General features: G+C 68.5%; 80 protein-coding genes, 1 other RNA gene and 8 pseudogenes (1 of these 89 running past the window's edge). 39 read left to right on the top strand and 50 right to left on the bottom strand.

Going from position 1 to position 115,343, the window contains the following annotated elements:
* A protein-coding gene (locus tag K7472_RS33505) for a hypothetical protein (protein WP_222980035.1) crosses the window boundary here: on the bottom strand, positions 1–596 show its 5' portion. The gene continues 1,153 nt to the left of window position 1, outside the view; 596 of the gene's 1,749 nt are visible here — the first part of the coding sequence; its start codon is at positions 594–596; its stop codon lies beyond the left edge, outside the window.
* 202 nt (positions 597–798) lie between these two features.
* On the opposite strand from K7472_RS33505, the gene K7472_RS20990 reads away from it, so the two are divergent.
* From K7472_RS20990 to K7472_RS20980, 3 genes are read left to right on the top strand one after another with little or no spacing between them, the layout of a single operon-like run.
* Positions 799–1,695 (top strand): Nif3-like dinuclear metal center hexameric protein, encoded by an 897-nt coding sequence (locus K7472_RS20990; protein ID WP_222980034.1) that lies wholly within the window; start codon positions 799–801, stop codon positions 1,693–1,695.
* Positions 1,692–2,435: a zinc ribbon domain-containing protein gene (locus K7472_RS20985; RefSeq protein ID WP_222980108.1), complete on the top strand. Its 744-nt coding sequence runs from the start codon at positions 1,692–1,694 to the stop codon at positions 2,433–2,435. The genes K7472_RS20990 and K7472_RS20985 overlap by 4 nt, the downstream gene beginning before the upstream one ends.
* Entirely contained in the window at positions 2,432–3,691 is a 1,260-nt protein-coding gene (locus K7472_RS20980) for a bifunctional RNase H/acid phosphatase (protein ID WP_222980033.1), read from the top strand. The genes K7472_RS20985 and K7472_RS20980 overlap by 4 nt, the downstream gene beginning before the upstream one ends.
* On the opposite strand, the gene eda is transcribed toward K7472_RS20980, so the two are convergent.
* Entirely contained in the window at positions 3,663–4,385 is a 723-nt protein-coding gene (eda, locus tag K7472_RS20975) for a bifunctional 4-hydroxy-2-oxoglutarate aldolase/2-dehydro-3-deoxy-phosphogluconate aldolase (RefSeq protein WP_222980032.1), read from the bottom strand. The two genes, K7472_RS20980 and eda, sit on opposite strands and share 29 nt — an antisense overlap.
* A gap of 258 nt (positions 4,386–4,643) precedes the next feature.
* Here eda and K7472_RS20970 point away from each other — a divergent pair, with 258 nt between their 5' ends.
* On the top strand, positions 4,644–5,981 hold the full coding sequence (locus K7472_RS20970) for an FAD-dependent oxidoreductase (protein ID WP_222980031.1): 1,338 nt from the start codon (positions 4,644–4,646) through the stop codon (positions 5,979–5,981).
* 217 nt (positions 5,982–6,198) lie between these two features.
* Positions 6,199–6,798 carry a PadR family transcriptional regulator gene (locus K7472_RS20965; RefSeq protein ID WP_252395971.1) on the top strand — a complete coding sequence of 200 codons (600 nt, stop codon included), beginning with the start codon at positions 6,199–6,201 and terminating at the stop codon, positions 6,796–6,798.
* Between the two features lie 19 nt (positions 6,799–6,817).
* On the opposite strand, the gene yaaA is transcribed toward K7472_RS20965, so the two are convergent.
* Entirely contained in the window at positions 6,818–7,603 is a 786-nt protein-coding gene (gene yaaA, locus K7472_RS20960; protein WP_222980030.1) for a peroxide stress protein YaaA, read from the bottom strand.
* A gap of 83 nt (positions 7,604–7,686) precedes the next feature.
* Between yaaA and rnpB the strand changes: the two genes are divergently transcribed.
* An RNA gene (rnpB, locus tag K7472_RS20955) (RNase P RNA component class A) lies at positions 7,687–8,085 on the top strand.
* Positions 8,086–8,207: 122 nt separating this feature from the next.
* Here rnpB and K7472_RS20950 read toward each other — a convergent pair.
* From K7472_RS20950 to K7472_RS20920, 7 genes are all read right to left on the bottom strand, one after another.
* Entirely contained in the window at positions 8,208–9,536 is a 1,329-nt protein-coding gene (locus K7472_RS20950) for a tyrosine-type recombinase/integrase (protein WP_222980029.1), read from the bottom strand.
* Positions 9,537–11,034: 1,498 nt separating this feature from the next.
* Positions 11,035–12,069 (bottom strand): PIN domain-containing protein, encoded by a 1,035-nt coding sequence (locus K7472_RS20945; RefSeq protein WP_222980028.1) that lies wholly within the window; start codon positions 12,067–12,069, stop codon positions 11,035–11,037.
* A 145-nt stretch (positions 12,070–12,214) separates the two neighbouring features.
* Entirely contained in the window at positions 12,215–13,255 is a 1,041-nt protein-coding gene (locus K7472_RS20940) for a DNA polymerase Y family protein (protein WP_308014009.1), read from the bottom strand.
* 150 nt (positions 13,256–13,405) lie between these two features.
* Positions 13,406–13,876, bottom strand: a complete 471-nt coding sequence (locus tag K7472_RS20935) for a helix-turn-helix domain-containing protein (RefSeq protein ID WP_222980027.1) — start codon at positions 13,874–13,876, stop codon at positions 13,406–13,408.
* A 571-nt stretch (positions 13,877–14,447) separates the two neighbouring features.
* Positions 14,448–14,735, bottom strand: a complete 288-nt coding sequence (locus K7472_RS20930; protein WP_222980026.1) for a hypothetical protein — start codon at positions 14,733–14,735, stop codon at positions 14,448–14,450.
* Between the two features lie 102 nt (positions 14,736–14,837).
* Complete coding sequence (locus K7472_RS20925; protein ID WP_222980025.1) at positions 14,838–15,665, bottom strand: endonuclease/exonuclease/phosphatase family protein; 828 nt, start codon at positions 15,663–15,665, stop codon at positions 14,838–14,840.
* Positions 15,662–16,762 (bottom strand): aldo/keto reductase, encoded by a 1,101-nt coding sequence (locus K7472_RS20920; protein WP_308014008.1) that lies wholly within the window; start codon positions 16,760–16,762, stop codon positions 15,662–15,664. Before K7472_RS20920 ends, K7472_RS20925 begins: the two co-directional genes overlap by 4 nt.
* A 107-nt stretch (positions 16,763–16,869) precedes the next feature.
* On the opposite strand from K7472_RS20920, the gene K7472_RS20915 reads away from it, so the two are divergent.
* Positions 16,870–17,457 (top strand): hypothetical protein, encoded by a 588-nt coding sequence (locus K7472_RS20915; RefSeq protein ID WP_252395969.1) that lies wholly within the window; start codon positions 16,870–16,872, stop codon positions 17,455–17,457.
* A gap of 61 nt (positions 17,458–17,518) precedes the next feature.
* Here the strand turns inward: K7472_RS20915 and K7472_RS20910 are convergent, their stop codons facing one another.
* The 10 genes from K7472_RS20910 to K7472_RS20865 form a co-directional block, all read right to left on the bottom strand.
* Positions 17,519–19,369 (bottom strand): B12-binding domain-containing radical SAM protein, encoded by a 1,851-nt coding sequence (locus tag K7472_RS20910; protein WP_308014007.1) that lies wholly within the window; start codon positions 19,367–19,369, stop codon positions 17,519–17,521.
* A gap of 779 nt (positions 19,370–20,148) precedes the next feature.
* Complete coding sequence (locus K7472_RS20905) at positions 20,149–21,411, bottom strand: tetratricopeptide repeat protein (protein ID WP_222980023.1); 1,263 nt, start codon at positions 21,409–21,411, stop codon at positions 20,149–20,151.
* A gap of 348 nt (positions 21,412–21,759) precedes the next feature.
* Positions 21,760–22,959 (bottom strand): acyl-CoA dehydrogenase family protein, encoded by a 1,200-nt coding sequence (locus K7472_RS20900; RefSeq protein WP_222980022.1) that lies wholly within the window; start codon positions 22,957–22,959, stop codon positions 21,760–21,762.
* Positions 22,960–23,017: 58 nt separating this feature from the next.
* Positions 23,018–23,656, bottom strand: coding sequence for a GAF domain-containing protein (locus K7472_RS20895; RefSeq protein WP_222980021.1), 639 nt, complete (start codon positions 23,654–23,656; stop codon positions 23,018–23,020).
* Positions 23,653–24,249: a GTP-binding protein gene (locus K7472_RS20890; RefSeq protein ID WP_222980020.1), complete on the bottom strand. Its 597-nt coding sequence runs from the start codon at positions 24,247–24,249 to the stop codon at positions 23,653–23,655. The genes K7472_RS20895 and K7472_RS20890 overlap by 4 nt, the downstream gene beginning before the upstream one ends.
* Entirely contained in the window at positions 24,230–24,595 is a 366-nt protein-coding gene (locus K7472_RS20885) for a DUF742 domain-containing protein (protein WP_222980019.1), read from the bottom strand. Before K7472_RS20885 ends, K7472_RS20890 begins: the two co-directional genes overlap by 20 nt.
* Positions 24,592–25,038, bottom strand: a complete 447-nt coding sequence (locus K7472_RS20880; protein ID WP_222980018.1) for a roadblock/LC7 domain-containing protein — start codon at positions 25,036–25,038, stop codon at positions 24,592–24,594. Before K7472_RS20880 ends, K7472_RS20885 begins: the two co-directional genes overlap by 4 nt.
* 2 nt (positions 25,039–25,040) lie before the next feature.
* Positions 25,041–26,540: a sensor histidine kinase gene (locus tag K7472_RS20875; protein ID WP_222980017.1), complete on the bottom strand. Its 1,500-nt coding sequence runs from the start codon at positions 26,538–26,540 to the stop codon at positions 25,041–25,043.
* Between the two features lie 88 nt (positions 26,541–26,628).
* Entirely contained in the window at positions 26,629–27,108 is a 480-nt protein-coding gene (locus K7472_RS20870; protein ID WP_222980016.1) for a hypothetical protein, read from the bottom strand.
* A gap of 23 nt (positions 27,109–27,131) precedes the next feature.
* The gene (locus tag K7472_RS20865) at positions 27,132–27,575 is read right to left on the bottom strand and encodes an ATP-binding protein (protein ID WP_222980015.1); all 444 of its coding nucleotides are present in this window, start codon (positions 27,573–27,575) and stop codon (positions 27,132–27,134) included.
* Between the two features lie 436 nt (positions 27,576–28,011).
* On the opposite strand from K7472_RS20865, the gene K7472_RS20860 reads away from it, so the two are divergent.
* Together K7472_RS20860 and K7472_RS20855 are read left to right on the top strand one after the other, a co-directional pair.
* A complete protein-coding gene (locus K7472_RS20860) occupies positions 28,012–28,878 on the top strand; it encodes a helix-turn-helix domain-containing protein (RefSeq protein ID WP_308014006.1) in 867 nt (288 codons plus the stop codon).
* A gap of 21 nt (positions 28,879–28,899) precedes the next feature.
* Complete coding sequence (locus K7472_RS20855) at positions 28,900–29,118, top strand: DUF397 domain-containing protein (protein WP_222980103.1); 219 nt, start codon at positions 28,900–28,902, stop codon at positions 29,116–29,118.
* A gap of 106 nt (positions 29,119–29,224) precedes the next feature.
* Here the strand turns inward: K7472_RS20855 and K7472_RS33770 are convergent, their stop codons facing one another.
* Entirely contained in the window at positions 29,225–30,442 is a 1,218-nt protein-coding gene (locus tag K7472_RS33770; RefSeq protein WP_372458004.1) for an MAB_1171c family putative transporter, read from the bottom strand.
* Between the two features lie 519 nt (positions 30,443–30,961).
* Entirely contained in the window at positions 30,962–31,306 is a 345-nt protein-coding gene (locus K7472_RS20845) for a helix-turn-helix domain-containing protein (RefSeq protein ID WP_308014016.1), read from the bottom strand.
* Between the two features lie 1,100 nt (positions 31,307–32,406).
* Between K7472_RS20845 and K7472_RS20835 the strand changes: the two are divergent.
* A pseudogene (locus K7472_RS20835) lies at positions 32,407–32,583 on the top strand (Tn3 family transposase); the annotation flags it as partial.
* 87 nt (positions 32,584–32,670) lie between these two features.
* Positions 32,671–33,258, top strand: a complete 588-nt coding sequence (locus K7472_RS20830; RefSeq protein ID WP_222980012.1) for a hypothetical protein — start codon at positions 32,671–32,673, stop codon at positions 33,256–33,258.
* Here the strand turns inward: K7472_RS20830 and K7472_RS32865 are convergent.
* A pseudogene (locus tag K7472_RS32865) lies at positions 33,259–33,669 on the bottom strand (site-specific integrase); the annotation flags it as partial. It abuts the gene before it with no gap.
* Between the two features lie 608 nt (positions 33,670–34,277).
* On the opposite strand from K7472_RS32865, the gene K7472_RS33760 reads away from it, so the two are divergent.
* Positions 34,278–35,402 carry a GNAT family N-acetyltransferase gene (locus K7472_RS33760; RefSeq protein WP_222980011.1) on the top strand — a complete coding sequence of 375 codons (1,125 nt, stop codon included), beginning with the start codon at positions 34,278–34,280 and terminating at the stop codon, positions 35,400–35,402.
* Positions 35,403–35,773: 371 nt separating this feature from the next.
* Here K7472_RS33760 and K7472_RS20820 read toward each other — a convergent pair whose 3' ends face one another.
* Together K7472_RS20820 and K7472_RS32860 are read right to left on the bottom strand one after the other, a co-directional pair.
* Positions 35,774–36,556 carry a hypothetical protein gene (locus tag K7472_RS20820; protein WP_222980010.1) on the bottom strand — a complete coding sequence of 261 codons (783 nt, stop codon included), beginning with the start codon at positions 36,554–36,556 and terminating at the stop codon, positions 35,774–35,776.
* A gap of 25 nt (positions 36,557–36,581) precedes the next feature.
* The gene (locus tag K7472_RS32860; RefSeq protein WP_308014005.1) at positions 36,582–37,694 is read right to left on the bottom strand and encodes a hypothetical protein; all 1,113 of its coding nucleotides are present in this window, start codon (positions 37,692–37,694) and stop codon (positions 36,582–36,584) included.
* 265 nt (positions 37,695–37,959) lie between these two features.
* On the opposite strand from K7472_RS32860, the gene K7472_RS32855 reads away from it, so the two are divergent.
* The 10 genes from K7472_RS32855 to K7472_RS20760 all read left to right on the top strand — a co-directional run bounded on the left by K7472_RS32855 (position 37,960) and on the right by K7472_RS20760 (position 66,944).
* Positions 37,960–38,283 carry a DUF8827 family protein gene (locus K7472_RS32855; protein WP_252395968.1) on the top strand — a complete coding sequence of 108 codons (324 nt, stop codon included), beginning with the start codon at positions 37,960–37,962 and terminating at the stop codon, positions 38,281–38,283.
* Position 38,284: 1 nt separating this feature from the next.
* Positions 38,285–39,100 (top strand): DUF8175 domain-containg protein, encoded by an 816-nt coding sequence (locus tag K7472_RS20805; RefSeq protein ID WP_252395967.1) that lies wholly within the window; start codon positions 38,285–38,287, stop codon positions 39,098–39,100.
* Positions 39,090–40,637 carry a hypothetical protein gene (locus K7472_RS20800; protein WP_252395966.1) on the top strand — a complete coding sequence of 516 codons (1,548 nt, stop codon included), beginning with the start codon at positions 39,090–39,092 and terminating at the stop codon, positions 40,635–40,637. Before K7472_RS20805 ends, K7472_RS20800 begins: the two co-directional genes overlap by 11 nt.
* A 30-nt stretch (positions 40,638–40,667) precedes the next feature.
* Positions 40,668–42,167, top strand: a complete 1,500-nt coding sequence (locus tag K7472_RS20795) for an SCO6880 family protein (RefSeq protein ID WP_252395965.1) — start codon at positions 40,668–40,670, stop codon at positions 42,165–42,167.
* A 14-nt stretch (positions 42,168–42,181) separates the two neighbouring features.
* Positions 42,182–43,540 (top strand): putative type IV secretion/conjugal transfer ATPase, encoded by a 1,359-nt coding sequence (locus tag K7472_RS20790; RefSeq protein ID WP_252395982.1) that lies wholly within the window; start codon positions 42,182–42,184, stop codon positions 43,538–43,540.
* Positions 43,537–45,357, top strand: coding sequence for a type IV secretory system conjugative DNA transfer family protein (locus tag K7472_RS20785; protein ID WP_222980009.1), 1,821 nt, complete (start codon positions 43,537–43,539; stop codon positions 45,355–45,357). Before K7472_RS20790 ends, K7472_RS20785 begins: the two co-directional genes overlap by 4 nt.
* The gene (locus tag K7472_RS20780) at positions 45,350–46,003 is read left to right on the top strand and encodes a hypothetical protein (protein ID WP_222980008.1); all 654 of its coding nucleotides are present in this window, start codon (positions 45,350–45,352) and stop codon (positions 46,001–46,003) included. Before K7472_RS20785 ends, K7472_RS20780 begins: the two co-directional genes overlap by 8 nt.
* A gap of 16 nt (positions 46,004–46,019) precedes the next feature.
* Entirely contained in the window at positions 46,020–46,547 is a 528-nt protein-coding gene (locus K7472_RS20775) for a hypothetical protein (protein WP_252395964.1), read from the top strand.
* Between the two features lie 55 nt (positions 46,548–46,602).
* A complete protein-coding gene (locus K7472_RS32850) occupies positions 46,603–66,354 on the top strand; it encodes a helicase-like domain-containing protein (protein ID WP_252395963.1) in 19,752 nt (6,583 codons plus the stop codon).
* Between the two features lie 221 nt (positions 66,355–66,575).
* Positions 66,576–66,944 carry a transposase gene (locus K7472_RS20760; RefSeq protein WP_308014004.1) on the top strand — a complete coding sequence of 123 codons (369 nt, stop codon included), beginning with the start codon at positions 66,576–66,578 and terminating at the stop codon, positions 66,942–66,944.
* On the opposite strand, the gene istB is transcribed toward K7472_RS20760, so the two are convergent.
* The 3 genes and pseudogenes from istB to K7472_RS20745 form a co-directional block, all read right to left on the bottom strand.
* Positions 66,937–67,707 carry an IS21-like element helper ATPase IstB gene (istB, locus tag K7472_RS20755; protein WP_222980006.1) on the bottom strand — a complete coding sequence of 257 codons (771 nt, stop codon included), beginning with the start codon at positions 67,705–67,707 and terminating at the stop codon, positions 66,937–66,939. The two genes, K7472_RS20760 and istB, sit on opposite strands and share 8 nt — an antisense overlap.
* A gap of 106 nt (positions 67,708–67,813) precedes the next feature.
* Positions 67,814–69,315 (bottom strand): annotated as a pseudogene (istA, locus tag K7472_RS33755) (IS21 family transposase); the annotation flags it as partial.
* Positions 69,316–69,840: 525 nt separating this feature from the next.
* A complete protein-coding gene (locus tag K7472_RS20745; protein WP_222980005.1) occupies positions 69,841–70,701 on the bottom strand; it encodes a SigB/SigF/SigG family RNA polymerase sigma factor in 861 nt (286 codons plus the stop codon).
* Between the two features lie 320 nt (positions 70,702–71,021).
* Between K7472_RS20745 and K7472_RS20740 the strand changes: the two genes are divergently transcribed.
* From K7472_RS20740 to K7472_RS20730, 3 genes are all read left to right on the top strand, one after another.
* Positions 71,022–71,321 (top strand): STAS domain-containing protein, encoded by a 300-nt coding sequence (locus tag K7472_RS20740; protein WP_222980004.1) that lies wholly within the window; start codon positions 71,022–71,024, stop codon positions 71,319–71,321.
* A gap of 326 nt (positions 71,322–71,647) precedes the next feature.
* Positions 71,648–71,974: a plasmid stabilization protein gene (locus K7472_RS20735; protein WP_222980003.1), complete on the top strand. Its 327-nt coding sequence runs from the start codon at positions 71,648–71,650 to the stop codon at positions 71,972–71,974.
* A gap of 205 nt (positions 71,975–72,179) precedes the next feature.
* Positions 72,180–72,737: a diguanylate cyclase gene (locus tag K7472_RS20730; RefSeq protein WP_252395980.1), complete on the top strand. Its 558-nt coding sequence runs from the start codon at positions 72,180–72,182 to the stop codon at positions 72,735–72,737.
* A 57-nt stretch (positions 72,738–72,794) separates the two neighbouring features.
* On the opposite strand, the pseudogene K7472_RS20725 reads toward K7472_RS20730, so the two are convergent.
* A pseudogene (locus tag K7472_RS20725) lies at positions 72,795–73,641 on the bottom strand (IS5 family transposase).
* A 118-nt stretch (positions 73,642–73,759) separates the two neighbouring features.
* Here K7472_RS20725 and K7472_RS32835 point away from each other — a divergent pair.
* Positions 73,760–74,035 (top strand): annotated as a pseudogene (locus tag K7472_RS32835) (transposase family protein); the annotation flags it as partial.
* Between the two features lie 366 nt (positions 74,036–74,401).
* On the opposite strand, the gene K7472_RS20715 reads toward K7472_RS32835, so the two are convergent.
* Positions 74,402–74,932, bottom strand: coding sequence for a DUF6328 family protein (locus K7472_RS20715; protein ID WP_222980002.1), 531 nt, complete (start codon positions 74,930–74,932; stop codon positions 74,402–74,404).
* Between the two features lie 211 nt (positions 74,933–75,143).
* Here K7472_RS20715 and K7472_RS20710 point away from each other — a divergent pair, with 211 nt between their 5' ends.
* On the top strand, positions 75,144–75,290 hold the full coding sequence (locus tag K7472_RS20710) for a hypothetical protein (RefSeq protein WP_222980001.1): 147 nt from the start codon (positions 75,144–75,146) through the stop codon (positions 75,288–75,290).
* Positions 75,291–75,563: 273 nt separating this feature from the next.
* On the opposite strand, the gene K7472_RS20705 is transcribed toward K7472_RS20710, so the two are convergent.
* On the bottom strand, positions 75,564–75,911 hold the full coding sequence (locus K7472_RS20705) for an STAS domain-containing protein (RefSeq protein WP_308014003.1): 348 nt from the start codon (positions 75,909–75,911) through the stop codon (positions 75,564–75,566).
* Positions 75,912–76,230: 319 nt separating this feature from the next.
* Between K7472_RS20705 and K7472_RS20700 the strand changes: the two genes are divergently transcribed.
* From K7472_RS20700 to K7472_RS20660, 10 genes and pseudogenes are all read left to right on the top strand, one after another.
* The gene (locus K7472_RS20700; RefSeq protein WP_222980000.1) at positions 76,231–78,015 is read left to right on the top strand and encodes a glycoside hydrolase family 15 protein; all 1,785 of its coding nucleotides are present in this window, start codon (positions 76,231–76,233) and stop codon (positions 78,013–78,015) included.
* A 33-nt stretch (positions 78,016–78,048) separates the two neighbouring features.
* Positions 78,049–79,068 (top strand): SDR family oxidoreductase, encoded by a 1,020-nt coding sequence (locus K7472_RS20695; RefSeq protein WP_222979999.1) that lies wholly within the window; start codon positions 78,049–78,051, stop codon positions 79,066–79,068.
* 752 nt (positions 79,069–79,820) lie between these two features.
* On the top strand, positions 79,821–82,907 hold the full coding sequence (locus K7472_RS20690) for an FAD-binding and (Fe-S)-binding domain-containing protein (protein ID WP_222979998.1): 3,087 nt from the start codon (positions 79,821–79,823) through the stop codon (positions 82,905–82,907).
* Between the two features lie 57 nt (positions 82,908–82,964).
* A complete protein-coding gene (locus tag K7472_RS20685) occupies positions 82,965–84,776 on the top strand; it encodes a thiamine pyrophosphate-requiring protein (protein ID WP_222980093.1) in 1,812 nt (603 codons plus the stop codon).
* Positions 84,777–84,782: 6 nt separating this feature from the next.
* The gene (locus tag K7472_RS20680) at positions 84,783–85,907 is read left to right on the top strand and encodes an enolase C-terminal domain-like protein (protein WP_222979997.1); all 1,125 of its coding nucleotides are present in this window, start codon (positions 84,783–84,785) and stop codon (positions 85,905–85,907) included.
* 590 nt (positions 85,908–86,497) lie between these two features.
* Complete coding sequence (locus K7472_RS20675) at positions 86,498–87,058, top strand: hemerythrin domain-containing protein (RefSeq protein WP_222980092.1); 561 nt, start codon at positions 86,498–86,500, stop codon at positions 87,056–87,058.
* A gap of 178 nt (positions 87,059–87,236) precedes the next feature.
* Positions 87,237–87,676 (top strand): annotated as a pseudogene (locus tag K7472_RS32830) (nitrate reductase); the annotation flags it as partial.
* Positions 87,677–88,110: 434 nt separating this feature from the next.
* A complete protein-coding gene (locus K7472_RS20670) occupies positions 88,111–88,938 on the top strand; it encodes an RNA polymerase sigma factor SigF (protein ID WP_222980091.1) in 828 nt (275 codons plus the stop codon).
* A gap of 108 nt (positions 88,939–89,046) precedes the next feature.
* Positions 89,047–89,535: a hypothetical protein gene (locus K7472_RS20665; RefSeq protein WP_308014002.1), complete on the top strand. Its 489-nt coding sequence runs from the start codon at positions 89,047–89,049 to the stop codon at positions 89,533–89,535.
* Positions 89,536–89,606: 71 nt separating this feature from the next.
* Entirely contained in the window at positions 89,607–90,584 is a 978-nt protein-coding gene (locus K7472_RS20660) for an L-threonylcarbamoyladenylate synthase (protein ID WP_222979995.1), read from the top strand.
* A gap of 52 nt (positions 90,585–90,636) precedes the next feature.
* On the opposite strand, the pseudogene K7472_RS20655 reads toward K7472_RS20660, so the two are convergent.
* The 3 genes and pseudogenes from K7472_RS20655 to mobF form a co-directional block, all read right to left on the bottom strand.
* Positions 90,637–90,906 (bottom strand): annotated as a pseudogene (locus K7472_RS20655) (carbonic anhydrase); the annotation flags it as partial.
* A 665-nt stretch (positions 90,907–91,571) separates the two neighbouring features.
* Entirely contained in the window at positions 91,572–91,868 is a 297-nt protein-coding gene (locus tag K7472_RS20650; RefSeq protein ID WP_222979994.1) for a hypothetical protein, read from the bottom strand.
* Between the two features lie 18 nt (positions 91,869–91,886).
* The gene (gene mobF / locus K7472_RS20645; RefSeq protein ID WP_222979993.1) at positions 91,887–96,659 is read right to left on the bottom strand and encodes a MobF family relaxase; all 4,773 of its coding nucleotides are present in this window, start codon (positions 96,657–96,659) and stop codon (positions 91,887–91,889) included.
* 332 nt (positions 96,660–96,991) lie between these two features.
* Here mobF and K7472_RS20640 point away from each other — a divergent pair, with 332 nt between their 5' ends.
* Positions 96,992–97,435 (top strand): hypothetical protein, encoded by a 444-nt coding sequence (locus tag K7472_RS20640; protein WP_252395961.1) that lies wholly within the window; start codon positions 96,992–96,994, stop codon positions 97,433–97,435.
* Positions 97,436–97,506: 71 nt separating this feature from the next.
* Here the strand turns inward: K7472_RS20640 and K7472_RS20635 are convergent, their stop codons facing one another.
* The 15 genes and pseudogenes from K7472_RS20635 to K7472_RS33745 all read right to left on the bottom strand — a co-directional run.
* Positions 97,507–97,845, bottom strand: coding sequence for a hypothetical protein (locus K7472_RS20635; protein WP_252395960.1), 339 nt, complete (start codon positions 97,843–97,845; stop codon positions 97,507–97,509).
* 197 nt (positions 97,846–98,042) lie between these two features.
* The gene (locus tag K7472_RS20630; RefSeq protein WP_222979991.1) at positions 98,043–99,002 is read right to left on the bottom strand and encodes a hypothetical protein; all 960 of its coding nucleotides are present in this window, start codon (positions 99,000–99,002) and stop codon (positions 98,043–98,045) included.
* 142 nt (positions 99,003–99,144) lie between these two features.
* The gene (locus K7472_RS20625) at positions 99,145–99,459 is read right to left on the bottom strand and encodes a hypothetical protein (RefSeq protein WP_222979990.1); all 315 of its coding nucleotides are present in this window, start codon (positions 99,457–99,459) and stop codon (positions 99,145–99,147) included.
* Positions 99,460–99,743: 284 nt separating this feature from the next.
* Positions 99,744–100,544 carry a hypothetical protein gene (locus tag K7472_RS20620; RefSeq protein WP_222979989.1) on the bottom strand — a complete coding sequence of 267 codons (801 nt, stop codon included), beginning with the start codon at positions 100,542–100,544 and terminating at the stop codon, positions 99,744–99,746.
* Positions 100,545–101,121: 577 nt separating this feature from the next.
* Positions 101,122–102,000, bottom strand: a complete 879-nt coding sequence (locus K7472_RS20615; RefSeq protein WP_222979988.1) for a hypothetical protein — start codon at positions 101,998–102,000, stop codon at positions 101,122–101,124.
* Between the two features lie 257 nt (positions 102,001–102,257).
* Positions 102,258–103,127: a hypothetical protein gene (locus K7472_RS20610; RefSeq protein WP_222979987.1), complete on the bottom strand. Its 870-nt coding sequence runs from the start codon at positions 103,125–103,127 to the stop codon at positions 102,258–102,260.
* Between the two features lie 94 nt (positions 103,128–103,221).
* The gene (locus K7472_RS20605) at positions 103,222–103,656 is read right to left on the bottom strand and encodes a hypothetical protein (protein WP_222979986.1); all 435 of its coding nucleotides are present in this window, start codon (positions 103,654–103,656) and stop codon (positions 103,222–103,224) included.
* Between the two features lie 66 nt (positions 103,657–103,722).
* Entirely contained in the window at positions 103,723–105,120 is a 1,398-nt protein-coding gene (locus tag K7472_RS20600) for a DNA cytosine methyltransferase (RefSeq protein ID WP_222979985.1), read from the bottom strand.
* 101 nt (positions 105,121–105,221) lie between these two features.
* Positions 105,222–106,094 (bottom strand): hypothetical protein, encoded by an 873-nt coding sequence (locus K7472_RS20595; protein ID WP_222979984.1) that lies wholly within the window; start codon positions 106,092–106,094, stop codon positions 105,222–105,224.
* 546 nt (positions 106,095–106,640) lie between these two features.
* Entirely contained in the window at positions 106,641–108,350 is a 1,710-nt protein-coding gene (locus K7472_RS20590) for a UvrD-helicase domain-containing protein (protein ID WP_222979983.1), read from the bottom strand.
* A 767-nt stretch (positions 108,351–109,117) separates the two neighbouring features.
* Positions 109,118–109,420, bottom strand: a complete 303-nt coding sequence (locus tag K7472_RS20580) for a hypothetical protein (RefSeq protein WP_222979982.1) — start codon at positions 109,418–109,420, stop codon at positions 109,118–109,120.
* 105 nt (positions 109,421–109,525) lie between these two features.
* Positions 109,526–110,140, bottom strand: a complete 615-nt coding sequence (locus tag K7472_RS20575; protein WP_222979981.1) for a hypothetical protein — start codon at positions 110,138–110,140, stop codon at positions 109,526–109,528.
* Positions 110,137–110,844, bottom strand: coding sequence for a ParA family protein (locus K7472_RS20570; RefSeq protein ID WP_222979980.1), 708 nt, complete (start codon positions 110,842–110,844; stop codon positions 110,137–110,139). Before K7472_RS20570 ends, K7472_RS20575 begins: the two co-directional genes overlap by 4 nt.
* 127 nt (positions 110,845–110,971) lie before the next feature.
* Positions 110,972–111,544 carry a helix-turn-helix domain-containing protein gene (locus K7472_RS20565; RefSeq protein WP_222979979.1) on the bottom strand — a complete coding sequence of 191 codons (573 nt, stop codon included), beginning with the start codon at positions 111,542–111,544 and terminating at the stop codon, positions 110,972–110,974.
* 2,029 nt (positions 111,545–113,573) lie between these two features.
* Positions 113,574–113,819: pseudogene (locus tag K7472_RS33745) on the bottom strand (hypothetical protein); the annotation flags it as partial.
* A gap of 99 nt (positions 113,820–113,918) precedes the next feature.
* Here K7472_RS33745 and K7472_RS20555 point away from each other — a divergent pair.
* Positions 113,919–114,503: a TetR/AcrR family transcriptional regulator gene (locus K7472_RS20555; RefSeq protein ID WP_308014001.1), complete on the top strand. Its 585-nt coding sequence runs from the start codon at positions 113,919–113,921 to the stop codon at positions 114,501–114,503.
* Positions 114,504–114,554: 51 nt separating this feature from the next.
* On the opposite strand, the gene K7472_RS20550 is transcribed toward K7472_RS20555, so the two are convergent.
* Positions 114,555–115,343, bottom strand: a 789-nt coding sequence (locus K7472_RS20550) for an amidohydrolase family protein (RefSeq protein WP_222979978.1), incomplete at its 5' end; no start/stop codon positions are given.

Below are 115,343 nucleotides of genomic sequence, written 5' to 3'. Positions count from 1 at the left end.
TCGCCCTCGCCGGGGCGGCGGATGAGGACGCGGCCGTCCGGCAGCGGCAGCACCTGGGCGTCCGACGACTCCGGCCGCGCGCCGGGCAGTCGTACGGTGTACGGCTCGGGCCCGCCCAGCGTCCAGCGCTCCGGGTACCAGCCCCCGTCCCCGTGATCGGCGAGGCAGGCCCCGTACGACCCGTCCCGGGTGACGGCGAACCCGGTGCGGCGCGGGGCGGTGAGCGGGACGGCGGCGCGGGGGCGGGGCGAGGCGGACGCCTGCGGTGCGGCGCCCTGCGGGGGAGGGGGAGCGGTGCGGGGTGCGGCGGCCCGCGGGGCTCCCGGGTCCGCGTCCGGGCTGCGGGACGGCTCGGCCTTCGCCGGTTCGGCCGGTACGGCCGGTTCCGCCGGTTCGGACGACGCCTCCGCGGGCCCGGAAGACGCCTCGGCAGACCCCGGTACGGGTGCGTCCGCCTCCGCCGCGTCCCGAATCCCCACGGACGGCGCCCCCGTCCCCGAAGGCGCCCCCGGCATCGCGACGCGCAGCGTCCTCGTGCCGGTCGGGCCGAAACCGGTCGCGGCGGAATTCGCGGTGTGCGTGGCCAAGACGGTCATCTTCCTGCGTCACCTCCGATCGCAGACGCTAGTTTTCGTACGCCCAGCCGATCGCCACGAGTTGGCGCGCTTCACACATAAGGGTGGCCGCGTTCCGGAACGGCGTGAAACGGGCGCTCGGATGTGCTGCGCGCCCCCGCCGGGAACCCTCCTGTACCCGGCGGGAGGCCCCGGGGCCGCCATGAGAGGTAACCTTCCACCCGTGCCCAAACTGTCCGACGTGATCGCCGCCCTCGACGGCCTGTGGCCCGCCGACCGGGCCGAGCAGTGGGACGCCGTGGGACTGGTCTGCGGCGACCCCGACGCCGAGGTCGGCCGGGTGCTGTTCGCGGTGGACCCGGTGCGGGAGGTCGCCGAGGAGGCGATACGGATCGGCGCGGACCTGCTGGTCACGCATCATCCGCTCTACCTGCGCGGCACGACGACGGTCGCGGCGACCCACTTCAAGGGCCGCGTCGTCCACGAGCTGATCAAGCACGACATCGCGCTGCACGTCGCCCACACCAACGCGGACCGGGCCGATCCCGGCGTCTCCGACGCCCTCGCCGCCGCCGTGGGCCTGCGCGTCACCGGTCCCCTCGTGCCCGACCCCGACGACCCGGCGGGCCGTCGCGGCCTCGGCAGGGTGGGGGAGCTGACGGTCCCGCTGACGCTGGCCGACTTCGCCGCGCGGGCCGCCCGTGGCCTGCCGCGTACCGCCACCGGACTGCGCGTCGCGGGCGATCCGGAGCGCGAGATCCGTACCGTCGCCGTCTGCGGCGGCTCCGGCGACAGCCTCTTCGACCAGGTGCGCGCCGCCGGGGTGGACGCCTACCTCACCGCCGACCTGCGCCACCACCCCGCGTCCGAGGCCACCCAGCACGGCGGCCCCGCGCTCATCGACGCCGCGCACTGGGCCACCGAGTGGCCGTGGTGCGAGCAGGCCGCGGCGGAGCTGGACCAGATCTCCGACCGGCACGGCTGGAGCCTGCGCGTCCACGTCTCCCGCCAGGTCACCGACCCGTGGACGCTGCACGCGTCCGTCCCCCCGGCCCCGGAAGTCCCTCCGGTCCCGGAACCGGATTCCGCCCCCTCCAGCAGCTCAGGAGCCCCGAACTGAACGCCGCGCCCGCCGACCAGATCCGCCTTCTCGACCTCCAGGCCCTCGACGTGCGTCTGGGGCAGCTGGAGCACAAGCGCACCCACCTGCCCGAGCACGCCGAGGTCGAGCGGCTGTCCGCCGACGCGGGCCAGCTGCGCGACCTGCTCGTGGCCGCGCAGACGCAGGAGAGCGACACCGCGCGCGAGCAGACCAAGGCCGAGCAGGACGTGGACCAGGTGCGCCAGCGCGCCACCCGCGACCAGAAGCGGCTGGACTCCGGCGTGGTCACCTCGCCGAAGGACCTGGAGAACCTCCAGCGCGAGATCGCCTCGCTCGCCAAGCGCCAGGGCGACCTGGAGGACGTCGTGCTGGAGGTCATGGAGCGCCGTGAGGCCGCCCAGGAGCGCGTCGCCGAGCTGACCCAGCGCCTGGAGTCGGTGCAGGCCAAGGTCGCCGAGGCGGAGGCGCGCCGGGCCGAGGTGCTGAAGCAGATCGACGAGGAGGGCTTCACGGCCGGCAAGGAGCGCGAGATCGTCGCCGCCTCCGTCCCCGCCGACCTGATCGCGCTCTACGACAAGCTGCGGGCCCAGTTGGGCGGCGTCGGCGCGGCCAAGCTCTACCAGAAGCGCTGCGAGGGCTGCCGCCTGGAGCTGAACATCACCGAGCTGAACGAGGTCAGGGCCGCCGCTCCCGACGAGATCGTGCGCTGCGAGAACTGCCGCCGCATCCTGGTGCGCACCCCGGACTCCGGCCTGTGAGCAACGCGTTCGTCGTCGAGGCGGACGGAGGGTCCCGGGGCAACCCGGGGCCCGCGGGCTACGGCGCCGTCGTCGCCGACGCGGCGAGCGGCGAGACCCTCGTGGAGGCGGCCGAATACATCGGCACCGCCACCAACAACGTCGCCGAGTACCGCGGCCTGATCGCGGGCCTGCGCGCGGCGCATCAACTCGACCCGGACGCCACGATCCAGGTGCGGATGGACTCCAAGCTCGTCGTCGAGCAGATGTCCGGCCGCTGGAAGATCAAGCACCCCGGCATGCAGCCGCTGGCCGCCGAGGCCCGTGGGATCTTCCCGCCCGACCGCGTGTCGTACGAGTGGATCCCGCGCTCGCGCAACAAGCACGCCGACCGCCTCGCCAACGAGGCGATGGACGCGGGCAAGCGCGGCGAGCAGTGGGATCCCGCCTCTTCCACGGCCGCGCTCAAGTCGGCCCGTGGACAAGGGACTTCAGAAGCTGACGTGACGTCAGTTCGCGGTGCGGACGACGTCGTTGAGTCAGGCGTGGCGCCGAGTGCGGGACCGGCCGCCGGGCCTGACGTCGAACCCGTCGCAGAGCCGCTCGCCGAGCCCACCGCCGTTCCGGTCGGCTGGGGCGCAGCCGACCTCGGTGCGCCGACCACGTTCGTACTGCTGCGGCACGGCGAGACCGCGCTGACCCCGCTCAAGCGCTTCTCCGGCTCGGGCGGCGACGACCCGGAGCTGTCCGAGAAGGGCCGGTGGCAGGCCGCCCGCGCCGCCGACGCGCTGGCCGCCCGGGGCACCGTCCAGGCCGTCGTCACCTCACCGCTGGCCCGCTGCCGCCAGACCGCGCAGGCCGTGGCCGACCGGCTCGGCCTGGAGGTGAGCGTCGAGGAGGGCCTGCGCGAGACCGACTTCGGGGCGTGGGAAGGGCTGACGTTCGCCGAGGTGGGGGAGCGGTACCCGGACGCCCTCCAGGCGTGGCTGGCCTCGGCGAAGGCCCGGCCGACCGGCGACGGCGAGAGCTTCGCGACGGTGGCTCGCCGGGTGGCGGCCGCCCGCGACCGGCTGATCGCCCGCCACGCGGGGCAGACCGTGCTGCTGGTCACCCACGTCACCCCGGTCAAGACGCTGGTCCGGCTCGCGCTGGGCGCGCCGCCGGAGTCGCTGTTCCGCATGGAGCTGTCCGCCGCCTCGCTGTCGGCGGTCGCGTACTACGCGGACGGCAACGCGTCGCTGCGCCTGCTCAACGACACGGCGCACCTGCGGAGTTGACGGTTCTGGGCTCCGGGGCCACCGTCGGCGCGCCGCCCACGGCGGCCGCCGCCCGGGCCAGCCGCTCGACGCGCCCCCAGTCACCGGCCCGTACGGCATCGTCCGGGACCATCCAACTCCCGCCCACGCACGGCACGTTGGGCAACGCGAGGTAGTCCGCCGCGCGGCTCGCGTCGATCCCTCCGGTGGCGCAGAAGCGTGCCGAGGGCAACGGCGCGGCCAGTGACCGCAGATACCGGACGCCGCCCGCCGCCTCGGCCGGGAAGAACTTCATGTCCTCCACCCCGCGTTCCAGCAGCGCCATCGCCTCCGACGCGGTGGCCACCCCGGGCAGCACCGGCGCCCCGGAATCCAGCATCGCCGTCAGCAACCCGCCGGTGCACCCCGGGCTGACGAGGAAGCGCGCGCCCGCGTCCAGCGCGCCGTTCACCTGACGCTCCGTCAACACCGTTCCCGCGCCGACGATCGCGCCCGGTACGTCCCGCGCGACCGCGCACACGGCGTCGAGCCCGGCGGGCGTCCGCAGTGTGATCTCGACAGCGGGCAGGCCGCCCGCCACCAGTGCCCGGGCCAGCGGCACCGCGTCACCGGCGTCGTGCAGCGTGACGACGGGGATGACGGGTGCGAGGTCGAGAACAGAGGGGACGGACGGAGCGGAGGGTCCGGAGGCGGGCGCGTCGGGCATGGCCGTCATCGTGCCGCCCGGGTTCGGCCTCCGCAACAACTGTTGCGGGTGCCGCAACGCGATACCCGTACCCGTTGATCGCGATATACGGCCGGGGTTCCCGGTTGGCCCCCTCGCCTGCCCGGCCCCCTTGCTATTCCTGGGGTCTCCCCATGCTTCCGGCTTCCGGCGCCGCCTTGACATGTATCGCGATAGTCATAATATGAATATCGCGAGTCGTCGTCCCGGACCGGGACGCGGCATCCCATCCACCCCACGGAGACCCTCATGTCCCGCACATCCCCGCACGTCATCGTCATCGGCGCAGGCTTCGGCGGCATGGCCCTCGCGCACGGCCTCCAGCGGGCCGGCATCGCGGTGGACGTCTACGAACGCGACCGCACCCGCTCCGACGGCCTGCACGGCTACCGCGTCGGTATCGACCCCGACGGCTCCCGGGCGCTGGAACGCAGCCTGCCGCCCGAGCTGTACCGCACCTTCCTGGCCACCTGCGCCCGCTCGCCCCGGCACTTCGTGATGCTCTCCGAAGGGCTGCGCACCACCTTGGACGTCCCCCTCGCCGAGGAGGGCGCCGGCCACTCCGTCAGTCGCATGACGCTGCGTCAGGTACTGCTGACCGGCCTTGAGGACGTCGTGCACTTCGACAAGACGTTCACGCGCTACGAGCAGCTGCCGGACGGCCGGGTCACCGCGCACTTCGCCGACGGCAGCAGCGTCACCGGGGACGTGCTGGTCGCGGCGGACGGCGCCAACTCCCGCGTACGGCAGCAGTATCTGCCGCACGCGACTGTGCTGGACTCCGGCATCGTCGCGCTGGCCGCCAAGGTCCCGCTCACCGACGCCACCCGCGCGTTGCTGCCCGAGAACGTCTCGCAGGGCATCGGCATGGTGATGGCACCGCGCGGCTTCGGCGGCATCCTGCACACCATGGAGTTCAAGTGGGACCGCTCCGGCGCCCTGAAGAACGGCATCGGTGGCAACGACGCCGAACTCCTCGCCGAATGGCCCGGGTTGCTCTTCGACAACACCCGCGACTACATCAACTGGTCGGTGTGGGCCGCCGCCGACAAGTTCCCGCCCGGTGCCGCCCGGCTGCGCGGCACGGACGTGGCCGACCTCGCGCTGCGCCTCACCCCGCACTGGCACCCGAACCTGCGCCGCCTGATGGAACTGTCCGACGCCTCCTCGGCGTTCGCCCTCGCCATCCGCACCTCGGTCCCCGTCGACCCGTGGCGGCCGACCCCGGTCACCCTCATCGGCGACGCCATCCACACCATGACCCCCGGCATGGGCGTCGGCGCCAACACCGCGCTCATCGACGCGGTCGAGCTGTGCCGGGCGCTGACCGCGTACCGCGACGGCGGGCGCACCCTGACCGAGGCGGTCGGCGGCTACGAGGAGCGGATGCGCGACTACGGCTTCAAGGCGGTCATCGCCTCCCGCGAGCGGATGAGCTCCGACAGCGTGATCCACAAGCCGTACGTGGGCCGCCTGATGCTGGGCGCCCAACGCGCGTTCCTGCGCACGGTGAACCACGCGCCGCCGGTCAAGCGGAAGTTCACGGAGGCGATGATGGCGAAGCGCACGGAGGGGCGGGAGAGGTGAGGGACCGCTGCTCGGGGCGGTCGCGGGCGGTCGGCGCGGGACGGTGGCCGCGGGGCGTCGGCGCGGGGCGGCCGCGTACGGTGATCCGCGTACGGACACACCTCGTGCGCGGCGCCGTTCCCGACCGCGGCCCGCCGCAGCGTTCCGCGGCCCGCGCGCAAGCAGAACCCGCGCGCAAACGGAACCCGCGCGCAAGCAGAAGGAGACCCACAGTCCCATGGCCACCGCCGACGCCCCGAGCCCGCGCCGCTCCACGCTGGCCATGACCGTCCTGCTGCTGCTCGGCATCGAGCCCCTGCACCCGTACGCCCTGCGGCAGCGGATCTACGCGTGGGACAAAGACCGCGTGGTCAACGTCGGCCAGCGCACCTCCGTCTACCAGACGGTCGACCGGCTGGCCCGCTCCGGGCTGATCGAGGCGGTCGACCCGGGCGGCCCGCGCGACCGCACCGTCTACCGCACGACCGAGCGCGGCGTGGAGACCGGCAGGCGCTGGCTGCTGGACCTGCTGGCCGAGCCGCTGGACGAGTACCCGGCCTTCCCCGCCGCGCTGGCCTTCCTCGGCGCGCTGCCCCGGCCGACGGTGCTGGAGGCGCTGCGCGAACGGGCCGCGTCGGTCGCCGAACGCCTGGAACGCGAGGACGCGGAGGTCGCCGAGGGCCTCGCCACGATCCCGGGCGGCGTCGAACGGATCAACCTCGTCGAGTACGACTACCTGCGCACGATGCGGGCGGCCGAACTGGCGTGGCTGCGCGGGCTGATCGAGGAGCTGGAGCAGTCGGGACCCGAGGACGGGGAAGAGCCGGGGCCGCGATGAGCAGCCCGCGGACCTCGGCTCAGTGCACGTCCGAGACCAGCACGTCGAGCTGACCCGGCTTGGCCTGCTGCTCCACGGTGAAGCCCAAGTCCCGCCAGACGTCGGCGAGTTCGGCGCAGGTCGCGGGGCGCGCGTCGGCTTCGAGGAGGGCGCGGACCAGGCGACCCTTGGTGGCCTTGTTGAAGTGGCTGACCACGCTGCGCCGCTCCACGCCGTCCACCATCCGCACCTGGAGCACCCGCACGGAGGCCGTCCTGCGGGCGAGGTCGCCCTTGGGCTTCCAGGCGGCGGCGTACGCGGACGAGCGCAGGTCCAGCACCAGCCCGTCCCCGGCCGCCTCCGGCATGACCTGGGCCATCGGCCCGCGCCAGAACGCGGCCAGCGCGCCGAGGGCGGGGAGCTTCACGCCCATCGGGCAGCGGTAGGACGGGATGCGGTCGCCGATCCGCACGGCGCCCCACAGCCCGGAGAAGACGAGCAGCGACTCGCGAGCGAGCCCCAGCGCGCGCGGGCCGAGATCGCCCAGCCCCAGGGCGTCGTACAGCACCCCGGTGTAGACCTCGCCCGCCGGCAGGGCCGGGGCGGTCTCCAGGGCCGCGTTCTTGGCCACCTCGCCCCGCAGCCGCTCCCCGAGCCCGAGCACGTCGAGGGCCTTCTCCTCGTCGCCCCGGCACAGCTCCACCAGCTCGCCCAGCACCGTGCGCCGCGCCTCGGTCAGCCCGGGCAGCGCGAGGGCGTCCAGATCGAGGGCGGGTCCCTCGCCCCCTGAGGCCTTGCCCTCGGACGGCGGAAGCAGGACGAGCACGGTGTTCTCCCTCGTACGGCCGGTGACGGATCCCGTGCAGCCTACGACGCCCCGGCGGTCGACTAGGATGGCGGGACGGCAGACGAGTCGTGCGGGCGGTCGCGTCAGGACATCCGGTCCTGCCGAGGAACGTCCGGGCTCCACAGGGCAGGGTGGTGGGTAACGCCCACCCGGGGTGACCCGCGGGAAAGTGCCACAGAAAGCAGACCGCCGGGGACCTCGGTCCCCGGTAAGGGTGAAACGGTGGTGTAAGAGACCACCAGTGCCCAGGGTGACCTGGGCAGCTAGGTAAACCCCACCCGGAGCAAGGTCAAGAGGGACGCCCCAGGGCGTCCTGCGCGGATGTTCGAGGGCTGCCCGCCCGAGTCCGCGGGTAGACCGCACGAGGCCGGCGGCAACGTCGGCCCTAGATGGATGACCGCCTCCCGGCGGACCGCGAGGTCCCCCGGAGACAGAACCCGGCGTACAGCACGGGTCGTCTGCCCCACCCCTTCCGGCCCAGGTCGGAAGGGGTGTCCCTTCCAACGTGTGCCCCCGGGGTCGAATCGGGGTCGAATCAGGTGAGCAGCCGTTCCAAGGGCCGCTCACCCTCGCGCTGCGGTGGTTAGCCTCGCGTGGGTAGAGAGTGTGGCACATCGGGGGCGGTTGAGGTCAAGCGCCGGGCGTGATTGGCTTGCCGCTCGTCGAAGCCCGTCTCAGCGGTGAACAACTCGCTGAACGCCTCCACCTTGACGCCCTGAACGGCCAGTGGTGGATGGGCGTAGGTGTCCCACGTTTCCGAGAACTCGGCGTGCCGCGAGAGCGCCTGCACCGTCTTGGGGTCGAACTTGCCGCTGGCCCCCAGTCGAGTGGTGTACCAGTGCTTCAAGTCGTGGAACCATGTCTCCGGCGGCAGATCGGCGAGCACGACAGCCATCCGGAACTTCTCGTTGAAGTCCGACCGCTGCACAGGCCGTCCATCACGGTTGGTGACGATCAACCCCTCGTCAGTCGGCGGGATCCACCCGCGCCGTTGGCGCTTCAGCTCCGCGTTCCGGGACACCGGCCTCATCCGCGGGATGCGCCGGACGTGCTCAACGATCCTCTCGATGAGGAAGTGGTCGACGGGCAACGTGGCTCTGGAGGACTTGGTCTTGAGTGGTACAGCCTTCCCCTTTTGGCGCTGTTCCTCGACGTAGAGGACATCGGTCTCCCAACCGACTGCGTCATGCGTGAGGCCGAATGCCTCGCCTTCACGCAGGCCGGCGCAAGCCGCGATCCAGATCAACAGCTCATAGCGCGGCTCGACCTGACGCATCGCGGCCGCCAGGCGACATACCTGCTCCGCGGTCAATACCACCTTGACCCGAGGCTCGACCTCGGGTAATTCGATCCGGGCGCAGATGTTGGCCGGAAGGGGAACATCCTCATCGATCAGGTAATTCATGAGGATGCGCCACGTCTTGAATATCTGGACGATGTAGCCGGGTGCGATGGTCCCCTTGTCCAGGAGGTGGTCGACTAAGGCCATGGTGTCCTTGCGTCGAAGTGCCTTGGCGACGCGACAGCCTGCATATGGCAATATGTGAATTCTGAGATGGGTCTCATAAGTTTCTGTCGTGCTCTCCCTCTTGTTCTTCTTCCTTCGGCGGCTGATGAATTCACTGGAGTAGAACTCTAGTTTCTTTGTGCCGCTGGTCTCCTGCTCCCAGGTATCCTCCTGGAGTGCATGCCGAACCTGCTCCAGGTGGGCGCGAGCCTGCTCCCGTGAGTCAAACACGGGGCGGTGAGACTTGCCGTCAGGCCCGACGTACCTGGCTTGCCAACGCTTCCCACGCCCGTGGTCTGCTGACGGATAGAGTGGATTACGCTGCGTCCCACAGCGGCAGGGAGTGTCGCCTGACTTCGGGTACTTCTTGTGCCACCGGTCGAACGGGGCATCTGACTCCTTCATGTCCCCTTCCTTAAACGTCGGGACCGCGCCCTTCCCGGCCGCACTCTACCGGCTTCGGTGAATTGGCCAGCTCACCGCTTCTGATGCGTTGAAAAAGGGCGTCGACTTCAGAGTCAATATAGCGCACCCTGCTCCCGTTGCGATTCCCATTTCTATTGTTTCCGTGGCCGGGCTGATAATGTGGACCTAAAGGGTAAGCCGTAAGTAGTCCGCGATTAGTCCACCGACGCCGCGTTGCGGGCGAAATGCCCAACCGGCGTTCCACCTCGGCGGGGGCTATGAATCTGTCGACGTCCGCAGCCCCGGAAGTCGACCTGTCTCTGCTGCTCCCCATCACGGCGTCAGCAGGGTGTGCGTCGTTGGCGGGTGTGTACGCAAGACGGTCCTCCGATCCACCGTCGAGGCCGGTAGGCCCTCAACATAACGGGCAATCAGGAACTTTGTACGCAAGTGGCGTTCACAGGCGTTAATGAACCTGACGGTAACGCATCCCTGGCGGTCAGTGAACCGGCGAACGTCGATTCGTAGCTATATGGGCCTAATTTTCCTTATGTGCCAAACTTCAGCCTCGGTGATGGCCCTTTGGGGTGTGCCCAGCACCCTCCGAGTTGTGACGGCGCCCCGGCCGCCTTGCGGTATCGACTGAGGCTTGGCGCTATGCGGAACCTCACTGATTGGCGTGCTTTCAGGGGTAGTTCAGTCGATACTGGGTCTGTGACCGAACCTACGAAGGAACAGGTACGCGCGATGCTGGCCGCCCTCGTCGCGGACCCCACAGTCGACCTCTCTGTCCCCGTCATGGCGTCCCTGGCCATGCGCGAGGGCTTGCGGACTGCGGTTCTCCCCACGCTCAAGCGCGGGGACTACCATCCGGCGGTGGGAGATGTGCCCGGCACCCTCACCTACCGCGCCGGGGGTCAGACTTTGGCCGTGTCGCTCTCCCCGGAGACGGAACTGCTCTTGGCTGCCTACATGGATCGGTAAGTCCCAAGGCTACGAGGGTGTGGTTTGCCACGATGGTCCTCTGGGCCGCCGCTGTTCGTGCGTGATCGCCAGGGCTGCGAAACTTCCTTGGCGCCCTTGGCGAATGGAGGTTGTTACCATAGGTGTTGGCCAAGACTGGCGGTAACAGCGCGGCGGGGCCATGTTGCTGCGATGGACTCCACGGACGACTTGCGGAAGTCAGGCGCCCTGCCGAATGGGACCGGCCGACGAAGGTGCGGACGCCCGAACAGAGACGTGGACGACATCGGAAGCCCTGATCGCTCGCAATGCGAGCGAAGCCGTCGAACTACCCGGTACTGCTCATGATGCTCCCGGGGGGGGGCAGAAGCGACGGCGGGCGCGCCCGTCCGGCCCACGCCTCGTGCGGCTATCGACAATGTTCGGCTGACCCGTCGGCGTGGGCGCGCCCACGGAGTGGTGGGTGGTAGACACGGATAGCCAGTCAGGTCAAGCCACAACCTGGGTTTGCTTCGGCATTTGGGGTGTCCGTCGTTCAGCGCACGATGTTCGAGGTGATGTTGGTACAGCGGGTTCGCGCTGCGATCTCTGCTGCGGTGATGGCGCCTGTCGCGTCCAGTTGCATGAGCAACGTGGTGGTCACGGTGAAGACCACTTGTACCTCGTGTGTGATCGAAATGTCTTGCCCATGGGTGCCGAACCAGGACGCCGTGATGTGCTTCGCGGCCTGCCAGGTCGCACGTGCCGTCGCCCAGGCCGAATCGCCGAGTTGATAGGAGGTCTCGTGCTCCAGCTTGGTCAGTTCCAGGTGATCAAGTTCGGGACCGGAGGCCACGGTTACATTGGCAAGGCCAGCGGCGTCGATCAGCTCCATGCGGAACTCGTGACCGGTGCCCAGGGCGGTCAGGGCGTCGCGGACGGGCAGGGACTTCGCTACACGGTTCTTAGTGAGCCGGTTTTGCCTTTTTTCGGCAAGTTCTTCCAGTAGGGCGGTTACGCCGTTGCAGTAGTGGAACAGCTCGGCGCGGCCGGCGAGAGCCTTGGTGATGTCCTCACGCAGCTCGGGATGAAGGGTGGGGCCGCCGAAGGCGTTCTTGTCCATGGAGACGAAGTACATCTTCATTCCCGACTGCCGGCACTCGTCGAGAGCGGTCAGCCAGATCGCGACATCGCGGCCACCGGTGCCTGGCAGCTCCCAGGAGCCGGCGGCTGGCAGGCGGCGTTGGGTTTCACGCAGCAGGGCCTCGCGTGCGACGCCGTCTGGGGTTTGCAGGACGCGAAAGATCTTCATTAGTTCATCGCGATGGTTCCGCAGCACGTGGTCGCCGGGGAGCGGAGAGACGTTACCGGGCCAGAAGGGCGCGAGCCGCTGAAGCTCGTTGATCCCGCCCGTGATCTTGGATTCGGCTTTCTGTACGCGGTGGTGGATGTGCGCGAGGTGTTCCTCGAACGCCATCTCCGGCAGGGCGAGTTCATGCCCGGTCTCGCGCGCGATCGTACGCAGCATGGCCAACCCCGGCCCGTGGGGCGGTTGAACATGTTCCAGCTGGTTGGTATCCAGGACAATCATCGCCACACGGTAGGGCATCACCGGGTTGTTGTCGCCCCTGGTCGTTGGAGATCCAGGGAAGGAGTTGGCGCCCCGGGCCATCAGGCTCGGGCAGCCGTGCGCCGAGGCTTCCATCGCAACGCACGCGGCGGGCGAGGCTCCTGGGTCAGGGTTCTTCGTGACGCTGAGCCGTTGCGTCTTCGGTAGCGCCCAGCCTGCCGCCGTCCTGGCCCGGGTCAGCGGCCTCTTGCATGGGCCTGTGGGCAAGGCGGGCGGGCCGCACGGTGTTCGCGCCGAAGCGCCGGTTGGCACGATCGATCGCGGCTTCCGCCCGCCAGAGTCGTTCGCGGGCGCCGTCCAGGGTCATCTGGTGGGCCGCCGCGGCGCCGTCGGTGAGGCGTTCGGCCCGTACCGACAGTGCGGCGATCCGCGCTCTCTGGAGGCCCAGGCCGTCCCAGAGCTGGTAGGCGGCGACGCGAAGCTCTTCTGTGTGCGCGGTTGGTTCGGCGAGAGTCCGGGTTCGTGTGATCGCAGCCGCGTTGCCGACCCACTCGACGTGCACGCTGAGTGCGCCCGCGACCTGGCGGCGTTGGCGCAGTCTGCTGGCGACGGTCACCACGGTGTCCAACAGGGCGGTGCGCGCGCGGCCGTTGCGGTCGAGTTCGTGCCGGGGATCGATGCCGCGGGCGCGGTCGGCGGCCTGGCGGCCGAGTCTTCCGCCGAGGAGGCGCTGCACGGTGCCGGTCGGGACCTGGGCGAGTGCTCCGACGGTGTGCAGACCGTAGGCGGTCAGTGTTTTCGCCTGGGCCGGGCCGACGCCGTAGAGCTCTGAGACGGGCAGCGGAGCGATGGCCTGCGCGGCGTCGGCGCCCGTCACGATCCGTATGCCGTCGCGGTCGGGCGATCCGCTGGCCATCGCCGCCACCGCGGGGGAAGGGCCGATGCCGACGCGGGTGTCCACCGCGTAGCGAGCCAGAGTGGTCAGCCGGACTCGACGCGCCAGCTGGAGAGGAGTGGCTCGCCAGTACCGCAGAGCCCCGGTCAGGTCCGCCAGCACTGCGGCCGGCGGGAGGGCCTGCACGACCGGGGTCAACGAGCCGAGGAACTCGACGACCTCGTGGTAGGCGTCCTCCGTCACCTCGCGGGGACAGCGCACGTGCATGATCACCCGCTCGCGCTCCACCATCATCACCACCTTCTTGCCCACTGTATCGAAAGTGTGTTCGGTATGGTGGGGCGAGGAGGGGCGCTGGGCTGGGCCGTCTGCGCGCCGTCCGAGGCCGCTCAGTGATAACCGCCGATGGGCACCGTGCCGGGATGTCACGCCGAGAACCCAATTTGGCTCGAAGAGAATCTCTCAGGATTCTGGTTGCTGTTCCTCCCGGACCTCAGTAGAGAATCCCCTGCCCTCCAGGTTTTGCAGCTGTTCAATCATGGTCTTCAATGTTTCCAAGCTAGATGATGAGAGTTCATGTCCTTGAGTGAGTTGCACTGCGATATCATAAACCCCTTTATCCTTCAGTTCCTCAAGAAAGCTTAGTTGCGGGTCAAGCTTCTTGGTTACTTCGTCGTCTATAAGATAGGAGACCGGTACGCCAAAGTACCTAGCTAGACCTTCGAGGTGGCTGGTCTTCGGCGTGGTCGTCTTTCCGGTGCACAATTCCCAAATATATGGAGCTGAGATACTCACTCCTGTAGCGCTGATCTCGCGTGCAATGACCTCGTAGGAAGGGGGGCGCCCCCCTCTGGGGGCCTTTAGCTCCCTAAGGCGTGTTAGCTTCTGCGCTAGGGTCTGAGAGTGCTGAGTTGATTCAGGGATCTCTGGCATTTCTACCCTTACCTGGTCCGGTGGGTGAAGGTATTGCTGGGAATATTGAATGCTGATGTTTGAATAGTCTCGCCCATGGTGCCTGTCCGTATGTCTTACTTTTTATTTCGATAGATTTGCACTACGAGTTGCTCACGCGGGTTCGGACTGTCGAATGTGTGTGGCTTGACGGGATTCGAAAGGCCCTTGGCTGATACGCGGTGCGGCGTTGAGCAGCCGTGTCCGGCTCGTCGAAGAGGGACGAAGCCCTTCGAGGTACCGGGCTCCTTGATGCCCTCGTGAAGCAAGCCATTGTCAAGAGCGGCGGCGATGAGAGCATCGGGCTACCTTCCTGACGGCGTCGGTCGTTCGCTCAGCAGCTGCAAGGAGAAGCAGCTACGTCGGGTTGTTGCTGGACGGCATGTCGAGATTAGGGCAAGTTCAGTCAGTGGGTCGCCCCCTCGGCATCAGCCGTAGCCCTTCGCCGATGAGCATGCCGCGCGAGCGCGAGCCACACCCCGGCGCTGCTTCGCGCCCAGCGTCGGCCAACGGTAGTCAGCCGCAGATCGAGCCAGGCAGGCCCGGTGGGAGATCACGGCTCACCCTGGGGATATGGGGGGCCGGCTTCCGGGTCTGAGATCTGAGCGAGCGAGTTCCGGGTACGGCTGATCCAAGCTGTCGCGGCCGTCACGGTGGGGCTGGCCAGTTGCTGGTACGCGATCAGCGCCTGGTGCAAGGCTTCGACGGCAACTTGCGGGTTTCCTGTGGCGACGCAGGCTTCACTGAACAAGGTCGACGCGCGTGCTGCGTCGTAGCGGTCGCGGAACGCGAGGATCACGAGGGCGTCAGTGAGAAGGTGATCGCCTTGCGCGGGGGTCACCGCTCAACATTCAGACGTATCCCAGTTCGAGCATGATTGCAACGGCCACCAGAGTGAGGTGGATCGCTCCTGTGTTGCCATCTTGCTCGTTCGGGGAAGCGATCAGCCCTCCGGGGGCGGGCTCGCTCTCGTGCTCGGGCCGGACAGGCGGAGTTGAAGGGTCATGGCGGCGTGGTCCGACAGCCCGTTCTCGCGGGGTTCGTGGTGGTAGTCGCAGGCGGTGATCTGGGCAGCGTGGGTGCGTGTGAGGTGGATGTGGTCGAAGCGGAACCCGTTGCCGCTGCGCCCGTACCAGGAGTGAGCGGTTTGCTCGGGGTGGAGGTGCCGGAAGGCGTCGGTGAACCCGGATGCCGGGAAGGCGTTGTAGAAGTCGTATTCCCACGTGCCGAAGACCTTGTGCGGGGGCTGGTGGCCGGGCTCGATGACGTTGAGGTCCCCGGCGACGATCACGGGCATCGCGGGGAAGAGGGCGTGCAGTTGCGGCAGGGCCTTGGTGACGGCGTTCTGGAAGGCGCGTTTGGCGACGTTGCGGTGCTGCCGGGGGCCGCGGGAGGGGACGTACAGGCCCAGGACGCCGACGTGGTGGTCGCCGAGGGTGATCCGGGCGGCCGGGGCGCGGTGCGGGGTGACGGTCACCGGGCTCGGTACGGGCTGGGCGTTGGGGGTGCGGCAGGCGATGACGGTGCGGTAGTCGCGGGTGGGCGGCTGTGGTGCGATCACGGTGGCGTACCCGCGGTCGGCGAGCGCGGTGGTGAGGGCGTCGCCGCCGCCGGTGGAGGAGACCTCGGTCAGGACGGCGATGTCGGCGATCTCCTGGGCGGCGATCCATTCGGCCTGGCGGCGGGAGCGGTCCGGGGAGGCGTGCTGGGCGTTGAACAGCATTAGCCGCACCGCCTCGACGGCGGTCAGGGACAGTTGGCCGGCGGTCATTGCCCGGTGCCTTTCTCGTCGAGGAACACCTCGCTGTGGGCATCCAGTGTGCGCTGGAGGCGGCCGAGGGTTTCGCGGACGAAACCGAGTTCGTCGTCGGTGAGCGGGGTGCCGATGGCGGTCAGGTTGGCGGTGACCTGCTCGGGACGGGTGAACCCGACGAGGACAGCCGCGTTGTCGGTCTGTTGCAGGCAGTACTGCAGCGCAACCCTTGTCAGTGCCGCCGGGGTGTCGCCGAAGCGCTCCCGCAGCGGGTCGAGTCCGCTGTGGATGATCTTCAGGGCGTCGGGAGTGAACCACGCCTTGCGCAGCCGGTGATCACCGGCTCCGAAGAGGGGAGGGTGGTGCGGGTCATACTTGCCGGTGAGCAGCCCCTGGGCCAGCGGCTTGTTGATCAGCACGCTCGCTCCGTACGAGGCGGCCAGGGCGAAGACGTCCGGGCGTCCGGCGGCCGGTTGCGGGGTCAGGGCGTTGAAGCGGGCCGCGAGGTAGTCGGGGCGGATTATCTCGGCGAGGTGGGCGAACCGGGCGTACTTGTCGCCGCGCGCCTGCTTGGCGACGGTGACCCGTTCGGTGGCGTAGCGGTGCGGGCCGCGCATCCCGACCGCGGTGACCAGGCCCTGGCGCTGGAAGTCGCGCATCTGCGCGACCGCCGCCTCCAGGTAGCGGTCGTCCTGCCCGAAGTCGGCGTTGTGGAAGAAGTAGATGTCGAGGTGGTCGGTGCGCAGGTTCTCCAGCGTGGTCTCCAGCTGGCGGCGCATCGCGGAGGGAAGGTAGGCGTGCCGGGCTGTGCCCCGGTGGTAGCCGACCTTGGACGACAGCACCACCGTGTCCCGGTTGATGGTGGTGACGAAGTCGCCGATGACCCGCTCGGAGTGCCCGTGCCCGTACACGTCGGCGGTGTCGATGAGGTTCGCACCGAGTTCGTGGGCGGCTTCCAGGCCGTGGCGGGAGGCGGTGTCGTCGGCGGTGGACCAGCCCATGGGCAGGCCGAGGTTGGTGTCCGGGCCGCCTAGGGCCCAGCCGCCGATACCGACCGGGTGGACGGACAGGCCACGCGCGAGGGTGCGGCGCGGCAGGGACGGCGAAGCACTCACAAGAAGTACCCTCTTCCTCTCAATTCCCAGCAAACAGTGATGAATCGTCTCGGGAAGTGAGTATGGTGCCTCGCGTGACGACACAACCCCCCAGTACCGGACTTGACTTGAACTCGATCCTGGAGCGCCGATGGACGGTCCGCGGCGATTTCACCGACGCCGAGTTCGCGCGCGCCCGCGCCTTCTACGAGCAGATGCGCTTCCACGACGAGCGCCTGGAGAAGGTGCGTGCCATGGCGGCCGAGCTGATCACCAAGTGGACCGGGCATACGCCCCGTGACGTCGGCTCCTTCGGAACCCGGCTGAACCTGGAGACCTCCGACCTGGACCTGGGCATCGGCTACCCGGTCGAGGACCGCGACCGGCTGCGCGCGGCCCTTGCCCCGCACACCACGTTCCTCGGCGAGCGCAAGACACGCTTTTCGACCTCCCGGCTGGTCTTCTCCTTCACCGTGGACGGCATCGAGATCGACTTGAGCGCGCTGACGGTCGAGGACTTCGCCGTCGCCTGCCGGATGCTCGACCGGATCGACCAGACGATGACGCTGGAGGAGCGCATCGCGCACACCTGGGTCAAGCACCTGCTGCGCAGCTCGGGCCGGACCGAGCAGTACGCGGCCTGGAAGCTCGTCACCTACGCGAGGTTCTGCCCGGAGTTCGACTGGGTGCCGATCCCGGAGAAGACCGGTACCTGACCGAGCAGCCCGGCACGTCCCGACCGCGATCGCGCGGCGGGGCGCCGGGGCCCGGCGCGGTTCACTGCGCACAGGACTCACCCGCGTTGATCAGCTCCCAGCCGGTGGCCGACCGCCATCGGCCGTACTCTCGGGCGAGCATCGCGGCGTGCTCCCCGGCCAGCCGGTGGCCGACCTGTTCGACCGTCTCCGCCATCTGCCCACGTAACGCCCTCGCCCGCGCCTCCAGTGCCGCCTCGGCCTGACCGGACAACTCCTCCTGCCGGCCCGGCTGTTGCAGATCATGCTGCTCGATCACGGTGATCAGGTCGCCGAGCACCTGGTAGGCGGCGCTCTTCAGCACCACGCGGGCCTGCCGCACGGCCGCCCGAGGCGTGCCGTCGAGGACCTTCTCCAGGCTCTTGAGGGTGTAGTCGAGCGCGAAGTGGCGGTCCACCCACCGCTGCGCCCACCGGCTGGCCACACCGATCCGCCAGTCCCGGTACCGGCAGGCGACCCGGCCCATCAGCGGCTCGGCCTGGCCGGTCAGCCCGGCGGCGGCTGCCTGCCGGGTGTAGGCGGCGCCGATCAGGCACTCCATCGACACCAGCATGTAGCTGATCCCGGTATGAAGCGGCCGCCCGGTCGCGTGCGCGGCCGCCCACCCTTCGTCGCGGACCCCGCGTACGACCTCCCGCACGTCCACACCGGGTTGGGGGCGCAGCAGGAGATCGGTGCGCCCCTGGAAGGCGTGGGTGGCCTTGAGCTCCTCCAGGGTCATCAGCGGGTCGAACGTGATGTAGGTGTAGCGGGTGGGGATGTTGAGCGCGGACAGGGTGCGGATGGCCAGGGCGTTCTGCCGGGCGGTCGTCTCCTTGTTGAAACGAGTCAGGATGGAGTCGACGCCGGACTCCACGCCGAACAGCATCCGCCGCAGCCCCAGTTCCACGAGGGTGCGCCACATGGCGGCGCGCTCGGTGTGCCAGTTCTCGTCGCGGTCGAGGCGCACGGTCTGGTCGATACGGCAGCTGGACTCCCAGGTGAACCCGGCCTCATGCAGGGCGCGGGCCAGGCGCAGGATCCGCTCGACGGCGTCCGCGCCACCCCCGATGATCTCCTCGTCGACCAGGTACAGGGTGCGGGAGACGCCGGGGTAGCGGTCGAGGACCTGGCCGATCTGCGACAGCATCCACCGGAGCTGCTCCGGTGGGGTGCCGGCCCAGCGGCCCTTATGACCGCGGGGGCAGAACGAGCACGTGTTGGTACAGCCGCGGCTAGTCTCCAGCTGGGCGACCCCGTGATGGTCGAAGGTGGCGGGCAGCAGGTCGAGTTCGGGCAGGATGTCACCGCTGGCGTCCCGGGCGACGGGCCTGGCGGTACGGCGACGGCCGACGGCGAGACCGCCGCCCCGGGCCGCGCCGGTGTAGCCGATGCCGGGTATCTCCTCCCGCGCAACGTCACCGTGCCAGTGCGCCAGCATCGCCTCGATGGTGGCCTCGCCGCCACCGCGGGCGACGAGCAGGTTCGGGTAGCGCTCCAGGAGCAGCTGCTCGTTGCGGGCGGTGAGGCTGCCGCCGGCCACCACCATCGGGGGCTCGCGCAGGGCGAAGGCCGCGTCCAGGAGCTGGATCAGCAGGTCGTGCTGGCCGAACGTCGCCGAGATCCCGAGGATGTCCGGCGGTTCGGTGCTGACCTGTTTGATCAGGTCCTCGACGGTGGTGCCGAGCTGCATGTCGGACAGGGTGACCGTTCCCATCAAGGTGGCCCGGGCCGCGCGGGCCACATCGCTGATCCCCAGCGGAAACCGCGGCAGCGGGAAGAACTCCGGGTGGTACAAGGCCGCCAGCAGCACTCGCGGGCGGGTCAGACGGAAGACCGCCGCGTCGGACAACACGGCTTCCGACAGCCAGGAATCGGGCTCGTGCAGCCGCACCTGGTCCCGAGTCCAGGACGGCCAGCGACGAGAGGCATGCGGTCGGCCCGACAGATCCACTGCGACCCACGAACCCGGCTCGCGCTGGATGAACACGAGCCGACGATCGAGGGCTCCGGCCACACAGATCCGCCGACCGCCCGGCAGCATCCCCTCGGCCCATTCCCGAAGCAGCGCCGGATCAAGCAGAACTGATTCTGCCGGCCGGCAGAAGGTGTCGGTCTCGACAGTTCCGCGCACGGCCAGCCGCACAGCTTGCACTAACCGTTCCAGCGGCCCGGTCACGCATCGATCGCCCATACTCGCTCCTCCGGTTTGGCTCGTCTCCTGCAATTCACGCCGGCGTGTTCGGTCGCTCCTGAACTGGACCGCCCGAACTCGCCGATGCCGTCCGGCGCCACGGTCCACGGAACATTGACACCTTGACCGGTTCGCTGCGCCAGCGAACGCCTGTACCGTGCTCATCTCACCTGCGCCGATAGTGCTTCTTGGGTGCCCGATGCATTCCGCCACCTCGATTCCTGGCCGCGCGTGTCGTGAACTTTGTGGAAGTATGGAACCCCTCGCAGTGTTCACAAGAATAGACGGATATCGGGGCTCCGCCGTGCTGTTGCGCCTTTTCGAGAAGAAAAGCACTGGCCGATTCATAGCTTGGGAAACTCCGCTTGTTGGTAACGGGGCACCGGCTTTTTTCTGACATGCGTTTCTCCTTGGGGAATCGGTAAGGTAGGTAAATGCCGAAGCGGGACGGGATTGGGGTGGCTGCAGCAGCTGGACTGTCAGATCTCGGGGCGCGGACGGACCGAGTCGTCTGCTCCCGAGTCGGCTTGAGCTGGCTTCGGCTGTTGCGGGAACGAGGGCTGCGCGCCAGTGTCGTGGGTCTGGGCGAGCAGGTCGCGGGCCTGGATACAGCACGGGTTCGCGTCGGGGATGCCCAGGGCCTTGTAGGTTTCCAGGGCCTGTTGCAGGAAGCCGGCCGCGTCGCGCTGGTCACCGCAGGCCAGTACGGCGCGGCCGATCAGTGCATGTGCGCGGGCCGCGTCAAACGGGTCGTCCACGCCGGTGAGGATGTGATGGGCCTGGAAGAGCAGGCTCATCGCCCGCCTCGGCGCATCTTCACAGCGGGTGTGGCCGAGTTCCAGCAGCGTCAGGCCGACGCCGCGGGTGTAATCCAGCTCCCGGCGCAGCGCGAGGGCGGCTTCCAGGTGCTCGCGCGCGGGCTCCAAGTCGCCGCACTCGCGTTGCGCGACGCCGAGATCATGCAGGTGCTGGGCCTCACTGAGCCGGTCTCCGTCCTGCCGGGCCAGCCCCAGGGCCTCGGTGGTCGCGGTGATGGCGCTGCGGTACCGGCCCCGGGTCCGCTCGCCCACGCCATAGGAGTTGAGCATTTCCCGAAGGGCGAGGCGTCCTTCGGGCCCGTCGGTACGGCGGGCGGCTTCCAGGCCGAGGGTGTCGGCGATCTCCCTCAGCGGCTCCGGGTTGCGCAGGTGCAGCAGCGGCCACAGCGCGTGAGCGAGCTGACAGGTCATGGCGTACTCGCCCAACCCGGCTGCCGCGCGCAGGGCACTGGTGTAGATGGCGGTGTAACTCTCCAGCCACCTGAGAGCCTTGGCCAGGTCCGAGAATCGCTGCGGGTACGCGGGTGGGTAGCGGATGTCGCGGGGCAACGGGCGGTGAGTGGGTGTCAGGAGGCGTTCCGCGGCGCTGGCCTGTGCCAGCAGGAAGTCCAGTAGCCGTCGGACGCCTTCTCGCTGAGCCTCAGGGTCTTCGTGTGCGGTGCGCTCCCGGATCGCGTCGGCGGCGCCGGCGGGGAATCCCAGGCAACGCCTCCGCAGCGGGGGCGGATCGCCGTGTGTCACCTTCAGCAGACCCCGGCCCCGAAGGAGTGCGAGGTGGTAACGAGCGCGCTGCGGGCTCACGTTGCAGGAGGCCGCGGTCATTAGCTCGTCGAGATCGGGGACGGGCAGCTCGGTGAGGATCCGGCATACCGCGCGGGTGGGCCGCGGCAGGCTCTCGTAGGCCGTGGCGTGACGGTTGGTCATCGACTTCTCCAAGCACGGTGGCGGTGGTCTGTCCGCAAGGGGGGCGGGCACGGTGGTGTGGTCGGCGGCGGCTTGTTGCCGGTGCTCGCGCCGGCGTCATGGGCCGTGAAGACCTCGATCCGCAGCAGACGCTGGCCGACGGCCCCGGGGGGTTCCGAGGTCCGCGGCGATCGCGGGTTTCTCCGGCTGCGCCCGCTGCGCGAGCTGGGTCTCGGTGGGCGTCAGGCGGAAGGGCCGCACCCGCGTGAGCGGGGGCCTCGGTGGGGACGGTGGTTGATCCAGCATGGCAATCGGTCCATTCGCGCGTCAGGCTCGGGCGGGCGAGCGCGGGGCGGCGCGGCTCGTCGCTCAGGCGGGCGGGGGGTGGGACGGTGCGGAGTAGTGGCGGTCGTCCAGGCCCAGTGCGTATGCGGCGAGCCGCAGCCGCTGGATGTCGCTGGTGCCCGCCGGGGCGAACAGGCACTGGGCGTCGCGCCAGTAGCGCTCCATGGGCCGCCCGGGTGTCAGGGCGGCGGCGCCGTGGATCTCCATCGCGAGGCGAGCGGAGTCCAGCAGCAGTTCCACGCCCACGAGCTTGGCGTTCATCAACGCGTCGTCACAGGGGTGCGTGATGCGGCAGCGTTGCCGGTCGAGGAGGGCGGCTGCGTGGTAGGCGGTCAGGCGGGCGGTCATCAGCGCCGACTGCATCCGGCCGACCTTGTCGCGGACCGTGTCCAGCTCGTGCAGCGGAGCGCCGTAGCGGGTGCGCTCCCGGCACAGGTTCACGGTGGTGTCCATGACGGCCTGGTGCAGACCGAGGGCCACTGCGGCCAAGTTGGGGCGGCCGTACAGGATGCTGGAGGAGTAGGCCACGTCTCGGCCCTGGCCTTCGGCACCGATCCTGTTGCCGGCCGGGATACGGCAGTTGTCCAGTCGCAACTCGCCGAAGGAGAAGCCGCGCAGGCCCAGCGTGGTGGGGTGCTCGACGATGGTGAGGCCGGAGCGGTCGGCCTCAACCAGGAACGCCGTCAACCCCTTCGATCCCTCGGCGGTCCGCGCGACGACGCCGTGCACGTCGCCGATGTGCGAATTGCCGACGAACACCTTCGAGCCGTTGAGTACGTAGTGCTTGCCGGTCCGCCGGGCGGTGGCTTCCATGCCCAGTACGTGGCTGCCGGAGCCGGGTTCGGTCACCGCGATCGTCGGCAGGCACTCGCCGGACGCCACTTTCGGCAGCCATCGGTGCTTCTGCTGCGAGGTGCCGTAGCGCATGATCTTTGCCACGCCCAGCTGGGACGCCTGAGTTGCCGCGCCCATGGCCGCGCTGACCCGGGAGATCTCCTCCACCACCAGCATTCGGGCCAGGTGCCCGGCGCCTATCCCTCCGTAGCGTGGGGCGACGGTGACGGCGATCCAGCCGCGGCGGGCGATCTCCCGCACGAGATCATGTTCCACCGCCGCGCTGGCCTCCATCCGCGGCACGTGCGGAGCGATCCGCTTCTCGGCGAACTCGCGCACCTCCTGTCTTAGGGCACGGTGCTTCTCAGTGAGGTAATAGGCGTCGGACATCGGGCTCCCCGTGGTGAGTGGACGAAGGTCGGAGCGCGGCTCGGGCCGTGGGATCGGGCTATCGCTGCGGTGCCGGGCCGTGGTGAGGGCGGGCTGCGTCCGGCCGGGGCTCCCGGCGGCCGGTGAGCGCGGTGGCCGGACCGGGGAGTGCCGGCGGCGCCGTCGCGGCGCGTGTCACCAGGTAGTCCAGGACGGCGTCCCGGTGGGACTTGATCAGCTCCAGGTAGTCCCGGCCCACGGACTGAGGCCGCGGTTCGCGTCCGACGAAACACACTGTGCCCAGCACGCCGCCCTGGTAGATCAGCGGGGCCCCGGCATAGGTGCGGATGCCTATCAAGTCCACGACCGCGTTCGCGGAGAATCGGGGGTGCGCGCACACGTCCGGCAGCGGCAGTGCCTTCCTGCGCCGGACGACTTCCGGGCAGTAGCCGTGCTCCAGGCTCATCTGGCGGTCGACTGGCGGCAACTGCTGATCGTCCGGCGGGGTGCACAGGCCGACGAAGCGCTGCTGGTCGGGGCCGACGAGGTTGACCATCGCGTACGGCACGCCTGCCGCCGCAGCCAACTGGGTGGCAAATGCGTCGAGTTGGGGATCGGCTGTGACGCCGTCCAGGCCAAGGGCGCCCAGGAGGACCGCCCGCCGGTCCCCGCCCGCAGTGGGCGGCACCGCGATGTGGGTGTCGTGGTGCATCGTCATCTCAAGGCTCCCGTGGCAAGGCGGTGCAGATGGTGTTCGACCAGGGCGATCAGCAGGCCGGTGACGCGGTCTCGCCGCCGGGCGTCGCACGTCAGGACGGGCACGGCCGGCGGCAGGCGCAGGGCTTCGCGGACCTCGTCCGGGGTGTAGCGGTGGGCGTCGGTCTCGAACTCGTTGATGCCGATGACGAACGGCAGCCGGTGCGCCTCGGCCCAGCCGATGGCGGTGAAGGAGTCCTGCAGGCGGCGGGTGTCGACCAGCACCACGGCGCCGATCGCCCCTTGGCCCAGGTCGCGCCACAAGAACCGGAACCGCGTCTGGCCCGGTGTCCCGAACAGGTAGAGGATCATGGGGATCGGGTGGTCGAAGGTGATGCGGCCGAAGTCGAGCGCCACCGTCGTGCGCGTCTTGGATTCAAGGCCCCGCAGGTCGTCGACGCCGGTGCTGCGGTCGGTCATGACGGCCTCGGTGGACAGCGGTTCGATCTCGCTGACCGCGCCGACCAGCGTGGTCTTGCCTGCCCCGAACCCCCCGGCCACCAGGATCTTCAACGCCGCCGGCTCCGATGTCGTCTCACAGCCGTCGTAGACCATCGAGCACTGCCTCCAGCATGGATCTGTCGGGGGATTGGGGGCTGCCGCCGACGCCGAGCAGGATGAGGGCCCGGGAGTCCAGGAGGTCGGCGGCGATGATCTTGGTCACCTGCACCGGCTGCCGCAGCCGGGCGGCCAGTTCGGCCACGGAGTACGGCATCGCGCGGCACAGCCGCAGCAGCGCCTCGTGCTCGGGGGTCGCCAGCGCGACCGCCGCTCCGGGGGCGTGTCCGGCCAGGCGGGTGGTGAGCAGCAGGTGGTGGTGCGGGCGGGTCCGGCCCCGGGTGACCGTGTAGGGGCGGACCTCGCCTAACGCGGCCCCGGACCACCCTGGGCGCACGGTCACCGGAGGCTGTAGGTGTCGTTGCGCCGGGCGGCGACGACCAGGTGCTCATCGAGGCCCCGGATGAACTCGGTCATCAGGTGCCCGACCAGTCCCGCGTCCGCCTCCGGCGTGGTCCGCACCACCAGGATCGTGCCCACCGCCGCGCCGCCGGCGAGCCCGGCGGCCATGACGAACAGGCAGCCCGCGTCGTGCTCGATCACGATCTGCCGCACGCCGCCGGGCAGGCCCTGGAAGCTGGCACCTCCCAGCGAGTAGATGCCGGTGGTGCTCGCCGCCAGCCGGTCCACGGTGTCCTTGTCGCAGGCGTCGCAGGCCGCCACCAGCAGCCCGTCGCCGGTGGTGAGCGCGGCATGAGTCATCCCGGGAACGCGGCCGGTCAGCTGTGTCAGCAGTCCCGAGAGCTGGTCGCGGGCCCGGCCCGGCGTGCTCTGTCCATCAGCCATGATCACTCCTGAGTGGTGGGGTGGGATGCGGCCGACGGGCCGTCCTTCGACGGCGTCGGCCCGGCCGCATGGGATGAGGCGGCACCGAACTCGGCCATCAGCTGGCCGCTCGGCCGTCTCAGCGGTCCGCCGGCGCGGGCGCCTTCGTCCCAGGCCGGTGCGGCGGGCCCGGTGACCGGGCGGGTCGGCAAGGCAGGACGGGCCGAACCGGCGGGTTCGCCCACGGTCCTGGTGGGCGGGTCGTGCCGGACTCGCCGGGGCAGGAGCGCCGACTGGTGCGGCGGGCCGGGCTCGGCAGGCGGCGGTATGAGGCCCGCGGACGGACGAGGTTGTGTCGGCGTGACCTGCGTGACGGTTGCCGTGGCAGGTTCTGGCACGGGCGCGGGCTGGGGGACACGGTCGCCGGGGACGAGGAGTTCGGGCGGCAGCAGCACGGTGGCGGTGATGCCGCCCAGGATGCTGGGGTGCAGCTCGATGCGGATCCGGTACCGCTGGGCGAGTTTGGCCGCCACCAGCAGCCCGAGCCGGCCCTCCCGCAGGTGCTGCCACGGGTTCTCGCGCTCTGGTTCGGCCAGCAGCCGGTTGAGCGCCGTGCGTTTGGCCTCGGACATGCCCGGTCCGCGGTCGGTGATCTCGACGGCGACGCCGTGGTGTGGAGTTCGGCGCGTGTGAATCTCGACCACGTCACTGGAGTAGCGGGTGGCGTTCTCCATCAGCTCCGCGAGCAGATGCGTCACGCTGACGCTGACGTATCCCGGCAGCGCGTCATCGACCAGCCGCAGGGCGTGGCGCACCCGCGCGTACTCTCCGATCTCCGAGATCGCGGAACGGATGACCGTCGCGATCAGCATCGGCGGGTCGGAACGGGAGGGAAGGCTGCCGCTGAGGATCGCCAGATTCTGTGTGGCTCGGCGCATCTGCGTTAGCAGGTGGTCGGCACCGAAGAGCCCGTGGAGCACGTCCGGGTCCTCCACCTCCGCCTCCAGCCCGGAGGCGACCGCGATCGCCTTCTCGACCAGCAACTGCAGGCGCGGCACGAACGTCCGCAGCAACTCGCCGAGTTCAGCCCCCGGCTCCAGGGCCCGCTGCCGGTCCGCCGCTGCGGACAGCACCGCCCGCCACGCCTGACCGTCGAGGAACCGCACCGCGGCGAGCGCGTCGCCCTGTGGATCACCGCTCAGCGTGAGCTGCTCCAGCGGCTCGAATCCGGTGTTCGCCCGGCCCGTCGCCACCTGATCCAGCGCCCACCGGATGTGGTCACTGCCCGCGACCGTGGCCAACAGCACCGCCTGCTCCAACGACTCACCGTCGTGCGGCTCTTCGACCGGTGGCGGCGGGACGGGGCTGCCGGCCGCCGATCGTGACCGCGCGGCGGCCCACGCCAGCACGGCGCCCGCTCCAGCGCACGCGCTCAGGATCGCCCCGCCTGCCGAGGTGACGTGCAGCCCGCAGAGCGCCCATCCGCCACCGACCACGGCCGCGCCCAAGGCGGCGCCGCGCACCGCCGACGGTGTGCGCGCGCCGGCCGAAGGTTTGCGGGCGCTGTGCCGTCCCGTCGATACGGGGGCGGAGGCCGATGGCTCTATCACGTCAGATCCTCACGGGAGTTGCTGGTCTGCTGGGCTGGGGCGAGCGCGGCTGCGGGATCGGCAGCGGCACCTCCGCCGGGTCGGGAGGTAGCCGTGGCGGCCCCGGCCAGCTGGCCGCGCGCCGCATCCGGGCGCTCACCAGGCTCAGCGCGTCGTGCAGCTCACCGTCGTCGGTGACCGCCGCGCACTCCGGTTCGGGCGGTATCGCCCAGAACCGGCTACGGCACGGCCCGTAGCCCTCGCACTCCGGCCGGGCCGCGCAGACCGAGTGCGGGGCGCGCCACCGGTACGACGCCCCGGTGGGCACCGGTACGAACAAGTACCGGTGGGCTGCGCAGCACAGCACCGGCCCGACCGGACGATCGGCGTCCCGCAGCACGTCCAACCCGGCGAACCCCAGAGCGCTGGTGATCCGCACGACGTCGTAGCGGCGGGCCACCTCCTCCGGTCCGGGCGTCTCGCCCAGGCGTAACCGCCACACGTGACGACTACTCGGCAGCGCGCTCACCGCTGCGCCCCGCCAGCAGCCGCCACGCGGGAGTCCGCGTTCAGGCGCCAGGTCGCCCAGGTGGTCGTGCCGTCCCGGCTGACCCCCCAGGCGTCAGCGACAACCTGGACGAGGAGCAGACCGCGGCCGTCGAGGGCGTCGTCGTCCGCCACTCGCAGCCGGGCGGGCGCCGGGTTGGAGTCCGTGACTTCGACCGTCAAGCTTGCCTGCTCACAACGGACGCGGACCCCGACATCGCCCCATCCGTGCTCGATGGAGTTGGTCACCAGCTCGGACACCACGAGCACCACGCTCTCCGCCAAGGACCCGGGCACCCGCCACAGTTCCAGGAAGGACTCGCTGAGATGCCGCATGTCGGCGACCCGGCTCTGCTCGGGCGCGAAGACCGTCTCGAAGGCGCCTGTCATCACGGTGGTCGACGTAGCCGTCATCGAGGCCATCGCGATCCTCCCCAGTAGGCAGTGGTGTGGGTGGTGCAGAGCGCCCTTGGCGCCACGTAGCCCAGGTCTCCGATCACGTGACGTGAGCCGAAGTGCCATCCGATGACGGGGGCGGCAGGGTCTACGACCAGGCCGGGGGCCAGTCAAGTCGCGTTCGGGCACGGCGAACCACCTCCACTCCACCTACGGGCTGTCAGCCCGCCAGCACTAGCGGCAACGGACTCCACGGTGACGCAAAGTCAGGTGCAAGGGCAATAGCATCCTCAATCGAATATTCAATGGCATATGCCAGGTGGTTCTCTGCTGACGTGATCGCGTGTCACACTCGGGCGATCGCCCCTGATCATGCGGTTGATAAGACCTAGAGCGGGGCTATCAGGCGCCGCAACACGGCTATCGTTCGTGCTGAGCGGGCGAACGGGACAGGAGGTAGAAGGTGCCACCGAAGAGCCAGTCGACGATTCGCCGGTTCCAACTCGGAGGCGAGCTGAGGCGGTTGCGCGAACAAGCCGCACTCACGATGGAGGACGTCGAACAACTCGACGGCATCAACCAGACCACGCTGTCGCGGGTTGAGAAGGGCAACGGCAGCCTCAAGCGCGCAAGCGACCTGGAGAGACTCCTCAAGCGGTACCAGGTCACCGATCCCGAGGACAAGGAGTTCCTCCTGGAGCTCCATCGCAACGCCCTCGCCAAGGGCTGGTGGTCCCCGTTCCGCTCCTACATGCCCTCGGGCATGATGACGTTCGTCCAGCTCGAAGGCGGCGCGCACACCATCCGAGCCTGGCAACCCAACATCATCCACGGCCTCCTGCAGACCGAGGACTACGCCCGCGCGCTGTTCGAGCAGCACCGCGCAGTAGACGACACCACCCTTGAGTTCCAGGAGAAGCACGTCGAGCTACGGCGCACCCGCCAGGACATCATCACGCGTGCGGACTCACCGACCCGGCTCTCCGTGATCCAGGACGAAGCTTCGCTTCGCCACATCTACGCCGGCACCATGAGGGCACAGTTCGATCGCATCATCGAACTGAGTAGCCTCCCAAATGTCGAGGTGCAGATCCTGCCCTTCTGTAAGGGCGGCACGGTGGGAGGCGCTGGCGACTTCACGCTCCTGGACTTCGAGGAGGGCGTTCTCGACCCGGTCGTACAGGCGGACACCGTCATGGGCACCAGCACGATGACGGACAAGCGCTCCGAGGTCCAACGGTTCACCCGCAGGTTCGACAGCTTGCGGGCAACGGCACTCGGCCCGGCAGAGACGCCGGACTTCCTGCACGATCTAGCAAGAAAGATGTGAGCAGCCATCAACGCCAAGACCATCACCGCGCCCCAGGTAGCCCCCGAAGGCGCTTGGTTTAAAAGCAGCTACAGCGGCGGCGGAGGAAACAACTGTGTTGAGGTCGCGGACCTGACAGCCGCGGTCGGGATCCGAGACTCAAAGGACAAGGCTGGCCCAGCACTAGTCGTCTCCCCGAAAGCGTGGGCGTCGTTCATCGATCTGGTTCGCTCCGGTGAAGCCGACTTCAGCCTCGTCTGACCTCTACAACAGTGGCGGGCGGTCCCCCTCACGCGTATTGAGGGGGACCGCCCGCCACTTTGCTACGTTTGCTCTTCCACCGCACGGCGATGACGCGGCCTGCCGCTCAGGCAGTGTGCTGCAAGATCTGCGTGACCAAGTGGCTGTTCAGGAAGTGGCCAACGAGAACTAGATGTTCTCGCTCGGCATGAGGCGGAATGCTCATTCCTGGCGGCGTCTGACACGGCAGTGACGGAGCAGTTTCCGATTCTCTGGATTTCAGGGCGCCCTGGAGAGCAGCAGCTGCGGCGAGAGCTTCTCGCTCTGAAGGCCTGAGGTCCTCTTCTTCCGCCAAGCGTCTGGCCTCGGACACCACGTGTTCTGAGATCCAAGGTCGGAGTGAGAGCTGACCATCGCGAATCTCACCAGCACGACGGATAGCCAAGAGTTGGAGACCCCAGTCAGATCGCGGAAGCTTCGTTCTGAGGATCAACCCTGGCTCTTCCTGGGTCACTACCCGCCAGAGCGATTCCAATGCTCGGAATTCTCTAAGTCTACGCCGCCTTCCTTGTCGTGCCGGATGGATCCAGCCGACAATCGCAATTGCGCCGCCGATCGATGCAGAGGCAGGGGCTACGGAATTACTTATAGGGGCCATGGACTTGACGCCTGCGATAATTCCGATGATGGCGACTATCTTCAGCACGCCGTAGAATGCGATAAAGACGCATCCTGTGGATGTGATTCTCAGGCCGGCACTGAGATCACTATCTCCGAGCTGTCGCGAATAGCGCCAAGTTAGAAATGCCATCGACCAGTTGGCGAATCCGTAACCCGCTTGAAACAGTAGCAGGAAGGTAGTTACGCAGGGTGTGGCTGCGAATGACGCGTCAAAAGTGAGAGGTTTCTCTCCGGTGGGTATATGCGACCTCAGGAAGAAAGTGGCCATTAGGATCAGTAGAACTATGTAAGCGGGTCCTACGATCTTTCCTGCGACCCGAAGTCGTTGTAGCTCGGTTTCCCGACGACCCTGCTCCTCGGTTGGCGAACTATTGCCGGACCAGAGCCTCACCAAGAGCAAGAAGAAAGCGCAGCACATGGTAATTGCGCTGTAAACTACGAGAGTTGCGAAGTTCGATCTGCCTACGGCGTTGTCGATCTGGCGGTAGAAGACCGGCGCCGCAGAAGTGAAGCCGACGGCGGATGTAAGCGCTGCCCCTGTCATAATGAGAAGACTAGGAATGCGTTCGTTCAACCAAGCGCGGGTCTTGTAGAGTGAAAGCCCAAGCATGCAGAAGGCGATCGGCAAGTAGCCAAGGTCGTAGAAGATCTCAAGGCTATGCATGACGTCCCTCGCGGTGGGTGAGCGCCGGTGCTACTCGTTCCTCCGCCCCGGCTCGCGGTTCGAGGTTGAGCTCATGAAACAGCAGGGTGCCGAAGAGTTCCGCTTCCCTCTCAGCGGGCGCGGCGTAGTGGTCTCGTCCCAGAACTCGGCGAACCACATTAGAATCGATGGGCCCGTGGCTGCGAGGCGTGTGGCCGAGGAGTAGGTGGGCCAACTCGTGGCATACGACGAGCGCCTGATGAGCGGGAGAAGTGGTCCGTGGGAAGTAGATCCGGTCTTCCAACAGGTACTGCTCGTAGAGACCGGAGGGCTGGCCAGGCTCTACGTCTCGCTCGATCATGCTGAGCGTACGACCCGTCTTAAGCTGGTAAGCGGTCACAAGCTCATCCATCGTGGGATGCCGCGGTAACCCCAACTGGTCGAGAGTCTGGCGCACCCTTCGTCGTTCAGCTCGTATCCCCATGTCGCTATCCCCCTCCGGGTTTTGCCATGTCGTCTCAAGCCGGGATTCTGTCACCACTAACTCCTGCTGTGTCGGCGGAGGCGTCGTCGGCCAGCTACCTGGCGCAGTTGATCTACCAACTTTGCGACGGTTTCGCGCATGTCCGGTGGGAGGTCAGCCACACCTTCCGCGATACGGCGAACCTCATCGTCGCCGGCCGAAGAGCCGGCCGACCGGTTGGCGCGGTGTTGTGGGACACCGCGTCGTTCTTGCTCGATCGCGTCAAGTTGAGACTCGACATCAACGACATACGGGGCATCGGGCGGCAGAAAGAAGAAGTCAGCTGTGACGCCGTAGAGTTGTGCGAGTCGATGAGCTCTGTCAGCCCGTGGAAGGGATCGACCGTTCCGGAGGTTGCTCACCTGGCTCGTAGACAACCCGACTTGCGCGGCGATCTCCTGCTCGGTGTACGGGCGCCCAACTTCGGCGCTGTAGAGTACTTGGTTCAGCCGGTTGAAGCGTTCGGCGAACTGGGCCGCCGACTCCTCGGTATCGCCCTGTGTCTTCACGTAGCCCCCTCGCCGTCGACGGTGCTGAGTCTAGATCAACCCTGCGCGAGAGCACAGCAAGTGACGACACGTAATTTCAAATAAACTGGAAAAAGAACCGGTGTAAACCGTATGAAAACGCCCAAAATGAGCGCTGCTGGCGGTGCATCGCCCCAAATTCCTTGACAGTCGGGTGCTTGACTGCGCAAGATCCTTGTCTGGGGTGCGTGGGGCGACGGGTAACCAACGTGCGGGTGGGTTTTCCGATGGTCTTGCAGTGAAGTCGTGCCGCGCGCGTCGTCCATGTGATGGGGGGCCGACGATGGCGGAACACCAAGATCCCGAACCGTGCTTATCGGATGCAGAGCTGGAGGCCGGCGCGAGGGACAAGCAGCCAGTCGGTGGGATTCTCGTGAGCGAAATGCCGCTACTCAAGCTACATCCGGTTGGGCAAGCGGGTCCGGTAGCAGCAGTACTCGTTCGTACTCACTACGGGGACCACCTTTTCTACTCGCCTGAGGTGGGAGATCCGTTCGCCGCTGCAGAAGCAATGCGCAACGATGCGGACTCGATTTCTACGCTGGAAGCGCTTGCGCGTCTACTTCCTGCTGTACCGCGAGTGCTGATCGCCGAAGTCCTTGGGCTGCGAAGGCAGGACTCCTAGATCTCGTGGTGCGTTACGGGCTGGCCTCCTTCAGCCTGCCCGCCGAGGCGGGCGAGCACCTGGCGGTGCGGGCCGCGCGGCGAGACGGCACCTGCCGCGAGGTCGCTGCCCGGGTGCCGGCGAACTCGCAGATCGTGTTCGACGACGAAAGCCCCCTGCACTTCGTCGCCCTGGTGCCGGAGCCTGAACCGGTCTCCCTGCTGGAGCTGCGGGTGGTCCTGCCCCGGGTCGACCTGCCCGCGGTGCTGCCGGAGATGTTCGCGTGGACCAGCGTCGACCAGGCGTTCACCTCGGTGACCGGAGGTGAGGCGCGGTCAACCAGCTGCGCGCGGACGGCTTCGAGGTCCGCGACGAGGACGTCGCCCGCCTCTCCCCGTTCGTCCGGCACCACGTCAGCGTGCTCGGCCGGTACTCCTTCCAGTTACCCGACCTGCTCGGTGGGCTGCGGCCCCTGCGGGACAAGGCCACGTCCGACGAAGCGGTCTGAGACCTGTTTCCTGTTTCCTGTTTCCAATCCGGATTTGAAACAGGAAACCCCTGCTCAGACCCAGTTTTGTGGGGAAGTCTCCTGTTCATGGACCCTGTACTGATCGCCCCCGGGCTGACGCTCACCGACGTGCTCTACGAGACGGCGGCGGTGGGTGCCGCCGCCTACGCAGCCGACCTCGCCCCGCTCACGTGGGAGCAGTTCATCTCGCCGATGTCGTGGTGGCTGGTTCCGGACGGCAGCGGTCGGCTCAGCAAAGCCGAACTCACGCTGGCAGAGGGGCGGGACCGGACCGTCAAGTTCAATGTGTGGTACGCACCCGACCTTCGGGGACCGGGTGGGGTTCCCTGCCCGCACTCGCACCCGTGGCCGTTCGAGTCGAAGATCTTGCTCGGCGGCTACACCGAGGACCGGTACGTCCTCGATGGTGGCCAGGTCCGCGCCGAGACGGGGAGGAAGCACGTGCAGGGCACCGCCAACCCCGTCGGCCGGGATCTCTACCACGAGGTGGTCGAGCTGCACACGGCCCCGGGCGCAACCATGACCCTGATGCTGTGCGGACAGGGCGAGCGCGGGACATGGGGGCACCTCGACCCGGCGACCGGAAGCGTCACCCCGCCGCAGCGCGACCCGTTCTTCCCGGAGCGTTTGCGGGCGCTCAACCCCCATCGCTGATCAGCGCCTGCTGTCGCCGGGCGCGAGCAGGCTGGTGACCTCGGCAATCGACTCTGCCGAGGGGTGGAAGTACTTCCGTGCGTTCCCTGGCTTCTCGTGCCGCGACTTCGCCATCAGCATCGGCAGGCTGACGCCCTGTTCCCTGAGGTGGGTGAAGCCGGAGTGCCGGTACTCGTGCAGGCCCCAGCCGTGCCCGGCACCCCGCCGACGGCCGTGTGGGCGTCCAGGAGGGCGCGGGCCTGTCCGTACGACAGCCGCGCGAGTCCGGTGTCCCCCGGGGCAGCAGCCGGGCGGTGCCGGCGTTCCAGACACCGTCTCCAGCACGAACTCCTCGCGCTGCGCGCTGCGGCGCCTGGTCCGCGGCCGGGCAACCTACGGCTTCACCCGAGCCTGGCGGCCGGCCAAGTCCAGCCTTAGCGCCAGCTTTCGTTCGGATGTTCCTCGACCCCGGGGTCCCGTGGCGGCGGTGCCGCTGCCACCGATCGGCTTTGTGGCGATGCAGAGCGACGGGATTCCCACGAGCCAGCGCTGGAGAGGGGCGGGTGGTTACCGAAGGGACTGCTCGGACTCAAGGAGGCGGCCGATGGTGCTGCCGAAAGAGAGGCGATGCCCTCAACTTCGCTGAGCTGACCCGATGTTGTTCACAGTTGCAAATGCGTAAATAGCGATACTAGTTACAGTACAGAACATTTCGCACTCGAAGCACCGCGCCCATGCGGCTATGGTCGGGAACGCATCCTTATTTGAGGATGGCGACACGGTTGATCTGGAGCCAAACGGCTGCACTCAGGCAGGACTTGGGCCTCGGCAAGCGATCGGGGCAACGCCCGTGCCTCGTGCACGTAGGCCGGATGTCGCCGTGCGCCCGCGCCCTCTGCGTGCGGGAGGACGGGTGTCTGCAGCGGAAGTGGCGTTGCCTTTGCACCGAACGCTGAGGTCAACGGTTGCGTCGTCATTTGAGTGTCCTGGCACCGGAAATCTGTGATCATGCCAGGCGAGACGAAGGAGTTTTTCCGCCAATGCGATCCATTGCTGTGGTAAGGGGCTCGGCTCGCTGTAGGTTGCTTGAAGGACAGGTCGGGCGGGAATTCATCCGAAATCGCTGGGCGGATCTGGCTGAGGCAGATGGCCAGGCGACCCCTTATCAGTCGGCGGAATGGGTAAACGGCTGGGCTGGCCAATTAACCTCGTGCTCGTCCCTAGTGGTAGTCGTCGTCGAAAACGCTACACGTTCTCCTGTAGCGGCTATCGCCCTTCGTGAACGCGTTGATGAAGCAGGTGATGAACTCAGGCTTCAGCTAGCACCGCTCTCATCGCCTCACGCCGAGTATGTGCGACCAGTTGGGTCTCAAGCTGAGGACGAGGACGTCATTAGGGCTATCGTCGACCAGCTGGATGTGCTCGCCGCGGAACGGCATATAGTCTTGCCGGACGTGCCACTGGAAAGCGCTCTGGGGAGGCATCTCTCCAGGCGAGAAGACTGGAATCACGTTGGCTCGTCTGCTTGTGCCAGCGTGCCCCTTCCTTTAGACATGGATGCCCTGTCAGCGGCCACCCGGAGGAATCATCGTAGGCGCAAGCGTGAATGGGCGACACTTGAGGGGCACGTCGAATACCGTCGAACCTCCAGTAATGAAGAGCTGTTATATGCGTTTCCTGATCTGGCCCGTCTGCACCGCCTACGCTGGGGTGCTGCCGAGCGTGTAGTGGCGGGCACGGTGGGCGAGGACGAGCGTACCTGGCGCGGGGTCCTGAATTCCCACTCGGATCGAATGGCTACGATCGCTACGTTGAGGGTCGACCGTGATGTTGTGGCTGCCCAGCTCTGCCTGCTGGGCGACAGGGTGTGCTATTCGCTGGTGACGGCAATGAACCCAGGCGCAGCTTCTCTCGCACCCGGCCATGCCCTGCTGCGTTTCTTAATCCGAGATCTGACTAAATCGGGATTCGTGCGCTTCGATTTAGGGCGAACCCTGGCTCATCAATTGCCGTACAAAGCGCAGTACGGGCCAAGGTGGACGAGCACTGGAACTTTCGTCACCTCAACATCGTGCTCACGACTCGGGTCCCGTGATAATCCGCCTGACGCATTCTGCGGTCGCAATGCGATCCTTGGCTCGCCGGCGGGATTGGATGGTCCCTGAGAGCCGGAAGGCCTCCGCCGAGGGTGAGTCGGGGGATGGCGCGTGATGGCTTCGACGTGCACGGAAGGCGCGTCGGCTAGGTTGAACGCAGTGAGGTTCGACGCGTCTTACAAGACCTTGCCACAGCCCAAGACGATGCCTTCCGGCTATGAGGTCCTGGCCGCCCGTTGTCAGTTGCGTGAGCGGCGGGCGCGCAAGCAGGCCCAGAACAGTCCAACGGCCGCGACCGCGAGCGCCTGAAGCGCAGCGTGCGTGCGCGAGTTGGCAGCTTCCTGGCCGGCTACCAGGAATCCGAAGACCACGAGAACGTAAGGGAGGAAGAACAGAACTGCTCGGCCGGTGCGGAGGGGGTTCATGAGGTTTACCTTTCCTCAACTGGTGACGGTTATAAGCCTGATGCGGTCGTGGACGGCTTTGAGGTTGGGTATCGCTTCAGGGATGGGGACATCTCGTAGGAGCGCAGTGATCTCATTTCCTTCCGCCAGCTGCTCAGCAGAAGGGAGACGTCGCCAGCAGCCAACTGCGTTCCCCACGGCCCGGATGGTGGTCTTGTGGGCGGCCCCGAGAAGTGTTTGGCAGGCTCTGGCGATGTAGATCCAGACCTTGAGTCCGTAGCCATTGTCGCGCATGAGCCAGGCGATGTCACCGCGGACGACGCCAACAGTGAGTGTGAAGAGGTGAGTTGAGCCGTATCGGCCTGCAAGTTCACCTATCAATTGGTCCGCGGCCTTAGCGGCATCGATGTTGCAGTTCTGTCGAGCGCTCGCACACACGGCTTCGAGTCGTGATCGGTACGGCTCGGGGAGCGACTCGTGGGGTCGATTCGTGGGAAGAGGGTCCCCCCAAGGTATCGGGGTGGGTTCTGGTTCGGGAGCTGCCTGGGGCGTGGTGTGCGTGGCAGTTGTCCCACGGTGTCCTTGAAGCGGCTGACTGGTGCCATCGGCGTTGATCTGGATGGCCATGGTGTAGTTGGCTCGCTCATCCCGGATGACGACGGGGATGGGGGCTTCGGCGGCTGCGGCCTCCAGTCGGAGGTGGGAGAGGACGGCATCGTTGAGCGAGACGCCAGGAGGAGGGGCGAAGAACTCATCGTCAATGAAGCATGTTCCGTCGGTGGTGATGTGGACCTGGACCATCGTGTCGATGGGGTTCACGACCTTCTCGCTTTCTGGTGGTGTGTCAGATAACGCTTGTGCCACCGGCGTCGGGGAACGAAGGCTCGGCCCAGCCGCGGTAGCGGAGGCGCCAGGTGCCGTCGGTGAGGTCCTTGCGGTGGACGATGCCGATGGTGCCGTCGCTGACGATGTCGTTGCTGGCGACCATGTCGTCGCCGAGGTAGAGGGCGACGTGGCCGGCTGATTCGCCGGTGTCGTAGAAGAGCAGCGCGCCGGGGGGTGGGGCATTGTCCCCGGGGTGAGCGAGGCCCGCGTCGACGAGCCGGTTCCAGTGGGCGTTGGCGCTGACTGAGCCGCTGCTTCCCCAGCCGTAGGCCTGCGCGACGAAGTTGTCGCACCGGCGGTACCACCCGGTGGATCCAGCCGCCTTACGGGCCGCGGCGATCGCCTGGACGGGCGTGCGGGGATTCGTGGTGGTGAAATGGGCGGCCGGGTCGTGGCTGCCGTCGCTGTCGCATCCAGTGGACACCGAGGTGACCGCATGTAGCCCCCAGGTCTTGGCGACGAGGGCACCGGCGTCCTGCTCCCACTTGGCGTATGCGTTGGGTACGTCGCTCTGCTGTACGGTCTGTGCGGCCTGCGCCAGGGGCATGGTCTGCCAGTCGGCCACCTTGATCAAGGCGTCGTAGAACCTGTCGGTCGCGTAGACCGGATCGGTGAGCTGGCCGACGGTGCCCCACCCCTGGCTGGGGCGCTGCTGGAAGAGCCCCACACTGTCCAGGTCACCGTGGGTGAGGTTGTTGAGGCCGGATTCTTGCATCGCGGTGGCTACCGCTATGACGGCGGCGCGAGGAGAGAGGCTCCGAGTTCGTGCGATGTTGGTGATCGTTGAGGCGTTGCGTACCTGCTCGTCGTTCCACGCGGAGTGCGACTGCGGGCCTTGCGGGTTGACCGGGACGATGGCCTGACCGTCGATGGGTTGGGTGGACCCGTCGAACCTCACCGGATCGCCGGCTGTCCCGGCGCCGCTCTGACCGTCGCCGATGGACTCCAGACCGCCGCTGCAGGTCTGCGCGTTGGCGGCGCCCGTGGCTCCGGCCACGACCAGGACGGACAGAGCCATCACGGCTAGGGAGGCCGCGAATATCGCGATGCCGACGCTCAGCGCGGTCTTCACCTGACCTCCACGTGTTAACACATGTGAATAGATAGGAGCTTTTTCGGATTGCGCCTGCTCCAGCTGAAGCGGGGCTGGATGTCGCTGCGATGCCTCTGACTTCGGCAAGGAAATCTGAAAGCTGGTGGATCCGTCTTGAAGGCAGCATCCTAGCCTCTTCTCATAGTCATAAACAGTTGTTGTCAAGTGTCAGTCTGTGTACTTTGAGGTCAGTTCGGTTCGTGCTGGGTCCAGCTCCACGACGCGGATGGGTAAGGGGTTGGGGATGACTGTTGCGCACCACCTGGTGGTGCTGGCCGCCAACGGCAGCATCGGGAGCCTGGTCAACGGGTTGGCCCCGGACTGGGGCCCCTTCGGCGCTTTGGGCAAGACCGCGCGCACGGTGGTCGAGGCGATCATGGCTGCGGTGGTGCTAGCGCTCCTGGGCCGGGCAGCTCTTGGAGCTTTCAACATCCGGGTGGGCGAGAGCCAGCACGATGTCGCACAGGTCTCCAAGGGCAAGAAGGAAGTCGGTGGCTCCCTGATCGGCGCGTTCGTCGTCGCATCGCTCGGCACGATCTTCACGATCGTCTACGGGATGGGGATCTGACATGGCTCGCAGCACCCCACCGCCGCGCCGTGGTACCAAGATGCTCGGCGGAGCCGATAGCGGTTCGGTACAGGAGAACAAGCCGTGGTGGCGCGGCGCGGCGATCGCAGGAGGGCTGTTCGCGGCGTTGCTCATCCTGGCGACGGTGGTCAACCTCAGCCGCGATGGCGGAAGTTCCGGCAGCTCGAACAGGGATGCCACGCCTGGAGCGACACAGAGCACGGTGCCGGGGCAGAACGCCGACGGTACAGGCGGGAATCCACAGACGGTCGCCTTGAAGGTCCTCGACGGGGTCCCGGTCGGCTACGCCCACACGCAGGCCGGTGCGGTCGAGGCCGCGGTCAACTACCAGATCGCGCGCTCCTCGGCGAAGTACTTCACCGATACCGCAATCCGCCACAAGACCATCGCGGCGATGGCGACATCCGGGGCGCGCGCCCAGCTGATTGCCAACGACGACGCCGGCATGAAGCAGGTGCTCGCCTCACTCGGCATCAGCGGTGCAGGCGCCGACACGCTCGTGGCGCGGGCTGCGGCCATGGGCACCAAGGCCGACAGCTACACCGACCAGGTCGCCACCGTCGAAGTGTGGATGGCCGGGCTGATCGGGACGACCAGCAACAACGCGCCGCTGCCGGTCTCGTCGTCCTGGACGACTTACACCCTCACCCTCCAATGGCAGGACGGCGACTGGAAGCTGGCGTCGGTCAACTCGGTCAACGGCCCGACACCTGTGTCCACGGGCAGCGACCCGAGTTCGGTCGACGACTTCCGCACGCTCAACGGGGAGTTCGATGCGCCTCCGTATGTCGGCTGAGACGATGCAGCGCCTGCACATCCGGCTATTACTGATCACCGCTCTGACCATCACCTTCCAGGTGTTCTTCGTGGCCGGACAGGCGCGAGCCAACGGCTTCAGCGACTGGTCGTGCAAGAACATCCCTTTCGCGGACACGATCTGTCACACGGTCGAGTCCACGAACCGGGCCATCGACTTCGTGAGTGACCCGCTTGGGTACATCGCGCAGTTCTTCAACAACGCGGTCACCTCGCTCTTCACCCAGATGGTCAAGGCGCTGTTGTCCACCACACGGATCGACTGGGGCAACCCCGGTTTCCTGCGCACCTACACCATGGCGTTCGCCGCTTCCTCTGTGCTCACGGTGATCTTGTGGCTGTTCGCGGTGGCCAAGCGGGCGCTGCAAGGGGTGCCTCCGCTGCAGGCCCTGGGCGAGTCGACCGGCTTCCTGCTGATCTCAGTGGCGGTCTCGGCTTTGGCGCCGGCCGCCGTCGCCTACGTCACCGAGATGTTCGACGAGGCAGCTGAGGCGATGTTCGCCCCCGTGGCCGGGGACGCGGCGAGCATGGTGGTCACGGTCACGGGGGCGATGGCCACGTTGATGGCGATCCCGGGAGGCTCGGTGATCGTGCTGTTCCTGGCGATGGGCATGCTCACCGCGGTGGCAGGGGTGTGGCTGGAGTTGATCGTCCGCAACGCCCTGATCCTGGCAGGCCTGGTGTTCGGTACCTCAGTGTTCAGTGGGCTGGTGGACAAGAGCCTGTGGAACCACAACAGGCGGTGGGCCGGGGTGATGGGCGCCGTCATCGCCAGCAAGTACGTCACCTTGACCACGATCGCCCTGGCCACGGGCATGCTGGCGTCCAGTGTCCACGGGGACACCTCGGTCGTCCAGGCCTTCGCCACCGTCTTTACCGCGCTCGCGTTGCTGTGCCTCGCGCTGTTCCTGCCCTTCACCCTGGCCAGATTCCTGCCGCTGATGGGCGATGAGCTGCAGCACATGCACCAGGCCCGCGACGACCTCAAGGGCCGGGCGCAGAACCTCGGCAGCCAAGCCGGTGACACTTTCGGCGAGCTCAGGAGCCGGTTCGGCGGCGGAGGCGGTGAGGATGCCGACGACGGTGGCGGCGGGAGAGAGGGCGGCGGTGGCGAGGAGGCCGCGGGAGCCGAGGGCGCGGCGGCGTCCACCGGGGTCGGCGCGGCCGTCGCGGGGGGCAAGAAGGGCGTCGACATGGCCAAGGACCAGGCCCAGCAGGCGGCCGAGCGCGGGGTGGACGGCACCACGGCGGGCACCGGCGACGACACCCAGGGCGCCCCGCCGACCGGCCCCGACCTCGGCTCCGGTACGGACGCCAGCCCTGGCGGGCCCGGCGGCAGCGGGTCCAGCGCGGACGAGCCTGGCCCTGAGGGAACTGCGCGCTTCTCCGAAGTCCACGCACCGCCGCCGTCTGCGCCGACAGGCGCCGAGACGACGGGGCCTCCGCCGCCATGGCCGCCGTCCGAGCCCGCGCCCCACGAGCCGCCGTCGGAGCCGGAGGGCGACCAGCCGAGATGACCGAGTCCCTGATGAGCGGAAGTTGACCCCATGCCACGTACCTTCACCTTCCCGCGGCCGCGGCCGCGCGGACTGCTCGGCCGGAAGCTGGAGTCCGACGAACAGCTCATCCTGGGCGCCGGGTTCGTCGGCGGCCTGCTCATGGTCTGGATGCTCAGCGGCATCATCGTCAAGGTCCTCGCGTTCGCGGTGATCGCGGGAAGTTGCGCCTGGGCGACGCTCGCCCCATACAAGGGGCGGACCTACCTGAAGTGGTTCGAGATCAGCCGGACCTACAAGAAGCTGCTGAGAGACGGCTCGCTGCTGTACCGGTCGAAGGCGCCGATCGCGGGCCGGATGGCCGACGGCCGCCGGGTGCCCATCGACGTGCCGCCGGGCGTGCCGAAGGACATGGAGTGGATCTCGGCACGCACGGCGTTTGGGCAGATCGCCACCCTCCTCCAGCCACACGAGCTGACCTTCACCGCGGCGGTCGAGGTCGAGGCGATGCGCGATTTCGGCAGCCTGGACACCGACGACAAGGAGGCGCTGATCCGGGCATATGAATCCCTGCTGAAATCCACGGCGGACGGCGGCGGGCGGATTCGCCGCCTGCAGTGGATCGCCCGGATCATCCCCACCGACCCCAACGCGCACGTGCGGGACGCGGCCGCGCGCCGCGACCCGCACGCCCCGGCCTGGCTGGACCACTCCTACGGTGAGCTGATCCGCCAGGTCGCAGTCACCGCCGAGGACCGCCGGCTCATTCTCGCCCTCGGCATCCCCTACACCTCCGACCTCGTCGCCGAGGCCCGCCGCTACAACACCCTTCACGAGGGCTACGCGGTCACCCTGGGCAAGGACATCGAGTCGTTCATACGCTCCCTGGCGGGCGGCCAGCTGCGGCACGTTCGCAACCTGGACGAGGCCGCGCTCGCTTCCTACCTGCACCACGCCTACGACCCGAGCCACTGGATCGACGACACCACCGGAATGGACCGGGTCACCGCCTGGCCCGCGGAGCTGGACGCCCGGTCGGCCGACCACATGGTCTCCCGGAGCTGGGAATCATCCCCCGACGCTTGGCACTCGCGCACCGCCTGGGTCAAGGAGTGGCCGGTTCTGCCGGTCGGGATCAACTTCCTCGCCCCGCTGCTGCTCTACGTCCAGGACGTCATCATCTCGATGTCGGTGACCATGGACCTGGTTCCCACCGATCAGGCCATCACCGAGGCGATGGCGGACGCCACCAACGAGCTGGGGCAGGCCGACAAGCGGACCGGGAAGATCGAGGACCCGCGCGAGCAGAAGGCACAGAGGGCGTCCCTTTCCACGATGCAGGAGATCGCCAACGGCGCGGCCGGCATCCGCCTGGCGGGCTGGGTGACCGTCACCTCCTCCAGCAGCGAGCACCTGCGCCGGGACGCCGACACCATCCGCAACGCCGTCACCCGCAGCGGGCTGCGCCTGGAGTGGTGCGACAGGGAACACCACCGAGCCTTCGCCAACACGCTGCCGTTCGGCGGCGGCCTGCTCAAGGAAGGGCGCTGATCGCCGTGTTGGACATGCTCCGTACCCAGACCCAGACCAGGCGTCGGGCGATCCGCTCCACTTCCAGCAACGCCTGCGGCCTGTACCCGGCCGTGGGCGCGGCGAGTATGGACCCGCGCGGGGTGATCATCGGCCGGGAGGCCTACAGCGGCAAGGCCTATATTTTCGACCCATTCATCCTGTACGACCCGAAGGCGCGCGTGCGCCTGCCCAGCCCGCACGTGCTGGTGCTCGGCAAGTCCGGGCATGGCAAGTCGGCGCTGGAGAAGACCTACGTGTTGCGTCAACTGCGGTTCCGTGACAGAAGCTTCTGCATCCTGGACGCCCAGGGCGAGGACGGCAGCGGCGAGTGGGACGGCATCGCCCGGGAGCTGGGCATCACCCCGATCCGCCCGGTCTACGGGGACGCAGACTCCGGCGAGGGCATCCGTATCAACCCGCTCGACGTGCGTATCCCGGCTGAGCACCAGTTCAAGGTGCTCGTCTCCATGATGGAAATCCTGGTCGGTGAGTTGTCCTCACAGACGAAGTTCGCGCTCGCCGAGGCCCACAAGGCAGCCTCTGCCGAGGCCCGTGCGGGGGGCCGCGTCGCGGTGCTCTCCGATGTCCTGGACGCGCTGACCGCCCCGTGCGAGGCCTTGCTCGGCCAGCAGCCCATCAGCCCGCAGGAGCTGATCGAGTGGGGCCAACCAGCCGCGCTCGCTCTGGACGAGCTGTGCAACCCCGACCGCGACCTGGCCGGGCTGTTCGACGGCCCGACCAGCGAGGGCATCGACCTGGACGCCCGCCTGATCGTCTTCGACCTGACCCGGCTGCCACGCGAAGGCGAGGCCATGCCGCTGCTGATGGCCGTCATCGGCCCGTGGATCCGCTTCGGGTGGATCAAGCCCGGCGACAGCATCAAGCGCACCCTGATCGTCGAAGAGGCTTGGCACATCCTCAGCCACCGCCCGGTAGCCCGCCTGTTCGAGGAACTGGTCCGCTACGGGCGGCGGCTCGGGCTGTCGTTCTGGGCGATCCTGCACCACCTGGCCGACCTGGTCCTGGAGGAAGCCCCCGAGGCGGCCGCGATCCTCAAACTCACGGCGACGCGCGTGGTCTACCACCTGGACCGAGACGAGGCCGAGAAGACCGCCGACTATCTGGGGCTGACCTCCTGGGCCCGCAAGTCCCTGCCGGACGGGGCGAACATCTGCGCCCCCGGGCGGGCAATCTGGCAAGTCGGCTCCCGCATCAACCTCGTGGAACACATCCGAACGGCCACGGAGATCCGGCTGACCGACACCAATCGGCGCATGACGGAAAGTGCTGGCTCTGAGGCCGCACCGCCGTCCGCTCCGATGGTCCGTCTGCGCAGGAGAGCCGCCGCATGATGCCCAAGGCCGCTGTCCCGAAGACCGCCGTGCGGCTGCGGATGGGCCGCGACGCGATCTGGGTGATTCCCCTGATCGGCGCGTTCGTGCTCACCGCGCTGCTGTGGTTCTCCGCAGTGCTCTCCGGGCTGCTGCAGCATGGCCAACCCGCGGTGGTCGGCTGGAACGCCGCGGGAAGCGGCATCCTCGTCGTGCTCGCTCATCCCGATAATCCGGCCGTCGCCTGGCCCGGCACCGGGGTCGGCGGCCCCATCGCCTTCTGGGCGTGCTTCGCGTGGCTGCTGGGCGGCTCCGGCTACGGGGCGTGGAAGGGCCATTGGTGGTGGAAGCGTCGCGGTGCCGACGGTGCCGACGGCAAGGCCACCGCCGCGCAGTTGGAAAAGGCGATGGGGGAGAAGCAGGCGCTGGGCCGGGCATCCTCACTTCGGCCGATCCTGTACGAGACCGATCCTACTTCGATCACGGTCCGGCACGTCGCGGTGAACATCGGCGTCTCCGACCCCACGGACATCCGGCTGTGGGTGACGATCGAAGAAAGCGTGGTCTTAGTCGCACCGCCGCGTGAGGGTAAAACGAGCCAGATCATCCTTCCCGGCATCCTGGACTTCGAAGGCACGGTCTTTGCCACTAGCTCTAAAACCGATGTCCTCTACAACACCGCGGTGCTGCGCGAGGACTACGGCCTCGTGGGGGTGCTCGACCCTACCGGGCTGTCCGGGTGGCCGAACCAAGTGCGGTGGCCGCTGACTGCCGGCTGCGAGCGCTACCCGATCGCCCGCAAGCGGGCCGAGACGCTGGTGGCCACCACCAAGAGCGAGGAGGGCACCTCCAACGGCGGCTATTTCAGCTTGAACGCCAAGACGCTGATCACCTGCTGGCTGCACGCCGCCGCGCTGAACAAGCGGCCGGTCGCCGATGTGCTCAGCTGGGCGGCCGACCCAGACAACAGGGAGGCCGTCGATCTGCTCACGGCGAAGGGCAGACATGCCCTCGCCGAGGCCTTGGCTGGTCAGCACGCGGCTGCGGAGGAGGAGCGCAGCGCGACCTGGCGCACCGCCCAGCAGTCCTTCATCGCCCTGTACGACGACAAGGTCGCCGAGATCTTCGCTCCCGAGGGCGACGAAAACATTTTCGACATCGAGAAGTTCCTCACCGAGGGCGGCACGCTGTTCCTGATCGGCGAGGATGAGGAGGGCTCGGCGCTCGCGCCGCTGGCGGCCGCGTTCGCCAAGGCGCTCTTCGACACGGCCAAGGCAATCGCCGGGCGTGCGCCGAACGGGCGACTGCCCATCCCTTTCGGGTGCTTCCTGGACGAGATGGCCAACGTCGCCCCGCTGCCGGGGATCCCCAGCCTGATGAGCGTCTCAGGCTCCCAGAACATCTTCGTCATGGCCGTCTTGCAGTCCTACGCACAGGCAGAAGAACGGTGGGGGCAGCTCGGCGTGCGCAAGATGATGGCTGCCGGAACCGTGAAGGTTTTCCTCGGTGGCATTTCCGACCCCGAAGAGCTCAAGGCCTACTCCGAGCTGGCCGGAGACTTCGACGAAGACGTAGTCTCAATCTCTGACGACGGCGACCGCGTGTCGGTGTCTACCTCGCTGCGGCGCCGCGCGGTACGGGAGCCGGTCGATATCCGCATGATCCCCGAGCGCGGCGGGTTGGTCATCCACCGCCGCACCCCGGCCACCCTCGTCACCTTCACCCGCGCCCACGAAGGACCGCGCGCCGAGGAGATCAAGGCCGCCATCGGCAAGGCCCGCGAAATCGTGGCGGGTCGCCGGGTGATGCTGGACAAGGCGGGCCACACCGATGGCTAACGGATTTGACGACCTGTTCAGGCAACTGGCCACGATCAACGAAGAGATCGTGTCGCTGAACGCCGAGCTGGTTCTGCAAGCCGAACGCTTGAAGATCCTGGAGGAGGACCGCGGCGAAGGCGCGGGCGGAGGCAGCGCCGGCGCAGGCGAAGGCGGTGAAGAGGAAGAGCGCGTCGCTGGCGCCCCGGTGCGCTGGGACGACCTTGTACCGGCCGAACGCGTGGCCCTGTGGCGCGAGTTCGTCGTCTGGGTCATCTGGATGGCCGACCGCTATGGGATCACCAACGACCAGATTCCGCGGCAGTGCTGGTGGCAGCACGGTGCCGTGGTCGAGGAACTGACCGCGCTGTGGACCTCCCACCAGTCGGCCTACGCCCTTAGCGAGGACGCCGGTTCCGCCCCGTACCTGTGGCAGGACGCTCTCGCCCGCGCGATCGAGCGCATCGGCCGCCTGTGGGTCGGCACCTGCCGCAACGGCCAGCACCGTGATCGCCACCGCGAGCAGTGGGACGGCGACGAGAAGTACCTCGCCGCGATCCTCGCCACCGTACCCGCGCCCCCCGAGGGGGGCGGGGAGGACGGAGACTCCGCTGATCCGGCTGGCGAGGAGCCCGGAGACGATGACACCCCACCTGACAGCGAGTAACACCGAGGAGACTGCGATGGCCATGAACCGGTACGGCATCGAAGCGCGGGCGTACTGGCGGCGGTGGCTGCCCAAGCGCTGCGCCGCCATCCCCGACCCCACCGCCTTCTTTACCAACCTCGGTGAGCAGGTCGAGCAGCAGGTCGGCGACCTGTGGGACCAGATGGTGATCAACGACCAGCCGCCGGCGGAGGAAACCCACGAGCAGCGCGTCGGGCGGCTAGGGATGCTCAAGGCCCGCGCCGAGTACGAGGTGCTGGGTGAGCTGGTGCGGTTGCCGCCCGAGCCCGACACCGCGGTGGGGGATGAGGCTGACGACGGACTGCTGGAGAGCGACGAGCAGTTTGCCGCCCGCACGCGGGACGTCCAAGAGCACACCGAGTGGGTCAGCTTCACCGCCGACGCCCTGATCGACGGCACCACCACTGTGGACGACCTCACTGACGAGCAACTGCGGCAGGTGCTCGACTACATGACGCCCTCGTTCCTGCGCCTGGTCGACACGTCGGTGGAGGACCTGCGGTCCCGGGGACGCAACGTGTAGCGCCCGCCCACCTCCGGACCAGATCGACCGTGCCGCGACGTGGTGGAGGATCGCGATGTACCAGACCCCCCGACAGCTCTCCGACCTGGATGCCCAAGCTGCCTCCCAGGCGATCGTCTTCCGCGCTTCGACCAGCCCGGAGGCGGGGCCGTGGCAGTACCGGCTCTACACCATCGGTGTCGACAACCCGCAGGCCGCCTACACCGAGCGCGACGGCTACTTGCTTGTCCGGGTGGGGCTCGACGGGGCGGTGCACGAGGTCGCCTCCTCCCAGGTACTGCCGCACCGACGGTGGGCCGAAGACCTCTTCGACCGGCTCTGGCAGGCCTTGGAAGAGGAGAGCCTGCCCATCGATCCGGACGGCGGCGACGCGCTGACGGCGGCGGAGCAGGCCCTCGTCACCGACGTCACCAGCGGCCCGGATCCCCGGCTGGATGACGATCCGCAGCTGTGGCGACCCAACCCCACCACGCCCCCGTTGGAAGAGAACGCGGTTTGGGAGACGGCGCCGCGGGATGCTGCGGACTTCCGGCCCGGGGACCTCATCGCCCACCGGTCCGGCACGCTCCCGGCCTACGAGTCGGCCGTGAACGTGCCTGCCGGGCAGGAGGCGCAAGACGTTTCCGACGACCTCGTCGAGACGGTGGTGGTCGACAGCACCGGCGGAGAGCTGCTGGTGCAGGACGTCGACGGCGACGAAGAGCCGTACCCCGTCGACATCGCCAGGGTCGCGATGCGCCGGGCTGCCGGCCCGGGGCGGGCGGAAGCAGGGGTGGAGCGGCCCCGGTTCCGGCCGCGCAGCCAAGATGACCTCGCTCCGTCCGGGCCGCTGGCGCGGATCCGGGCGAACATCGCCGCGATCCTCGTGCTGCACACCTTGCGGGAGGAGAAGCGGCCCGCGACCGAGGCCGAGCAGGCGGTACTGGCGCGGTGGAGTTCCTGGGGGGCTGCCTGGCAGGTCTTCGACCCGCGCAAGCCGGAGTTCGCCGGGGTGCGCGGGGACCTGCGGTCGCTGCTGACCGAACAGGAGTGGTACGCGGCCGAGGCGACTGTCCGCAACGCGCACTTCACCGACGCCTCCCTGGTGCAGCCGATCTGGCAGGCCCTCAAGGACCTGGGATTCTCCGAGGGCCGGGTGCTGGAGCCGGGCTGCGGCAGTGGAAACTTCCTCGCCTTCGCCCCGTCCGAGGCGACGATGACCGGCGTCGAGCTCGATCCGACAACCGCCGAGATCGCCGCCGCCCTCTACCCGGACACGGAGATCCGCGGACAGGACTTCAAGGACACCCGCCTGCCCGAGGGCTACTTCGACGGCGTCATCGGTAGTGTCCCCTTCGACGAGATCGCCCCGACCGATCCCGTCCACAACCCGCTGCGGCTCGCCCTGCACAACTACACCATCGTCAAGTCCCTCGAACTGACCCGGCCTGGCGGCCTGGTCGCTGTCATCACCAGCCGCTACACCCTGGACTCCATGGGCAGGACCGCCCGGTTGGAGATCGCCGACCGGGCGGACCTGGTCGGCGCGGTGCGGCTGCCAGCCGGTGCGCACCAGCGGGCCGCGGGCACGGACGTCGTCACCGACATCCTCATCCTGCGCCGCCGCGACGGCAAGGCTCCGGCAACTCCGCCGGAGTGGGTGGGCCTGTCCCCGGTGCAAGTCGGCGCCGAGACCAACGTGCTGGTCAACAACTACTTCGCCAAGCACCCCCAGATGGTGCTGGGCACGATCGGGCTGACCAGCACCCAGTATGGCCGCGACGACCTGACCGTCCGCCCCAAGGAGGTCGCCGACCTCACACAGACGCTGACCGAGGCGCTGGCCACGATCACCTGTCAGGCCCACGAGATGGGCCTGACGATGAGCGCCTCCCCGGACGCCGTCCAGCGGGCGGCCGTCGAGCAGCGTGCCGAGCGGATGCGCCAGGCGCAGGAGATGTTTGGCGAGGAACTCCAGCGATTCGAGGGCACCCTCATCGACCAGGGAGACGGAACGTTCCTCCAGGTCGTCGGCGGCGAGCTGGCCGACCGCCCGGTGTTCAAGAACGCGGCGGACGAGCTGCGCGCACTGCTGCGCCTGCGCGACACCTACGTCGACCTGCTCAGCGCGGAGTCCACCGGGCAGGACGCGCAGGCCACCGCGCTGCGCGGTCAGCTCAACGCCCACTACGACGCCTACGTCGCCAAGTTCGGGTTCCTCAACGACCGTGAGGGTCGCAGTGACCGGCGTGACCGCCGCAGCGCGCACGGTGCGTTCCGCACCGAGCCGTACGCCGCTGGCGTGTACGCGCTGGAGGTCTACGACAAGGACTCGCGCACAGCCAAGAAGTCGGCGATCTTCACCCGGGCAGTCACCAAGCCGCAGGCGGAGCATACCCGCGCCGAGACCCCCCAGGACGCGCTGGCGATCAGCCTGAACGCCTACGGCAAGGTGGAACTCGGCGAGGTCGCCCGTCTGCTCGGCATGGAGTCCTTGGACGAGGCTCGGGACGCCCTCGGCGAGATGGTGTTCAACGAACCGGGCAGCCAGCGGCTTGTGCCCGCCGCCGAGTACCTGAGCGGGAACGTCCGAGAGAAGATCGAGCAGGCCGAGAAGATCCTGCGGATGGTTTCGGAAGAGACTCGGGCCGAGCACCCGCTGCAGCTCAACGTCACCGCGTTGCGCGGGGTGCTGCCGCCCGACGCCCAGCCCGGCGACATCGAGAACGTCGAGATCGGTGCGACCTGGGTCGCACCAAAGTACTACGAGCAGTTCATACGGCAGCTGCTGCAGACCAAAGCCGTTACCGTGACCCGCGCCTCCGGGGCGGACTGGGAGGTCGACGCGCCGAAGGCGGTGCACGTCTCCCGGACGGCCACCAAGGTCTACGGCACCGTGCGCCGGGATGCTGTGGAGCTGTTCTTTCGGATGCTGCGGCGGGCCACCCTCGTGGTCAAACCGCCTAAGCCGGACGAGAACACCACCCCGGAAGAGTTACGGAACGGCAAGCGGTGGGCCGCAGACCAGACCGAGCAGGCAATCGCGAAGGCGGACGAGCTCAACCGGCTGTTCGCCGACTGGCTATGGCAGGACGCCGAGCGCACCAAGGATGTCCTGGGCACCTACAACCGGCTCTACAACTCATACATCCCCTACCAGGGCGACGGCTCACATCTGACGTTCCCCGGCCTGTCGGAGACGATCACCCCGCTGCCGCACCAGCGCGCCGGCGTAGCCCGCGCGCTGTCCGAGCCGTACGGCACCTTCTTCGACTACGAGGTTGGAGCCGGCAAGACCTACACCATCGCCATGACGGTCATGGAGATGAAGCGCCTGGGCATGATGAGCAAGCCGTCAATCGTGGTGAAGAATTCGACGATCAACGACTTCCGCAACGACTTCCTCAAAGCCTATCCGCGGGCGCGTGTACTGGCGATCGACAGCAGCGAGTTCACCAAGGAGTCCGCCACAGCGTACGTCGCGCAGATCGCCAACGGCGACTGGGACGCCGTCATCCTGCCCCAGTCCCTCTTCAAACGGATCCCGATGTCCGGGCGCGGCCAGGCTCAGTTCGTCGCCGACCAGACGGCCGAGTACCGGGCCCGCATCCACAAGGCGCTCACCGGCAGCGACCAGGCGCTTGACCCAGCGCTCAACCCCGGTGGCGACCCGCTGATCGCCGATGCGCTGGACGCGGTGACGGCTGTCAGTGGTGGCCGGCCCGTTTCCAAGGCCACCATCAAGAAGCTGCAGGGTGACCTGAAGCGCCACACGCAGCGAGTTGAGAAGAACCTCGGTAAGACAACCACGACGGGCATTTCGTGGGAGCAGACCGGCATCGACTTCATCGCTGTGGACGAAGTCCAGGACTTCGCCAACGGTGAGGTTGGAGCGAACAACTCCGAGTTGGCGCTACCGGTCTCCGCGCAGGCCAAGGACCTGAAGGTCAAGCTGCGCTCGATGTTCAAAGCGTATGGTCGCAAGGTCGGTCTCGGCTCCACGGGAACCCCGTTCCCTAACGCGATGCCCCAGTCGTACGTAATGCTTGATCTTTTCCGCCCGGACCTGCTCCAGGCCGCAGAGATATCGGCATTCTCCTCCTTCCAGGCGCAGTACCTCGCGGAGACCATGGCCCCGGAAATCTCCCCGGAGGGCATTCCGCGGATCAAGGAGCGAATCGGCGGTTTCCGCAATGCCAAGTCGTTCAGCCAGCTGTGGAAGTCCATAGCAGACGTCAAGACCAAGCACGATCTGAACCTGCCGGTCCCGAACTGCACCAGCGAGACCATCGTGGTCCCCGCCACCGACGCCGACCGCGAGTACATGGCGGAGATCGCCGACCGCGCAGAGGCCGTGCGCGCTCGCGACGTCGACCCCACCCAGGACAACCTACTCAATATCAGCAACGACGGTCGTCTGGCTGCCATGGACCTGCGGATGGTGGGCATGTCCCCCGACGGTCCCGGCAAGCTGGACACCGCCGCCGACAAGATCGCCCAGATCTGGCAGGAGTACAAAGACCACCGTTACGCCGACCGCGAGGGCACCCCCAGCGAGCTGACCGGCGCCCTCCAACTGGTGTTCGCCGACCGCGGCACCGCCTCGGAGGAGGCCAAGAAGCGCGGGAAGTTCATCGCCTACGACTACCTGCGCGACGAGCTGGTCAAGCGCGGCATCCCAGAGGACAAGATCCGCTACTCCCAGGACGCACGGACCGCCGAGGCGAAGGAGAAGCTCTTCGCCGACGCCCGCGCGGGCAAGGTCGCCGTACTGATCGGCTCCACCGACACCATGGGCGTCGGCGTCAACGTGCAGGACCGGGCGATCGCGCTGCACCACCTGGACTGCCCCTGGCGGCCCTCCGACGTCACTCAGCGCGAGGGCCGCATCATCCGGCAGTTCAACCAGCACTTCACCCAGGGCGTTCCCGTCCAGCTCTACCGGTGGACAAAAGCCGGCTCTTTTGACGCGTTCATGTGGCAGACGGTCGAGCGCAAGGCGCGCTTCATCGACCAGGTCCGCACCGGCCGGGAGCTGGACGAGCAGGACCAGGCGCTCGACGGCGACCTGGGCAAGGACTACCTGGAATACGGCGAGATCAAGGCCATCGCGACCGGCAACCCGCTGCTACTGAAGAAGCTGCAGGCCGACGAGGAGGTCCGCCAGCTGGAGGCGGCCTACAAGAGCTGGCAGCGCACCCACAAGCACCTGCGCACCGTGGTCGACACCGCCGACGAAACCCTGGCCAAGGCCCAGGAGCGGGCCGACCTGGTGGCGCAGGCGCTCACGATGCGCGCCGACACCAAGGGCGGCGCCTTCCGGACGGAGCTGCCCAACGGCACCGTCGTCACCAAGCGCGGCGAGGCGGCCACCGCCCTGCGCACCCAGCTCGTGCTGGCGCAGCGCATGAGCTACGGGCCGGTCAGCCGCTGGGAGAACGTGGCCACTGTGGGTGGCCAGCAGTTCGAGGCCCGCATCAACTCCGTCCACGACTACATCGAGTTCCGCATCCGCGGCCTGCGCGACATTCCCCAGGCCACCTTCACCATCGACGACGTCGGCGCGCTCATCAGCGACGGCAAGTCCCCGCTCGGTGTGGTGACTCGTATGGAGAACCTGTGCGAGCGGCTGGATGAGATTCACACTCGGCTGCTGGGCGCCGTGGAGGAGCTGAAGCAGGAGATCAACCGCGCCCAGAAGCTGGTCGACCAGCCGTTCACCAAGCTCGACAAGCTCCACCGGGCCCGCGCCGAACAGGCCCGCCTCGACGCCGAGATCGAGAGCCAGGCCACCGGCCAGGACTTGTATGAGGACGACACCGCGGCGGCGGAGCGCCCCTCGGCTGCCGAACCGGCCACGGCCGGCTCCGGCGAGAAGCAGGCTACGGCGGAGCCGTACGCCGACCGCGCCGAGTACTGGGCCGCCGAGCATGCCGCGTTGGAGGGTTACCGGACGTGGCAGCAGGAGTTCGGCACCCGCCTGGTCGACGGCACCGATGCCGAGGTCAGCCTGGTGGCCGCCGCGCAGCTGATGCTCTCGCAGTTCCAAGAAGCCCGTCGCAGCCGGTTGCTGGGACTGGAGCAGGTGGCCGACTGGCCGGTGCTCCAGGCCGCGACCGACTTGGCCCGCAAGGTCGCTGAGCAGTGGGACCGCGAGCAGCGTGGCCCGGTGGTGATGAGGCGCACCTGGGAGATGGCCTACGCGTTGCGCGACCACGCAGTCCGCTACCGCGCCACCGTGGAGGACCGCGAGACCACGGCCTTCCAGCAGTGGTGGGACGGTGACGAGCCGATCACCGTCGCGGACAACGAGGCACTGGAGTCCATCCCCGGCCTATCCATCTTCGACCAGTACACCGTCACCGGTCCCGAGGGCGTGCGCACCGGCCCGTTCAGCGGCGTCGACCTGGCGGCCGGTATCGCGCAGCTCCTCGCCGACGGGATGAGCGTGGAGGAGAACTCGGACGGTATCGCGCTGTCGGGGCCGGACGGCGCCCGCTTCGAGATCAAAGCCGTCTCCCCTACCGGCAGGCCCGCCAGCCCGGAGATCGACGCTGCGGTACTGGGCGTGCGTAGCGCTGCCGAGAACATCGGACCGGCCGAGGTAGATATCCAGACCGCGGCGGGTGGAGCGGACCAGGAGGGTGAGCCCGAGCCTGAGCCGGAATCGGTTCCCGCGGCAGAGGAAGTGCCTGGTTCGGGACTGGCGCAGGCCCACAGGCTGGCGGTGCTGCTTGACCACTACGCCGACGGCGGAGAGCTGGTGGCGGGCCGGGAACGGGTCGGCGAGTCGATCCGGCAACTGCGTGACGCGCTGGACATCGCCGAGCCCGGCGATGCCGCCTGTATAAGTGAGTTCGCCGAGGCCAGCGCCGATGTCGAGCGTGGCGAGCAGCTGTCGCCGACGGACGTGTTCGCCCGCTACGACCGGTTGGCTGCTGCCGCATCCCGGCTTGCCGACGAGATCGGAGGTCAGGTCGCCGAGCACGGTGCCCGGCTCGCCCAGCGCACTGAACGCCACCTGGGGCGGATGCACGCCACGGGCCGCGACTTGGTCGACATGCTCTTGGACGCCTCCGCCCTGGACACCGATGCCTGGTCGGTCCTGGTGCACAACGACCCGCTGAAGGAGAAGCCGGCCCCGTACCCCGCGAGCGATCAGCTCACCTTCGCCCGGCAGCTGCTCTTCGAGACCTACGACCGCTGGCCCGAGGTCTTCACCAGCAAGGGCGGGGAAGCCAGCGCCCAGCTGCGCGGCGCGATGTGGAACATCCGTCAGGCCCCCGACACCGCGATCGGCACCGCGCTCATCGACTGGATGCAGGTCGTCTCCTACGCGCTGGACGCGGCCGAGGAGGCGGAAAACTCCGTCAGCCGCACCGTGCTGCGCGATCTGGCCCAGCGCGCTTACCGGCATCACCAGGCCCTTGCCGCCCACCAGTTGGCGGTGGCTGACTCCCCGGCCTACGGCCAGGACCGCTCGTTCGCCGACGGCGTGCAGTGGATCACAACGGCGTGGGAGGCGTGGCTGCGGACACCCACTGCTCGCGACCTTGCCGAGCGGACCGGCCGGGCGGCGGACGCCGCGCTGGGCAGTGCGCGCACGGCGCTGGAGGAGATCCGGCAGGCACTGTACGGCGCCGAGTGGGCCACGACCGACGACGGTACCTTGGAGGAGGTCACCCGCCGCACGACGAAGCTCGCGCACACCACCTACGCGCTGGTGCTCAGTCTGCAGGACGGCGTCTACCGCAGCCCGGACGACGGCAAGGCGCTGACTCGGCTGGTACGGGCCAGCTACGAGCACGCCGCCGCCTGTCGCGCCTCCGCCGATGACCCCCAAGCGGTGGCCGATGTGTGCACCGCCCTGGCCCAGCAGCAGGAGGCGCTGCGGGCTGGGGCAGACCCGCAGACCGCGCCGGAGCCGATCACCAGGCCCAAGGCCGAAGCCCAGGTCAGCACGCTGGAGGTCGAGCACCACTACCGCGGCACCGTGGTGCGCGGCACCACGAACGAGGAGCGCGATGCGCCGGTGCGCGCCGCCCTCGATCGGCACGGCTTCCGCTTCTCCCGCAACCAGGGCTACTGGTACCTGCCGCGGCGCATGGTGCAGACCACGCGGGACGTTCACGTCCGCAAGCTGGTCGACGAGCTCAGCCGCCTGGGCCGGACCTACCGGATGACCGAGGAGCCGCCGGAGCAGGCCGGGCCGCAGCATTTCGTCATTCCGGTGGGGGAGCCCTACGCCAGCAAGGGAGAGGCTACCGACGACTTCGAGGAGACGTTCGCCGGCTACTGGCGGATGCAGGACACCCCGGCGGGCAAGCGGCTGATCACGCGCGGGGTCGGCGCCCGCCCAGACGGTGAAGCGGTTCACCGGGCCCTGGAAGATCTGCGGCAAGGCCCGATCGGCAGCGGCCGCGACCCTTTCGCCGACCCCGCCGACGATGTCGTCCGCCGCTGTACGGAGTTGGCTCGTGCGACGCAGACGCTCGCCCGTAACCTCGAAGAAGAGCACTACCGCGCTCCGGTGGCGTTGCGTCACTTCCGCACGATTTCGCAGTACGCGACCCTGCTGGCTTCACGTATCACCGCAACCGCCCAGCAAGAAGGGCTTTGGGAACGCCTGTTCGCCGCAACCCGCCCCAGCGTGGAGGCCGAACCGGCGTCGCAGGCCGATGTACAGACCACGACGGAGCCGGAGGCGCAACCGGCCCAAACACCGAGGACTGGGACGCCGGACGCCCTGGTGGACGGGCCGTACAAGGGTGAGGGGCTGCTCGATGCTGTCGAGCATCTCGACCTGCTGACCCAGCAGGTGACCGGGCACTTGCCGGGCTCACCACAGGCGGAGCAGGTGCCAGCGGAGGGCCAGGAGGCATGGTTCCGGGGGCCGGCCAAGGTCGAGGTGCCCGATGGTTTCGTCCCGTACGACAACGACACCGCAGCACTCAAGCCCGGTGACGTGGTCCGAGTGCGGTTCAAGCGGTGGCTGGAGTCTCGGCGGATGTCGCACCGAACGGTGGTGATCACAGGTCCGGAGGAGCCGGCCGACGGCTACTACAGGGGTAGGCCGGTCCGCACGCACCCGAGCAGCATCGTCGCGATTCCTGCCGACTCCCGCCTGGTGTCAGGGGCGGAAGACGACCGGTACACCCTGCGCTGGGAGTTCGACGTCCGGTGGGAGTCGGCGGCGGAGGCCGCCCGCGCCGCGTACCGCGGCGAGGTGCCGCTGACGCAGGCGGTCGACGCCTACCGGCAAGCGTTCACCGCAACGGGGGCGCTCGTGCGGGAACTGGAACGCGGTTGGGTGCCCCCGGCCGGCCGTGAGTTGCTCTCACAGCTACTCGCGGACAGCGAGCAGCACATCGTGCGGCTCGTGCTGACCGATCGGGTGGCCGAGGAGACTGTCCAGGCGGAGCAGCGGCACCGTGAACAGCAGCTCGCGACCCGGCAGGAGAACCCCGTAGCGGAAGGGCAGCACAGCCAGCCGGACGACCCGGAGCCCAGACGTACCAAGCGGGCCGAAGTCGAAGCGGTGATCGCCGCCGGTAATGAAAGGAACCGTCAGCACGCCCGCGACCTGGCGATCCGAGTGGCGCTCGACGATGACTTGGTGCGTGCGCGGTTTGCCGAACCCACGACGGTAGAGGACCTGCGGGCATGGTTCTGGGAGTGGCTGCGGCAGACGCGCCTGAACCCGCCAGAAGACCTGGGCACCGACCGCTTCGAGGACTACTTCGTCGGCGCCGGTGCCCGCGAGGCCTTCGAAGTGACCGCTCGTCAGGTTTTCGATGAGGTGTACAGGGCCCTCAACCTGGCGGCACAGGCCGACGACCGTGAGGGCGCGGCAGCACAGCAGGCCGCGACGAGTGCGCAGGAACAGGCGGCTGTCGACGAGGGCCTGGCTGCCGTGGCCGAGTCCCCGCAGCCTCCAGGCCGGGCGGGGCAGATCCAGCAGGCCGCGCGGGCCAGCGGGTGGGAGGTCGCCGGGCAGTGGGCCCGCTGGTCGGAGCACTCCTCGCCGCACTATCAGCTGACGCTGCGCGCGCAGACCGCCCACGGGCCCCGGCACTACTCCCTTGTCTGGGAGCTGAGCCGGGGGAACTACACGTACAACGCGCAGCGCTCCGCCGCGCATCACCACTCCGGCCGCTCGGTGGTCCGCCCGCGCCTGGCCGAGGTCGAGCAGAACGTACTGGCTCGGGCGATCGAAGCGGGCACCTCGGCGGAGCAGGCGGTGCGGCAGATCCTCGACCCGTCCGCGCCCACCGAGCAGGACACGCTTTTCGCTGGCCTGGCGGCCGAGCAGCCGGAGCCGGTAGAGAGGAGGGAGGTTGCCGCGCCGAGGCCACCGGAAGCTGGCGGCACCGTCTCCGGGGCTCAGCTGACGCAACAGCATCTGGAGGCGCTGCCTCATCACGCCAATCCGCGTCCGACCGAGGATGCGCGGCTCGCCGTCGTGACCACGCTGAACCTTCGGGACGGGCAGGTCCGCGACGTGCTGATGCTGCTGCAGTCGCTGGAGGTGGACGCGGTCGACGGCAGCGACCCGATCGTGCGTGGTGCGCAGATCGTCCCTCACAACAACCTGTTGCCCACCAGCTTGAACGGGCGCTTCCTGCCCGCCGATCTGTTGGCCATGGCCGACGCCCGCGTGCTGCCACTGTCCGCGCCGATCCCGTGGGCTCAGGTCGAGCAGCTGGCGACGCTGCCCGCGCACGAGGCCCGCCTCGCGTTGCCATTGGGCGAGCCGACCGCGCAGCCGGTGGCGCGGTTTGCGACGACGGGTCAGCTGCGCACCCACTTCAGGGCCGCTCCGATACCGGGCGACCGGCGCGAGCTTGAGCGTATGGCAAAACACGCCTCGTTCGAGCTGACGCCGAACGGGCAGTTCGCCATGGTCCAGCAAGCCGGCGACGCTGACCTCGACCCGGTGCAGGGCACCGAGTGGTGCTTGCGGGCGGCGGGCAGCGGCGTGGAGTTCGGCCGGGTGGACGAGTACGCGTACCTGCTCAACACCGGCCTGGAGACGGCACTGAGCGTCATGGGCGGGCTGCGCTCCCGCGAGGACGCGCTCGTCTTCTCCGAGCGGCTGGCCGCGTTGCGGGACCACCTCGGGGCACCCATCGACTGGTCGAACCCCGCCCTGCCACGCACCGTGGGCGGCTACCGCTACGAGCTGGACCGCCTGGTCCTGTGCGAGCGCGCCCTGTTCGACCAGGAGCGAGGCCTGGACGCCGAGCAGTCTGAGGCCGTGCTGGTCTGGAATCTGATGGCGGAGCGGCCCGACCGGCTCCCGGCCCCGGCCGGCCAGGCGTATCCGGACGACTTCCGGGTGGGGGACCACCTCTGGTTCGAGGGGGACGACGAGTACCTTCCGCGCGAGGTGCTGGGTGCCCAAGACGGCCCAGCAGGGCTGGTCACCCTCACACTCGCCGCACTGCGCGCCGGTGAGGAGGACGGCACCGTCTCCGCCGAACGCGATGACGTCTATTCCTGGGATGTCCCGCGCAATCTGCTGCTCGCTCGCGCCACGCGCGAGGAGATCGCGGTCGAGGCCGCGCGGGCCTTCGGCCTGGCCCTGCCCGCGTCCGAGCCCTCTGCCGAGCAGCAGAGCGCTGATCAGGTGCCGCATGCCGAGGAGGCAGCGGCACACGAGGAACACCAGCCGGAGCCGGACGGGCAGGTCCCGGCCACCGACGAACCAGAGCAGGAGGAGAGCGTGACGGTCACGGAGCCCGCGGCGGCAGCAGGATCGTGGTCCAGCCGCATCAAGATCGTCACCGACGGCGGACGAACGTTCGTCACCGGTACGGGCGCCGCCGGGTACTGGGAGCACGAGGCGGAGCTGCGCGATCTGTTGAAGAAGGGCCGCCGCTTCGCCTTCCGGGACGGGCGCTGGCGCTACCAGGGCCGGGCGGCGGACCGCGACCGTGCCATGGAGGAGATCCGCGCCTATCTGCGGACTATGGACGAACGGGCGACGTCCACGCCAGCGGCCTCGGCGACGGAGTACCCGCCAACCGAACAGCAGCAGAAGATCATCGACGCTGCCTTGGCGGGGCGGAACATCGCCGTCCAGGCGCTCGCCGGGACCGGCAAGACGGCCACGCTGCAGATGGTCACCCGGCGGATGCCTGACAAGCGCATCGTCTACGTTGCGTTCAATAGGTCGATCGCTGACGAGGCGAAGCGGAAGTTCCCGCGCAACGTCACGGCCGACACCTCCCACGCGTTCGCACGGGCCGCGCTGCGGAACACCCCGCTGCGCTACAAGATCGCCAAGGCTGGGCGCAACGGCGGCGCGCGCCGCCCGAAGGACGTGGCCCAGGCCTTGGGGTTGAACGAGACACTGAGATATAAGGGCGGCGGCATCGAACCGGAGGACGTGGCGCGGATCGTGATGTCGGCGATCCGCCGGTTTCGCGAGAGCGCCGACACCGAGCTGGGCACGCTGCACCTCGGGCAGAGCTGGGCGCTCGGCCCGGCCGCTCCCGCACTGCTGGAGGTCGCCCGCCGCGCGTGGGCGGACATCGCCGACCCGACCAGCAACAATCTGTACTTCAGCCACGATGACTACCTCAAGCAGTGGGCGCTGACCAATCCGCAGCTGAATTACGACGTGATCCTGTTCGACGAGGCACAGGACATCAACCCGGTCCTGAAGAAGGTCATCCAGGACCAGGACACCCAGACGATCGTGGTCGGGGACAGCAACCAGAGCATCTACGAATTCCGCGGTGCGATCGACGCGCTCAAGGACTGGCCGGCCGACGAGGTCCTGCCGCTCACCCAGAGCTGGCGCTTCGGCCCGGAAGTGGCTGCCGTCGGCAACGCCTACCTGCAGTTGCTGAACTCAGAGCTGGTCCTGGAGGGCAACCCCGCGCTGGACACCACCCTCGGCCCGGTCGAGGAGCCCGACGCGGTGCTCACCCGCACCAACATCGGAGCGATCGCCAGCGTGTTCGCCGGATTCGAGGCGGGCAAGCGCGTGGCGCTGGTCGGCGGCGGCCGCGACATCGAAGAGATCGCCAAGGCGGCTCGTGACCTGCAGCGCGGGCGCCGCACCAAGCACCCGGAGCTCCAGGCGTTCGACAGCTGGAACGAGGTCCGCGAGTACGCCGAGAGCGAGGACGACAAGTCCCTGCAGATGTTCGTCCGGCTCGTCGACCGCTACAGCCCCGAGGGCCTGCTGGGCATGATCGGGGATCTGGTGCCGGAGGACGCCAAGGACGAAGCCATGCGCCCGGAGCTGGTGGTCTCCACCGCCCACAAGGCCAAGGGCCGGGAGTGGAGCCGAGTCCGCATCGGCCCGGACTTCCCCCAGCCCCCGGAGAACGAGAACGGAGAACTGGCCCTGCCCGCGGCCGAAGAACTGCGGCTGGCCTACGTGACGGTGACCCGGGCCAAGGAACGACTGGAGATGGGCTCGCTGGGTTGGGTGCACACCCTCGGCGAAGAACTGGTGCCCGTCGCTGTACAACAGGCGGTCGCGGCCGCGCCGGAGCGGGCCGCGGCCCAACCCCCCGCCGTCGAGGCCGAGCGCGCTGCGGCAGCGGTAACCGACGCGGCCGACTTGCAGGAGCAGGCGTCGGCCGACGCGGCTCCTGAACGGGTGCGAGGCCCGCTGGTCTCGGTCAGCTTGTCGGCCGACGATCAGGGCAAGCTGACGGTCACCCTCGAAACCAACGGCTCGCGCCACGAACGGCTCGTGCCCGGTCTTGCTCCAGAGAATCTGCCAGGCGTCGAGTTGCCGGTGACGGCGCAGGTGCCCGCGCTGGTCCGTCCGGCCTCGGCCGGGGAATCGCTGGTCTCGGAGAAGGAGGTCACCACCTGGCTGGCGGCGCATCTGCCCGGCAGCGCGCTTGCCGCCTGCTGGGGAGCGCAACAGGCGCGTCCAGGGCTGGCCGCTGCGATGCGCGACGCGCTGCGCGACTCGATGGCCCCGGCTTTGAGGGACATCGCGGCGTGGCTTGTAGAGACCGCTGCCGAGCAGGAACGCTTGGTGGGCGCCGCGCACGCCAACGACCAGGACAACTTCGCCGTGGTGTTCGCACCGGCCGCCGACGACCTGGTCATTGACGGCGGCTCCGAGCACCTGATCTGGAGCTATCTGGGCTCCGACGGCGCTCGTCGTGAAGAGGTGCTGCACCTGGCGGTCCCGGCCGCCTACGAGCAGCTGCGCCACCTGAAGCTGCCTGCGGACGCTCCGCGCGAGGAGCCCGCCCCCGAGCAGGAAGCGGCCCCGGACGCCGCCCCGGCACAGCAGGGCCCGGACGCCGAGGACCGGCAGCGCCTGATCGACGGATTCGGTGACCGCCTCATGTTCGGTCATATCGGTTCCCAGCCCAAGCCGGTGAAGCCGGAGACACCTGAGTCGGCATCGTCGGCGCCCGAGGCGACTGGGCAGAGCTCAGACGAAACCCTCGCCCAGTCCGCGCAGGAGGAACTGGTGGGCGGCGAGCAGCCGTCGCTGTTCGCAGACAGCACCGCCGCGGCCCCTGATGCCGAGACGGCGGGCGCCGAGGCGACCGGGGGCGCACAGCCGGAGGCGGCGAGCGAGACTGTCGCTACCGCACGGTCGGCTCCCCTGCCGTGGGACTACGACAAGATCCGCCGCCGCGCCCAGGCCGGAATCCGCCGAGGGCAGAACAGCATCATCCCCAACCTCGCCCGCGAGATCAGCGAGGCCGTGGGCGCCAGCGGGGCCCGGATTGTGTGGGAGCAGGACCACCCCTTCGACCAGTTCCTGCTCAACCTCCAGCACACCCTGGTGGGTTTCGGCGAAAGCGACGCTACCCGCATCTTGGTGGACGAGGTTGCTGGCGCGCTGCAGCAGCGGATCGGGCAGATCGCCGACCGCGCCGCTGAGCACTACAACGCGCTGATCACCCCGAATGCGGACGACCCGCAGCTGCTGGCCGCGTTGGAGGAGCAGCTCACCGCCGACAACCGGCTGCCCGAGCTGACTAATCCGTTCGTCCGCGAGGCGCTGGTGCTGATCCTGCGCACGATCGACGACGCCGAGCGCACCGCGCGCAGTCGCAAGCTCAAGCCGGCCGCAGTCCGCGACGCCCTGGACCAGATCGTCGGCCTGGCCGGGTCCACCACGGTGGACGGAGAGCTGTTCCCGCACCTGGACGCGGCACTGACGCCCGTCAAGGTACAGCTGGACGTGGCGCGGGAACTCATGGCCGAACTCGGCTGGAACGCCCCGACGGTGGAGGAGTACGCGCAGCTGCGCCGCTCCATCGCCGACCGCGAGCAGCAGGCCGCGGCCGCGCCGCAGACGGACGAAGCGCATCAGGACGAGCCGTCGGCCGAGGGCGAGGCCGCCGCGCCCGAGCCACTGGCCGACCGCGACATTGCCGCAGCGCTCGGCCGGATCTCCGCCCACGACTTCGGTCAGCTCATCTTCGACCTCGACAGCGGCCAGAAGCGGTACCCGCAGCTGTATGAAGGGTTCTTCCAGATGCCCTCCGGGCCCGGGAACGAGCAGGGCCAGGAAACGGCGAGCGCCTACTCCTCCCGGTCCGGGCTGGAGATCACGGTCTCTGTGGACGACATCCCCGCACGCGCGGGTAAGCTCCCGTGGCCCCGCGCGGTCACCTGGCTGCGCCCGGCCCTCACCCCGCTGCGCCGAGAACTCATCGAGATGACGTGGCGTACGAGCAACGCGCTTCAGCGCACCGAAGACGGTTTCACCGCCATCGGTGAGCGCGGTCGCTTCCAGGCGGTGCGCCAGGAAGTGCGCACCCTGCTCGAATCGTTGAGGCACACGCTGATCAGCGAGTCGTTGCGCGCCCACGAGGAGGGCACGGCCGAGGGCCTGATCGCACGGAACCGGCTGTCGGCGCAGGAGCCGGACGACGGTCTGATCAGCCTGGACGACCTGGTGGACCCGGCCAGCGCGAGCGAGCGGGCCGCCGACGAGGCGTCTTTGGAGCGGGTTCGGCGCCTGTACGCGGTGCTGCCGGAGCACCACACCAGCGTCAAGGCCTTGCGTGAGGTGCAGGCGGGGGACGCCTTCTGGCAGGTCTCACCGCAGCGGCTGCTGTTCGTCGCGGGCGACCTCGCTACGATCGAGGAGGGGCGGATCTCCATTGCCGGGGAGCTGCTGCTGGGAGGTGGCGAACGGCGCCCGTACGTGTGGTCCGGGGCGCAGTGGACCGACCTCGACGTCCAGGTCCAGCCGCTGACGCTGCCGCATTCATTCGGTGATCTGGTCGACGCGCCAGCTGATGCTGGCGCCGAGATCCGCACGGACAGCAGGGACGGCGCCCGTGCCGAGGACGGTCCCGCCGCGCCGCACGAGCCGGTCGCCGAGACCGAGGCGGCCTCCGCCGCTGGGGTGGTCGCGGAACCCGCCGAAGTCGTGGAGCAGCAGCCGCAAGCGGACGCCGGTGTCAGCGAGGCGGAGGCGGCACCGGCACCCGCGCGGCCCGCCGAGGCGCCGGGTGCCGCGCCGGGAGCCGACCAGGCGCGCCCGGACGACAGCACCGGCGCGCGTCAACTGCCGTACGCCGACCGCGACTCCTTCCTGCAGGAGTTCACCCAGCTGCGGCGGGCCTACGGGGCGTGGGCGGCCTGCGACACCGGACGGTCGATGCTGGCGGAGGCGCGGGAACTGCGCGAGGAAACCGGCGTGCCGGGCGCGAACGAGGCCGCGCAGATCGAGGAGGCATGGCGTACGGTCTCCCGGACCGGGCTGCGCGACACCGATCCGCACACCATCGCCCGCAGTTACCGGGAACTGATCTCGGCCGCGACGCTGGCCGGCCGCTCGATGGACGAGCGCCAAGCGTTCGCCTCGGTCGCCGACCGGCGGCTGCTGCGGACAGTGATCGCGCAGGCCAGGGAGCAGGCCGGGCGCCTGGAGGCGACCGCCGCCCAACAGCCGGCCGCTCCCGCAATGGCGGAGGCCGTCACAGCCGGCCAGCAGGATCAGGCCGAGACCGAGGTCGGGGAGTCGGACTCCTTCGCTCAGCAGATAGCGGAGCGCAAAGAACGCTTCATCGAGCAGGTCCGCACCGGCGGGGAACTGCCCGTGACGGACCAGCTGCCCGATGACCCGGATCAGGGATCCGAGGAACTCAGGGAGTTCGAGGCCGCGGTCACCGGTGATCCCCTGCCGCTGGACGAGCTTCAGGCGCAGGCCCGCGAACAGCAGTCTTCTGCCGACGAGCAGTTGAGCACCGAGCCGCAGGCGGAGGGCGTCGCGGGGGAGTCAGGCCAGCAGGTCCAGCGTGACCCGGCGGTGGCCGAGGAGCAGGAAGCGCCGGAGGCCGACGGCGCGGACTTGGCCGCTGAGGCCGACCGCAATGCCGTCGCGGACGACTTCGGCTTCTGGCGCGACGTGATCGGCGACGACCTGGTGGCCGGCGGGGTCGTCTACAGCAGCGACGAAGGGGAAGAGGGCGTGCGTCGCCGTGAGGCTGAGCCGAACGTGGACGGCCTGGACACAGTGGTCCACGACACCCAGGCACCGCAGGCCGAGACCCCTGCGGCGCCCGCCGATTCCTACGAGCCCACGGCAGGCGGTCAGCCTGTCCGCGACACGATCGTGGAGGAGCCCGTGGCGCAACCGGAAGCAGCGATGGAGGAGCCACGCTCCCCGGCCACGGACGAGCTGGACCAGCACTTCGAGAGCATCATCGCCGTGCTCCGGGATGGCGGCGAGCAGCAGGGCACCGAGCCGGTCACACCGGCGGCCGCGCCCGTGACGCGGCGTCTGAGTGAGGACGACGAACGGCGGCTCAACGCCCGGTTCGATGCCCTGCGCGCGGAGTTGAACAGGACCCTGCGCGGCATCGACGCCGATCCGATCCTGCCCCGCTCCCAGGACCTGGCGGTCGATGCGGCCGACGCGGCGGAACTCGATACCGCGCTGGGGGCGGCCCAGGACCAGGCGGGCTACTACTGGGGCACCCCGGAGTGGGAGACGATCCGCCAGGTCCGCGACGCGGCGCAGGGGCTGCGCGCGGCGGTCCGCGAGGCAGTGGGCACCTACGCCGAGGAGCTGGTGCGCGATGTGCGCACCCACGGTCTGGACCGCACGATCCAGGCCCGCACGGCGCGGGTCATCTCGCACGCCGCTATCGCGCTGGCGAGGAGGCTGGACCGTGGCGGGCATCGGGACACCGCCGTCTGGAGGGCGGTGTGGCGGCTGCACCGTGCTTCCGCCACCCGGGCCGACCGGCTCACCGGCCTGCTGCCGCCCGGCCAGCGCATCGACCTGGTCGGCCAGCTGCGCGGGGCCTGGCAGTGGCTCGCCTCGCGGATCACCACCCGGCCCGCCGGTGAGGAGGGCGGCGACCGCGAGCCGGGTCGGATGGGCGCCTTGATGGAGCGCGGCTTCGAGACGGTCAAGCGGGCGTACCACGCGGCTGCCGACCGGATAGGCGACCTCGCGCACCATCCGCTGTGGCGGCGTGTCACTGCCGCGTTCGAGTCCGCGCAGGAGGTGATGGACCGAGCGCGGCTCGGCGTCCACCGGCTCTCGGCGGACAACTCCGCGCTAGGCACCGGGCGGACGCTGTGGGTGCGCACCGTCGAGTTGATCTCTCACGGCATCCGGACGCTGCTGGATCGGCTGGAGCGCGGCGACAACCGCGGCGGTCTGCGGTGGAACGCGCTGCGCGTGCTTCATCACGCGGCCGAGGAGCACATCTCCCACCTGCGCGGCTACCTCCCCGAAGGGGAAACCACCCCGCTGGGCACCTACTACGATCCCGAGCCAGCCACCCAGAACAATGTCGTGGACGGCGAGCAGGTCACCAGTGCGGCCCCGCGGGCGCAGGCCGAGGCACAGGCCGCCGGGCAAGAATCGGGGCCGCTCTGGAACCCCGAGCACGAGCCGTTCCGCAGTCGGTGGTTCAACGAGGTGCGCGCCGCGCTGCCCCGCGATCCGCGGACGCAGAGGGAGCTATCCCGCGGCGACATGATCAGCCTGCTGTTCCGGGAGAACCAGCGTGCGGTGCGGGGGCAGACCGACCGAGCCGAGGCCGGTCAGCGCGCCAACGAGGCGGTCGAGTTGTACCTGAGCGGCCGGGGCAGCGAGGTGCCCGCCATGCTGGCTGGCGAGGGTTACGCCTACGTGCGGGGCGAGGACGGCGGCCGCTGGCAGCTGCGTGTGGCCGAGAGCCCTGCTCCGGCGGCGCGGCTGGCTGCTGCCGCTGCTGAAGCCTCGGTCGGGGCGGAACAGGCGGCCGCGACTCCTGCGCAACCGGAGGCAGCGGAGGCTCAGGCGCCGCCGCTGCCGCAGCGCCACCGCGGCGGCGACGCTCCGGCCCCGGCGCCTGCCTCCGCCGCACTTCAACAGCCGCAGCAACAGCAGGGCGAGGCTCCGGATCAGCGGGCCATGACCCAGCAGGCCCTTGCCATGCAGGCGCAGCGGCTCCGTGATCGGGCCCGGCTCGCCGCCGCGGCGGCGACCACACCTGCCGAACGGAGCAAGGCCGAGATGCTGATGCAACTGGCAGACAAGTCCCAGGTGGCGGCGCAGAAGCTGTCCGACAAGCCTCAAGCGTCGGTGGCGCCATCGCAGGAAAAGGCATTGATGGCCGAGCCGTTCCTCGCGGCGCTGCGCGTCCACGCGGCCGCCAAGGGGGCGGCGTTGCCGGAGAACGTGATTCAAGGCGCGTGGCAGGCTGCGGTGAAGGCGACCGCCACCGCCGCGGCCAAGCGGCCGTCGGCGCAGCCACAGAGCCCGGCGGCGAAGGGCCCGAAGAAAGAGAAAGAGCAGCGTCCGCAGCGGCACACGCAGGAAGAGCTCCACCAACGACGTCCGCAGGGCAATGCCCCGAGCACTCCGGGCCGGCGATAGAAATGCGTGGCCCTCCGTCCTGCCGGATGCGGGTGAGATCCATGTTGACGTGGGTGACTGCGGCCTTGCGGGCCTCGGCCGCGCCGCTCGGGAACCGTTGTTCGCCAGCAAGCTGGCCGGGAGCACAACAGCCTCACCGCCCCTGCGGACGAGCGTTTGGCTTCGTTGATGTCTAGGGGTTCTAGGCAGTTTCGTTTGGATCAGTAGGTCGTTGGTCTGGTGTGTCGTTGACTGATGTGCAGTGGGCGCGGATTGAGCCCTTACTCCCGGACCGCACGCCGAGGCGGGGAGGCCGCTGGCGAGACCATCGTGAGGTGATCGACGCGATCGCCTTCAAGTTCCAGACTGGAACGCAGTGGGTTCACCTGCCGGAGAAGTACGGCAACTGGCGAGGGGTCTACAACCGGCTGCGGATGTGGGCTGTCGACGGCACGTGGAAGCGGGTCTTCACCGCCCTGGTGGCCCAGGCCGACGCGGACGAGGACCTCGACTGGGCCGTCTCGGTGGACTCTACGTGTGGACGACGGCGCAATTCCCCAGGGGTGTGGTCACGTAATTCCCCACCCCTGGGGCGAGGGGCGGTTACTTGACCGGGGGTTCCTTGGGGCCGGTGGGTCCCTTCGGCCGCTTGTTGGGCCGGTAGCTGGGGCCGTTCATGATCACCTGATGGCTGGCGTTGATCAGCCGGTCCAGCAGTGACTCGGCGACGACCGGGTTGGGGAAGAGGGGATACCAGTCGCTGGGCGCCCTGTTGCTGGTGATGATCAGAGACCGGCCTTGCCGCTCGGAGACGAGTTCGTAGAGGTCGTCGGCCTGGGCCGCGTTCATCTGGCGCATGGCGAAGTCGTCGAGGATGAGCACGTCGGGGCGGACGAGTTCGCGCATCCGCTTGTCCCAGGTGCGGTCCGCGTGGCCGCCGGCGAGCTCGGCCAGGATGCGGCTGGTCTTGGCGAAGCGGACGTTGGCGCCCTGGCGGACGGCCTGGTGACCGAGGGCCTGGGCGACGTGTGTCTTCCCGACGCCGACGGGTCCGAACAAAATGACGGACTCGCCGGAGTGGAGCCAGCGCAGGGCGGCGAGGTCGCGGATCTGGGCGGCGGGCAACTTCGGGGAGGCGTTGAAGTCGAAGCCCTCCAGGGTGGCCTGCTGCTCGAACTTTGCTCTGCGCAGGCGCCGTTCGAGGGCGACGGACTCGCGGCGGGTGATCTCGTCCTGGCAGAGGACCTGGAGGAAGTCGAGGTGCCCGAGTTCGCCCTTCTGGGCCTGGGTGAGGCGGGCGTCGAGGGTTTCCAGCATGCCGGACAGCCGCAGCGTCTTCAGCGACTCGCGCAGGGCGGTGGTCATCACGCTCACCGGCCGGCCTCCTCGGCATCGACATCGGCGTCGGCGTCGGCGTGACCCTGCTCGTCGTGAACGTCGCCGGGGATCTGCAGGGGGACGGTGGCGGCGAACAGGCCCTCGGGCCGTGCAGGAAGGCCGCGGCCCCGGCGTCGCCGGTCTCGGGTTCCGGGTCGGTCTCGGTGCCGGCGACCAGGATGCCCTTGACGGTCCGGTAGGACGGGTCACCGACCACGACCGCCTTGCGGCAGGCGGCCTCCAGCCTGGTGTCGCCGTACTTCTTGCGCAGCCCGAGCACTCCCTGGGCGGCCCGCGGCCGGTAGAGGGCGTTGACCTCCAGCAGCTGGTCGATCACCTGACGGCAGGCGTCCCCGACCTGCGAGGCTTGGCCGCGGCACCAGATCGGCGTGCGCATCTGGAAGGCGATCTTCTCCGGCGGGTAATCGTTCTTGTCGGTGCGTTTGCCCTGCTCAAGGGCCGCGTGGGTCTTGACCAGCTCGCCCTCGTGGAACACCTGCACCATGGTCGCGGTGGAGCGGACATCGACGCGGCGGCCGATCAGTTTCCAGGGCACCGAGTAGAGGGTGCGGCCGACCTTGATGTGGATGTCCGGGCCGACGGTGGCCTGTGACCATCTGGCCAGCACGAACGGCTCCTCGGGCAGCGGGAGGAGGGCCTTGGCCTCCACCGCCTCGAAGACGGACTGCGGTTTCGCGCCGCCCAAGGGGCGGCACTGCCGCTGACCTGCGACGTTCGTTGCCCAGAGCAGAGCCTCGGCCTGCATGTGCTCCAGCGAGGTGAACGTCCGCCCGCTCCAGAACGAGTCGCGGACATAGGGCATGGGCCGCTCGACCCGCGGCTTGTCCTTCGGCTTCGCCGCGCGAGCCGGATCCACCAACGTCTGGTAGTAGGTGGCGAGTTCGGCATAGGACCGGTTGATCTTCGGGTCGTAGAGGTCCGGCTTGTCGACCCCGGTCTTGAGGTTGTCCGGGACCAGGCGGCGCGGGACGCCGCCGAAGAAGCGGAAGGCTTCGGCGTGTGCGAGGGTCCAGGCGTGCTGGTCCATGTGTGTCACCGGGCGGACGAACATGTGCCGCGAGGCGGGCAACACCATCACAAAAGCCCAGATCCGGTGCCGTTTCCCACTGGTGGGGTTGATCCACTGGCCCAGGAAGCCGTAGTCGATCTGGGCCTCCGAGCCCGGCTCGACGTCGCCCCGCAGCACCGTGACCTTGGAGCGGGCCGCCTCGTCGGGCAGGTTCTCGCGCACCCAGCGGCGGAACGTCGTCAGCGACACCGTCAACTTGCCCTCTTCACGGAGCCGTTGATGGATCGTGGTGACCGTCGTTGTCTTCAGCAGTTCCTTGACGTAGTCGCGGTGCGGCTCGATCTCGTCCCACCGGACCTGGTTCAGCTTCCGGCTCGTGAGCTCCGGGAACCAGCTCTTGAGCAGCTTGGCCCAGTCCGTCTCGGTCATGGGCGGCCCGCCCGGGGTGATCCCCGCCTTCTCCGCCGGCGCCAGATACTTCCTGATCGTCTTGCGGTCCCCCCCAGCGAGGTGGACACCTGGCTCTTGGACCGGCCCGCGTACCAGTGCACGTAGATCTCGATGATGTCGACCACGGTGAACGTTCTCCTTGCCATCCGGTGCGTCCGTCTCGACTCGCAGGTCGAGGGACCGCGACGGCTCCGGAAGACCCAGGCCCTCAACCCGAGCACCGGCATGCCCATGGGGAACCCGGTCGATTCGCAAGGAATGACTGATCAGTGATCAAACCACCCGAAACAGGGAACATCACGCCAGTCCGAGCATGGTCGGCGGCACCATCGGTGGTCGGCGCCCCGGTGGGGAATCGTGACCACGCGGGTGGGGAACTACGTGGCGCTGATCATGCAGATCATGGGGAATTACGTGACCGCTGACACGACAGGTCTCCCACACATCCGGACCGACCGTCTCCCCGGCCCATTCCCCCATCACCACAACAAAACAGTCTGGCCCTGCCGCTCACGCGGCAGGGCCAGAACCCAAGATCTTCATGAGACTTCTAGGTCTGGTTTCCCGTCCTTCGCCGTTGTCGAGGTGTCGCCAGCGTGCCGGGAGGACGCAGCACGGTCCTGGTGGCACTGCGGGGCTGTTACGGGTGGTCAGGAGGGTGCGAGGAGGTGTTCGCGCAGCTTGCCCAGGGTCTGGGCGAGCAGGCGGGAGACGTGCATCTGGGAGATGCCGATCCGGGCGGCGATGGCGGACTGGGTCATGTCGTCGCTGAAGCGCATCGACAAGATGGTGCGCTCCCGCAGGGGGAGCGCGGCGATGAGCGGCTTGAGGGCGATGAGGTTCTCGACGCTCTCCAGTGCCGGGTCCGTGTCCCCGACCCGTTCTGCCCAGACGGTGCCATCGTCGTCGGGCTGGTCGTGGAAGACGGGAGCATCGAGGGAGGAGGCGGAATACGCGCTGGCGGCCATCTGGCTCTCCAGTACCTCTTCCTCGCGCACGCCGGCGCGGCCGGCGAGTTCGGCGGTGGTGGGGGCATGGTCGAGTTCCACGGCCAGCTGGTCGGTGGCCCTGGCAAGGTCAATGCGTAGTTCCTGCAGCCGCCGTGGTACGCGCACTGACCAGTTGGTGTCGCGGAAGAAGCGCTTGATCTCGCCGACAATGGTGGGCATGGCGAAGCTGACGAATTCCACCCCGTAGTCGGGGTCGAAGCGGTTGACCGCTTTGATCAGGCCGACCACGCCGACCTGGTAGATGTCCTCCACCTGCTCGGTCCGGTCACTGAACCGCTTGACAGCGAACCCCACCAGCCCCGTATTGGCCTCGACCAGGGCGTTGCGCACGGACTGGTACTCGCTGGTGCCCTCCTCCAGCACCGCCAGCCGCCGAAACAGCACCGCCGACCAGGCCCGCGCCTGCGCCACCCCGCCCGCGGGCTTTCGCTGCGCCCCTCGCGACCGGCTGGTCTCGTTCTTCGTCGTGCTCTCGCGGGCCTGCTGCAGCTGTGATGCCATCGCGCATCTCCTGGCCTGGGGGAATGACACATTCCGATCTCGCGTCTACCCAGCTCTTGCGTCCACATGACCGAAGGGGCCGGCTCGCAGGGAACCGATGAGCCCGCACAGCCAGGCGTAGGCGGGTTCGGGCCTCGCGCTGCTGTCCTGCGCCGGGGCCGCAGCCGGGCCCCGCGGCTGGCTGCCGTCCCGGGTGGGGCGGGCCCGACCCGCTCATGGGCGGTGTACGCCGCTTGCGCAACCCAGCGCTGTCCGTCTCATGCTCCCTGCTGCGAAACCTCGAGTTTTTGAGCCCGGGCCCCCGGGGAAAGGGGTTCTGCATGGACGTCACCAAGACGATCGACGGGGTCAATGCCTCGATCGCCCCGCACGGCGACATCGACTTCGACGCGCTGCCCAGCCTGCTCCATGCCGTAGCGGCCCTGCCCTCGACGGTGACCGTGGTGACCTGGGACCTCCACGACGTGCCGTTCATGGACCTGGCCGGACTCCACCTCCTGAACGACCAGCGTCACCGCCGCACCGTGATCATCACCGGCTTGCGCCCCCAGCCACGACGACTGATCCGTGTAGCCACCGAGCTGTTCTCCACCTTGCCCGCACACCAGCAACCCGCATGACGGGTCGCCAGGCGCCAACTGGCACCGGCTCGCCCACCCCGAAGGACATGTAAGGCTTCGGGGTTCTCGCCCAGCGGCACGCACGGCCACGTGCCGGGCCTGAACCGGACACGTCAAACGGCTTGTCGCCCGCGCCGAGCAGGACGCCGCCAGCTGGGCTCAGCTGCGAGGCACGTCCGCTGCGGACGGCCGGCCCACCGGCCTGACGCGCGTGGCCCCCGGGCGGCCCCCCCCGGTTGGCCTGCTCGACGGCGCCGAGTCCATTTGCGTCAGGCAGGCTGAAGAGGGCAGGAGCAGCGTGAGGATCAGATGAAGGGATGAGGACCATGCCTGCAGGAGCCAGCCGCAAGCGGGAGCGACAGTACGAGCACGTCAAGGACAGCGCGCAGCAGCGTGGAGCCTCTGAACGTCGCGCCAAGGAGATCGCATCGAGGACGGTCAACAAGGAACGGGCCCGTTCCGGGGAGTCGCAGTCGGCCAGCCGCACCTCGACCAAGGACCCGAAATCCGCCTCCCAGCGTGGCGGCGAACGCTCCCACCGCGGCGCGCAGAGCCCCACCAAGGACCAGCTGTACGCGGAGGCGAAGAAGAAGAATATCGAGGGACGCTCCCACATGAGCAAGCAGGAACTGCTCCACGCCCTGGGCCGCTGACCACCGAAGGCCAGGAGGACCGGCCCGTGAGCCACACACCCCCCGTACCACCACTCGTCTCAGCGCGAACCGGCCCACCGGCCGGTCCAGCCCGCCCCCGGCCGATCGGAAGTCGCCCGTGTCGCTGAACCGCTGGCTGCGTAAACCCGTGATCCAGCCCGCATCCCCCGCGGTCGACGCCCAGGACGCGACGCTGCGCTACCTGATGTACGGCTTGCTCCCCTCCTGGTTCGCGCCCGGACTTGCCGACTGGGTCATGCACCGGCGCACCCGTATCGAGAAGACCGCCGGCACCCGCGAGTCGCTCATCCACGCGCTGATGATGACCGAGGTCGGGGTGCCCATCACGCTGGCCTTCCTGTGTGAGGTCAACCCGATGCTGCTGGCCGTCATGCTCGGCGCGACCGGGGCCCACGAGGCCACCGCACTGTGGGACGTGCGCACCGCGGTGCGCAGCGAGCGCGAGGTCACACCCGTTGAGCAGCACATCCACAGCTTCCTTGAAGCCCTGCCGTTCGCGGGCCTGGCAGCGTTGATGTGCCTGCACCCGCGGCAGGTACGGTCTCTACTGCGTGGAGGGGAGGGCGACCCGAACGCCTGGCGGCTGGTGGCCCGCCACCAGCGGCTGCCCGTCGGCTACCTGGCCGGGATCGCGGCCGCCATCACCCTCGCCGTCGTCGTACCGTACGGAGAAGAACTACGGCGCTGCCTGAGGGAAGGCCGGCACACGCAACCCGCTGAAGCCCGCGAAGCACACCCATAAGGCGTCGCTCAGCAGCCTAGTGATCCGGACGAACGCCCCTAGGCAGTTTCGTTTGGATCATCGGGCGGACCAGAGGAAGATGCCCGCGATGTGGAGTCCGGCCAGGTAGGTGGTGGCGTTCTTGTAGTAGCGGGTGGCGATGCCTCGCCATTGCTTGAGGCGGTTGATGCACCGTTCGACGGTGTTGCGCTGTTTGTAGGTCTCGCGGTCGAAGGCTGGTGGCCTGCCGCCGAGGCTGCCCCGACGTAGCCGGTGTGCGCGTTGGTCGGCGGGGATGGGGATCACTGCCCGGATGCCGCGCTTGCGCAAGTGCTCGCGGATGGCGCGGGAGGAGTACGCCTTGTCGGCCAAGACCAGATCCGGCCTGGTGCGTGGTCGTCCTCGCCGACGGGGAACACGCAGGCGGGCCATGACATCGGTGAAGGCAGGTGCATCACCGGCTTGTCCGGCGGTGAGAACGAACGCGAGGGGCCGGCAACGGGCATCGGCAGCGAGGTGGATCTTCGTGGTCAGTCCGCCGCGGGACCGGCCGATGGCATGGTCGTCCGGCTCGCCGGCCGGGGCCCCTTTTTGCGGGCCCCGGCCGCGTGCTGGTGAGCCCGCACGATCGTAGAGTCCACCGAGACGGCCCAGTCGAGGTCCTCGTCCGCGTCGGCCTGGGCCACCAGGGCGGTGAAGACCCGCTTCCACGTGCCGTCGACAGCCCACATCCGCAGCCGGTTGTAGACCCCTCGCCAGTTGCCGTACTTCTCCGGCAGGTGAACCCACTGCGTTCCAGTCTGGAACTTGAAGGCGATCGCGTCGATCACCTCACGATGGTCTCGCCAGCGGCCTCGCCGCCTCTCGGCGTGCGGTCCGGGAGTAAGGGCTCAATCCGCGCCCACTGCACATCAGTCAACGACACACCAGACCAACGACCTACTGATCCAAACGAAACTGCCTAGCTCAACTTCCGTGAAGCGACACGGTGAGTGACCACTGACGTCGAGATGGGCCGCCCGGAAGTTGCCCGAAAATAATCAGTGGCGATCTTGGCGTGCCGACAGTTCGGCGCCCTGGAAGAGACGACGCTCCGGCTGGAGGAGCTGTTGTTCCCGTCGATCGCAGACGTGGCGGTGCTGTCGGTAGACGTGAACAACGACGCGATACGCATCGAGGCCCGCGTGAGGACGACCGGCTCGGCTTGTCCGGATTGCGGGAGCTGGTCGAGCCGGGTACACAGCTCCTACCTGCAATTCCCGGCTGATGTGCCCACGGCGGGGCGGCGGGTGGTCGTCTGCCTGCACGTTCGCCGGTTCTTCTGCCCGAACGCTTCGTGCGGACGGCGGACGTTCGTCGAGCAGGTGCCGGGGCTGACCAGGAGATACGGCCGGTGGAGCGAGCGTCTGCGTTCGACGCTGGCCTCGGTCGGCCTGGCACTGGCAGGCCGGGCTGGTGTCGGATCTCAGCCGACCTGGCGAACGCTCACGAGGTGTGGCGAGCGCGGTGGCGAGTTCTCAGACGACCTGGCGAACCCCAGGGCGATGAGTGGTCGCCACAACGGAACGCCCCAGATTCGCCAGAAGGGTTGGGACACGATGCGCAACCAGGAGAACGCCGGACCTGGCGAGCCGCAGACCAGCGGGCCGAGTGCTCGCCACATCAGGCGAGAACGGACAGCGGCACTAGGTTCCCGGACGGTCGAGGTAGTGCCGCAGGGCGGTCGGCAGGAGCAGCCAGCAGACGGCGAACCAGGCCAGGACCGCCGCCGCGAGTCCCCAGGCCCAGCCGCCGCCCAGCGCAACGCGCAGCAGGAGGAGGACGGCGCACACGACGGCGGCGGCGAGCAGCGTCATGCCGACGACGACCAGTCGTCCCGTCATTGTCACCAGTTCGGGCTTGCGCCGGTGGCCGGCGAGCATCCGGTGCAGGGAGACTGGTGCGACGAGCGCGCCGGTCGCCAGGGCACCGAGCAAGACGGTGGTGGCGTACAACGCCTTGTCGAAGCCGCCCAGTTGGGTGAAGCGCGGAGTGAAGGCCACGCTGAGCAGGAAACCGAAGAGGATCTGTGCGCCGGTCTGGGTGACGCGCACCTCCTGGAGCATTTCCGCCCATCGCCGGTCGGCACGCGCTTCGGGTGTCTCGTGCCGCCCGAAGCCGTGCTTCTGGTCGATCCGACCGTCCGTCTCACCGCCGTCGTCAGCGTCAGCGGACATGTCTCCTCCTGGACCCCAGAGTGCCACGGACCTTCATTGTCACCTCTGCCCGGCGCGCACCGGCTCTCACGGCATGGGCCCGCCACAGCTTGGCGTGCCGGGACGGCGGGTGCACGTAGATCGACGTGCAAGCCGCCCGGTGCGTCCAATCCTGGGCCCCGGTGCCAGCCCTTCCGGACGCACCACGGTGGTGGAGGAGTCGAACGGCTTTGTGTACGCGCCTGTCGGCATGGCCGTGAACCTCGCGAAAGCCCAGCGGCGGGTCAACCAGCAGCCGCCCAGTGACGAGGCGACGGCGCGGCCGGTGGGCCTGGTACTGTGCCGACCGCTCGACCCGGGGCCTCCCGAGAACGCGTGACGCCGCATCGCGGGTGCAATCACCGTCAGGCTGCGGCGCTCGACCAGGACGACGTCGCGCCAGAGTCCATGACGGCAAGAAGTGCCTGGAGCCGCGCAGAGCCGACTCGTCACCCGCGGCCGCCTTCGTCGAAGGTGACCAGGCGGTGCTCCGGCAGCCAGGGCAACGAACGCCTCCCGGGTCGGGTCGCGCGTGCCCGTGCGAGGAGGAGGGCGACTACCTTGCGCGCTCCCGGCTCAGGCCTTGCGGACTGCTGCCCGAGAGCGTCGCCGCTCATGGTTCGATGGTTCCGACTGCCCCGAGGCCAGCGTCTCTGAGGGACCGCTGCACGGGGCGCGTGGCGCCGCGGAAGGTCAAAGCGTCGAGTTGCGGCCGTCGGGTGGCCGCGCGGAGCAGTGCGTAGGCACATGCCAGGTCAAGGCGCCTGACGCTGGCCATTTCCAGGACCCATTCTTGAGCTTCATGCAGCCGCGGGTCGGCGAGCAGCTCCTCGAGTTCCTGCAGCCGCCCTGTGTGCAATTCACCCGTCAGGGTCAGCACGACGTGAGGGCCGCTGGCCGAGGTGATGGCCATGGCAACGACTGGGCTGTGCATCTCGGGAAAGTTGTGTTCATCTGCCACAGCCCTTGACCTTACTCAACGGAGCGTCGCCGCTGGGTGCGCGCCGGAACTCGTCTGTTGAGACCACTCGTGTTTCCCTCGTAAGGCTGGTGGCACACCCTCACCTAGGAGCTCGCGTTCCCGCAGCGGAACTGTTCCAGCAAGAGAAGCACATCCCGAAAGCGCAGGTTTCAGTTTCCTTCGACGGTTACCGGTTAGGCGCCGTGTCACTACGAGGGGCATGTGCCATGCCGGGCCTGGCGGCGCGAGCGGGCCGTCAGCGGTGGTCTGTCAGGGCTGAGCAGCAGGCCGCCCTCGGGGCGAGGTGAAAGGAGCGCCTATGGCGCAGAAATCGGACAGGCTCGGGTCCGGTGTGCTTCCACCGCATCCCTTGCGGCAGTACGCGCTGCTTGCGGATGGCGAGCGGGGCATCCTGGTCGGACCACGCGGCGACTTCGCATGGATGTGCGTACCGCGCTGGGATTCCGACGCCGTCTTCTCCTCGCTGATCGGCGGCGGCAGTAGTTATGTGATCACGCCGGTGGGGCGATGCGTGTGGGGTGGCTATTACGAGGAAGGCTCACTGATCTGGCGCAGCCGCTGGGTGACGCAGGACGGCCTGGTCGAATGCCGTGAGGCGCTGGCGTTTCCTGGTGACCCGCACCGCGCGGTCGTCCTGAGGCGCGTCATCGCCCATGATGCGCCTGCGCGGTTGGCCGTCGTCCTGCAGCCGGGTGCCGGTTTCGACCGACATCCCTTCGAGGACCTGACCCGCGATGACGCGGGGGTGTGGAGCGGTCGCAGCGGCGATCTGCGGATCCGCTGGTCGGGTGGCTCGCAGGCCCGTCCGGCCGCCGGAGGCGAACACCAGCTGGCGATGGATCTGACTGTGCAGCCCGGAGCGCACCACGATCTCGTCCTGGAGGTCAGCGACAAGCCGTTGCCCAGCCTCACGCCCGACCCCGGTCAGATGTGGGAGACGACACTGGCAGCGTGGCGCGGGCAGGTCCCCGCACTGGATCACACCATCGCCACCAGAGACGCGCGCCACGCCTACACGGCCTTGCGGGGCCTGACCGGGTCCTCAGGAGGCATGGTGGCCGCCACCACAACGAGCTTGCCGGAGCGAGCCGAGGAAGGCCGCAACTACGACTATCGCTATGTGTGGATCCGCGATCAGTGCTACGCGGGCCACGCAGTCGCCGCTGCGGGCGCCTACGGCCTCCTGGACGATGCGGTGCGCTTCACCACGGCCCGGCTGCTCGAAGACGGCCCCACCATGGCACCTGCCTACCGGGTCGACGGCCGCCCCATCCCCGATCAGCACCGCCTTGACCTGCCCGGCTATCCGGGCGGTTTCGATCTGGTCGGGAACCACGTCACACAGCAGTTCCAGCTCGATGCGTTCGGCGAGGCGCTGCTGCTGTTCGCCGACGCGGCACGCCACGACCGGCTGGACGCCGACGGGCGGCGGGCCGCCCGGATCGGCGCCGAGGCGATCGCCCGACGTTGGAGCGAGCCCGATGCCGGCGTGTGGGAACTGTCACCGCGTCGATGGACGCACAGTCAGCTCATCTGCGCCGCGGGGCTGCGCGCTCTGGCCGCCGCGGACAGACCCGGCGGGCGGCAGGCTGCCGAATGGAGCGCGCTGGCCGACCGATTGGTGGCCGACGCCTCCGCCACGAGCCTGCATCCCACCGGCCGCTGGCAACGCTCTCCGGACGATCCCGGCCTTGACGGGGCGCTCCTGCTGCCCCCGCTGCGTGGAGCCCTGCCTGCTGACGACCCGCGGACCATCGCCACCCTGCGCGCCTACACCGACCAACTGACTGATGATCACTTCGCCTACCGATTCCGCCATGACGGCCGCGCCCTGGGCGCGGCGGAGGGAGCCTTCCTCCTGTGCGGGTTCATCACCGCCTTGGCGGAACATCAGCAAGGCCACGAGGCCGCCGCGTACCGCTGGTTCGAGCGCAACCGCGCCGCCTGCGGACCGCCGGGCCTGTTCTCCGAGGAGTACGACGTCACCCAGCGCCAGATGCGCGGCAACCTCCCCCAGGCCTTCGTCCACGCCCTCATGCTCGAATGCGCGACACGCCTCGCCGGCCCATGGGCGTCGGCTTGAACGTTGTGCCCTACCCACAGGAAGGGGTTGTCCATGAGCCAGACCGTGGTCGTCACGGGAGCCAGTGGCGGCATCGGCCGAGCCGTCGCTCGGGCGTTCGCCCAGCGCGGTGCGAACGTCGGCCTGCTCGCCCGAGGCCGTGCCGGACTGGAGGCGGCGGCCCGCGATGTCGAGGAAGCGGGCGGCAGGGCGTATCTCGTGCCGACCGATGTCGCGGACGCGGCGCAGGTCGAAGCCGCAGCCGACGCCGTCGAGAACGCGTTCGGACCCATCGATGTGTGGGTCAACGTGGCGTTCACCTCGGTGTTCGCGCCCTTCACCGATATCCGAGCGGAGGAGTTCAAACGTGTCACGGAAGTGACCTACCTCGGCTATGTCCACGGCACCCAGGCGGCCCTGGCCCGGATGCTGCCCCGGAAGACGGGCACCATCGTCCAGGTCGGCTCCGCGCTCGGCGAGCGGTCCATCCCGTTGCAATCGGCGTACTGCGGGGCCAAGCACGCGGTCAACGGCTTTACCTCCTCCGTCCGCACCGAACTGCTCCACAACAACAGCAACGTTCACATCACCGCGGTCCAGATGCCCGCGGTCAACACCCCGCAGTTCTCCTGGGTTCTCTCACGCCTCCCGAGGCATCCCCAGCCCGTGCCGCCGATCTATCAACCGGAGATCGCTGCGCGCGCGGTCGTGTACGCCGCTGACCACCCGCGGCGCAAGCAGTATTACGTTGGCGCTTCCACGGTCGCGACGGTCCTTGCCAACAGGCTGGTGCCCTCTCTGCTTGACCGGTATCTGGGTCGCACCGGATACGACTCCCAGCAGACGAGCCAGCAGGTGTCCGCGGACCGGCCGGACAACCTGTGGGCGCCCTTGGACGGCGACGATGGTCATGACTTCGGCGCGCACGGGGCTTTCGACAGGCAGGCACACGGCCGCGCTCCGCAACTGTGGGCCGCGCAGCATCCTCTGATCACCTGGGGCGCGGTGGCCGCGGGGTCGTCCGCCGTGTCGGCCGCGCTCCTCGTCATGGCCTTGCGCGGCCGGAGGCACTGAAGTGCTGTCCCTGGCCTGCGCCGCTCGCGTCCTCCGCATGCCCCCGATACCGACCGGCAACGGCAGGGTCGCCTGATGGGGGCGATCCTGAGGATCGCGTGGGCCCGCTGGTGTGGTTCAGGTGACGCTGGGCCTGACGGTTGCGCGCGATGCGGAAGTTCTCCGGCACCCGGGATGGGGAAAGGCCGTGTGGGCGGCCATCGGGGGGATATTGCCGCGATGGAGGGCCTTAGCGGTTACACCGGGTACCGGGGTGGTGTGCGGTACGGGCCCGGCCGGACCTGATGAGGGAACGGCTGGGGAGTCGGGCGGCGCACGGCTTCTGACTCTGCATCCGCTGGGCCTACTCGGTGCCGTAGTGGGCAGGCGGAACGGCGGTGACCCACGGCCTCTGCACGGGCGGTGGGTCTACCCGGACAGCTGCGATGACCACGAAAGGCGGCGATCGTGTCCACAGGCTCGAGCGTTCAGCAGACGAGAGGGCCCCAAGCAACGGAGCCGACCGGTACACGAGGTATTGCCCAGCATGCGCTCTCCAGACCGGCATTTCGGCATTCAAGCCGGGCGGCGATTCCCCTCGATCCGCCATGACCCGAAGCCCAGCTGCCAGGCGAGGGTGGAAGCACGACCACGAGTGGCGTTCGACCATGACGAGACAGAGCTGAAGACCGCGCTCGGCTACTGACGGATCAGCTCCGCCGCCCCATGTCACACGGCGGAGGTGATGGTGAGCATGACAGGGGAAGGCACGTATGACGACCGCACGACAGCAGCCCGCTGGGGAAAACCCCGCAGGACTCGACGTCGCAGCTTTGGAGCGTGCTCTGCGCGCGAGGGTGGACGGTGAGGTGCGTTTCGACGCGGGCAGCCGTGGTGCCTACGTCACGGACGGCTCCAACTACCGGCAGGTCCCGGTGGGGGTGGTAGTCCCTCGTACGGTCGATGCCGGGGCTGCCGCGGTGGCGGTGTGCGCCCGGTTCGGGGCACCGGTGCTCTCCCGTGGAGGCGGTACCAGCCTGGGCGGACAGTGCACGAACACCGCTGTCGTGATCGACTGGACGAAGCACTGCGATGCGCTGGTCTCGGTCGACGAGCGGGCCCGGACCTGTGTGGTCGAACCGGGCATCGTGCTGGACGAGCTGAACAGGCAGCTGGTTCGGTACGGCCTGATGTTCGGCCCGAAGCCCGCCACGCACAGCCACTGCACGCTCGGCGGGATGATCGGCAACAACTCATGCGGTGCCTCGGCTCAGGCGTACGGCAAGACCGTGGACAACGTCCGCCGCCTTGAGGTGCTCACCTACGACGGCACCCGGATGTGGACGGGGCGCACATCGCCTGAGGAGTATGCCGAGATCGCCGCTGCCGGTGGCCGCCGCGCTGAGCTCTATGCGGGCATGCGGGCACTGGCCGAGCGGTATCTGGCCGACATCCGCCAGGGCTACCCGAAAATCCCGCGCCGCGTCTCCGGTTACAACCTGGACGACCTGCTGCCCGAGAACGGCCTGAACGTAGCCCGCGCTCTGGTGGGAAGCGAGGGCACCCTGGTCACCGTGCTGCACGCCGAGCTCGACCTCGTTCCTGTCCCGGCCGCGCAGGCGATCCTCGTCCTGGGGTATCCCGATATCTGCGTCGCCGCCGACGACGTCCCCCGGGTCCTGGAACACTGTGACCCCGCCCAATTGGAGGCGATGGACGACCGGATGGCGCAGCTGATGCGCGAAGAGGGAACCCATCTGGAGTCGCTGGAGTCGTTCCCCGAGGGCGACAGTTGGCTACTGGTGCAGTTCGCCGGCGACGATCAGCAGGATGTCGACCGTCAAGCACACGAGCTGCTGCGCGGTCTTGGGCGCAGCCAGAACGACCCGACCGTGGCCCTGTCGGAGGACCCGGAGCGTGAGCAGCGGATGCTCAAGGCCCGTGAAGCCGGCCTGGGCGTCACCGCCCGGCCGCCGGACGACCGGGAGACATGGGAGGGCTGGGAGGACTCAGCCGTGCCGCCTGAACGGCTCGGTGACTACCTGCGTGACCTGAAGAAGCTCTTCGCCGAGTTCGACTACGATCACCCGTCGCTGTACGGCCACTTCGGACAGGGATGCGTGCACACGCGCATCCCCTTCCAGCTGCGGACCGCCGAGGGGGTCGCCGCTTTCCGTGCCTTCCTACACAAGGCGGCCGACCTGGTGGCTTCCTACGGGGGGTCGTTGAGCGGGGAGCACGGCGACGGACAAGCTCGCGGCGAGCTGCTGACGAGGATGTTCGGTGACCGGCTCGTAGCGGCGTTTGGCGAGTTCAAGGACCTGTTCGATCCCGACGACCGGATGAACCCCGGCAAGGTCGTCGCCGCGAATCCGGTGGACGGACAGCTCCGCCTCGGGCCGCACTGGCGTCCCCGTGACGACTCCGACGCCCGCTTCGGCTACCCCGGCGACGACCATTCCTTCAACCGGGCCGTGATGCGCTGTGTCGGCGTGGGCAACTGTCGCAGCCACCAAGGCGGCGTGATGTGTCCGTCGTACCGGGCCACGGGCGAGGAGGAGCACTCCACCCGGGGCCGCGCCCGGCTGCTCTTCGAGATGATCGGCGGTCATTCCGACTCGCCGGTCACCGACGGCTGGCGCTCCACGGAGGTTCGCGACGCCCTCGACTTGTGCCTGGCCTGCAAGGGCTGCAAGTCCGACTGTCCGGTCGGTGTCGACATGGCCACCTACAAGGCGGAGTTCCTCTCCCATCACTATCAGGGACGGCTGCGGCCTGCGGCGCACTACGCGCTCGGCTGGCTTCCCGTGTGGGCCCGCGCGTCGCGGATCGCCCCCCACCTGGTCAACACCGTGCTGCGCGCTCCCGGCATTGCACGGCTGGGCAAGCGCCTGGCCGGCGTCGCCGACCGGGACGCGCCGCTGTTCGCCGAGGAGGACTTCGTCCAGTGGTGGCGTACCCGTGACACCCCGGCCCCGGAACCAGGAGATCCCCTTGCTGTCGTGTTGTGGCCGGACACCTTCAGCACGTACTTCCACCCGGCTGTGGCCAGGTCCGCGGTGCGAGTGCTGGAAGACGCAGGGTTCCGGGTGGCCGTTCCCACCGAAGCGGTGTGCTGTGGGCTGACCTGGATCTCCACCGGGCAGCTCGGCATGGCGCAGCGCATGCTGCGCCGGAGTGTGGAGGTGCTGCGGCCGTGGATCGAGGCCGGCACGCCGGTCGTCGGCCTGGAGCCTTCGTGCACCGCTGTCTTCCGCGTCGACGCCCCCGAGTTGATGCCGGACGACGAGGACATCAAACGGCTTGCCGGGCAGTTCCTGACCTTCTCCGAACTGCTGTTGCAACGTGCTCCCGAGGGCTGGCAGCCTCCCCGGCTGACCAGGGCGGCAACGGTGCAGACCCACTGCCATCAGCACGCGGTCACTAAGTTCGACGCCGACCGTGAACTGATGCGCCGGGCGGGCATCGATGCCGACGTCCTCGACGCGGGCTGCTGCGGACTGGCCGGGAACTTCGGCTTCGAGGCCGGCCACCACGAGTTGTCCATGCAGATCGCGGAGCTGGGCGTGCTGCCCGCGATCCGGCAGACCGCGCCGGACGCCCTGGTGCTCGCGGACGGATTCAGCTGCCGCACCCAGATCGAACAAGGCGGCACCGGCCGAGGCGCGCTGCACCTCGCCGAGGCACTGGCCCTCGCACTCGACGGCCCGGCACCCGCCGATCGTCCTGAAAAGGCAGCCGCACGGCCCGCCGCTCCCGCGCCGGCCGCGCTTCGGCTCGCCACCGCCGCCGCGGCCGTGGTCACTGCTGGTGCTGCCGCGGGAGCCGCGTATCTGCTGGTGCGCCTCAGGAGGAGATAGCCGCCGCCCCTGAGTGAAGCCCACCGACTGACGAGACGAGAGGATAGGCCTGTGTCGATGAAGGTGTCCGACTACGTGCTCCACCGCCTGCGTGAATGGGACGTCGAACGCGTCTTCTCCTACGCGGGCGACGGCATCAACGGCCTGCTGGCCGCCTGGGGCCGCGCCGAGAACAAGCCGCAGTTCATCCAAGCCCGGCACGAGGAGATGGCCGCCTTCGAAGCCGTCGGCTACGCCAAGTTCTCCGGCAAGGTCGGCGTGTGTGCGGCTACGTCAGGACCCGGCGCGATTCACCTGCTCAACGGTTTGTATGACGCCAAACTCGACCACGTCCCGGTCGTGGCCATCGTCGGGCAGACCAACCGCAGTGCGATGGGCGGCAGTTACCAGCAGGAGGTCGACCTGCTGAGCCTGTACAAGGACGTGGCCTCCGAATACTGCGAGATGGTCACCGTCCCCGAGCAACTGCCGAACGTCATCGACCGGGCGATCCGCACCGCGTACGCCAAGCGGTCAGTCACCGCCGTGATCATCCCCGCCGATGTCCAAGAACTGGACTACTCGCCACCCACACACGCCTTCAAGATGGTCCCCTCCAGCCTCGGCGTGGGGGAGTATGCGCCGGTGCCCGCGGGCGCGGACCTTCAGCGGGCCGCCGAGGTGCTCAACGCGGGTGAGAAGGTCGCGATCCTCGTCGGCCAAGGCGCGCGGGCCGCCCGGGCTGAGGTCGAGCAGCTCGCGGACATGCTGGGCGCCGGCGTCGCCAAGGCGCTGCTCGGCAAGGACGTTCTCTCCGATGAGCTGCCCTACGTCACCGGCTCCATCGGGCTGCTCGGCACCCGTCCGTCGTACGAACTGATGCAGGACTGCGACACCCTTGTGGTGATCGGCTCCAGCTTCCCGTACACGCAGTTCATGCCGGAGCTGGACCAGGCCCGGGCGGTGCAGATCGACATCGACCCGTTCATGATCGGGCTGCGCTATCCCTTCGAGGTCAACCTCGTCGGCGACGCGCAGGCGACACTCAAAGCCCTGCTGCCGCACCTGAAGCGCAAGAAGCCCGGCTCATGGCGGAAGAAGATCGAGAAGGACACCGCGCGGTGGTGGGAGGTCATGCAGCGCCGCGCCGCGGTCGACGCCGACCCCATCAACCCCGAATACGTCGTCCACGCCCTCGACGACTTGCTGCCGCCCAACGTCATGCTGGCCGCCGACTCGGGTTCCTCTGCCAACTGGTACGCCCGCCATCTGCGGATGCGCGGCCAGATGCGCGGCTCGCTGTCCGGCACGCTCGCCACCATGGGCCCAGGCGTGCCGTACGTGATCGGCGCGAAGTTCGCCCACCCGGACCGGCCCGCGATCGCCCTCGTCGGTGACGGAGCCATGCAGATGAACGGCATGGCCGAACTCATCACCGCCGCCAAGTACTGGCACGAGTGGTCAGACCCGCGGCTGATCATCGCCGTTTTGAACAACCAGGACCTCAACCAGGTCACCTGGGAGATGCGCGCAATGGAGGGAGCACCGCAGTTCCTGCCGTCACAGAGCCTGCCCGACGTGCCGTACGCGGACTTCGCCCGCTCCATCGGGCTGCAAGGAGCCCGCGTCGAGAAGCCCGAGGAGGTACACGGCGCCTGGCAGAGCGCACTGGCCTGCGACCGTCCGTTCGTCATCGACTTTCGCACCGACCCGGCCGTGCCCCCGATTCCGCCGCACGCCTCCCTGGAGCAGATCGAAGCGGCGGCATCCTCGGTCCTGCGTGGCGACAGCGACCGCGCCGGCATGGTCCGGCAGGGCATCAAGGCGAAGGTGCAGGAGATGCTGCCCGGCCACCGTCACCGTGACGACCGGCCAGGGGCCGAGGACTGACGTCCCATGAGTCACCCCAGCCCGAAAGTACCCCACGAGCCGGTCGTGGAAGCGGTCGAGACCGCGGTCTACACCGTGCCCACCGACTCGCCCGAAGCCGACGGCACCCTCACCTGGAACGCCACCACTTTGGTGGTCGCCCAGGTACACGCGGCCGGAGAAGTGGGCCTCGGCTGGAGCTACGCCTCTCCGGCCGCTGCCACCGTCATCGAAGCCCACCTCGCCGAAGCCATCACCGGACGCCCGGTGTGGGACGTACCGGCGGCCAACGAGGCGATGAGCCGCACGGTGCGCAACGCCGCCCGTCCGGGCATCGCGGGCCACGCGATCTCCGCGGTGGACATCGCCCTGTGGGACCTCAAGGCCCGCGTGCTCGGTCTGCCGCTGACCAGGCTGCTGGGTGCCGCCCGCTCCGAGGTGCCCGTCTACGGCAGCGGCGGCTTCACCACCTACGACGCCGCACAGCAGGACCGCCAACTGCGGTCCTGGACCGAGGACCTCGGCATCCCGCGCGTCAAGATCAAGGTGGGAGAGTCCTGGGGCACCGCCGAGAACCGGGACCGGAAACGGATCAGCGACGCGAGGAACAGCGTCGGCGATGACGTCGAACTCTACGTCGACGCCAACGGCGGCTACACCGCCAAGCAAGCGGTACGCCTCGCCGCCCATCTCGACTCAGAGGGCGTCACCTGGTTCGAGGAACCGGTCTCCTCCGACGACCTGGCAGGCCTGGCCCGCGTCCGCGCCGTGGCACACGCCGACGTCACGGCCGGTGAGTACGGCTACACGCTCCCCTACTTCCACCACATGCTCGCCGCCGGCGCGGTGGACTGCCTGCAGGCCGATGTCACCCGTTGCGGCGGCATCACGGTCTGGCTGCGGGCCGCTGCCCTCGCCGAAGCACACGGCCTGCAGATTTCCGGGCACTGCGCCCCCCACCTGCACGCACATCCCGCCGCTGCCATCCCCAACCTCCGCCACCTGGAATGGTTCCACGACCACGTACGAATCGAGAACCTCCTGTTCTCCGGCATCCTCGACCCGGCCGGTGGCATCATCCGCCCGGGCGCCGACGGGGCGCCGGGCCACGGCCTCGCGCTGCGGGCCGTCGACCGGTACCGCGAAAGCTGAAGACCGATGAGCACGCACAACAACGAGGCGCAGCCGTCACGTCTCCGGCGGTCACCACCGAGGTCGGCTCGAGATTTCGGGCCTACGGGCCTGCCATGGCGGCTCCTCTCCTGCCCGACGGCGCAGGCACCGCGCGGCGCAGCCGCAGCGTGATGATCTGGCGTCGTCCTTGCTGCCCTTGCCGTGCTGTCCGTCACCGGCGTGGACTTCGCCACCCGCTTCCTCAGCGTCACCCAAGAGTGTCTAAGGGTGCCCAAGCGTTTCGAACGATGCAGAGGATTTCCGGCGATCAGCGCGGCTCGACGTCGTACTCATCCGCATCCCAACCGACCACTCCAGCACGCCACGGATCATCCTCGCTGAGCTCGCCCATGCCGCTCACGGTGCCCTGCGGTGACCCGGCCGACCAACCTCACGCCCATGTGGGGCTCATGACACGTCCGTTAACGGCACTCGCAGTTGGGCGGCAGTGGTGTCACTGGGGCCGTTTGGGGCAGGCGAACGCCACTAAGGCGTGTCCGCCGACGCCACGGCGTCGCCGTCAGAGCAAGGTGAGACTCGTCAACCTGGTAATGGAGCGGAGTGGCGTGATGGGGCATGGCGGAGATGTGATCACGGAACTGACGGCCGATCACCGGGAAGTCGCCGGTCTGTTCAGCCGGATCGAGACGACCCCAGTGGGGGACAAACGTCGCCGAGAGCTCGTTGACGAGGTCACGATCGAGCTGGTGCGGCATTCCGTCGCTGAAGAGCAGTACTTGTACCCTGCGGTGCGGGAGCACGTTGAAGGCGGTGCTCAGCTGGCGGACAAGGAGATCCGCGACCACGCCGAGGTCGAACAGCTCCTCAAGGACCTTGAGGGTCTCGGGGCGGACCAGGAGCGCTTCGATGACCTGGTCGCTCGTCTGAAGCTCACCGTCTCCGCGCACGTTCAGGATGAGGAGGACCGTCTTTTTCCCGCACTGGCGAGGGCCTGCACGGCCGAAGAGCTGGAGGAACTCGGTGACAAGGTACGCCGGGCGAAGAAGACGGCGCCCACCCGCCCTCACCCTTCCGCCCCGGACACTCCCCCCGCCAACAAGCTCCTGGCACCCGGCGCCGGTCTGGTCGACCGCGCCCGGGACCTGATCACCGGCCGCGGCAAGCACTGACCACCCTCGATCGGGGCCAGCTCGGCGATACCGGCTCCCCAGCTGCAGCAGCCCCGACCCAAGGTGGCGCGAACGGCCAAGCCCTTCGCGCCGCCCTTCACTACGGCTCGCCTGTCGCGGCTGTGGCACAGGCGTCGCCGACGACTCGTCGTCGTGCTTCTCCAGGGAGTTGACGCAGGTGCGTACATCGGTCAACCGGATCGCGGACCCCTGGGGGTGCGCGCACTCCGTACGCGTGCGGCGCGCCGTGGCCGGTGCGCATCGACACCCATCTTCAGGCCGGGTTGAGCCCCCCAGGATGTGGAGCGCTGGGTGCCGAGTGCGTCTCTTCTGCATTCGAACGGTGATGTAATGGATATCGCGGTGCTCGACGGACGGATCGTCGGAGTGCGAGGCCGCGTGGGTGACCGGGTCAACCGAGGGTGGCTGGAGCCGAAGGACCTGTTCGGCTGGCAGGCCAACGCGGCGCGTGATCGGCTGACGTGGCCGCTGGTCCGAGAGGGCGGGCGGCTGGTGGAATCCGACTGGGCAACGGCGATAGGAAGAGTGGTGACGCGCTCCCAGCCACTGCTGCAGGAGCGGGGACCAGGGTCGATCGGCTTCGTGGATGGTCGTCAGGGTGCTCGGGCAGATGGAGGCCGTAGTGTGGTGCCGCCCAGGCCAGCAGTGACACCCATCTGCTGAAACTGGCCTCCACGTGTCACCCACAGACACTGCGCCAGATCCGATGGACCAACACCATGATCAAAACGCTGTCACCCCAACTTCTCACCAGCCTGTAGCCCCCTTCTCTGCTGGCCTCGCACTGCCATCGTTGCGTGGGACAACCGCTTCTGCCGCTGACCGCCAGCCGTCCGACGCCTACGGCACGCTGCGAGAGAGCCCCGGCCTTCCTGGGCGGGGCATGGTCGCTTGTTTCCTGACACATACGACTACGCGTGCCCGGGTAGGCGCGGACTGCACGATTCCGCCTTTCGCGGGCCACAGGATCCCGTATTCCCAGGTCAGGAGAGCGTGTGAAGACACCTCAGGTGAACCGGACCCGCGAGCCGATGACCGAGTGCGCGGACGGTCGATCCCATGAGTCAACGCTTGAGCACTCCCCGTTTATATCCGAGGTGCGGGCGGTCTCGTCAGCACTGTTCCGGCGGCTGGCCGGGCTGGAGGAAGGTACGGCCGAGTACCAGTACGTGCGCAACGCCCTGGTCGAGGCCAACACGGCCCTGGTCGGGTTCGCCGCCAAACGCTTCAGCAAGCGGACCGAGCAGATGGACGACATCTATCAGGTGGGCGTGGTCGGCCTGATCAAGGCGGTCAACCGGTTCGATCCCGACTACGGGGTGGAGTTCGTCAGCTTCGCCATGCCCACCATCGTCGGCGAGATCAAGCGTTTCTTCCGTGACACCAACTGGTCGGTGCGCGTGCCGCGGCGCATTCAGGAACTGCGCATCAGCCTCGCGAGGGCCACCGACGCTCTCGCCGTGGAACTCGACCGTGCCCCGACCACCGCCGAGCTCGCCGCACGTGCCGAGGTCACCGAGGACGACGTGCGCGAAAGCCAGACAGCGGCCGGCGCCTACACCGCCTGCTCCCTGAATGCTCAGACCTTCGAAGAAGACGGCGACAGCGCGGGAGCAGCCTGGGCCGAACGGATCGGAGCCGACGACCCGGCCCTGGAGAGCGTCGAGAACCACATCGCCCTCAAGCCGCTCATCGCGGCCCTCCCGCTGCGCGAGCGCACCATCTTGTCCATGCGCTTCAACGACGACATGACCCAGTCCGCCATCGGCGCGAAACTCGGCATCTCCCAGATGCACGTCTCCCGCCTGCTGGCCCGGACGCTGGATAGGCTGCGTCAGCAACTCCTCGCCCCCGCCTGAAGCGTCCGGGCGCGCGGAGGCCGGCACCACCTCCATCAGCACGCTTCCCCGCGTGGCAGATGCGCTGACGCCTCGTCGAGCAAGAAGCGAAGGACAGGAGTGCGGATCGTGCACAGCGATCAGCAGCGGTTGCTGGACATCTACCTCAACGACCACTTGGCCGGCGCCGGGTTCGGCACCCACCTGGCACGCCGCATGGTCAGCGCACGCCAGCACTTCACCGACCCAGAAGCACTCGAGCGCCTAGCCGCCGAGATCGCGGAAGACCGCGCATCCCTCCTGAAGATCATGAACACGCTGGGGATCGCCGTCCGCCGCCGCATGAACGCCGCCGGCTACCTGGCAGAGAAGACCGGCCGGCTGAAGCCGAACGGCCGGCTGCTGCACCGCTCGCCACTGAGCTCCCTACTGGAACTGGAAATGCTGCGCGTCGGTGTCGAGGGCAAAACGTCGGGCTGGCGCGCGCTGCGCACCCTCGCGGACCACGACGACCGGCTCGACCAACACCACCTCGACACCCTGATCGAACGCGCCCAGCAGCAAAGCACCGTACTGCAGCAGCTCCACCACACCCACGCCCAGCAGACCTTCCCATAAGCCACCTGTGCGAGTTGCCCGCTCACCCGCGCGGGGGTCGCCGGTCCTCGACGTGCGCCTAGAATCGCGGCGTGATCGCGAGGACCAGTGACATCGAGACGGCAGCCGGTGTGCTGCGTGACGGAGGGCTCGTGGCTCTCCCCACCGAGACGGTCTACGGTCTGGGCGCCAACGCCGAAGACCCCGCCGCGGTCTCGCGTATCTTCCAGGTCAAGGGGCGTCCGCCCTCTCACCCGCTGATCGTCCACCTCGGCGATGCGCAGCTGCTCGACGACTGGGCCGAGGATGTGCCGCCCACGGCGCGCCTGCTGGGCGAACGCTTCTGGCCGGGCCCGCTCACGCTGGTCCTGCGGCGCGGTCGCCGGGTACCGCTCCAGGCGACCGGCGGCCTGGAGACGGTGGCAGTACGCGTGCCGGGCCATCCCGTGGCCCTTACGTTGCTTGCTGCCTTCGGCGGCGGAATCACCGCCCCGTCCGCGAACCGCTTCGGCGCCGTCAGCCCCACCACCGCCGACCATGTCCGTACGGAACTCGGCGACGCCGTGGACTTCGTCCTGGACGGAGGCGCTTGCCAGGTCGGCGTCGAGTCGACCATCGTCGACCTCACGGGCATTACGCCGAGCATCCTGCGCCCCGGCGGCATCACGCGCGAAGACCTCGAACGGGTGCTGGGCCACCCACTCGCGGTCCCCTCGGCCAGCCACGTGCGGGTGCCGGGTCAGCATCCCTCCCATTACGCACCGCGTGCGCGGGTCATCCTCGTCGAACCGGAGAACCTCGCCCTCGAAGCGCGCCTCGCACGGGAGCGAGGACACCGCGTGGGCCTTCTTCTTCCGCCCGCTCTCGCCGACGCCGTGGTGAAAGCACACGCTGTGCTGAAGATCCCCGGTTCCACGACCGCCTACGCACGGGAGCTGTACGGGTTCTTGCGCGAACTCGACCAGCGCGGGTGTGACGTCATCATCGCCTCGTTGCCGGTGGAGGAGGGCCTGGGGCTCGCGATCGCCAACCGGCTGCGACGCGCCGCAGGCCCCCGCCCCACTGCGTGACCGGCACCGACGCCGGGAGCTCACCAGGCACACCTCGGGAAGACCCGTACGGTCAGGACGCGGCTGCCGCCTGCGCGTCGAGACCGTGGGAGGTGACGAGGTGTGCGCTGCCGCCGGTCAGCTGGTAGCGCAGGCCCACGATGGCGGTTTCACCGGCGGCGACCTTCTCGGCCAGCACGCGAGAGCGCTCCAGCAGCAGATCAGCCGTGTGACGAACATGCGCGGCGATGATCTCCTCGGGCTGCACCTGGCCGGCAGCCCTCGCCGCCAGCACGCTGGGCGTCACCCGCTCCACAACGTCCCGCACGTACCCAGCCGGCGACGGGCAAGTCGAGATGGCGGGCGGCGGTCGCCTTGGCGGGGGAGTCAACGGGGATGATGTCCACCGTGGCGGTCGAGCCGGACTGGTGCAGCCCGTCGCCGCTGGTCTTGCCCTGCCGGGCAAGCAGGATCTGCTCGCGACCCCCGGTGGTCATCACGAAGACGCCGGTGCGGGCGTCGCTCAGCGCAGCCGGTATGAAGGTCCAAGCGACCTTCCCGGTGGCCAGGTCGTACGCCTGCACGCGGGAGCCGTCGGCGGCGGCCTGAACCACCAGGTTGCTTCGGGGCGCGATAGCCACCAGCGAGAAGCCACTGGATCCGGCCTGGACGTCCGGGGCCTCCGGGCTCGCCGTCGTGCTCCAGCCCCGGGAAGCGTCGAACCTGTCCGGGACCGGCAGCCGCACCGGCGGCGCTCCCGTGACCTGTACCGCGCTCGGCGAGGAAGAGGGGTGCGTGCTGGGGGAGCCGCCGCACGCGCTGACGTTGGTCAGCGCCGCCGCGAGCAGGACCGGAGCGGCTATCCGCCACGCTGCCCGGCTAGGCCTGGCCGCCCGGCGGGCGCTGCCGCCCGTCGGCATGCACAGGCGGAAGAGGAGTGGCAGATGCACCGGCCGGGCCAGGCGCCGGGATCGCAGGGCGCGCGCCGATAGCCGGGCGGCGGCCCGTTCAGTTCGGGGCCGCCGCCGCACCGGGCATGGGCAGCTGACCGGCCAGGAGGGCGCGGATGGCCTCCTCCAAGATGGCCACGGTCCGACGCAGTTCGTGATTCTCCTGCGCCCTCTCGTCGTTCCGGTCGGGGCTGGCCTCGAAGGCTGCGTCCATGCCGCGCAGCCGCTCATCCAGGGTGTCCTCCGGGGCCGGGGTGTGCCCGAGGGCGGCCATGCGGGCCTGCCGTTCGGAGAGCCACGCGGCGAGCTGTCCACGCTGCTCCTGGCTGAGGCCGTCAGTCGGCTGGTCCTCCATCGTTCCTCTCCTTCGTCGTTAGCTTCTCGGGCCCCGGCGAGGGCCCAGACCGGGTCCGGGGCGCTCTTGGCGCTGCTGCTCGTCCTCGGCCGCCTGGCGGGCTCGCGAGGTGGCTTTGGCCGTCTGGCCGGTGACCGGGCCGTGGGTCGGCGGCAGGCCGCGACGGGCGCGCTCACGATGGGCGCTCAGGTCGGCGAGCCGCTGCTGGATCCGCGAGCGCTGGAAGAGCGTCAGGGCGTCGTACAGCTCGGTCCACTGCACGCGCAGCTCGGCCTCCTCCGGGCTCTCCCCAAGGGGGTCGTCCGCGTCAGTCTGGTGCAGCATCCTCCACACCGCCAAGGCAGTGACGAGCTGCCGCCACTGGGCCTCCTGTTCCTCGTCCTGCTCATCGGGTGCAGGGATCTGCTGGACCCATTCCTCCGGCGGTTCCTCGCCGTCCAGCATCAGGCGCAAGGCGACGTCGGCGAACGCCGCGGCGGCGGCCGTGACCGCCTGCCGGTCGTCGGCGTCGGTGAAGCGGGCCTCCAGCAGGAGGTAGTGGAAGTTCTCCGCGGTGCGCGCGGCGATGCGCATGCCGGAGACGGGATTGTCCGGCCGGGCGCGGGCGGCGGCCCACGCCCTCGTGCGCCGGCCGACCTGCTCGATCCGCTCCTGGAAGATCGCCCAGGCGTGGGCGTCGCGTGGATCCTCGGGCTGGTTGCCGATGCCGACGACCGAGTCGTCCAGACCGTGCCGGACTCGCCAGGCATCCGCCAGCGCGGCGGTGCGCTCCCACAGCGCCCGCAGCTCGCTGCCGGTGTGCGGGACGGGGCCCAGCACACACGCCCAGGCGGGCGGGTCCGTGGCGAGCAGCGCGCCGCTCTGCTCCAGCCGCTGGGAGAGCACGATACGGCGCTCGACCAGGTGTGCATGCCACGCTTCGGGGGTGTCGGCGTCCCGCAGGGCGGCCGAGGGGGCCAGCCAGTCAGGGAGCGAACCGGAGTTGTCGGGCACCGGAGCGGGGCCGTGGGGGAGCTGGTCGCGCAGGCGCCGCTCGGCGCGGATGCGGGCGGCGATGATCTCAGCACGGTGCAGCCGCTGGCGCGCCTCGTCCTGCCGGTGCAGGGTGGCGACTAGCTCGCGAAGGGTGGCCTCGACAGGCTGGCGGGCGGTGTGGCTGGCGCCGCTCCTGGGCTCGCGCTGCCAGTCCTCGCGCATGCGGTCCAGCGGGCGCATGTCCCGCCGCAGCTTCTGCTCGCAGCGCAGCGCAGCGTGCTCCGCGGCGGCGGCCCGCTCGGCATCGTGGTCGCCGTCGAGTGCGGCTCGGCTCATGCGGCGCCGGGCGTCGGCGACGGCGGTGGCGAGGTCGGCGCGGGTCAGATATCCGTACGGGCGGCGCGGCCAGGCCGGGTGTGGCAGACCGTCCACCACGACGTGACGGGGCTGGCCGGCCACGGCCGCGTCGGCGCGGTGCAATTCCTCCAGTGCCTCGCGCCGCAGGCGCTCGGCGCACTGCAGCAGGCGGTCGAGCAGCTGGTCGCCGATGTGCTTGAGCGGGCGGCTGCGGCCCGGCTTCGACTCCCGTTCGGCGGCACGTTCGGCAGCGGCGCGGCCCTCTTCTACTCGGGCGTCGATACGCCAGGACAGCACCGCGGAGACGTCGTCGGCGTCGGCGAAGTCGCGCTCCGCGTATGCGGCGGCGAGCAGCCGAGCGGCGTCCCAGCCTTCGGCCTCGGCCTTCTTCAGCGAACGCTCGACCGCGGACCAGGCGTCGGAGCCGATGAACGCCTCGGCCGCACCGCCCAAGACGCGCCGCGCGAGGTTCTGGATGCGGTGGCTGACCGCGCGGGCGTGGACGTCGGTGTACTCGGCTGCCAGCTGACCGATGCTGTAAGCGCGGTGCTGCTCGGCCCGGATGGTCTCGTGCGCGGAGACCGATCCGCGACTGCTACGCGCCACGGCGTCCAGCACGTCGTGCATGCTCTGGCCCTCGTCGGCGACCACGTACAGCCGGTTCGACAGGCGGGCGCGGGTGGCCATGACGTAAGCGGACTCGCGGCTCGTACGGGCGGTGATCAGGCCGTGTGCGGTCGCCACCGTCAGGCCCTGCGCGCGGTGCACGGTGGAGGCGTAGCCGAGTTCGGCGTGCCGTCGCAGGTAGAAGGCCGGGAGGACGACGCGGCCGCCGTGGCCGGTGCGGCGGACGGTGGCGTTGCCCGCAGCGTCGAGGGCTTCGATGCACCACTGGTCGCCATTCTTGACGAAGTCCAAGCCTGCGTTGACGATCAGACGGCGCCGGTTCCTTCGAGTGACGATGAGGTCGCCGACAGCCGCCTGCATCTCGTCGCGCAGGGCGGTGGAGTGGGCCAGGTCCAGGCGTCCGGAGGCGATCTGGAACGCCTGGGCGCGCAGGTTGAGTTCGCGCACAGCATCGGTGTCGTCGGCCATCATCAGCGAGTGCAGGCCAGCCTCGGTGTCGGTCTGCCAGGCGGCGAAGACCGAGTCCAGCATCTCCTGCGGGCCGCCGCCAACGATCCGATCCTGGGCGAGATGCCAGGTCCACGCGTCGGCAGGATCGCCGTCGCGCAGGGCCAAGGTGGCTTCGGCTTCCCCGTCGGTGCGGAAGCGGTGCAACTGCTCCAGTTCGACCGCGCCGACCTCGCGGGCCACCAACCGCAGGGCGCCGCCGGACTCCACCGCGCCGAGCTGCGCGGGGTCGCCGATCAGGCGGACCAGAGCGCCGGCCGCTTCGGCCTCGGCGACGATCCCGGCGAGGTTGCGGGTTCCGGCCATGCCCGCCTCGTCGACGATGATGACGTCGCCCGGGCGGAGTTGGAAGGCGTCCTTGACCCGCCGTCCCTCGGCGAGCCGGTCGCGCTGGGCGATCCAGCTGTGCATCGTGTGGGCGACGGCGCCCAGGTCGTCCTCCATGACCTTCGCCGCCCGGCTGGAGGGGGCCAGGGGTATGAGGCGGCCGCCACCGGCGGCGATGGCGTCGCGCACCAACTGCAGGGCGGTGGTCTTGCCGGAGCCGGCCGGGCCGATACCGACGACGACCAGCTTGTCCGAGCAGGCAAACGCCTGGGCCAGCCGCCGCTGGCCAGGGTCGAGCGGGGGCCCGTCGAACCGCTCGGCAACCGCGGCGAAGCGGTCGGCGCCCAGCGCCGGGATGACCGAGGTGCGCGCCGCGTTCAGGATCCGCGACTCGGCCGCCAGGACCTCGCTGGAGGTGTAGAGCTGCGCCTCTCGGCGCCGGTAGATGCTGCTGCCGTCGGCGCGCTGCAGCGGCGCGAACGGCCGGTGAAGGTCGGGGGGAGTCAGGTCGATCGAGCCGTGGTCGATCGCCTGCCGGGTGATCCGCTCGGCCAGCCCGCGGGTGTCACCGCGGCCCTGGGTCAGGCGGACCACGTGCCGCCGGGCCTCGGCGAGCACGTGCCGCTCACCCCACACCGCCCGCTCGGAGGAGACCACCTGCAGCACGTCCCGCGTGGCCTGCTCGATGTCGACCGCGGCGGCCGGATCCTCCTCCGTCACCGCGCCGCGGGCGATGGCGCGCAGGTGGTCCAGCAGGCCGTCGATCCGGGCGACGCCGAACAAGCCGATGGCTTCCTCGCGCCAGGCAGCGCGCAGATCGGACAGGGCACGGGCTTTCTTCTTGTGCGGCCGGGACATCTGTGCGGCCTGCTGGATGAGCGCCATGCGGGCGCCGGTGTCCGGCTCCTTGCCATACCGGCTCCGGTACTCCTGCAGCAGCTTGTCCAGGTCCTTGCGAATGTCCTGGGCCCGCTTGGAGAACGCCTCGATCAGGTCGTCGTCCAAGCCACTGATGGCCATCACGGGCCGCTTGCCCGGAGTGACCTCCCGCTCCTCGGCCTGCACACCGAGCCGGCGGCACAGCTCCTCGACGACGCGCTGGTTGTACAGCTCGCTGGCCGCAACTCCCATCGCGTACAGCAGCTTTCCGTCGATGGAGCGCCACTTCCCGTCCACGCCACGGACCTTGTTGGCGACCACGACGTGGTCGTGCAGCAGCGGGTCGCCGCGGCGGCTGTCGTAGTGCCGGTAACGAGCGGCTATCAGTCCGCCGCGCACGTCCTCCTGCGCAATTCCGTTGATGCCGGTGCGGGTCGCCAGGGCATTCTCCTCGATCCACGCTAGGGTTTCGGCGATGGCCTGCTCGTGGGCGGCCTGCACCTCCACACGGGTGTGCTCATCGCCCAGCGCCCATAGAACCGAGCCGTACTTGTTGCGGAAGACCAGGTCGTAGCCTGCGACCGCCTGGCGGTCGCAGGAGGTGTTCGCGCTGATGTAGCGGCTGAGTTCTTCAGCGTCCTTCGGGGCCCGGCCGAAGTCCTCGCGGAAGGCCATCGCGCCGATACGCCCGCGTATGCGCTTGCGCTCGGCATCAGTCGCTTCGCGTCCCTCGCGCGTCTCGAAGTCCTGGATCGCGTCCTGAATCCGGGCGGCGAGCGGGCCCTTGGTTTGCTCGTACTGGTAGTACCGCCGGCCCAGCCTGGCCCGTCGGATCGCGGCGGCCGGGCTGAGCCCTTCGGCCACGGCCTCGGCGAGGATCCGGTCGGCGTCCGGATGCAGTCCCTCACCGTACAAGGCCTTCATCTGAGCCTCGGTGACGGTGCCTCGAACGCCCAGCTCAGCAGTCCCGCCGCCGATCCAGACGCCGGGCGGATTGCCCTCGGCGGTGTAGTAATCGCTCAGTTCACGCTTGCCCGACCGGCGTTCGTCGCCGGTGGCGATTTCGCGCGTGTAGTACAGGTAACCATCCCCAGCGCTGAGCTTGTGGATGGTCATCATGCACTCAGCCTACCTTGTGACATTGTGAATGCAAAAGCTTCGATCGTGCCAACGGCGCGGTCGGGTGCAGTGAGTTGGGGAAGGCGAGGAACGAGCCGGCCAACGAACAATCCCGACCGCGCCGTTGGCACGATCCGCGCAGCGCTTACGGCTGTCCCGAGGGGCGCTCTCCGGAGCGCCCCTGGGGACAGCCGCGCCGTTTGTTTTCCACAGGGGGCCGGTATGTGACGTCCCGGGCTCGCGTCGACAAGACGGCCAGGCAACTCCCGCCGTAGCACCGGACGTTGTCTGAAGACCACAATGGTCGTGGACCTACCGATGGGAGGGCGTTCATGGCAGAGCGGAGGACCACTCGCCAGCTCAAGGCGAGGGACAAGGCTCGGGCCCGGACGGTGGAACGTCGCCAACGCGAGCAGCGACTAGAAGACCTGGCGACCACCTGGTTCGAGGCGGAAGATGCGATAGCTGATAAAGCGTCCGCGGCCGACGAGAAGATCAGAAAGTACACCGAGAAGGTTCGCGGGGAGGTGGAGAAGGAGAACGGGAAGCTGCGGGAGCAGATGAGCGACGTCATGGGTGAGATGCTGGTGCTCTCAGGCGTGCGTTCCGTGGCGGAGCGGCTGGGTGTGGCGGAGGCTGTGGTCCGGGAGGTCAAGGCGTCGTTGCACGGCACTGCGAGTGCTCCGGCTGACTCCGGATCCCCGACGCCGAAGCCGACGTCGACGGCCGTCGAGCGGCCCGGTTCAACAGAGGAGGCAGCGGCCCTCTCCGGGTGACACGGACGCGCCGCAGTCCTCGACCTGGCTGTTACCGGTCCAGGTCGAGGACTGCGGGCGTTTGGCGTCTGTTACCGGGTTCCGGGCACCGGGGGTGTAACCCAGGATGCCGGGCTAAGTGGGGCCGACACGGGCCCGGCCTGAGGAGCTGTTACCGGGTTCGGATGCGGGGAGAAGTGCTGCCCCGCAGGCCGACCAGGATCGATCGGCCGGTGCACCCATCGAACCTTGGCGCCTGCCGTCAGCTCAGTTCGCCATGGCTGATCGGCGCTGAAGAGGACCCACAGCGGCTCGCTGTCGCGGGTGGTCTTCTCGTAGCGCGCAAGGCGGAACCCGACCTTGCTGCCGTCCGGGGTGTCCACTTCGATCGTCATGCCGATCCAGTCGAGGTCGAGATCCTCGATCGACATCTCCGTTATCCCTATCCCGCTACGCGTCATGGGATCCCCTTTCCCTCGGGCGCCGTGTTGCTGCGCGCGGTGGTCATGGGCGACGGTACCTCGCACGGTGGCAGAGCGCGGCGCTTAGCACGACAGCACGGAAGCGGGCCCCCGGTCGCGCTGGCAGCGCGACCGGGGGCCGGGTGCGGACATGACCAACTAGTTGATCAATCCTGGGTGTTGGAAGCGCTGCTCGGCCGTTGATGCGCGGTGAGCCAGCCGGCGATGAACGCTGCGGCGGCCGCGGACTCGACTGTACAGTCGATCACTTCACCGTCCCCGGCGATGTAGAGCGGCTCGCCGACCGACTCACCGTTGTCGTCGCGCAGGAACACCGTCCAGCCGGTGTGGGCGGGTGAGTCGTGCTCGGTGGACGTATTGCGATCGGCCACCGACAGGTGCGCACGATGGTAGACCTCCTGCGCCGGGGTGGCCGGGTCCAGTGGGATCGCGTAGTACGGTCCCGTACCTTCGTGCACGGTGACGTTACGTTCGGCCAGTGCAGCGCGCAGTACGCGACCCGCCGTTTCGAGGGCTCTCGTCGAGTGCGGGACTATCAAGTAGAGCGTGTCGGCGAAGTCGTTGAGGTGGAAAGGCTCATCGTCGCACTCCTCGGGGTCGGTGACCTCGCGGCCGATGGCGGTCATGTGTAGCGCGGGGCATTCCCCGTGCTGCGCGTGGAGGGCGAACGCGGCGCAGTCGGGGCTGCACGTGCCGCACGCGGGCGAGGGGTCGGCGTATCGGGGGATGTGGGCCTTCAACGTCGCGTGGCCGAGCTGCCGGTCATTCAACTTGAAGGCGCTCAGGAGCACGTCACCTTGACGGACTTGGTCGGCTCGTACGACGCGGGCAGTGGTGGTGTCCAGGTCGGGGAGCGGGTACGGGTAGGTGGCCAGGTAGGCCCCAATGATCAGACCTGCACCGAGGTCGTTGGCGGCGTGACTGCTGGCCGGTCGAATCGCGTCATCCAGCAGGTCTACCTCGACCACGGTGCTCCCGGCACCGACCTCGAAGACGGGCGGGAAGGCTTCGGGGTCGCGCAGCATGTCCCAGGCTTCCCGCGCCGCGCTCAGCGGGTCTTCGGCGTCGATGTCCTCGTTGGTCCAGCTGACGTGGTAAGTGGTCACGCCTGTCTCCTTTCAGCGTCAAGTCACGGCGGTGTTGGTGGCCGAGCCCGCGTCGGGGGTGTTGCCCTGCCCCTCGGGGGCGTCTTGGGTTCTGATGGAGGGCCGGGGCGGCGCTGAGGTGCGCGGCCCCGGCCGGTGTGAATTACCAGAAGAAGAGCTGAGGGTGCTTCAGCGCGAGTTCCAGGATGGCGGCGTCGGGACCGCCCTTGCTCCTGATCAGCTCGCCGCCGAGCTTGCCGATCTCGTCCTCGGTGAGCGCCCGGACGCCCGATCGCTCCAAGAACTCATCAATCGTGTCAAGAACGTCGTCGGGGTGGCTGAAGTTCTCGACCAGGCCGTGAATTCCGGCCGGTTGGCTGCCCTTCCACAGTTGCACGGAGAAGGTGCGGAGCACCGGGTCGAAGACCGGCAAGATGTGCGTGCTTTCGTCCAGATCAATCGATTTGCCGTACGCCATCGTCTGTGGGATTCCTTCCGGGTGGTGGAGTGTCGGGGGGGCTTGCCCAACCCCATCGCGACATAGGGAAATCTATCTTTGGTAGGCGGGGAATCACCTTTCTTTGCGGTGGGTTGAGAGGTTCGGCTAGGGCTAGACAGGCGGCACGGGTGCGCTCGGGCAGCATCGGCGTGGTCCTGGCCCGGTGTGTGCAGCCACAAGTTCTCGTACCGCGCGAACGGTTTGGTGCCAGGGCTTCGATGGCTGCGCCGTCGTCGCCGGAGCGATCTGGCGCGCGGACATGGTCAGGTGAAGCTCACTGTGGTGCCGTCAAGGTGGACGGTGCCGAACCGGTGCCCGCCTGCCGAGTTGTGCAGGCGCTCGCGCGACTCCTTGGCTACGTCTGGCAGCGCGAGGAGCGACCGTGCCGGGATGCCGTCGCCGCCGCGCGCCGACATCCAGAACGCGCCTCCGGCTCGTTCGGCCGGGATCTCGTTCAACATCTCGGCGTTGTCCGAGACGAACGATGTGCACACCGCCATGAACGCTTCCCGCTGGCTTAGGATGATGCTGTTGACGTCGAGGTTCAGGGCCTCGACCTCCTCCCACTCCCGACCTGGAGCGCCATCGGTACCTTCGGGTGTGGGCTGCGCCTCGAACCACACCGCCTCGCGCAACGCAGCGGCGTAGAAGTCGAACAAGTACTGGCCGCGTTCGCTGATGTTGGGCGAGATCTCCGCCCAGGTCCACTCCCACGCGCCGATGGCATACCGGCCGTCCTCGCCGGGCTCGACGACGGTTGCACAGGTGGCGGGGCCGTCGGTGTGGATGTACGCCCAGTGAATGTGAAGGACGATGGCGGCCTTGCGGCTCTCACCTTCCTCGGACGTCTCCGACAGCTCCGGGGCCTCGATAACCCTGATCTCGTCTTGGTCGGCTCGTCCAAACCTCTCGATCCACGTCTGGCAGTCCACAGCTATCTGCTTGACGGTCTCCAGTGTGAAGCGCGGAGACAACCAGCCGTTCCAGCGGTTGGACTTGTCGACCACTGCCTCGTGGGCGTGCTCGCCGTCGGCGGAGACCAGAACCGCCTCCATTGTGGTCATGCGCATCCCCTTTCCTGACTTGTCGAGCGCTTTTCGCACCCGATTGGTGGTGGGTGTCGGGGGGCTTGCCCTGCCCCGTGTTGACATAGGTAAATCTACCCGTGTGGGGCGGGGGAGGTCAACCCCCAAATCCCCATCAATCACAAGGAATTACTCGCCCCGGGCCTGCTCGGGGTGCTCGTGCTCACCACCTCGCTGCGTGCCCCTTCCCACCACCGGGCCGCGCCCGGCCGGCTGCCCCGGCCGCCCGACCAGCCGAGCCGGGAGGGTCCCCCCCCCGCCCCCTCCCGGCAAAAAGAGATTTTGAGGGGGTGCCGGACGAAGCGCAGGGGAGGAGCGGGACCTTTTTCACCGCGACGAAGGAGCGGCGAAAAAGGCCCCGGGACGACCTTGCGCGCAGTCCGCCGCACCCCCTCACAATCTCGCGCCGGGAGGGGCCACCCGCACCCAACAACCCACCCCCACCACAACCAACCCAGGGGCCGCGCAGCGGCCCCACCCCCGCCGCCCGCCGCCGCCTGCCAGCACCCCGAACCCACACCACCGACACCCGGAGCGACAACGGCACAACTCACCTTCAGGCCGACGTCACCAGAGTCTCCACCTCTTGGCGCCAGAAGTACTCCGTGCCACCGACGACAAGGACGGGTTCCGGCGCTGTGCGGCGCCGCAACAGTGTTTTGACGCGCTCGCGCTGCTGGAGTGGGGTCATCTGGTCGCGCACGGTGGCCGGGAACAGCTCGGGAATGTGCCTGCGCGCGATCAGTCCGTGATCAGGCATCACCACCTCGGCTGCCTGCGACAGGTAGCGGGCGGCGACGTCGGGTGACACCTCCAATCGTGCCGCGACGCTCTTGGTGGTCAGATCAGCGCCCTCGCTGACGGCGGTTCGCAGCAGTTCGGCAACCTCGGCGACCCTCCCAACCAGTGCTCGCGCGGTGTCCGCGGGAACTGCCCGCTTCCCGCTGTAACCGGGGCGCTCGGCGTCGTACCAGGCGAACCAGGCGGCGACGGCGGCTGCGTCCCGGGTGCGGTCCTCTTCGGCGGGTGGGAAGGGGTGACTCGGGTGATCCGCGTACGTCTGGGCCAGGTTGCCGATGGCCCCGGAGGTCACGCCGCGAAGCCGGGCGATGTCGACACGGCGCCACCGTTCACCGGGAGCGTGCGTCATGGGGCGTCGTTCGGCCGCCAACCGCGGGCCGGACGGCGTTTCTGAGATCCCTTCCTTGTCGCCGAAGAGTCGCGCGCGCGCCCACTCGACCGCTGTCTGCTTGTCGATGAGTTGGGTGCTGCGAGGGCCGGTCTGGGTCTTCCCCTCGGGGACGGGATGGACCTGGAGCCAGTTGCGGATCGTCTTCGGGGTGACGCCGGCGAGGTGCTCCAACTGTCTGCGGGTTACCCAGGGGTCGCGCAGCGCGGCGAGCCGCTGCTCGAACTGCTCTCTCGTCGTAGTCATCGTGGTGCCATCCTGCCGTATTCCCGCCGTACACTGATGGAGACTGCCAGCGGGAGTCCTGTTGCGGCCTCGTCGTTGGTGGTGGAGAAGGGTCGGCGGTTTTGCCCGAGCCAGCACGCTTCGGCGGGGCTGGTACGAGCTTCGGCTCGTAACCGCCGACCCGCTTTTCGTTCATCCGGGCCGTGGTGGTCAGCGAAGGCGGCGCGGGTCGTGGCGGGGATGAGCCCGACGCGGGCCCACCCCCCAAGGCGTGCCGATTACACCTCGTCCCACTCCTCGTGTCCGTCGTGCGGGTAACGGCAGTCCTTCGTAGCGGCCTCGGGTGTCAGCGGCACGGCGCGCAGCTCGCACCACTGAGTGGTCCGGCACGCCTCCGGCCAACCGCCGATTCCGTCCAGATCAGCGAGTTCCGTCAGCAGGCGGTCGACGACGCAACCCCACTCGGTGTGGCGGCTACCGTCCGGGTGCCTACCGCCCTCCTGGCAGTCCTGGTGCTCGTGCAGAACCTTGCCGTCGGCGTCGATCACCGCTCGCAGCTCGACCTCCGACTCGCCCCAGGTCTCGGACCAACGCGCGGAATCCACGACCAACCAGGCGGCCCCGGGGTAGTAGGCGGTGGCGCGCCGGATCAGCTCCTCCTCAAGGGCCGCGATGAGCTCGTGTTGGGTGGAGCCATGGGCAGCACGGGCGACATCGACGCGAGTGGGTGTGGTGGCGCGGACGTACGCGGAGAGAAGCTCGGTGGCCTCGGCGACGGAGTGGTTGCCGAGGACAAGCACCAGCTCTCCATCGTTGATGGTCAGATCGTTGTCCCTACCTTCGCCAGCGCGCAGCAGAGCTTCGGCGGGTTCAGCCCCAAGGCCGGTAAACCACAGATCGACGTTGGTGCGCCCCTCCATACGAATGATCAGGGCCATGCCCCTCACTCCGGTCGGCTCGTACCAGCGCAGCTCGGTGTGAATGAGGTCTGCCGTGACGATGGCTGTGGCTGCGCGGTCCGCCAGGGCGGCGCGCAAGGAACGGACGGCGCGGCGTTGGCACGCGGTTTCGATGCCAGTCATCATGCGCAAGGTGTCAGCGGTGAGGCTGCCCACGATGCGTCGCACGCCCGTGCTGAACGGGGTCACAAGGTTCTCCTTCGTGTAGTGGTGGGACCAGCCGGCTCGGTGGCATTCGCCCGCGGGGTTGCCCTCCCTGCGAGCGCGGCTGGAGTCGTGATGGTCAGAACAGGGCGTCGGGCAGCGGCGGCAGCTCGTTAGGCTGCCTGGGCCGCTCCGGGAGGATCGCGGCGAGGACCGACGCGACGCGCCGGGTCTGGTGGACCGCGCGGTCGGCGATCTCCTGACTGGTCGCGACGCGGATGAGCCTCGCGTCGGCGAACGGCAGACTCTCGCTGGCATATCCGGCTTCCTTCAGCTGCTCGACCATGCTGTAGAGGTCGTAGACGTATTCGTCGGTGAAGCAGATCAGGATCACGGCCGGGGTACCGTCGTGATCTTCGTCCTGGACGGTGAAGTGGCCGGACTCGGGAGCCTCGTTGAGCCGGCACTCGCGGCCGCCGACGGTGGCCAGAGTCCAGCCCTTCGATTCGAGGTGGGTGCGGATGGCGGCGGCGGTGGCCGTCTTCGGCGGGTGGCGGGGGTGGAACGCTCGCACGAGAGGTCATCTCCTCGGAGCGGGTCAGGGGCCGCCCCGCCTCGACAGGGCGGCCCGGAAGGATGGCTACAGGACGGCGCTGACGGCATGGCCCAGCCACTGTGGGACGTTGCAGCTGACGGCGTTTCCGGCCTGCATGGTCCGCTCGGCCTTGCTACGGCCCTTGACGATGTAGGTCTCGGGGAAGCGCTGGGCGCTCATCTGCTCGCGCCACTGGAGCATCCGGAAGTGGCAGTCCTCGATCTTCACCGCCGGGCGTAGCAGACCAGCGGAGTCGCGGGTGGACAGGGTGTGCAGCGGCTCGCTGGTCACTTTCGGGGTCGAGCCCTTCCGGAAGGGGATCACCAGGCCGTGGTGGTTGCCGCCCGCGGTGACGGTGGCCAGAGGCCGGTCCACGCGCTCAGCGGTGGCGTGGTTGCGGAACTCGACGATGAAGGGCGGGGCGGCCAGGTCCGCCGTGCTGTCGTGCGGGCAGGCGCCGGGCGGGACGACGAGCCCTTCGCCGATCTTGACGGTGCGCGACGGCAGGGGGGTGAGGTCGGGGCGGAAGGCGCGGCCGTCGTGCCCGCCGTGGTTGATGGTGACGACCGAGGGATCGTCGGGGAACATCTCCAGACCGGCCGCGATGCGGTCCATGGTCGTGGGTGCCAGGGGGCGCCTGCGGTCCCCGATCCGAGTGCCCAGGTTCGTCCAGTCGATGATGTCGGAGGCGGGCCGGATGTAGGGCTCGACGATCACGGCGGTGTCGTGGTTCGGGCACGTGTAGTCGTACTGCTGGCCGTATTTGCCGATGCGAGTCTCTGCGTGGCCGGGGCGCCAGGTCTGCTGCGCGTACACGTCCTCGTCACACTCTTCGCACCGGGCCGGGGGCCGCGGGGTGACGTCGGGTAGGCGCATGCCGACCCAGGTGAAGACGATGTAGAGGCGGTCCCGCCACTGTGGGGCGGCCGGGTTGAGCTCGCCGCCGATGTGCGCGGAGCTGACGCAGACGATCTGGTAGTTGTAACCCAGTTTGACCATGCCGCTCAGCCACCAGTCGAACAGGATCCAGTCGGTGGCGAACTCGGTGACGTTCTCGATGAGCACCGCCTTGTACCGGTGTACTTCAACCGCGCGGATGACGTCGTAGGCGGTCGCGCGGGTCCGCTCGAACGCGGCGTCGGGTAACGAGCGCAGCTCCTCCTCGGTCAGCCCGCTGGCCTTCTTGCTGCGGCGGCGGCCCCCAGCAGGGGAGATTTCGGTGCATATAGGGCTGGCCCACAGCACGTCAGTGCGCGGCAGGCGCCGCATGTCGTAGTTCGAGACGTCGGCGCACACGTGCTCGGCCTGGCGGTGGTTCGCCGAATGCGTATCGATCGCGGTCTGCCAGTGGTTGGCAGCCAATCTCAGTTCCCAACCCGCTTTGACCAGGCCGGTGCTGGCGCCACCGGCGCCGCAGAAGATGTCAGTGAAGGTGATACTCAAGGTCCGTCCTTGCAACCGTTCGGTGGTGGAGGGATCGGCGTGCTGGGTCCGGTTGCCCTCCGGACCCAGCACGGTGGAGCGGCCAGTAGGGGCGGGAGCTGCTACCCGCCGTAGATCTGGCAGTTGGTGACCTCGGACAGCAGCAGGGCGCTGATCCGGTTGACGACGACGGCCGGGACGTCGACCGTTGCCGGATCGCTGCCGTCACGCCGCGCGATGGTGATCAGCGCGCCGCCGTCGTTGTCCAACTCGCCTTGATGGCAAGGGAGTTGGACCAGTTCTTCAAGCAGCCATGCGACGGTGCCGGGGGCGGTGGCGTCCTGTTGGAGACGGACGGGCGCGCCGAGCGGGTGACGACCTCCGTAACGGGCCATGACGCTGGCGACGTACCGGGCGACGTGATCGGCCATCACGTCAACGTGGGGGCCGCCGAGGCTCGCGCCCTGGGGGCGGTTGTGCGGCATCGAGTCGTACACGACGGCGATGTGCTCCTCGGGACCGTGGTGCTCGACGTGCCAGCCCTGTACTTGCTCCAGCCGGGGAGCAAGGGACTTGCCGGTGCCGATCAGCAGGTACGTTAGGTCCGGCAGCCCGATGCGGATCTGGAAGCCGCCCCCCTTGGCATGCGCCAGCTTCGCGTCGAGACCTCGTCCGTGCAAGGCGTCGAGGACGCGCTGGTACTGGGGCGCGATTTGGCTAGGCGAGTAGGCGTAGTTGAAGACGAAGTGGATCAGCGGGGCCGGGTCGGCGGTCCAGTCCAGGTAGCCGGACTCGTCGGTCGCGGTCCCGAGGAAGGTGCGCCGCCGCCAGAAGAGCCGGGGCCGCCCGCTGGAATGGCCGGGCGTGATCCACAGCTGGTCCAGGCTGCTCGGCAGGACGATCACCAACTGCCGTTCGCCCTCGGTGACTCGGACGTCCAGTTGGGCCTGGGCGCGCAGTTCTGCGCCCAGCTGGGAGATGGGAACGAGTTCCATGAACTGTCTCCTCGCGGTCGGTGGTGGGTGTCGGGGGGCTTGCCCTGCCCCGTGTTGACATAGGTAAATCTACCCGTGTGGGGCGGGGGAGGTCAACCCCCAAATCCCCATCAATCACAAGGAATTACTCGCCCCGGGCCTGCTCGGGGTGCTCGTGCTCACCACCTCGCTGCGTGCCCCTTCCCACCACCGGGCCGCGCCCGGCCGGCTGCCCCGGCCGCCCGACCAGCCGAGCCGGGAGGGTCCCCCCCCCGCCCCCTCCCGGCAAAAAGAGATTTTGAGGGGGTGCCGGACGAAGCGCAGGGGAGGAGCGGGACCTTTTTCACCGCGACGAAGGAGCGGCGAAAAAGGCCCCGGGACGACCTTGCGCGCAGTCCGCCGCACCCCCTCACAATCTCGCGCCGGGAGGGGCCACCCGCACCCAACAACCCACCCCCACCACAACCAACCCAGGGGCCGCGCAGCGGCCCCACCCCCGCCGCCCGCCGCCGCCTGCCAGCACCCCGAACCCACACCACCGACGTCGGCGTGGTGTGTACGGTGGGGTCAGGACGCCGATCCGGCGTTCACGCAGGACTGACAGTAGGTGACCCAAGAGCGGCCGTTCTTGCGGACGCGTCCACGGTCGCGAGGAACCCAATTGCCGCAGGTGTGGCACTTCGCGGAGTAGAGGTTCTTGAGCATGTCGAGTGTCCGATGGAACGGCGCTACGGAGCCTTGTGACGGGCTGCCGACGTAGGGGTCGACCCAGGCGAGGCCGTGGCGATCCAGGCAGGTGCGGGCCCGGGTGACGGCGACGTAGGCGAGCATGGCCTCTTGGCGCTGAATGGTGCCGAGTGCGCCGGTCTTCGGGTCGCACGTGGGCTCGCGGAAGTCGCCGGCGATGCGCACGTGGTTCCACTCACGCCCCTTCGCCCGGTGAGCGGTGGAGATGACCAGGTCGGCCTTGTCCGGTTCGACGAACTGCTCGGTGGTGTTGATCAGGCTCTGGGCTCCGTAGGTGTCGACCAGGCGGACGAAGACGGCCAGATCGGCGCCGGCGTCGTCGTGTTCGACGTAGTCCTTGACCTGGGCCCAGCTCTCGAACGCGAGAAGTTCGGGGTGGCCGGTGCGCTTGCCGTTCTGCAGGTCGAGCGCGGCCCGGGCCATGGTGGCGATGTCCGTAGTGCCGCCGATCAGGCCGGGACGGTGGTCAGCGGCGAGTGCCTCCATGCCCTGGCGGAAGGCCTCGGCGTTGGTGCGGCACAGCACGACATCGACGTCTCGAAGCTCCAGCGGCGCGACGGCAGTGTCGAGTGAGGGGGCGCCCGTGAGCTGCAGGTCGGATCGAAGCACGGTCAGCCACTTGTTGGCCTCGTCGGCGACCATGCGGCCGAAGCGCCATGACTGGGTGAGCCGCAGCCGCCGCTGGGCGGGCCAGTCAGCGAGCGCGTCCACCGCGCCGCGCCACCCGTAGATCGCCTGGTTGCTGTCGCCCACCACGATGACCTGCGCGGACTGCTCCCGCACCAGCCGGGCGACGACCGGGTTGGAGTCCTGTGCCTCGTCCAGGTAGACGAAGTCGGCGCGCAGGGACGGGCGGGTCAAGGCCCAGATCTTCAGGTAGTGGTCGTGCTCGACCTTCAAGCGTCCATGGGGAGAGGTGATGTCCTCCCAGGCCCGCCGGGCGTAGGGCAACAGCGCTTCGGCCAGTCCGGCTTGCGCGGCCTTCTCGTCCTCGCCCGGCAGGTGGACCTTGACCATGTGGTGAGGGGTGAGTCCGTCATCCGCGGAGAAGGTGAACCTCCTGACCATGCCCAGGGCCAGCCGCGCGACCTGCGCGGTGGTCAGGAAGCTCCCGGAGGCAAGGGCGAGCGGTTCTCGGATGCCGAGGATCTGCGCAACGTCCTCGGCGCGCTGCCGGGGCCCGCCGAGCCGCCCGTCGCGCCTGTAGGTGCGGCCCACCGCGGCGAACGCTAAGGAGTGGGCTGTCTTGCAGGTGACGTGCCCGGGGAAGCTGGCCGCAGCGTCGCCAGCGATGGCCCGGTTGAACGCCATGTAAAGTCCGCGGCCGTGCATCACCGCGGCCGCCATCTTCAGCGTGCTGGTCTTTCCGGTGCCCGCGCCTGCCTCAATCACCACGTTCTGCCCGGTCGAGCAGGTGTCGAGGATGACCTGCTGCTCGACCGTGAGCTTTATGTCGCCCCGGAGAACTGCTGCCGAACGAGATGGTGGAACTGACTGCGGGGAGGGATTACTAGAATCGGACACGTTCATTTTCTCCTTTACTCAGGGAACAGGTCTTCCAGGCAAGCGATGGCGGACAGCTAGACCAAATCAGACGTTATAACGGGCGGTTGTTCGGAGGGAAGAGCCGCCAGAAATCATCATCCCGTGGCATTACCATAAGGTCCAGGGGAGCCCGGCAAGCTCTGCTGTGCGAATGCGTGCGTCGATCAACTCCCGTGATTCATGGTGCTTAAGTCCGTAGCGAACTGCTTCAGCGATCGCACGGGTCCGCCCGGCAGGACCTCGGATGTCAGCAAGAGGTCCGTTCGGATCGCCTCGCCGAGAGGCCCATTCGGTTCGGTTCTCGGATGACGAGCCCAGGCGCAGGTGGGCGGGGTTAGTGCAGCCGTGAGAGTCGCACTTATGACAGACTTCTAGGTCGTCGGTCCTGGACCAACCGAATTTCGCTATAGGGCCGTTGGCCAACTGAAAGGCGTAGAGGTGGGCGGGCACCGTACCTCGTCTCCCGTGGCCAGGAAGGCTAGTAGCACGGAATGAGCCATGGCCGGTTGAACTCACAGCCCCCAGCCATGGCCAGCACTGGTTATCCCGCCGCCGGTAACGTTTGGATTCGAAGCGTTCGATGACGCTGCTATCCTGGGTCCAGACCTCCCATAGCGCCGAACTGACTCGGACTGGTTGAGGCGGCCCGAGAATTGATAACTGTTCCATTCTTTCCGCGATTCCCCAGTCTAAGGGCAGTTGCTCAAACTGAGAGGGTGTGAAGTTGAATTCGCCGGGGTTGCGATGGCTTGTCACTTAGTCGAAGTCCTTTTGGGTGGCGGATACCCTTTGGCCCGCAGCCAGGCATCGAGGGCCATGGCGACAATGTCGCCGTGAGGTACTTCATGATCTGCGTGGTACTGGCGAACCCGACGCTGAAGGGCGAGATCGATTGGGACGGCGTAGTTGAACTGACCTCGTTTCGTGTGGCGTGAATTAAGCAGCCCCTGGGTTTCCGGATGTACAGAGAGCGGATCCTCGGTCAACGCCTGCTGCTCTTCTAGTGCCCGCGCGATATCGCGCAGTTGCTTAACTTGACGTGAGATGTCGCGCATGCGTTGCTCCTAAAATCAATAGTCGAATATTCGGCCGACTATTCGACTATTGGAGGGCTCCGGGTGCGCCGCCGTCTCGCTGGCGGCGCACCCGAAGACTGGGGGTCAGTAACCTCGGGTGGACAGCCATTCGTCTATGGCAACCGAGACGATGTCGCCCATGGGCAGGTGGTCCACATCATTGTCCAGGGCAAAGCGTTTTATCCGCTTCTTCAAACGGAGCTGTGATGCCACGCTGGCGTCGAGACTTTCCCGCGTGATGACTCGCTGATTCAGCACCTCTCGAAGGGACGGAATGTTTTCAGGCCTTCCGGGCCCAGGGACCCAGGTCGCGGTGCCTTCGTCGGGGGACGGATCCGGGGCGGGAAGCGGGCGATCGGTGCTCGTCGGAGTTCCGCCCACGGGGAACGGCTGCGGGGCTGCGGAGACGGCTACTTCAGCCGACGCCAGGTTCGCCTGGCGGCCGTCTTCGCCTTGGCGATGCGATGTGTCGGGGCCGACCGCCGGACCGTCGACGGAGTCGTGGACCTCAGCTTGGGTGAGCGCTTCCCCCTTCACGGAGGTAGGAGGCGCTGGGTCCGCGGCCTGCCTCTTCGGCTCCTCGGCTTCGAGCTGCTCGCGCGTCAGCTCCGCAGACGGTGGCGGCACGGAAGCCTTCGTCGCACCCAGGACGCGGCCGGCGGGTCGGCGGCGGGTCGGAGGCTTGCTCTTCTCGGTCATGCGATTTCCTCCATCAGTGCACCGTATTCAGCGAGTTCGTCAGGGATTGAACCGAAAGCATCCATGTAGTGGACCCAGGAATGGATGACGGTTTCAGTGAGGGGGTAGGCGTCTTCGTGGCCCGGGCCGATCCCTTCGCCCTTGACAGGGTTCAGCAGGGCATTCTTTGCCGTGCCGGGCAGGCTGGTGCGGTCGTCTGCCTTGACCAAGACGAGGTGAGCCGTGACATTCCTTTCGCTGCGAGCCGCAGCACGGTCGGCTTCGTCAAAAGTAGCGACCAGCTTTCGACGTTCGATCCTGGTCGGCGCCACTGGCACGATGAGTCGATCAGCTTCCGTCACCGCTTCGTGGAACAGTGACGCGTCACCACCTCCCGCATCGACGACGATCGCACCGTAGTGAGCGCGCTTGGCGCGGATGTACTCGGCGATGTCGTCAAATGGGTACCGCTCCACGGTAAGGAGAGGCGGGATTTCGATCCCGCTAGCGAGAGCAACCTTGTACCAGTCATAAGCGGACTGGCTGCCCTTGTCCGCGTCAAGGAGAAGGGTGGGTATCTCCAGGACGACGGCGCAGTAGACGGCGATGAAGAAGGCGCTAGTGGTCTTACCGGTACCGCCTTTCAGCATGCCGATAACGAACACGACGGTTTCCCAGGGGCGGGCTACTCGTAGTAGCACCTTACGGCGGGTTAGTTCTTTCATTCGCTGATTCCTTCGGTTGGTATAGAGGAGAACGTCCTGTGGTGGCGATATAGATAGGCCTCATCGCCAAGAAGGTCAGGCGGCGCTCGTTTCAGGGGGTACGGTGGTTGCGGGGAGGCCGGAGAACTCATGACCTCGATGCCGTCCTGGTTTGCGGATTTCGGTACCGCATCGGGGTCTTGGCTTGGCGAAGCAACCTGTAGATGGTGGCGATTGAATAGCCGTGGTTCATGGCAATCTGCGCCACCGGAACGCGGGCTTCGTACTGCGATCGGACCGATGCCAGCAGTCTGCGATGTGTTTCGGTCCGGTTGATGGAGCGAAGGCGAATAGTCTCCTGCGTGGTGCGAAGAGTCGCGCCGGCGTCCAAAAGCAGACGGCGAGCATTGCGAGGCGACCCCGCCCCGGCCGCGGCGAGTTCTGCGAGGGTGGCTCCGTGGCTTTCGTAGAGGCGGCGTAGACGGATGGCGAGTCGCTTGCGTGCAGCCGCGCGCTCCGGGTCCTCCCGCATGCGGCGTGTCTCCCAGGGAGCGCGCATGATCGTTCCGGCCTGGTGCAGACGGTTGACGACGGTGCCATGGGAAAGCCCGGTCTCGGCCACCAACTCAGCTACGGTTGCGCCAGCTTCGTATCGACGTCGCAGGCTCGACGCGAAGCTTGGCCCGCCTGCGAGCTGATCTTTCAGGGACTTCGGGTTCATGAGGCCGTCTCCCATTCGGTCAAGGCCACCGCGTGTGCGGCTGCCAGTTCGTCGTAAGTGCGCTGATCGGCAGGGGTGATGAGGATCAGTCGGCCATCGGTCGCTACGCGCCACTGGGTGTCGATCCGCCCGGTGGACGGGTCCAGGACGGTTCCTGCGGGACCTCGCCAGTTGGGGGGAACCTCGTCAGGCGCCGGACGGGGGACCAGGACGAGGTGCCCGTCGCGTTCGACGACAGCGGCGGGCGTCCGGCGTTCGGCGAGATGCTCAAGAACCCGGAGGTAGGCTGCGCGTTCCTTCGCGTGCAGGGCATGTCGCCGGGCCGAGACCCCTGCTGAGCCACAGCCTTCGGCGACTACGTCCCAGCCCCTAGAGCAGCTCCCTAGGGCTTCCCGGCCCGGCTTCTCGCCCCCGAGGCCCTCGATGGCGCGGGGAGCAAGGTGCCAGACTTCGCCATCGTGAAGTACGAGCCCGTAGCTCACTAGAGTGCGCAAGGACCGGTATGCCGTAGCTCGGGATACCGAAGACGTGGCGATGAGTTCGCCGACCGTCTGGGCAGGCTGGATGTTGAGAGCCGCGACAATGACCAGAGCCGAGCTGCCCAAGCCTTCGCGGGCAAAGGCATCATGCGGCATCAGCCGGCTGACCACACGGGAATCGATCTCTGCCCTTTGCCTCATCTCAGGTGGAGCCCACTCCTCAAGTTCCCGGTCGGGGGGGAACTGAGTGGTCTGAAGGCAAGACTCGGCGGAAACCTGAGAATGAGCTCCGCCACCGAGATACCAGGTGGAGCCTTCGCGCCCATGCCCCGCACGAAGTCGCCGCAACCAGCCGTACGGTCTGAGGACGGTCGCGTAAGCAGCTCGGACTGCAGAGCGTGACAACCCCGCCGCTTCAGCGGTCTGACGCTCGCTGGCGAAGTGAAGAGGCCCACCCGCTGCCTCGGCGAAGTCGAGATGCGCGGCCAGTACACGGAGCGCCGTGCGGCCGCGCTCTCCTGGCCAGGGCGTGGTCTCCGCACGACTTCGCACGGTGGCCAGCAGACCGTGGGAGTCGAACCGCGAATGGATAGCAAAGGAGTTGCTTACTGCCTGGGACGCGCTGGCCCATACTCGGTGGATGTAGTTGAGGGCTCGGCTGTGTCCGGAGCGGAGCGCCACGTAGCGGGCGTGGCGTCCGCCCTCGTGGTCTGTGTGAAGGAGTAGGCCGGCCAGCTGATCCGGGGTGCCGCCGACGCGAGCAACATGGCAGGCGATGGCCGCCGTTACCCGGTGACCGTGCTCGGCAACGCCTCGCTGCTCGGTACGGGCGACCGGCGCCTTGCCGGGCCCCCCGGATGTGGTGTAGCTGCCGATCGCATAGCGGCCCGTGAGATCGCCATACAAGATCAAGTCTGCTGCTGCACGCGGTAGTTGACTGAGCCCCAGGTGAGGGGCTGTGACTGCCTTGGACTGCGATATAGACGGTTGAAAGGCGTCGTGAAGGGAGTGCGGCATCCCTTGGTGCTGTGGCATTCTGGTCTGGTCTCATTGAAGACAGGGACACCGCCCCGTCCCGCCAAGAACTGCGGGTGGTGTCCGGAACCGACCTCCAATCGGTGCCAGCGAAGCCTCCAGGACCTGTCCTGGAGGCTTTCGTATGCCCGGCACCGGCCGAAGGCAGACGTCCCCGCCGCAAGCACGACCAAGGTCGGTCTCGGCAACGCCATCGGGGTCCGGCGCTGCCCGACCCCGACCGACTGAGCGGGAGCTGGGGCCCACCAGCGGCGATTGCCTCTGGTGGGCTCCGAGCGCCCCGGGTCGAATCGGGGTCGAATCAGAGCGTTTTCCTCTGACTGCCTTCGATCGCCTCTGCAACCCGTCCTAGCAGGTCACAAACCGTTTCGACTCACAAAGGCCCAGGTCGGAAGGGTGGGGCCGATGAACCCGGCGTACAGCACGACTCGTCTGTCGCCGCCTGCGGCTTTGCCTCGGAAAGGGCCTCTGACCTGCGTCGGAGGTCCTTTCCGATCTTTCAGGAGCTTGCCGCGTCAGGCCGCGAGAAGTCCCTTGGAAGTCCCTCGGACAGCGCTGGAAGTCCCTGAAAAGTCCCAGGAACAGAGGAACAGAGGAACAGAGGAGCAGGCGACGCTTCTCAGCCGGTTCGGATTGATCGGACACAGCGTCGTGATCCTGAACTGGTGCAGCCAGGCGAAGACGCCCTCGACAACCCAGCGCACCTTGCCCAGGCCGGAACCGTGGGCGGTGCCGCGTCGGGCGCCCACCGGCGGAGGGCCGGGGCCTGTCAGCGCGGCCCTGAGGGCTTGGCTCGCGCGGACGAGCAGGGCGTCGACTATATTTTCAGTTAGTCCCTCACGTGTGTAAGGTGCGAGATCGTGGCCGACCGTAGAACGACGATGCTGGAAGCGGCAGCCAGGGTCATTGCCCGGCACGGGGTCCGCGGGCTGCGGGTCGAAGAACTCGCGGCGGAGGCGGGAGTCTCCACCGCGCTCATCTACTACCACTTCAAGAACCGCCAGGGCATTCTGCGGGCCACTCTCGACTTCATCAACGACCGGGCCGAGCGCTACACGACCGACCGCGTTGCGGACGCCTCGTCACTGGATGCTCGCGGCGAGCTGGAGCAGACCCTGCTTCTGGAGTTCCAGGACTCCCCGGAAGTGCGGGAGAACAGCACCGCCTGGGGAGAACTGCGGGCCAGCGCTGTGTTCGAGCCGGAGCTGCGCAAGGACCTGGCCCGCGCGACGCTGGTGTGGGTGCAGGACGTCGCCGAGTTGCTGGGCAAGCTGCACCCCGTCGCAGGAGCGGGGGCGTTGGCTCAGGCCGCGGAGCGGTTGACGGCTCTGGTGGAGGGGCTGAGCACGCGGTGGCTGAGCGGGAGCCTCCCGCTGGCGCATGCCCGGACGCTGATGAAGGAGGCCATCGACGCGGAGCTGGTCCGGCTCGGGAATCAGCGTTGACAACTGCGGTGGCACAACCCGGGCCGTGCCACCGCGGTCCTGTGCCGCCGCCTAGAGGAAGTACAGGCGGCTGAGGGAGACGCTCTCGGCGGGGTCGGACTGGAGGGGGTCTCCGTCCAGGGTGACCAGGCCGGTGGCGGGGTTGACGTCGACGGCCCCCAGGCGGTGGTTGCGCAGCATGTTCGCGGGACCGATGCCACGGGTGTCGCGGACGGCCACGCGGCGCCTGCGGGTGGGCAGTCGGTCGCCGTTCGACACCGCCGCGCCGGCGACGAAGGCGACGGAGATGTCCGCGGCGGTGGCGCCGTGGGCCCCGAACTGGGGGCCGAGCACGAGGGGTTCGCAGCGGTCGGTGGAGGCGTTGGGGTCGCCGGTGACGCCGTAGGCGGGGAAGCCCGACTTGAGGACGAGCTGCGGCTTGGCGCCGAAGTGGTCGGGGCGCCACAACACGAGGTCGGCGAGCTTGCCCGCCTCGATGGAGCCGATCTCGTGGGCGAGACCGTGGGCGAGGGCGGGATTGATCGTCAGTTTGGCGATGTAGCGCAGCACCCGTTCGTTGTCGTCGCCTGATTCGGCTGTTCCGAAGGAGCCGGAGCCGTCGAGGGGGCCGAGTTCCTGTTTCATCTTGCCGGCCATGGCGAAAGTGCGGCGTACGGTTTCGCCGGCGCGGCCCATGCCCTGGGCGTCGGAGGAGGTGATGCCGATGACGCCGAGGTCGTGGAGGATGTCTTCGGCGCCCATGGTGCCGGCCCGGATGCGGTCGCGGGCCATGGCGGCGTCGCCGGGCAGGTCGGGCTTGAGGTCGTGGGCGGAGACGATCATGCCGTAGTGCTCGCCGAG

It is taken from the genome of Streptantibioticus parmotrematis (assembly GCF_019890615.1).
In the GTDB taxonomy this organism is placed as follows: Bacteria; Actinomycetota; Actinomycetes; order Streptomycetales; family Streptomycetaceae; genus Streptantibioticus_D; species Streptantibioticus_D parmotrematis.
This window is presented reverse-complemented; position numbering and strand designations above follow the sequence as displayed.

Bases quoted from the DNA above. Each gene is read 5' to 3' on its own strand.
- K7472_RS20895 (WP_222980021.1), bottom strand. From the start codon at position 23,656: ATGACGATGCACCACGACACCCACATCGCGGTGCCGCCCACTGCGGGC.
- K7472_RS20905 (WP_222980023.1), bottom strand. From the start codon at position 21,411: ATGACCAACCGTCACGCCACGGCCTACGAGAGCCTGCCGCGGCCCACC.
- K7472_RS20650 (WP_222979994.1), bottom strand. From the start codon at position 91,868: ATGGAGGACCAGCCGACTGACGGCCTCAGCCAGGAGCAGCGTGGACAG.
- K7472_RS20615 (WP_222979988.1), bottom strand. From the start codon at position 102,000: ATGACTACGACGAGAGAGCAGTTCGAGCAGCGGCTCGCCGCGCTGCGC.
- K7472_RS33760 (WP_222980011.1), top strand. From the start codon at position 34,278: ATGCGATCCATTGCTGTGGTAAGGGGCTCGGCTCGCTGTAGGTTGCTT.
- K7472_RS20900 (WP_222980022.1), bottom strand. From the start codon at position 22,959: ATGTCCGACGCCTATTACCTCACTGAGAAGCACCGTGCCCTAAGACAG.
- K7472_RS20670 (WP_222980091.1), top strand. From the start codon at position 88,111: ATGACCGAGTGCGCGGACGGTCGATCCCATGAGTCAACGCTTGAGCAC.
- K7472_RS33770 (WP_372458004.1), bottom strand. From the start codon at position 30,442: ATGCATAGCCTTGAGATCTTCTACGACCTTGGCTACTTGCCGATCGCC.
- K7472_RS20785 (WP_222980009.1), top strand. From the start codon at position 43,537: ATGATGCCCAAGGCCGCTGTCCCGAAGACCGCCGTGCGGCTGCGGATG.
- K7472_RS20580 (WP_222979982.1), bottom strand. From the start codon at position 109,420: ATGCGCGACATCTCACGTCAAGTTAAGCAACTGCGCGATATCGCGCGG.
- K7472_RS20680 (WP_222979997.1), top strand. From the start codon at position 84,783: ATGAGTCACCCCAGCCCGAAAGTACCCCACGAGCCGGTCGTGGAAGCG.
- K7472_RS20880 (WP_222980018.1), bottom strand. From the start codon at position 25,038: ATGGCTGATGGACAGAGCACGCCGGGCCGGGCCCGCGACCAGCTCTCG.
- K7472_RS20950 (WP_222980029.1), bottom strand. From the start codon at position 9,536: ATGAAGGAGTCAGATGCCCCGTTCGACCGGTGGCACAAGAAGTACCCG.
- K7472_RS20775 (WP_252395964.1), top strand. From the start codon at position 46,020: ATGGCCATGAACCGGTACGGCATCGAAGCGCGGGCGTACTGGCGGCGG.
- K7472_RS20590 (WP_222979983.1), bottom strand. From the start codon at position 108,350: ATGAACGTGTCCGATTCTAGTAATCCCTCCCCGCAGTCAGTTCCACCA.
- K7472_RS20570 (WP_222979980.1), bottom strand. From the start codon at position 110,844: ATGAAAGAACTAACCCGCCGTAAGGTGCTACTACGAGTAGCCCGCCCC.
- K7472_RS20830 (WP_222980012.1), top strand. From the start codon at position 32,671: ATGGACCCTGTACTGATCGCCCCCGGGCTGACGCTCACCGACGTGCTC.
- K7472_RS20795 (WP_252395965.1), top strand. From the start codon at position 40,668: ATGCCACGTACCTTCACCTTCCCGCGGCCGCGGCCGCGCGGACTGCTC.
- K7472_RS20740 (WP_222980004.1), top strand. From the start codon at position 71,022: ATGGACGTCACCAAGACGATCGACGGGGTCAATGCCTCGATCGCCCCG.
- K7472_RS20575 (WP_222979981.1), bottom strand. From the start codon at position 110,140: ATGACCGAGAAGAGCAAGCCTCCGACCCGCCGCCGACCCGCCGGCCGC.
- K7472_RS20735 (WP_222980003.1), top strand. From the start codon at position 71,648: ATGCCTGCAGGAGCCAGCCGCAAGCGGGAGCGACAGTACGAGCACGTC.
- K7472_RS20715 (WP_222980002.1), bottom strand. From the start codon at position 74,932: ATGTCCGCTGACGCTGACGACGGCGGTGAGACGGACGGTCGGATCGAC.
- K7472_RS20675 (WP_222980092.1), top strand. From the start codon at position 86,498: ATGGGGCATGGCGGAGATGTGATCACGGAACTGACGGCCGATCACCGG.
- mobF (WP_222979993.1), bottom strand. From the start codon at position 96,659: ATGATGACCATCCACAAGCTCAGCGCTGGGGATGGTTACCTGTACTAC.
- K7472_RS20695 (WP_222979999.1), top strand. From the start codon at position 78,049: ATGAGCCAGACCGTGGTCGTCACGGGAGCCAGTGGCGGCATCGGCCGA.
- K7472_RS20620 (WP_222979989.1), bottom strand. From the start codon at position 100,544: ATGACCACAATGGAGGCGGTTCTGGTCTCCGCCGACGGCGAGCACGCC.
- K7472_RS20805 (WP_252395967.1), top strand. From the start codon at position 38,285: ATGGCTCGCAGCACCCCACCGCCGCGCCGTGGTACCAAGATGCTCGGC.
- K7472_RS20685 (WP_222980093.1), top strand. From the start codon at position 82,965: ATGAAGGTGTCCGACTACGTGCTCCACCGCCTGCGTGAATGGGACGTC.
- K7472_RS20745 (WP_222980005.1), bottom strand. From the start codon at position 70,701: ATGGCATCACAGCTGCAGCAGGCCCGCGAGAGCACGACGAAGAACGAG.
- K7472_RS20800 (WP_252395966.1), top strand. From the start codon at position 39,090: ATGTCGGCTGAGACGATGCAGCGCCTGCACATCCGGCTATTACTGATC.
- K7472_RS20935 (WP_222980027.1), bottom strand. From the start codon at position 13,876: ATGCCAGAGATCCCTGAATCAACTCAGCACTCTCAGACCCTAGCGCAG.
- K7472_RS20865 (WP_222980015.1), bottom strand. From the start codon at position 27,575: ATGGCCTCGATGACGGCTACGTCGACCACCGTGATGACAGGCGCCTTC.
- K7472_RS20780 (WP_222980008.1), top strand. From the start codon at position 45,350: ATGGCTAACGGATTTGACGACCTGTTCAGGCAACTGGCCACGATCAAC.
- K7472_RS20565 (WP_222979979.1), bottom strand. From the start codon at position 111,544: ATGAACCCGAAGTCCCTGAAAGATCAGCTCGCAGGCGGGCCAAGCTTC.
- K7472_RS20925 (WP_222980025.1), bottom strand. From the start codon at position 15,665: ATGACCGCCGGCCAACTGTCCCTGACCGCCGTCGAGGCGGTGCGGCTA.
- K7472_RS20790 (WP_252395982.1), top strand. From the start codon at position 42,182: ATGCTCCGTACCCAGACCCAGACCAGGCGTCGGGCGATCCGCTCCACT.
- K7472_RS20700 (WP_222980000.1), top strand. From the start codon at position 76,231: ATGGCGCAGAAATCGGACAGGCTCGGGTCCGGTGTGCTTCCACCGCAT.
- K7472_RS32855 (WP_252395968.1), top strand. From the start codon at position 37,960: ATGACTGTTGCGCACCACCTGGTGGTGCTGGCCGCCAACGGCAGCATC.
- K7472_RS20625 (WP_222979990.1), bottom strand. From the start codon at position 99,459: ATGGCGTACGGCAAATCGATTGATCTGGACGAAAGCACGCACATCTTG.
- eda (WP_222980032.1), bottom strand. From the start codon at position 4,385: ATGACGGCCATGCCCGACGCGCCCGCCTCCGGACCCTCCGCTCCGTCC.
- K7472_RS20635 (WP_252395960.1), bottom strand. From the start codon at position 97,845: ATGTCGATCGAGGATCTCGACCTCGACTGGATCGGCATGACGATCGAA.
- K7472_RS20595 (WP_222979984.1), bottom strand. From the start codon at position 106,094: ATGGAACTCGTTCCCATCTCCCAGCTGGGCGCAGAACTGCGCGCCCAG.
- K7472_RS20970 (WP_222980031.1), top strand. From the start codon at position 4,644: ATGTCCCGCACATCCCCGCACGTCATCGTCATCGGCGCAGGCTTCGGC.
- K7472_RS20640 (WP_252395961.1), top strand. From the start codon at position 96,992: ATGGCAGAGCGGAGGACCACTCGCCAGCTCAAGGCGAGGGACAAGGCT.
- K7472_RS20945 (WP_222980028.1), bottom strand. From the start codon at position 12,069: ATGATTGTCCTGGATACCAACCAGCTGGAACATGTTCAACCGCCCCAC.
- K7472_RS20730 (WP_252395980.1), top strand. From the start codon at position 72,180: ATGTACGGCTTGCTCCCCTCCTGGTTCGCGCCCGGACTTGCCGACTGG.
- K7472_RS20965 (WP_252395971.1), top strand. From the start codon at position 6,199: ATGGCCACCGCCGACGCCCCGAGCCCGCGCCGCTCCACGCTGGCCATG.
- K7472_RS32850 (WP_252395963.1), top strand. From the start codon at position 46,603: ATGTACCAGACCCCCCGACAGCTCTCCGACCTGGATGCCCAAGCTGCC.
- K7472_RS20890 (WP_222980020.1), bottom strand. From the start codon at position 24,249: ATGGTCTACGACGGCTGTGAGACGACATCGGAGCCGGCGGCGTTGAAG.
- K7472_RS20690 (WP_222979998.1), top strand. From the start codon at position 79,821: ATGACGACCGCACGACAGCAGCCCGCTGGGGAAAACCCCGCAGGACTC.